The sequence below is a fragment of the Pseudomonas sp. KH_027 genome, from assembly GCF_057838565.1.
Genome location: NZ_CM174470.1, coordinates 3,070,075 through 3,181,787, shown reverse-complemented (window position 1 = coordinate 3,181,787; position 111,713 = coordinate 3,070,075). Strand labels below are relative to the sequence as shown.

The window sequence follows — 111,713 nt, the reverse complement described above, 5'->3', positions numbered from 1 at the left end:
TTGCGAATCCAGGTGTCGATCGCTTGGTTGAGGCCATCCACCGCCTTGTCGTCGAGCTTGCACTCCGGGCGGTAGGCGCCTTCCACCAGCACCATCCAGCGGGTCAGGCCGGCGGCCGGGCAGCGGTTGTCGAGAAAGGCCAGCCAGGTGCGGCCGCTCAGGGTGTGGCTGTGGCTGGCCGGGTAGTGGCTGCGGCACAGGCGTTTGAGCAGGGCGTTCAATTGTTGCAGCCAGACGTTGGCCGGGGCGCCGTCGTAAGGTTTGCGCAGTTGCGCCAGTTCGAGCAGCGCGGCTTGCCGCAGCGGGTCGAGCGGCGCCTGCTCGCGGGCTTTGTTGCGCTGCCAGGACAGCCGCCGGCGTACTCGCCAGAGGCCCCAAAGCAGCAGCGGCAAGAGCAACGCCAGCAGCCACCAGCCGGGGGCGGGCGGCCACCAGGCAATCGCGGGCGGGGCGATCAGGGGCTGCAATTGATCGAGGGGGTTCATTGCTGCTTCCTGGGGCGCTGGGCGTTGAGGTGGTCGCGCAACTGCTCGACCATCTCGCCTTGGGTGCTCAGCGGTAGCAACGGCACACCGAGCTTCTGTGCCAGCATCTGCCAGCGGGCGCTGCGGGCTTCACTCTGGGCGTGGTAGGCCTGGCGCAACTCGATGGCGTGGGTGTCCAGCTCCAGTTGGGCGCCGCGCTGGGTGAACTGCAACAGGCCGGCGGCGGGCAGGGCATGGTCGAGCGGGTCGGACAGCGGCAACAGCAACAGGTCGGTGTGGCGCGCCAGCAGGGTCAGTTGCTGTTCGGTGCTCTCGGTCAGCGCGCGTTCGTCGCAAAGTACGATTACCAGGCTGCCAGGGCGCAGCACTTCGCGGGCTCGGCGCAACGCCAGGCCGAATGCATCGCGGTTCGGCTGGGCTTCGGTATGCAGGGCCTGATTGACCCGTACCAGGCGGTTGAGCAATTGCAGCAAGCTGTGTTTGCTGCGCCGTGGCTTGATCTCGTGGTGTTCGCTGTCGCCGAATACCAGGCCGCCGACCCGGTCGTTATGGCCCAGCGCGGCCCAGCCGATCAAGGCCGCGGCCTGTGCGGCGAGCACCGATTTGAACACCAGGCCGGAGCCGAAGAACAGCCGCTGGCTTTGCTCCACCAGAATGAAAATCGGCCGTTCACGCTCTTCATGGAACAGCTTGGTGTGCGGCTCCTGGGTGCGGGCGGTGACACGCCAGTCGATGGTGCGCACGTCGTCGCCGGCCTGATAGACCCGCACTTGGTCGAAATCCACACCGCGCCCGCGCAGTTTCGAGTGGTGCAGGCCAATCAGCGGGCTGCGTCGTGCGGGAGTCGAGAACAGTTGCACTTCGCGCACGCGATGGCGCATCTCGATCAGCTCGGCGAGGCTGACGCGAATTCCGGGTTCGGCAACGATGGGTGGCTGCATGGGCGTCAGGCGACTGCGACCACGTCGAGGATGCGTTGCAGCACCCGATCCTGATCGATACCCGCTGCCTCGGCTTCGAACGACAGAATGATGCGGTGGCGCAACACATCGAACAGTACCGCCTGGATGTCTTCCGGGCTGACGAAGTCGCGCCCGGCCAGCCAGGCATGCGCCCGCGCGCAGCGATCCAGGGCGATCGAGCCGCGCGGGCTGGCGCCGTAGGAAATCCAGTCGGCCATTTCCGGGTCGAACTTGCCCGGGTTGCGGGTGGCCATCACCAGTTGCACCAGGTATTCCTCCACCGCGTCGGCCATGTACAGGCCGAGCACTTCCTTGCGGGCGGCGAAGATCGCCTGCTGGCTGACCTTGTGCTCGGGCTTGGTTTCGCCGTGGAGCGCTTCGCCACGGGCCTGCTGGAGGATCTTGCGTTCCACCGAGGCGTCCGGGAAGCCGATTTTCACGTACATCAGGAAGCGGTCGAGCTGGGCTTCCGGCAGCGGGTAGGTGCCTTCCTGCTCGATCGGGTTCTGCGTCGCCATCACCAGGAACAGCGGCGACAGGTCGTAGGTGCTGCGCCCGACGCTGACCTGGCGCTCGGCCATGGCTTCCAGCAATGCCGACTGGACCTTGGCCGGCGCGCGGTTGATCTCGTCGGCCAGTACCAGGTTGTGAAAGATCGGCCCCTGTTGAAAGACGAAACTGCCGGTTTCCGGACGGTAGATTTCCGTGCCGGTGATATCCGCCGGAAGCAGGTCGGGGGTGAACTGGATGCGGTGGAATTGGGCTTCGATACCTTCGGCCAATTCCTTGATCGCCTTGGTCTTGGCCAGACCGGGAGCTCCCTCGACCAGCATGTGGCCGTCGGCGAGCAGGGCAATCAGCAGTCTTTCGATCAGTTTTTCCTGGCCAAGGATCTGTGTTGACAGAAAATGTCGCAGCGCGACAAGCGCTTCACGGTGTTCCATCGTTAAGCTCTTCCGGGAAATGTGACTGGCGAGTCGAGGGTGTCGCCTTAGTCTGGGGTTGCCACTTTAATGCAAGACGGGCTGCCTAGACTAACGTTGAACTACAGCATTCTTGAACCACAGCACTGTTGTTGAGCCACTGCAGTCGTGGCCAGTCATTTCCAGTCGAATAACAAGCCCAGCGGAGCACAACCATGGCGTTCTTTACGGCGGCCAGCAAAGCCGACTTCCAGCACCAACTGCAAGCGGCACTGGCGCAGCACGTTAGCGAACAGGCGTTGCCACAAGTGGCCCTGTTTGCCGAGCAATTCTTCGGCATCATCGCCCTCGACGAGTTGACCCAGCGTCGGCTCTCCGACCTGGTCGGTTGCACCTTGTCGGCCTGGCGGTTGCTGGAGCGCTTCGATCACGCCAAACCCGAGGCACGGGTGTTCAACCCTGACTACGAGAAACATGGCTGGCAGTCCACCCACACCGCGGTGGAAGTGCTGCACCCGGACATCCCGTTCCTGGTCGACTCGGTACGCATGGAGCTGAACCGGCGCGGCTACAGCATCCATACCCTGCAGAACAGCGTGCTCAGCGTGCGCCGCAACAAGAAAGGCGAATTGCAGGAAGTCCTGCCCAAGGGCACCCAGGGCAAGGACGTGCTGCAGGAGTCCCTGATCTTCCTGGAGATCGACCGCAGCGCCAATACCAGCGACCTGCGGGCGCTGGAACACGCCCTGCTGGAAGTGCTGCAGGAAGTACGCTTGACGGTTGCCGACTTCCAGCCGATGCGCGCCAGGGCGGGTGAACTGCTGGCCTGGCTGGGCAAGGCCAAGCTCAAGGTGGATGGCGCCGAGCTGGCTGAAATCAAGGTGTTCCTGGAGTGGCTGCTGGACAACCACTTCACCTTCCTCGGCTACGAGGAGTTCACCGTGGCCGATGAGGCCGATGGCGGTCACATCGTTTACGACGAGGCCTCCTTGCTTGGCTTGTCCAAGCGCCTGCGCGCCGGACTGAAGAAAGATGACCTGCACATCGAGTCCTACGCGGTGAAATACCTGCGCGAGCCGGTGCTGCTGTCCTTCGCCAAGGCCGCGCAGCCGAGCCGCGTGCATCGCCCGGCCTACCCGGATTTCGTCTCGATCCGCGAGCTGGACGCCAAGGGCAAGGTGATCAAGGAATGCCGTTTCCTCGGCATCTACACCTCCATCGCCTACAGCGAAAGCGTGCGCGAGATCCCGTTCATTCGCCGCAAGGTCGCCGAGGTCGAACAGCGTTCCGGCTTCACCGCCCAGGGCCACTTGGGCAAAGAACTGGTCAAGGTGCTGGAAGTGCTGCCGCGCGACGACCTGTTCCAGACCCCGGTGGATGAGTTGTACAGCACCTCCCTGGCGATCGTGCAGATCCAGGAACGCAACAAGATCCGCCTGTTCCTGCGCTCGGACCCCTACGGTCGTTTCGTTTACGCCCTGGCCTATGTGCCGCGCGATGTGTACTCCACCGAAAGCCGCATGCGCATCCAGCAGGTGCTGGTCGAGCGCTTGCAGGCGACCGATTGCGAGTTCTGGACCTACTTCTCCGAATCGGTACTGGCGCGGGTGCAGTTCATCCTGCGCATCGACCCGAAAACCAAGCTGCAGATCGACCCGCAACAGATCGAGCGCGAGGTGATTCAGGCCTGCCGCTCCTGGAAGGACGATTACGCCGGCCTGGTGGTCGAAAGCCTGGGCGAGGCGAAAGGCACCAAGGTGCTGGCCGACTTCCCGAAAAGCTTCCCGGCCGGCTATCGCGAGCGCTTTGCGCCGCATTCGGCGGTGGTCGACATGCAGCACCTGCTCAGCCTGTCGGACGAACGCCCGCTGGTGATGAGTTTCTACCAGCCGCTGACGGCCGGCGAGCAGCAACTGCACTGCAAGCTGTATCACGCCGACACGCCGCTGGCGCTGTCGGATGTGCTGCCGATTCTGGAAAACCTCGGCCTGCGTGTGCTTGGCGAGTTCCCCTATCGCCTGCTGCACCAGAATGGCCGCGAGTTCTGGATTCACGACTTCGCCTTCACCGCGCACGTTGAGCGCCAGGGCGAAGTGCTGGAAGTGGATATCCAGCAGCTCAACGACACCCTGCAGGACGCCTTCGTGCAGATCGTCGGTGGCGCCGCCGAGAACGATGCGTTCAACCGCCTGGTGTTGACCGCCGCCATGCCGTGGCGTGACGTGGCGCTGTTGCGTGCCTATGCCCGTTACCTGAAACAGATCCGCCTGGGTTTCGATCTCAGCTATATCGCCAACACCTTGCTCAACCATGTCGATATCGCCAAGGAGCTGGTGCGGCTGTTCAAAACCCGCTTCTACCTGGCGCGCAAGCTGACCGCGAACGATCTGGCGGACAAGCAGCAGCGTCTGGAACAAGCGATTCAGAGCGCGCTGGATGATGTCGCGGTGCTCAACGAAGACCGCATCCTGCGGCGCTACCTGGACCTGATCAAGGCCACGTTGCGGACCAACTTCTACCAGACCGATGCCCAAGGCCAGAACAAGGCCTACTTCAGCTTCAAGTTCAACCCGCGGGCGATTGCCGATCTGCCGAAACCGGTGCCGATGTTCGAGATTTTCGTCTATTCGCCACGGGTCGAGGGCGTGCACTTGCGCGGCGGCAAGGTCGCCCGCGGCGGGCTGCGTTGGTCCGATCGGGAAGAGGACTACCGCACCGAAGTGCTCGGCCTGGTCAAGGCCCAGCAGGTGAAGAACGCGGTGATCGTGCCGGTCGGCGCCAAGGGCGGTTTCATTCCACGGCGTCTGCCGATCGGCGGTTCGCGCGATGAAGTGCTGGCCGAAGGCATCGCCTGCTACCGCATCTTCATTTCCGGCCTGCTGGATATCACCGATAACCTGAAAGAAGGCGAAGTAGTGCCGCCGCTCAATGTGGTGCGTCATGACGCCGATGACCCGTATCTGGTCGTCGCGGCCGACAAGGGCACGGCGACCTTCTCCGATATCGCCAACGGCATTGCCGCGGAATATGGCTTCTGGCTCGGTGATGCGTTCGCCTCCGGCGGTTCCGCCGGCTACGACCACAAAGGCATGGGTATCACCGCCAAGGGCGGCTGGGTCTCGGTGCAACGGCACTTCCGCGAGCGTGGCATCGACGTGCAGAAGGACAACACCACGGTGATCGGCATCGGCGACATGGCCGGTGACGTATTCGGCAACGGCCTGCTGCTGTCGGATAAATTGCAGATGGTGGCCGCCTTCAACCACCAGCACATCTTCATCGACCCCAACCCGGATGCGGCCAAGAGCTTCGTCGAGCGTCAGCGTCTGTTCGACCTGCCGCGCTCGAGCTGGGCGGATTACGACGCTTCGCTGATCTCCGCCGGCGGCGGCATCTTCCTGCGCGCGGCGAAGAGCATCGCCATCAGCCCGGAGATGCAGGAACGTTTCGAAATCAGCGCCGACAAGCTGACGCCCACCGAGTTGCTCAATGCGCTGCTCAAGGCGCCGGTGGATCTGCTGTGGAACGGCGGTATCGGTACCTACGTCAAGTCCAGCGCTGAAAGCCACGTCGACGTCGGCGACAAGGCCAACGACGCCCTGCGGGTCGATGGCCGCGAGTTGCGCGCCAAGGTAGTGGGCGAGGGCGGCAACCTCGGCATGACCCAGCTCGGTCGCGTCGAGTACGGCCTCAACGGTGGCGCCAGTAACACCGACTTTATCGACAACGCCGGTGGCGTGGACTGTTCCGACCACGAAGTGAATATCAAGATCCTGCTCAACGAAATCGTGGCCGCCGGTGACATGACCGGCAAGCAGCGCAACAAGCTGCTGGCGGAGATGACCGATGCCGTCGGCAACCTGGTGCTGGGCAACAACTACAAACAGACCCAGGCGTTGTCTCTGGCGCAACGTCGGGCCCGCGAGCGGATCGGCGAATACAAGCGCCTGATCGTGGCGCTGGAAGGGGCTGGCAAGCTGGATCGGGCGATGGAGTTCCTGCCGTCCGACGAACTGCTGGCCGAGCGCATCGCCAACGGCCAGGGCCTGACCCGACCGGAGCTGTCGGTGCTGATCTCCTACAGCAAGATCGACCTTAAGGAATCGTTGCTGACGTCTTTGGTCCCGGACGATGATTATCTGGCCCGTGAGATGGAGACCGCCTTCCCGCCGTTGCTGACCAAGAAGTTCGGTGAAGCCATGCGCCGCCACCGGCTGAAGCGCGAGATCGTCAGCACCCAGATCGCCAACGACCTGGTCAATCATATGGGCATCACCTTCGTGCAGCGCCTGAAGGAATCCACCGGCATGAGTGCGGCCAATGTCGCCGGGGCCTATGTCATCGTCCGCGATGTGTTCCGTCTGCCGTACTGGTGGAAGCAGATCGAGGCGCTGGACTATCAGGTGCCGGCCGAGCTGCAACTGCAGTTGATGGACGAACTGATGCGCCTCGGTCGGCGTGCCACTCGCTGGTTCCTGCGCAGCCGCCGCAATGAATTGGATGCCGCGCGTGACGTCGCGCATTTCGCGCCGCGCCTCGAGGCGCTGGCCGGGCGCCTCGACGAGTTGCTCGAAGGCCCGGCGCGTGAGCAGTGGTCGGCGCGCTTCCAGGCTTATGTCGAAGCCGGTGTGCCGGAGCAACTGGCGCGGGTCGTGGCGGGTACCAGCCATCTGTACACGCTGTTGCCGATCATCGAGGCGGCGGATGTCACCGGGCAGGACCCTGCTCAAGTGGCGGCGGCGTACTTCGCGGTCGGCGGTGCCTTGGACCTGTCCTGGTACCTGCAACAGATCACCAGTTTGCCGGTGGAAAACAACTGGCAGGCGCTGGCGCGGGAAGCCTTCCGCGACGATCTGGACTGGCAGCAACGAGCGATCACCGTCTCGGTCCTGCAAATGGCCGATGGCCCGGCGGATATCGAAGTGCGTGCCGCGCTTTGGCTGGAGCAGCATCGTCCGCTGGTCGAGCGCTGGAAAGCCATGCTCGGCGAGTTGCGTGCGGCGACCGGTACTGACTATGCGATGTATGCAGTGGCTAACCGCGAGTTGATGGACCTGGCGCAAAGTGCCCAGCACGGCGTGTGCATTCCCTGATCCATTGCTGAGCTGAACCTGAGCCCCGCCCCGTGCGGGGCTTTTTTATGGCGATGTGCCAATGACGTGTTGCGCCGCACTGATCAGGGGCCAACTTCCTGCTTGCGTTGCTCGTTGTGTGCCGTGGCTCCCCGTGCTCGTGAGGATGATGGTGCACAAGCCTTCCCGCCAGGCTTGTCATTCCCGCGTAGATGGGAGTCCAGCCAGTGCATCGAGCCGTCAGTCTGAACGGCTGGCAACACTCAACTACAACAGCGTTCTTTCATGGGTCGTGTCATGGTGGCTGTCTGCTCGTTCGCGCTGTGGCAATTTGAAGAGGTGAAGGTTTTCCGGCAGCCAGCGGTAGAAGAAATAGAATTCGAAAAGCGCTGGATGGCGGCAGGTACAGAGTATCTGCGATGCCGAGTGTCGGCAGGGCCGGAAACTGACATAGCCGATCTTGGCGAAATGCTCGAATACCGCACGTTCATCTTCATTCAGATAGACCAGCTTGGCTCGTGCCAGATCGGCTGCATGCATGCACACCTGCGACGGGTGAACACTGTTCATCCTTGTGTCCTCTAGTCGTGCTCCATTCGCAGCCACAACGCCTGCATGTCGATCAGCCGATACCGGCCGATGCAGCGCGTAGGCAGCAATCCTTCGTCTATCCAGCGAGCCAGTAGCTGCTTGTGTTCCGTCAGGCCTGTCAATTGGCTGAAGCGCTCTTCAGTGAGGTAGCGCGGGCAGCCAACGAAGAGTTCCGGGGCCAGTTCTTCCACTTTCATTCGGCTTCCTGCACCATGACAGCCTCCATGGATGGCCTGTTCACGTTGAGTCGATCTCCATGAGTCTATTTTTAGTTACTAACTGTTAGTAAGTCAATGCTGTGCTGATTTCCCGTCAAAACTGGTGTAACGATGACGAAGAAGCGTTTTCTATTTACCGCGGGTGAACGGCTGCGGGGGTTGCGGGAGCTGATGGGGCTGAGTCGCCCGGCCTTCGCGGAAGTCGTCGGGATCAAGCCCAAGCGCCTGGAAAACATCGAGAACGGCTTGCAGAAGATGCACGATGAGGACTTCGAAAAAGTCTGCAGCGTGTTCGAGGAGTTCAGTCGCTGGATCGCTTACGAAGGGCCTGTCGACCGCCAAGCACTGGAACTCAAGGTCGCGGACTCGGCACAGAAGGCCGCTGTCTACCTGGTTAAATGCAACCCTGAGTTGCTCAAGAGCAGCGGTGTTTCAGTGGCCGATTGGGCGAGCCGCCACCAGGCGGTACTGGATGAGTTGAGCGACGACGAAGACGCCTCGGACTGAGTTTTTGCGGCGCTATGAAGTAAAAGCCTCGTCGGTTCGACGGGGCTTTTACGTTTGCGGCGGGTGGGTTTCGGTGTCGGTATGCATCGCCAGGCTGCGCAGATGCGCCACCACATCCGGTGCGCCGGCCAGCCGCAGGCCTTCGCCAAGGGCCGTGGCTTCGGCCGAGTGTTTCGGCAAGAGCAGGAATTCCGGCGCGCCAGGATTGCGCAGCATCGCGAGGCGCGCATAAGGCAGGCCGTTATCCAGCAGCAGGCCCATGAAGGCGGGGTCGCTCCAGGCTTGCACGGGCATGGCCAGCACGTGATAGCGCGCTTGCAGTTCGTCGAGCCCGCTGGGGCGCAAGCGGTAGCGGGTCAGCTCGGCCGGCAGGGTCGCCTCCAGGCCGCGGCGGCGGGCATAGGCGATGGCGCAGGCGAACGCTTCAATCTGCTGCTCACCGGCCCAATACACCCGTTTGCCATACCAGTTGGCCTGACGCAGGTAGATCGCTTCGCCCGCCAGGAAGCGCGGCAAAGCCAGGCTGATGGTTTTGACGAAGTCCTTGTAGCTGATGATGCGTATGCCGCGACAGGCGGGCGTGGCGCTGTAGTCTTCGAGGCTGGCATAGGGCCGGGCGGCCGGGTCGCTGCCGCAGAGGCCGTCGATCAGGCGCAGATCGAAGCTGTTCAGCTGTTGCTGTTCCTGTTCCACCACGCGGATCAGCATGGAGTGGGCTTGCGCCTTGTCTTCCTGCACCGGGCCGGAGAGGGCATTGCGCGGCAAATCGACCAGACGATGCAGCGGCGGGCCGGTGTGCCACCAGATCTGTTCCTGGTGTTGCGGCAAGGGCTGGAACGGCAACCGCAAGGCGCTGGCGCGTTCCAGCACCTGGCGTGGGGCGCGGCTGCTCAGGCCCAGGCGTTGGGCGAGGGCGGTCAGGCGGGCGGTCAGCGTTGTCGGTTGCTCGGTCAGACTCATGGTCAGATGCGAATTCCAGGGGCACCGTTGCCAGTGTGGCAGACGAAAACGCGGGCTGCACAGCCTTTGCTGGCTAAGTGAGGGGCGCGACCACCGGCCTTGGATGCCACGTGTGGCAATATTGCAGTAATCATTGACGAGGAAGCCTCCATGCCCAGCCTGGAGTTGGATATTGCCTTATCCGCGGAACGTTTGCGCGCTGTCTATCAGGGGCATGCCAATCGCGTCCTGTTACACAGTCGCGACGGTCGCCGCGTCAGTTTGCCGGCCCACCACCTGCGGCCTTTCCTGACCCATGAAGGCGTGTACGGCTCCTTCGCGCTGGACTTCAATGCTGCCGGCGAACTGCTGAGCCTGAGACGCTTGGGCTGATCGCTCGAGCTTGCCTCGCCTGTAGGGACCGTGGGCGGCTATAATCGTCGGCCAACTTCCCCCGCCCATTACCGAGCTAAGCCTGCCCATGTATACCCTGGCCCGCGAGCTGCTGTTCAAACTGTCCCCGGAAACTTCTCACGAGCTGTCGATCGATCTGATCGGCGCCGGTGGTCGTCTGGGCTTGAATGGCCTGTTGAGCAAGGCGCCGGCCAGCTTGCCGCAGCGCGTCATGGGGCTGGATTTCCCGAATCCGGTGGGCCTGGCCGCGGGCCTGGATAAGAACGGCGATGCCATCGACGGCTTTGCGCAACTGGGTTTCGGTTTCGTTGAGATCGGTACCGTCACCCCGCGTCCGCAGCCGGGCAACCCCAAACCCCGGCTATTCCGCCTGCCGCAAGCCGAGGCGATCATCAACCGCATGGGGTTCAACAACCATGGCGTCGATCATCTGCTGGCGCGGGCCAAGGCCGCCAAGTTCAACGGCGTGCTCGGCATCAACATCGGCAAGAACTTCGACACGCCGGTCGAGCGTGCGGTGGATGACTACCTGCTGTGCCTGGACAAGGTCTACGCCCATGCCAGCTATGTCACCGTCAACGTCAGCTCGCCGAATACCCCAGGCCTGCGCAGCCTGCAGTTCGGCGATTCGCTCAAGCAATTGCTCGAAGCCTTGCGCCTGCGCCAGGAAGACCTGGCCCAGCAGCACGGCAAGCGCGTACCGCTGGCGATCAAGATCGCGCCGGATATGAGCGACGCCGAGTTAGTCGAAGTCGCGGCGGCGCTGGTGGAGTCGGGCATGGATGCGGTGATCGCGACCAATACCACGCTGGGGCGCGAAGGGGTCGAAGGTTTGCCGTTTGGCACCGAGGCGGGTGGTTTGTCCGGTGCGCCAGTGCGCGACAAGAGCACCCATACGGTGCGAGTGCTGGCGGCGGAGTTGGCCGGGCGTCTGCCGATCATCGCCGTGGGCGGTATCACCGAAGGCAAGCACGCGGCTGAGAAGATCGCCGCCGGAGCCAGCCTGGTGCAGATCTATTCCGGCTTCATCTACAAGGGCCCGGCGTTGATTCGCGAGGCGGTGGATGCCATCGCGGCGTTGCCGCACAGCTGAGACAGGCGCTGGTGCTTACCTGGCATGGCCTGTTGCGGATGAATCAAGAAATCGCAGGCAATAAAAAGGGCTCCCTCAAGGAGCCCCTGGGCTCTCGCCCGCCGCCCGGATGGGGCGTGCATGGTAAAGCGGAGTCGGTATGTTCCTGATCAGCCGACAGCGTGGAGTTCGTTGAGTCGATGGATACCGGCGGTGCCGGTCATGCCGTCCCAGTTGTCGCCGCGACCCTCTCGCCAGCCGTTAATCCAGGCTTGGCGTACGGACGGTAGGGTGAATGGACACAGTTCGCGAGATTTGCCATGGATGCCGTATTGATAACCGCGCAAAAACGCTCTTTCTAAAGGATCACGCTTAAGTCTTCTCATAGGGTGTTGCCCTCACTTGTTGACTGTTATGTCCTATTAGCCCCGTGTCGAGGCCTGGTGGAAATCCTCCACCAGTGGAGCCCGCTGCCGGCGTTGCGGGTCTCCTGCCGTCACCATTGCGGCGTTGGCCTGAGTTGATTTCTATCGAATGACACCGGTCGAGGGAATGATCGTTTTGTCATAAGCACGTAACGTTTTTAGGAGTGAGGCCATAAGGCTCTACCCCCGGATGCCGCGCTTTTTGCTTAAACTCAGCGGGCATGGGGGCACGGGTGGTTATGGAGTCGTTCTGCCATCGCGAATGTTTCGCGGCTGCACCTTGTATTTATTCCGACGAAGGGTCGCGCTGTGGCCTTTTGTCGCGTTTTAAGCGTTGCCCTGCTGATCGAAAATCGTACAGGGCGGCGCGTATTGCTATCGAACACACTAAGTCTGGCAGCAGCAGGCGTGGCGTGGAGCTTGCTACTAGGCTCCTTGCACGCTGCAATGCGACCGGACGTGGTGGATGTCGACCCTGGGGCGTTTGCCCGGGATCGATGAGCGACCCACCCGGGTGTCGCGGAGCCGTTGGCTAGAACCACGGCTTTTAACCTTGGCGTCGCAGCACAGGCTGCCCGCCGCACATTGCTTAGGCACTGGATACCTACATGTCGGATCGTTACGAACTCTTTCTCACTTGCCCCAAGGGCTTGGAAGGGCTGTTGGCTGAAGAGGCCACAGGCCTGGGGTTGGAGGAAACCCGCGAGCACACCTCGGCGATCCGCGGCTTCGCCGAGCTGGAAACGGCGTACCGCCTGTGCCTCTGGTCACGCCTGGCCAACCGCGTGCTGCTGGTGCTCAAGCGCTTCCCGATGAGCAATGCGGACGATCTGTACGACGGCGTGCTGGAGATCGACTGGGCCGAGCACCTGGAGCCGACCGGCAGTCTGGCGGTGGAGTTCAGCGGTAATGGTTCCGGCATCGACAACACTCACTTCGGGGCACTGAAGGTCAAGGACGCGATCGTCGACAAACTGCGCACGGCCTCGGGCGAGCGGCCCTCGATCGACAAACTCAACCCGGATTTGCGCATCCATCTGCGTCTGGACCGCGGCGAGGCGATTCTCTCGCTCGACCTCTCCGGGCATAGCCTGCACCAACGTGGCTATCGCCTGCAGCAGGGCGCGGCGCCACTGAAGGAGAACCTCGCCGCGGCGATTCTGATCCGTGCGGGCTGGCCACGGATCGCGGCGGCGGGTGGCGCGCTGGCGGACCCGATGTGCGGTGTCGGCACCTTCCTGGTGGAAGGCGCAATGATCGCGGCGGATATCGCGCCGAACCTCAAGCGTGAGCGCTGGGGCTTTTCGGCCTGGCTCGGGCACGTCCCGGCGGTATGGAGAAAACTGCATGCCGAAGGCTTGGCCCGTGCCGAAGCGGGGCTGGCGAAGCCGCCGCTGTGGATTCGTGGCTATGAGGCCGACCCGCGGTTGATTCAGCCAGGGCGCAACAATATCGAGCGCGCCGGGCTGTCGAACTGGATCAAGGTCTACCAGGGCGAAGTGGCGACTTTCGAGCCGCGCCCGGATCAGAATCAGACCGGTCTGGTGGTCTGCAATCCACCCTATGGCGAGCGCCTGGGTGATGAAGCGAGCCTGCTGTACCTCTACCAGAACCTCGGCGAGCGCCTGCGCCAGGCCTGCATGAATTGGGAAGCGGCGGTGTTCACCGGTGCGCCTGACCTGGGCAAGCGCATGGGCATTCGCAGCCACAAGCAGTACGCTTTCTGGAACGGCGCATTGCCCTGCAAGCTGCTGCTGATCAAGGTGCAGCCGGAGCAGTTCGTCACTGGCGAGCGGCGTACCCCCGAGCAGCGTGAGCGCGAGCGTGAACAGGTTGCGCTAGGCCAAGTGGAGCCGCCAGTTCACACCAATAAACCTGAAACCAAGCAGGCGCCAGCCCCGATCGAGCAGGCACGCCTGAGCGAAGGCGGGCAGATGTTCGCCAATCGCCTGCAGAAGAACCTCAAGTTGCTGGGTAAGTGGGCGCGCCGCGAAGGGGTCGACTGCTACCGCGTGTATGACGCCGATATGCCGGAGTACGCCCTGGCGATCGACCTGTACCACGACTGGGTGCACGTGCAGGAGTATGCGCCGCCGCGCTCGATCGACCCGGAGAAGGCTCAGGCGCGTCTGTTCGATGCCCTGGCGGCGATTCCCCAGGCGCTGAATGTCGACAAGTCGAAAGTCATCATCAAGCGCCGCGAGCGCCAGAGCGGCACCAAGCAATACGAGCGCCAGGCGACCCAAGGGCGTTTCACCGAGGTCAACGAAGGCGGGGTGAAGCTGCTGGTCAACCTCACCGATTACCTGGACACCGGTTTGTTCCTCGACCATCGCCCGTTGCGGCTGCGCATCCAGCGTGAGGCCGCCGGTAAGCGCTTCCTCAACCTGTATTGCTATACCGCCACGGCCACCGCGCATGCGGCCAAGGGTGGGGCTCGCAGCACCACCAGCGTCGACCTGTCGAAGACCTATCTGGACTGGGCGCGGCGCAACCTGTCGCTGAACGGTTTCTCCGACAAGCACCGTCTCGAGCAGGGCGATGTGATGGCTTGGCTGGCGGCGGATCGGGAAGAGTACGACCTGATCTTTATCGACCCGCCGACCTTCTCCAACTCCAAGCGCATGGAAGGGGTGTTCGACGTGCAGCGCGACCATGTCGAGTTGCTCGACCTGGCCATGGCGCGCCTGGCGCCCGGCGGCGTGCTGTACTTCTCCAACAACTTCCGCAAGTTCCAGCTCGATGAGGGTTTGGCGGCGCGCTATGAAGTGGAAGAAATCAGCGCGACGACCCTGGACCCGGACTTTGCGCGCAATGCCAAGATCCACCGGGCCTGGCGCCTGACTGCCCGCTGACCTGCACGGGCTCCCCGCTTTCGCGGGGACGACGGTGTGGGAGGGCGGTCACAGTGGTTGTGCCGGTTGGGTTGAGCTGTGCGAGGCCCAACAAGCGTTCTTGACTCCGCGCACCTGCCCAGGCTGACCCGTTGAGTTCAGGTGTCGCGCCTTCCCGGCGCGGCACCTGTCCCGGGCGATCTAGCGCTGGGCGGTGCTGGCAGCGGCTTTCGGTTGACGGTACAGGTCGACCAGCACCTGATCGAGGATCGCCGAGGCGCCCCAGGGGCGTGGGTCGTTGAGAATGGCCACCACCGCCCAGCTGTTGCCGTTGCTATCGCGGCTGAAGCCGGCAATGGCGCGCACGCTGTTCAGGGTGCCGGTCTTGATATGCGCTTCGCCCGCCATGGGCGTGCGCTTCAGCCGTTTACGCATGGTTCCGTCCATCGCGACGATGGGCAGGGAACTGATGAACTCGGCGGCGTACGGGCTCTTCCAGGCGGCTTCCAGCAAGGTGCCCATTTCCCGTGCGCTGATCCGTTCGGCGCGCGACAGGCCCGAACCGTTCTCCATCACCAGATGCGGCGCCGTGATGCCCTTTTTCGCCAACCATTGGCGAATCACTCGCTGCGCGGCCTTGGCGTCGTCGCCATCCTCGGCGTTGCGGAACCGGGCGCCGAGGCTGAGGAACAGTTGCCGGGCCATGGTGTTGTTACTGTATTTATTGATGTCGCGGATGATCTCCACCAAGTCCGGGGAAAAGGCGCGCGCCAGCAGGGTGGCGCTTTTGGGTACGACATCGACGCGGTCCTTGCCGAGGATGCTGCCGCCCAGCTCTTGCCAGATGGCGCGCACGGCGCCGGCGGCATAGCCGGCGTGATCGAGGATCGACAGGTAGGACTGGGTGCTGCAGCCCTCGTTCAGCTGTCCGGCGACCACCAGCGTGGTGCCGTCGAACTGGCTGACCGGGTTGAAACGCACATTGCCGGCGCACTTGCCTTTGCCCAGGGCCTTCACGCGGTTGTCGATCCGCACGTTGGTCAGTGGTGGCTCCATCAGCACGCTGATCTTGCCGCCTTCGGCGCGGGTCACCAAGCGCACGGCCTTGAGGTTGATCAGCAGGGAGTCCGGACCGACCAGGAACGGTTTGTTTTCGTCGCCACCATCGTCATTGAAGGTGGGCAACTGCGGTTGCACGAAGTGGCTGCGGTCGAGCACCAGGTCGCCGGTTATCTGCTGCACGCCATTGGCGCGCAGGTCGCGCATCAGCAGCCAGAGTTTTTCCATGTTCAGCTTGGGATCGCCGCCGCCCTTGAGGTACAGGTTGCCGTGCAGCACGCCATCCTTGAGCGGGCCGTCGCTGAAGAACTCGGTTTTCCATTGATGGGTCGGGCCCAGCAGTTCGAGCGCGGCGTAGGTGGTGATCAGCTTCATGGTCGAGGCGGGGTTGACCGAAACGTCGGCATTGATCACGGTCGGGGTGCCGGGGCCATTGAGCGGCAATAGCACGACGGAGAGGGAGTTGTTACCGATTTTTCCGGCTTTCAGAGCTTTCTGCACCAGCGGCGGCAGGGTGGTATTGATCGGCGCCGCCGTGACGGGAAGGGCAATGGGCAGAAGCAAGCCGGCGAAGGCCAGGTGACGAAGCGTGGTGATCATTGGCAGAAACCCTTCAGGCAAGGGCCAAACAAGAAAGATGGCATGAAGAAAAAAGAGCACATGGTGATGGGTTCCCACAGCTGTTCGGGAAAGTGCTGCGCATTATGCCCCAAGCCTAAGCTGCGTGCGCCGCTGTGCGACTGGCGTAAGCGTCTATTTTTGCCGCTGGGTAACGTCGCGGCAGACAGAGAGTCGGGCAAGTCGGTGGCTAAACTGCTAAAGTGCCGCGCGATATCACTTTTGAGGATTGTTCCATGGCTACTAACCGTTCCCGCCGTCTGCGCAAAAAACTCTGCGTGGATGAATTCCAGGAGCTGGGTTTTGAGCTGAACCTGAACTTTAAAGAAGATCTGGCCGATGAGGCCGTTGATGCTTTCCTCGACGAGTTCCTGCGCGAAGCCATGACCGGCAATGGTCTGGGTTATGTTGGCGGCGATGACTACGGTCTGGTTTGCCTGGCCGAGCGTGGTTCGGTCAGCGAAGAGCAGCGCACTGCGGTCGAGGCTTGGTTGAAGGCGCGCAGCGAAGTGACTGACTTCACCGCTAGCCCGTTGATCGATGTCTGGTACCCGGACAACCAGATCAACAAGGCCTGATAGTCTGGCCTGATGCCGTCAGGAGGGCTCGCCAGCGGCGGGCCCTCCTGCGTTTCAGCCCGGCGGCAGATCCTGCGTCAGGCAAACGAATTCAGCTTTCCCCCGTTTTATCTCCCTCAGATCGTTCCGTGTTCAGGCGCCTTGCCTGATTGCAGCTTGCGCGTGGGCGTCAAGCACTCAAGCCTGCTTTGCTCAGCACTGCGTCGATATCGATCGAGTCGATTTGCTCGGGTCTGAGGAAGCGCTGGGCGTAGTGCTGATAGATTCCGGCGCGGACGAACAGACCAAACAGCTCCGGGTCGATATGCGCGCCGCGGCACATGCCGGCCATGATGCCCAGGGCGTCGGACAGGGTCTTGCCTTTCTTGTACGGCCGGTCGACGGCCGTCAGGGCTTCGAAGATATCGGCAATCGCCATCATCCGCGCCGGCAGGCTCATCTCTTCGCGCCGCAAGCGTTTTGGATAACCCGTGCCGTCCATTTTTTCGTGGTGGCCGCCCGCGATTTCCGCCACGTTCTGCAGGTGCGGTGGGAAGGGCAGGTGATTGAGCATCAGGATGGTCTGCACGATGTGATGGTTGATGATGTAGCGTTCTTCCTGGGTCAGCGTGCCGCGGGTGATCCCCAGGTTGTACAGCTCGCCACGGTTGAATTTGTAGGCGGGCACCTCGAGCTTGAAGCCCCAGGGGTTGTCTGCCGGGATGATGTCGGCGGCTGGGCGCTCGAAGAGATGCTCGGGCTTGTCGGCCAGCAGCGACTCGACCACCGGCAGGGTTGCTGCTGGAGCCCGGGATTGGCGCTGGTTTTCTTCCCAGGACACACCCAGGCGGTCATCCAGGGTGCGCACCCAGGTGCGTTGCGCAATCGCGCGCAGGCGTTCGAGATCGGCATCGGCCATGGCTTCACCGCCGAGGTTGCTGCGGGCGATGAAGGCAAAGTCGTCGTCCAGCGTGCTCAGGGTGGCATCGCGCAGCGCGCTCAAGGAAGCCGCTTCGCCGCCTTGCGCCAGTGCCTGCCAGTAACTGACCCAGGCATCGCGTTTGAGCACTTCGAAACGCATGCGGATTTCGTGGATGCGGTCGTAGAGGGTTTCCAGTTTGGTGGCCTTGTCCACCACGTACTCCGGGGTGGTGACCTTGCCGCAGTCGTGCAGCCAGGCGGCGATATGCAGCGCCTCCCATTCTTCATCGGTGGGCCGGTAGTCGCGGAACGCCGGTTCGTCGCTGTCGGCTGCCGCGCGGGCGAGCATCAGCGTGATTTCCGGGACGCGCTGGCAATGCCCGCCGGTGTAGGGGCTCTTGGCGTCGATGGCGCCGGCGATCAGCTGGATGAAGGCATTGAGCAGCTGTTTCTGTTTCTCCAGCAACCGCTGGCTCTCGATGCACAGCGCGGCAACGCCGGATACCGCCTCGACGAAGGCGATGCGTTCCGGGCGCAGCATGATCGGGTCGGACTCGGAGCCCGTATCGCGGTGCAGCAGCACCAGCACGCCGACCGTCTCGCCTTGGCGGTTGTGCAGCCCGGCGCTGACCAGGTGCACCCGTGGGCTGTCGAGGGTGTGCAGCAGGCTCTGGAGTGCGCCAGCCTGATCGAAGCCGATGGTGAGCGTCACGCTGTTGCCGCCGCTGGCGGGCTGCTGCAGCCAGGCGGGGGTGCCGTGGTCCTTGTCCGCATAAGCGACTATCTGGTGTTCGTCGAGGTCGTGCTGTTTGCCGTTGAGGATCAAGCCATGGGGTTCCAGGCGGCCACTGTCGGCATCGATCAGGTAGATCAGTCCGCCCTGGGCCTCGCTGATGCCCACGGTTTCCTGCAATACCCGTTCGAGCAGCGTCTCGAAGTGCGTTTCCGCCGACAGGCTGGCGGAAATGTTGAGGAAGCTGGAGAGGGTGTCCTTCATGCGGGCCATGGAGACGGCCAACTGGTCGATCTCCAGCACCGGCGAGTGGCCGCTGGCCGGGTAGTCGAAATCGAAGCGGCGGATCGCCTCGGCCTCCAGTACCAGGGCGCGCAGCGGTTTGACGATGACCCGCGAGCTCAGCCAGCCCAAGGGTACGCACAGCAACAGGATGGCCAGCGTGACCAGGGCACCTTGCCAGCGGATGCGGTAGGCGTCCGCCAGCAGTTCATCTTCCGGCACCACCAAGGCCAGGTTCAGGCCTTCTGGGCCGCCTTCCTGCAGGTGGTTGCGCGAGACGATCCAGCGCCGCTTGGCCAAGGTCATGGTGCCCTGTTGCTGGCCGTCAGGGTCTTGATCCAGGAGCGCCGCCAGCACCGGGCTGAGGTCGCGTGCCTTGGCCAGTTGCGCCCGCTCGCTTTTGACGATCAGGCGACTGCTGTCGGGGTAAGCCACAGCGTTGCCGGCTGAATCGAACAGCACCACTTCGCTGGAGGCCGTGACCTTGTGGTTGGCCAGGGTGGCGGAAAGATCGGCCAGGGTCAGATCCGCCGCGAGCACCGCATGCTCGCCGCTGGTGCGCGCCAGGGTGGTGCCGATATTGCCGGTGGAGAAGAACACGTAAGGCGCCGTGGTGATTTGCTCGCCACCCCCCCGCGCACTGCTGAACCAGCCCCGGTTGCGCGGGTCGTAACGCTCCTTGAAATTGGGGCGACGACTGATCAGATTCAACGCTTCGTCGAAATACAGCGACTCGGATTGCGCGGCGCTATCGCCGCTGCGGTCGATGGTCCAGACCTGATAGGCGGCAGTGGCCGGAGCATCGAAGCGCTGCTTCAGGAAGTCGCTGCGCAGCGGCCGCACCATGAAGAAATCGCCGTCGTCATAGCCCAGATACAGCGCAGCCAGTTTTGGGTTGTCGCGCAGCGCCTGAGCGAAGGGTGGCAGCAGGGCCATGCGCTGGTAATGGTCAGTCGCCTGGTTGCTTTCGTGCAGCGTCAGCAGGCTGAGCACGTGCCGGATCGGTTGGTAGGTGTGGTTCAGGTCCTGCTGGACGTCCTCTTGGATGCGGCTGAACAGCTTGGCGCTGCTGGAAAAGATGATTGCGGAGGTTTGCTGATAGTTGAACAGGCCGAGCACCACACCGCTGAGCAGCAGCAGCAAGGTGAAGAGCGCACTGATATGCACGTGCAAAGGAAAGCGGCGTTCGACGGCTCGGGCGGTTTTACTCATCGCGCTTCACTCCTTGGATTGCGCAGCGGGCCCCGAAAGCATAGTGAAGGGCGGCTTAAGTTGTAGCTTAAAACGGCTGGTGTGCTGGGTGATTCGCGGGTGAATTTACTGGGGCGATGGGCCCTGCGCTGGTGCGACGTGCTTGCTCAGGTACTGCCGCAGGCCATGGATCAGCAGGGCGACGGACAAGGCGATGGCAATGCCGATCAACGAGTTGAACAGCCGCACCTGCACCAAGTGCCAATCCTGCGACAGGCTTTCGGCCAGGAGCACGAAACACAGGCTGCTCTGCAGCACGAACAGGCCGTAATGGTGGGACTGGAACGCGCGGCTCAGGGTAATCAGCGGCAACATGGTGGCCACCATCAACGGCGGGCTTTGCAGACTGTGACCCAGGTAAATCAGCAGGGCTGCCGCGCACAGGCTGGCGAGGCTCGATTGCAGGGCGCGCACCAGGCTGCCTTGAAACTCCAGTTGCAGGGTGGTGATCACCGTCAGGGTCAACCAATAGCCGCGCGGTAGCTCAGCCAGCTCGACCGTCAGGCCGGCCAAAGCGAAGGCCAGGGTGCAACCCAGGGCATGCAATCGCCATTGTTGCTGCGGCAGGCGCCGCGCATGCCGGCGCAGCACTTTCAATAGGCCCAGCAGGCGTGGCATGCGCGGCCACATGCGTAGGCCGTGGACCCCGCGCAGGCCAAAGGCGAGCAGGGTGACCCAGAGCCCGCCGAGGATGAACAGCATGCCCACCGCATAAGGATTGTTCAGGTTGCCAATGCCCTGTTGCCCTTGCCCAAGGCAAAGGCACACCGCCAGGCCGATGCCGAGTTTGCCGGCTTCGGCGCCGAAGCGTTGCAGCCAAGCCAGCAGAAAGCCATAGCCGGCGAACAGCGCCAGGCTGACCAGGGGCTGATCCGCGCCCCAGAACCCCAGGCCGGCGCTCCAGGCGCCGAGCCCGGTCAGCAGCAACATGCGCAGCATGCCGAAGCGGTGCAGCGGATTGGCTTGCGCCGCTTGAAAAGCCCCCGCCGAGGCCCAGAGAAATCCCGGGTGGCCGCTGAGCAGACCGAGCAGCAAGGGCAGGGCGCAGCCCAGGCCGGCGACCACGGCCGGGCCCCAGGCCGGTGGCCCGGAGTTCCAGCTGAAGGCTTGCTGGAAAATCTTACGCATCGTCAGCGATCTCTAAACGTTGCAATCAGCCAATTGGCGGATTGATACCCAGCGCCACGGCGGATCAGACCGGGCTGGAGCGTCCGGTCATCTCGCGTGCCATCTCCGTGGCATAGCTGTCGGTCATCCCGGCGATGAAGTCGATCATGCGCAGGAAGGACTTGTGCAGCGGCCATGCGGGGTCCGGGGCGTTATTGCCGAGCAGGTCGAGAATCCGTCGATTCTTGAACGACGGCGTGCGCCCGCCCTGTTGTTCCAGGGCCGCACCGCAGAAGGCATTCAGCAGGATCTCCAGTGTGGTGTAGGCGCCGATCTCGTGCAGGGTCTTGCGCTTGTCCTGGAATATTTTCTCCCGCGCCATGTTCTTTGCGCCGAGTACACAGCGCTTCGCCGGACCGTGCATATGTTCGACCAGGTCGCCTGGCAAGGTGCCGGCCAGTAGCGCGTCCTGCTGCTCGACGAAGGCCCTGGCCGCGGCGTTGGTCAGGTGTTCGATGGCCTTGCCGCGGAGGATCGCCAGCTTGCGCCGGCGCGAATCCTGCGGGCCTAGTTGGCGATAGGTTTCCGGCAGGTCGTCACCGACCAGGCCGAGCAACAGGGATTCCACCTCAGCGTAGTCGAGCAGCTCCATCTCGAGGCCGTCTTCCAGGTCGATCAGGCCGTAGCAGATGTCATCCGCCGCCTCCATCAGGTACACCAGCGGATGACGCGCCCAGCGCTCGTCCTCGAGCTGCGGCAAGCCGAGCTTGTGGGCGATCTGTTCGAGCAGCGGCAGTTCGCTCTGGTAACAGCCGAACTTGTGCTTCTTGTAGCCCAGAGCCTCGGCGTGCCGGGCCGTCCAGGGGTATTTCAGGTAGGTGCCAAGGGTCGCGTAGGTCAGCCGCGTGCCGCCATCGAACTGGTGGTACTCCAGTTGGGTGAGCACGCGAAAGCCCTGGGCATTGCCTTCGAAGTTGAGGAAATCGCGCCGTTCGGCCTCGCTCATCGCATCCAGCCAGCCGCGCCCGGAGGCTTGCAGGAACCAGTGGCGAATGGCGTCTTCGCCGGAATGGCCGAAGGGTGGGTTGCCGATGTCATGTGCCAGGCAGGCGGACTGCACGACCATGCCCAAGTCGCTCGGCTCGCACCAATCGGGCAGTGCATCGCGAAGGATCTCACCGACCCGCATGCCCAGCGAGCGGCCTACGCAGCTGACCTCCAGGGAGTGGGTCAGGCGGGTGTGGATATGGTCGTTGCTGGAGACGGGATGCACCTGCGTCTTGCGACCCAGGCGGCGAAAAGCGCCGGAGAAAATGATCCGATCATGGTCTTTGTGAAACGGGCTGCGCCCCAGTTCATCAGCGCTGTGTGCCGGTTTGCCGAGACGTTCGCGGTTGAGCAGTGTTTGCCAGTCCAAGGCCTGTCCTCGCCGTTCAGTGGCTGATGACGCTAGCTTCGGGGTTCCGCTGCCTGGCTGCAAGTTTTCAGGCGTGTCGCGTTATTCGCCCTGGTAGCCGGGGCTGCCGAACCGGCGCCGGGTGGCGATGGGCGTGCAGCGTTGCTAAGGTCAAATCAAGGTGCGAATGGAGGCATCCCGCCAGTAGCGGGGTTTGCTTCACCAAGTTGCGTTCTCCCATAAGCACTCTCCTACAGGGCGGATCCACTGAAACAGGGCGGTAAGCTCGATGGTAGGCGCTGGATGAAGCGGTTTTCTCTCAACCGGAGGCTGTATGAATAATGCAATTGTCTTGGTCGCACGGCTGCTCCTTGCCCATATTTTCCTGCTGGCCGGGTTTAGCAAGCTCACGGGTTATGCCGGCACGCAGGGCTATATGGAGAGTATGGGCGTACCCGCTGCGTTGTTGCCGTTGGTGATCGCGCTGGAAATCGGTGCGAGCCTTGCCGTGATCATCGGTTTCTTCACGCGCTGGGCGGCGCTGGCGTTGGCTGGGTTCTGTCTGGCGGCGGCGCTGATCTTCCACCGCAACATGAGCGATCAGATGCAGATGATCATGTTTATGAAGAACTTCGCCATGGCCGGCGGTTTTCTTCTGCTCTACGTGCAGGGTGCCGGGGCTTTCAGTCTCGATGCCAGGCGCAACAACTAACGGGTTCGCCAGCGACGCCGGGCGCCATCCGCAGGCCGGCTTTCAGTCGCCTGCTTTTAGCCGCATCGGTTGCGTGGCCTGGGCTACAAACCTGCTGCATCGATATCCAGCAGTAGCAAGCGTCGACCATTGTCGATGAATTGCCCAGCCGTCAGGCAGTACTGGTTGCTGGTCGCGTCGCGGTAGGTGGTGGAGAGGATCAGGCGGCGTTCGTCCCAACCCTCGGCCAGCAATTGATAGAAGTACGGGCGCCAGGACCAGTTGTGGCCGAGGTAGCGGGGGTCTTCGTGCCAGGCGTTGCCGTTCCATTCCAGGTTCGGCGTGAGCTGGGTGCCGTTGCGGTCGCACTGGTACATGCGCAACAACCACGGGTAGGCGCTCGGTGCCGGCAGGCTGCTGAGTGGGGCACCGGCTTCGGTCCAGGTTTTCAAGCTGTTCATCAGCTCGGCCAATTGCACGCGCAGGGTCATCAGCCGTGCGCGTTCGGCGAGTTTGCGCTGCACATAGCGGTCGCGCAGTTGAGCAAAGCGCTCGACGAAGGCGTCGGCGGGGAAAAACTCCAGTTCGGCCTTGGCGAACAGGTAGCCCTGGACATAGCGCGAGCCGCATTCGAGGGCGAAGTCCAATTCGGCTTCGGTTTCTACGCCTTCGGCGATGATCCAGCAGCCGGTTTTCTCGGCCATCTGCGCCAGGGCTTTCACCACCTCACTGCTCGGGCCGCCGCGTGCGGCGGCCTGGAACAGGCGCATGTCCAGTTTCAGGATGTCCGGCTGCAGGGCCAGCACGCGGTCGAGTTGCGAGTAGCCGGCGCCGAAGTCGTCGATGGCGATGCGTGCGCCCGCATCGCGGTAACGCGCCACCACGTCCGGCAAACGCAGGCTGCCGCCACCGAGCTCGGTGATTTCAAACACCACCCGCTCGGGCGGTATGCCTTCCAGTTCGAGTTGCTTGAGGCTGGGCAGGGGCTGGTTGGGGCGCAGGCGGCCGATCCAACGTGGGGAGATGTTCAGGCTGAGGAACCAGTCAGCGGGGGCTTCGTGCAGACGTTTCAGGGCATCCGTGCGGATCTCTCGATCAAGGCGGCGCAAGGCGCCCATCGGGACTTTGGGATCGGCGAACAAGGGGCCCACCGAGAGCAGTCGCCCGTCAGGCTGGCGCAGGCGACCCAAGGCTTCGACTCCGGCGATACGGCCGGTGGCGGTATCGATGAACGGTTGAAAGCAGGCAAGCGGTTGCCCGTCGATCACAGTGACATCCTTAGTTGCAGTCCTAGTTCAACCTGCGTTGTCGCAGCAGGCGTGAGCAGCGATAAAAAAATCGGCTGCTCAGATGGTTAGCAAGAAGGTGGCCAGTTGTCGGACAGTCAGCTCGGCGTGTTGCCGGGCGGGCGGCGCAAGGCTACTGCCAGCAACGGGTAGAGGGTAATGCCCAGGCGCAGCCAGCGGCTCAGGTGGCCGCGTTTGGCGCCAAAGAAACCCAGTAGCGCGATACCGGCCATGCCCCATAGTGGGGCGTGCTTGATTCCCAGGGGCTGTTGCCAGCTTTGCGCCATGCCGCGCATTTTTTGCAGTGGCTGCATGATCAGCAATGACTCATGCCGCAGCTCCTGGCGGTGCATTTCCAGGCGCAGACGAATCAGGGCTTTGCGCAGTTCCTGCCGTGAGGCGTTGGGTGGAAGTGTGGGCATGTTCATGGCAGCAGGCGCTCACGGTCGCGCGCCAACTCTTCGAGGGTGGCGCTGAAGGGGGATGACTCGTCGCTGATGGCCGTCTTCAGGCGCAGGGCGCAAAACAGGCCGCCAGCCAAATACAAGAGGCACAGGCCAATGATGCCCTCCAGCCGGTAGCTGTCCCACATGAGGATCAGCACCAGGACGGAAAGCCCAAGCAGCAACAGTAAGCCGAACACCAGGGCGAAGCCGGCAAACAGCAGCATGCGCACGCTGCGGGCTTTCTGTTCCTGCAATTCGATGCCGAACAACTCGACATGGCTGTGCAGCAGGCCGAGAAACGCCGCACCCAGGCGTTTGGGCGAGGGGCTTTGGCCCGCCGGTGGCGGGCCGGATTCCATTCCGGCAGTCATGCTCAGCGGCGCGCTACAAGCAGGCCGAGGAGAAAGCCAATCCCGGCGCTGATGCCGATGGACTGCCAAGGGTTATCTTGCACATAGGCCTCGGTGGCCGCTACGGCGGCCTGGCCTCGTTCGCGCACGGATTCCTCAGTGAGCTGCAGGGTTTCGCGAGCGCGTTTTAGGCTGTCGTGGATATGCAGGCGTAGTTGATCGGCTTCGTCGCCCGCAAGGCTGGCCGTGTGCTGCAGCAGTTTTTCGGTATCGCTTACCAGTGCCTGGAATTCAGCCAGTAGATCGTCCTGCGCATTCGTTGCGGTCTTGCGAGCCATGTTGATTGCTCCGTGGGTGGCTTCCTAGGGTTCGAGTCTGCTGCGCTGCAGATGGTTCCTGCGAGTTGTGCTGGCGCGGCTGGTATAGCGTTTGCATTGCGTTGGTGCGTAAAAGAAGCAAAGCGCCCTTTATTTGGGCGCTCTGGTTGCATGGATCAACCTCTAAACCTTGCTTCAACTAACTGAAAAATATAGAAAAGAGCTAAAAGTACAAACCCTTGATCAGTATCGCAGGTGCCAAACCGGTTCGCTTTTCTGAGTGATCATGGTGCAAGTAGGCATCAGGATGGTGCGTTATCGACTGGGCTTGTTCTGCTTTGGTGCTTTTCCCTAACCGCCGGAGTCATCTGCGCCGATGGAAAATCTCAATAGTGCCGTGGAAACCCTGATTCACGGCTCCAACACCGTGTTCATTCTGCTTGGCGCCGTAATGGTGTTGGCCATGCATGCCGGCTTCGCTTTTCTTGAGGTTGGTACAGTACGCCAAAAAAACCAAGTCAATGCGTTGTCGAAGATAATCTCCGACTTTGCGGTGTCGACCTTGGCCTACTTTTTTATAGGTTACTGGGTGGCTTACGGGGTGACCTTTCTGGTGCCGGCCACGGCGCTGACCGCCGATCACGGTTATGCGTTGGTGAAGTTCTTCTTCCTGCTGACCTTTGCCGCGGCGATTCCGGCGATCATTTCCGGGGGCATTGCCGAGCGCGCCAAGTTCGGCCCGCAGTTGTGCGCCACGGTGCTGATCGTGGCCTTTATCTATCCTTTCTTCGAAGGCTTGGTGTGGAACGGTAATTTCGGCTTGCAGGCCTGGCTGGCGGCGCGCTTTGGCGCGAGCTTCCATGATTTTGCCGGTTCCGTGGTGGTGCATGCCATGGGGGGCTGGCTGGCGTTTGGCGCGGTGATCCTGCTGGGCAGCCGCAATGGTCGCTACCGTGAGGGGCGCCTGGTGGCTTTCGCGCCGTCGAGCATTCCCTTCCTGGCCCTGGGCTCGTGGATTCTGATTGTCGGTTGGTTCGGCTTCAACGTGATGAGCGCGCAAACCCTGACGGGTGTCAGTGGCCTGGTGGCGGTCAACTCGCTGATGGCGATGGTCGGTGGCACGGTGGCGGCTTTGTTCGTTGGCCGTAATGACCCGGGCTTTCTGCATAACGGGCCGCTGGCCGGCTTGGTGGCGATCTGCGCCGGTTCCGATCTGATGCATCCGGTGGGTGCGCTGATCACCGGTTTGATCGCCGGAGGTTTGTTCGTCTGGGCGTTCACGGCGACCCAGGTGAAGTGGCGGATCGACGATGTGCTCGGGGTCTGGCCGCTGCATGGCCTGTGCGGTGTGTGGGGCGGTATTGCCTGCGGCGTGTTTGGCCAGGAAGTTCTCGGCGGCCTGGGTGGCGTCAGCCTGTTCAGCCAGTTGATCGGTACCGGGCTCGGGGTGCTGGTAGCGCTTGCTGGCGGCTTTCTGGTGTATGGCGTGCTGAAGGCGCTGGCCGGTATCCGTCTGAGCCAGGAGGAGGAGTATTACGGCGCCGACTTGTCGATCCACAAGATCGGTTCGACCAGTCAGGATTGATTGCCGCGCATAAGCAAAAGCCCGCCGATTGGCGTAATGCTGTTCACTTAAGCGGAGCAGCATTGCGGTTAACTGGGTAACGGGTCTTGGAAATTTTCACCGTCCTTGGTCGTGATGGCCTTGGACGGTGATCCAGAAACAACCCTCCGATGCCCGCCCGCAAAGCCGACAAGCGTCTACCTGTTGCCGACAGTGGATTGGCAGCGGCCATCACGATCAGCTGCACGGCGATGTACTGGCAAGCCGGCTTGAAGCGTATATCGGACGGGGTGCGTCCAAACGCTACCGCCGCCTGACTCGCCTCCCGACGAATGATGTTGTAGGCCAGCAGCAATCCCCAAACTTCCTGGTAGATCAGGTCAATCTTCTTGCTGCGCAGGGTTGCGGCATTCTGCTGCATGGAGCTTTTGATATCCCTGAAGCCCAGTTCAATTTCCCAGCGCTCCTGGTACAGCTCTGCAACGGCTTCGGCGCTGTAGGCGTCGGCCGGTAGCGAGGTCAGGACGGTTTTCACTTTGCCCTGCACTGCATAGCTGACTTCACGCACGTCCCAGTAGGTTGGTAGGTCTGGGTTACGCTTTCTCGCCTGCGGTGAAACCTTCATACGCAGCAGGCGATCCTGCTTGCCGTAACGGATCACCTCCTCGCTGATCAGGCCCTGACGAGCGGGGATCAACCAGTGTCGGTTGTCACCGGCCGTGGCCACTTTCAGCAGCAAATCAGCACTCCAGAAGCCTTTATCGAACAACGTGACCGAATGGTTGGGGATCTGTTGCAAAAACTCATCGGCCAGGCGCATTTCACTGCGCCGATAGGGGCTCAGCTGGGCATTCAGAATCAAATGGGAGCGCACATTCATCAAGGCTACAAGACGCATCATGGGGAAGGGCGTCTGGCGCTCGGTGGAGGTATTGCCAGACCCGAAATGGTCCCGTAGTTCAGGCGTATCGGGCGTGCGCATGAGTGCCCCGTCCACGGCAAAAACCTGCAGCCCCCGCCAGGTGTCATCGCTATAGCGTTCGCCTCCCCATTGGCTGCCAGTTTTGCGGAACAGCCACTCGACCGGCTCGGCGCCAAGCCGCTTGCGAGCCTCAGTGACACCACTTTTGGCCAGCAAGCAATCCGAAGCCAGTCCCTGGGCACAAATGTTTAGACGCCTGGCCACCTCATGGACAGGCTCATCGCGGAAGAGCGCCATGCCTAGCACCAGCCAGAGCACCTGATCGGCAGGTAGCCGACGACGGCGGATGGTGGCCTGAGAGGAAAGATCAAGCGCGGACGCCACCCACTCGATTGGGATGTTCTGGGTGAAGGTGCTCAGGTCGGAGAAGTTGAATAGCTCGCCCAGATCGAGCAGATGCTGTTGGAAAGACATAAAAAATCCGATACCAGGAAGACTGGCATCGGATTCTCGGGGAAGCCCGGCTGGCGTTCAAATGCTTAAGTGAACAGCATTACGCCAATTGGCGGGCTTTTTATCTGCCGTCGATCAGTGGCTGAGCTTGAGGCCGAGCAGGCCGCAGACGATCAGTGCCACGCTGGCCAGGCGGATCAAGGCCATGGATTCACCGAACAGGATGATCCCTGCGATGACCGTGCCTATTGCGCCCACGCCAGTCCAGATTGCATAAGCGGTGCCCAGCGGCAGTTCTTTCATGGCCAGCCCGAGCAAGGCCAGGCTGACGATCATCGCGGCTATGGTCAGTGCCGTCGGCAGGGGACGGGTGAAGCCGTCGGTGTATTTCAGGCCGACAGCCCAGCCGACTTCAAACAGGCCGGCGAAAAACAGAATGATCCAGGACATGGTGACCTCCAAGGGTACGACTATGGATAGGGCCGTCCCCGTGTGGTCACTCAGCGAGTGGTAAGGTCGTCCTTACGCTGTGCGTTATTTTGCACATCCCGCCGAACAGAGCAAGTCCGGTGGGATGAGCGGGTCAGGTGATGTATTGCGGGGTTTTTCCTGCTGGCGCGCGCATGTGGCGAAGGCGGCCAGCCAGGTGCGTGTCGAAGTCAGATGCCTTGCGGGATCTCTTCGCCGCCAAGGGCTTCGAACAGCTCCGGCAGGAACTCGCCGAATGTCAGCATCATCAAGGTGAAGCTGGCGTCGAGCTGGCCCAGGGCCTCATCGCCACCGTCTTGCTCGGCCTGGTCCTGCAGCAGGTCTTCGAAGCGCAGGCGCTTGATGATCATCTTGTCGTCGAGCACGAAGGACAGCTTGTCCTGCCAGGCCAGCGACAGTTGAGTGACCAGCTTGCCGGAGGACAGGTGCAGCTGAATCTCTTCGCTGGTCAGGTCCTGACGTTTGCAACGCACGATGCCGCCATCTTCCTGGGTGTCGCGCAGCTCGCATTCGTCGAGCACGGTGAAGTTGTCGGCGGCTTTCTGGGTTTTGACCCAGTCGGTCAGGGTCGCGGTCGGGGCGATTTTTACCGAAAGCGGACGTACCGGCAGCGAGCCGGTGGCTTCGCGCAGGGTAGAAAGCAGGTCTTCAGCGCGTTTCGGACTGGAGGCGTTGACCAGAATCAGCCCCTGCTTCGGTGCGATGGCGGCGAAGGTGGACGAACGACGGATAAAGGCCCGCGGCAGGAAGGCCTGGATGATTTCATCCTTGAGCTGGTCGCGTTCCTTCTTGTAGACCTTGCGCATTTGCTCGGCTTCGATCTCGTCGACCTTCTCCTTCAGGGCATCGCGTACCACGCTGCCTGGCAGGATGCGGTCTTCCTTGCGTGCGGCGATCAGCATGAAGTCCTGGCTGACATGCACCAGGGGCGCATCCTCGCCTTTGCCGAAGGGGGCGATGAAGCCGTAAGTGGTCAGCTCCTGGCTTGCGCAGGGGCGGGCGGGCTTGGCGGCCAGTGCGGTTTCCAGCGCTTGCGCATCGAACGGCAGATCTTGGGTGAGGCGATAGACGAGCAGGTTGCGGAACCACATGAGGGGTGCATCTCCATTAACGCAAAGCGCGCATTATTCTCCCCTTGGCGTCATTGGCCAACCCTGCGCTAAGCCTTTGGAACGGCAGTAAAAATTATTTTAAAAAGCGCTTGCCAGGGGGCGGGTCGCTCCGTAGAATGCGCCCCACTTCGAGAGTGAAGGGTGATTAGCTCAGCTGGGAGAGCATCTGCCTTACAAGCAGAGGGTCGGCGGTTCGATCCCGTCATCACCCACCATAACTTTTGTAGTTACGCGCAGCGGTAGTTCAGTCGGTTAGAATACCGGCCTGTCACGCCGGGGGTCGCGGGTTCGAGTCCCGTCCGCTGCGCCATTTTTTCCTCGCTTTACCCGCGCTTCATCCCGTCTTCGCTCTGCCCCATCTTGTTCAAATTCGCTTAAAACTCTTTTAAACACCTGAACTTATCGGCATTTTCCCGTTCGTATCCCGGTAGCCAGTGATTACGGCAGCCTGCTAAGCTCGCGTCTTCACTCGATTGCCCTTTAGCGCACGAACAAGGAATTAGCATGAGACAACATCGTTTAGCGGCGGCGGTGGCCCTGGTTGGCCTGGTGCTCGCGGGTTGCGATTCGCAGACCAGCGTAGAGCTCAAAACCCCGGCGCAAAAAGCCTCCTACGGCATCGGCCTGAACATGGGCAAAAGCCTGGCTCAGGAAGGCATGGACGACCTGGACTCCAAGGCTGTTGCTCAGGGCATCGAAGACGCCGTCGGCAAGAAAGAGCAGAAGCTGAAAGACGAAGAGCTGATGGAAGCCTTCGCCTATCTGCAGAAGCGTGCTGAAGAGCGCATGGCCAAGGTCAGCGAAGAATCGGCCGCCGCCGGCAAGAAATTCCTCGAAGAGAACGGCAAGCGTGAAGGCGTCACCACCACCGCTTCCGGTCTGCAATTCGAAGTCGTGAAGAAAGCCGACGGCGCTCAGCCTAAAGCCACCGACGTAGTGACTGTGCACTACGAGGGTAAGCTGACCGACGGTAAGGTGTTCGACAGCTCCGTAGAACGCGGCAGCCCGATCGATCTGCCTGTAAACGGCGTGATTCCGGGTTGGGTTGAAGGCCTGCAACTGATGCACGTCGGCGAGAAGTACAAACTGTACATCCCGAGCGAACTCGCTTACGGCGCGCAAAGCCCGAGCCCGACCATTCCGGCCAACTCAGTGCTGGTATTCGATCTCGAGTTGCTGGGGATCAAAGATCCGGCCGCTGCTGCTCCTGCTCCACAGCAATAAGCACCTGGCTTTATCCCAACGCCCCGTCTCGACGGGGCGTTGTCGTTTCTGCCAGCCTGAGAGCGAACCTGAAGCTGACTGCGGGGTCTGAATGAGGGTGAGCACGCTGCGGGTGTTACGGTTATGCACATTACGCGAATTTCTCTCATCGCCTTCAGGTGACACATTAGTACCACCTTTTGTTTTTTATTAAGCTTATGATTTTATTATGTTTTTTGTTCTGATTAAAAAATGCCCGATCTGTAGCGAGGCCGCATGGGCTGGGCATTTGCTCGGCTGATTGAAAATTTGTTCACAAGGTTATCCACAGCTTCAGTGGATAACCCAGCGAGCCCAGTGACTACGCGGGTTGTCGAGGAGTGAAGATGAGCGCACCGAAGGGTTTTGCCCGTTACCTGCCGTTGGCCCGGCGTTTTCTGATCCGTGGTCGGTTACCGGCCTTACTGATTGCGGTGGCGCACAAGAGCTCCGCGCAGGGTGGGCGGTTGGGTGCATTGAAGGAGGATCTGCGTCTGCTGCTGGCGCTGTGCGTGGCCTGGTGGCGTGGCGAGTACCGGGCGATCAGCTCGCAGGCGTTGCTCTCGGTAGTGGCCGCGCTGGTGTATTTCCTCTCGCCGCTCGATGCGATTCCCGATGGTTTGCTGGGGCTGGGTTTTGTCGATGACATCGCGGTGCTGGGCTGGTTGATGCGGACCTGGAGTGGCGAGCTGGAAGCGTTCCGCAGGTGGCGGGCGACGCGCACGCCGGAGCAGCAGCTGGCTCTGGAACAGTTGCCGCCGGCAGCGCCGCAGGCACCCGAGGTGTCGCCTCGCTGAGCCTGCTGTGTCGCTCATGCCGTGTGCCGAGTTGTGTGTCCAATCGGCATTGCAGCGAGCCGCATAGATCACGCCCGAAGGTCTACTTGGCCTGATAAGATGGCAGCCAGCAAGGAAGGTGCTGAAGCTGTCGGCACTGCTTTCCATGGAGAGTTGTGATGGATGTGCAAGTGATCATGCGGGACGGCGAAGCTGAATACGCCATTTTACCCTGGCCTGAGTATCAGGCCTTGTTGCAGGCCGCGGGCCGCAGCGCGGTGGCCACGGTTATACCTGCAGCGGTGCCGCCCGTTGTTTCTGCGCTGGCGGAGCTTGGCGCTTTGCGTGAGGGCAAGGGTTTGTCGCTCGAGGAGCTGGCGCGCATTGTGGGCATCAGCCCGCACTACCTCACGATGATTGAAAGTGGCGAACGCGAACCGGATGCGGCCATTCGTCGTGCCCTGGCGCGGGCGCTGGGCATCAGTGGGTGGGAGTCGCAGACTTGAGCGTACGCATTAGTCGCCAGCATTGGCAGGCGCTTCTCAATGAGCTTGAAGATGCGCGCCGTCAGCGCCATCTGCTGACCTATCGGGCGCTGATCGAGCGCCTGGAGCTACCGACCCCGGCCATGCAGACCCTCACGGCGGCCCTGGAGCATCTCGCGGCCCTGGATGCCCGCGCCGAGCAACCGTTGCGCAGCGCGCTGGTGATCAGCCAGGGTGCGAGTCGGCTGCCGCGCACAGGCTTCTTCGAGTGTGCCGAGCGCCTTGGGCGTTTCACTGGCCCGTCTGACGGGATCGCCGCGGCGTCCTGGCACGCTGCCGAAGTCGTGCGGGTGTTCGAGCACAGTTACGCCGAGGAGGCGTGAGTGCTGCTCTGGCGCTTGCGTGCGCGGGTGGGTTACCTGCTCGCGCGGCGCCTGTTCCATTGGCCGTGGCTGGTTCGTCAGCCCCGGGGCTGGGCGTGGATGGAAGGGCAGTTCGCCCGCATGGCGGCGCTGGGCGATGCGCCCGCACAAAGTTTCTACGGTCATCTGCTGCTGTTTCGCGGGCGTGGTTTCGGCGCGCGCGAGGAAGGCATTCGCCTGTTGGCTCTGGCCGCTGAAGCTGGCGAGGCCAAGGCCGCTTATCAGTTGGGCGCACTCAGCCTGGCGGGTGACACCCGCGCTGCTCCGGATGGGCCTGCAGCTGCGCGTTGGTGGGTGTTGGCTGCTGGTGCAGGGCATCCCCTGGCGGCCCAGCGCTTGGCTGAGCTCTATCGGCAAGGCGGCCACGGGCTGGCCGCCGATGCCGAACAGGCCGCACGCTATGCACAGCGCGCGCTCGAGCTGGGGCTCTGAACCTCAGATCGAAAGCTTTTGCGTGTTGATGATATGCAGGCTGTAACCCGGTACCTCTTTGGCATGTCGCTTGGCTTCCGAGGCCAAGCCGGCCAGCTGCGCGGCGTCCAGTTGTGCGCAGTTCTCCGGATGCAGATGCACCACCCCTAACGAAAGTGATAGCAGCGGGAATTCTTGCCGCTGGCCCTGACGGTTGTGGGCGATAAAGCAGCCGGCTTCCAGGTGTTCGGCGTTGTAGAAGCGCCGGCACTGGCCCTGAAAATCTTCGAGCAGGTAGTTCAGGCGCGCACGCCAGTCTTCCGACCCCAGTACCAGCAGGAAGTCGTCGCCGCCGATGTGGCCGACGAAATCGCGCGCCGGATCGACGCGCTCGCTCAGGCACTGCGCCAGGCAGAGCAGCACTTCGTCGCCTTTGGCGTAGCCGTAGAGATCGTTGAAGGGCTTGAAACTGTCGATGTCGACGTAACAGATCACTGCCTCGCGGGCTTGCTGCAACAACCGGGTCAGGCATTGCTGAATCGGTACGTTGCCGGGCAGCAGCGTCAGTGGGTTGGCATAGCGCGCCTGTTGAATCTTCAGCTCGGTGATCAGTTTGAGCACATCGATCACGCGGCCCAGGCCCTGGTAACGGCCGTGCAGGGTGATGATGAAGTCTTCCTCGATGCGTTGCCGTGCGCGGCTGGTCAGCAACCGGCTGACTTTCTGCAGGGATTGGCCCAGCTCCACGGCGAGAAAATCCGTGCTCATCAAACGACTGATCGGCTTGCGCGCGAACAGGTCGGTGGCGAAGGGCTTGAGCAGGGCATCGGACAGCGAGTGGCGATGGACAATGCCAACGGGCTGCTGCTCTTCGTTGAGCACGGCCAGCGAATTGAGGTTGGCCTGTGCGCGGAAGGCTTCCAGCACTTCCGCGATCGGCAGGTGTTGGGCAACGGCCGGTTGTTCGTTGAGCAGGGCGCCGAGGTCGCTGCCTTCCTCACTCAGGGCTGGCGCGTTGGACTCGAGCTTGGGCAGCAGGCTGCGGGCATCGCGCGGCGGGAGCTCCTGGGGACGGCTGAGCAGGTAACCCTGAACCAGATCGACACCCATCTCCGCCAGCACCGCCAGCTCCTCGATCAGCTCGATGCCTTCGGCAATGACCTGGGCGCGTGAAGCTTTGGCCATCTGCAGGATCGAGCCGACGAACTCGCGTTTAACGGCGTCCTGGTGGATGCCGTCGATAAAGTGCCGGTCGATTTTCACGTAATCCGGGCGCAACTCGGACCACAGGCGCAGGCTGGAGTAACCGGCACCGAGGTCGTCGAGGGCAATGGAGAAGCCCATGGCGCGGTAATGATGCAGGGCGGTGTAGAGCAGGCCGAAGTCTTCGGTTGGCGTTTGCTCGGTCAGCTCGATCACCACCTGACTTGGTGGAATCCCGTAGGCCTGCAGCAGTTGCAGCGTGCGCCCGGGTTGGTGGGTGGGCTCCAGCAGGGACTCTGGCGAGACATTGAGAAACAGTTTGCCGTCCAGTTTGAGCTCGCTGAACCTCTGGCAGGCGCTCTTGCGGCAGGCCAGCTCCAGCTCACCCAGGCGCCCGGCGTGGCGGGCCACGCCGAACAGGTTGACCGGTGAGTGCAAGGGGCTGTTGGACGGACCGCGGGTCAGGGCTTCGTAACCGAGTATGCGGCGTTCGGAGAGTGAAACTATCGGTTGGAACAGGCTGTGCAGGTCGCCGTGAGCGAGGATTAGGCCTAGCGCGCTCAACTGCTCGGTGACGGTCATGGTGGCTCTCGATGTCCTGAAAAAGCGAAGGGGCTGATATCGCTATCAGCCCCTTATTTCACGACAGATTGATGACTCTTTGATGACGTCCGATCAGTGTTTGGCTAGCGTCGAGTTCAATCCCAGGTAGTCGAGCAGGATCTGCCCGGTTTCCGAGAGGTAGGCATCGTCTTCGGGCTTGAGCTTTTCGTCTTCCACTGGCAGGGCGTCCTCGTCTTCCTTCTTCAGCTCTTTCAGTGGTTCTTCGCCCTTGGCTTGGCGTCGGGTGTTTTCCATGGTCAATTGCTGGCCTTCGATGTCGGCATGTTGTGCCCGACGCTTGACCTCGTTGAGGCTGACGGTGGTCTCGTGGCTCAGCTGCTGCGCCAGTTCGAGGCGGCCGCGGGTAAAGGTGAAGTCCGGGTCTTTGGCTACGCGTGCATCATGGCGGGCCTTGAGTTCGACCAGGAAAGGCTTGAACGGGTCGGTCTCCGGCTTGATCGCCGGGCTGATGCTGTCCCACGGCATGGCTTCGGGCAGTGCGCTTTCACCGATTTCCTTGGTGTCGACAACCGCCGGATACGCGATGTCTGGCAGTACGCCCTGGTGCTGGGTGCTTTGCCCGGACACGCGATAGAACTTCGCCAGGGTCAGCTTCAGCTCGCCATGGTTGAGCGGCTGGATGGTCTGCACCGTGCCTTTGCCGAAGGTCTGGCCGCCAAGGATCAGGGCGCGGTGGTAGTCCTGCATGGCGCCGGCGAAGATTTCCGAAGCCGAGGCGGACAGGCGGTTGACCAGCAGCGCCATCGGGCCGGTGTAGTAGGTGCCTGGGTTTTCGTCGGCGAGCACGTCGACGCGACCGTCACTGTTGCGCACCAATACGGTGGGGCCCTGGTTGATGAACAGGCCGGTCAGTTCGGTGGCCTCCTGCAGGGAGCCGCCGCCATTGTTGCGCAGGTCGATGACGATGCCGTCGACCTTGTCTTTCTGCAGTTCGGCGAGCAGACGCTTGACGTCGCGGGTGGTGCTCTTGTAGTTCGGGTCGCCTGCGCGGAAGGCTTTGAAGTCCAGGTAAAAGGCCGGGATCTCGATCACGCCGAGTTTGTAGTCACGGCCATCGTGGGACAGTTTGAGGACGGATTTTTTCGCCGCCTGCTCTTCCAGTTTGACCGCCTCGCGGGTGATCGCGACGATCTTGCTGGTCTGGTCGTTCGGGCCATTGCTGGCCGGCACCACTTCCAGGCGCACCACCGAGCCTTTCGGGCCGCGGATCAGCTTGACCACTTCATCCAGGCGCCAGCCGATCACGTCGACCATTTCGCCGTTGCCCTGGGCAACTCCGACGATTTTGTCCGCCGGGGCGATTTGCTTGCTTTTTTCTGCCGGGCCGGCCGGCACCAGGCGCACGACTTTGACGGTGTCGTTGTCGCTCTGCAGCACCGCACCGATGCCTTCGAGCGACAGGCTCATATTGATGTCGAAGTTTTCCGCGCTATCCGGCGACAGGTAATTGGTATGCGGGTCATAGGACTGCGCAAAAGCATTGATATAGGCCTGGAAGATATCTTCGCTGCGGGTTTGCACAAGGCGCGAGAGCTGGTTCTTGTAGCGTTTGGTGAGCAGCTCCTGAATCGCAGCAGGCTCTTTGCCGGCGATTTTCAAGCGCAGGACTTCGTCCTTCACCCGTTTGCGCCAAAGTTCGTCCAGCTCGGCTGCGTTTTTCGCCCAGGGGGCTTTTTCCCGGTCCACTTCCAGGCTTTCATCGACACTGAAGTCGAAGCTGCCGATGCCTTTGTCGAGCAGGGCCAGGGCGAAGTCCAGGCGCTGCTTCAAACGGTCCAGATGACGTTTGTAAATGGTGAAGCCAGGGTCGAGGTCACCGCTTTTCAGCAGATCGTCGAATTGGTTGCGCCATTGGTCGAACTCTTTGATATCGGCTGCGGTGAAGTAGCTGCGTGCCGGGTCGAGCAGCTTCAGGTAGCTCTCGTAAATGATCACCGAGCGCTCATTATTCAGCGGTGGCTTGCTGTAATGATGACGCTTGAGCAGTTCCACCACATTGAGGCTGGCGATCACCTGCTCACGGTCGGGTTGCAGGCCGTCCCAGCTGTTGGCGGCGGTGGTACTCGCGGCCAGCGGCAAAGCACTGAGGCCGAGGAGCAGGACGAGAGCGGTGCTGGGGAGTAAGCGCTGCATGCTGAGTCGACGCGGGGGCAGTTGATAACGCATATTAGGCCGTCTTTGAGTGCGCCGGTTCAATTCGACCCCGGCGGCAAAATGCAAATAACCCGATGTGTACACCGGGCTCAGTCCAAACTCACTATGGAGGCAGCGTGAAGGCATTGCAAGGCGTTGAAGGACGTGTGGAATGGGCGCAACGGCCAAGCCCGGCGTGCGATGTAGGGCAAATTCGCATTCGGGTGGCGGCTGCGGGCCTCAATCGAGCCGATTTGTTGCAGCGCGCGGGTCTTTACCCGGCACCGCCAGGGGCTAGCGACATCCTCGGGCTGGAATGTTCCGGGGTGGTCAGCGAGGTTGGCGCCGGCAGTGCCTGGCAGGTTGGCGACCGGGTGTGCGCGCTGCTCGCTGGCGGCGGCATGGCCGAAGAAGTGGTGATCGATGCGCGGCATGCGCTGCCAGTGCCGGAAGGCCTGTCTCTGGCAGAGGCCGCGGCGTTGCCGGAGGTCTATGCCACCGCCTGGCTCAATCTGTTTCAACTGGCCGGGCTCAAACCGGGCGAAAAGGTGCTGTTGCATGCTGGCGCCAGTGGCGTCGGCTCGGCGGCTATCCAGTTGTGCAAAGCCTTCGGTAATCCCTGCTGGGTCAGCGTGGGCTCGGCCGCGCGGCTGGCCTATTGCGAGTCGCTGGGCGCCCAGGGCGGGGCCATTCGCGACGAAAGCCTGGAAAGCCTGCGTGATTTCGGCCCGTTCGATGTGATTCTCGATCCGGTCGGCGGCAACTATGCGGCGTTGAACCAGCAACTGTTGGCTCAGGAAGGGCGCTGGGTGTTGATCGGGCTGATGGGCGGCCGCGAGGCGTCGTTGGATCTGGCGGTGGTGTTGGCGAAGCGCCTGCAGCTCTGTGGCTCGACGTTGCGTAGCCGTGACGAGCAGTTCAAGGCCGATCTGCTCAGTGATCTCGGTCAGCATGTCTGGCCGCTGTTCGCCGAAGGGCGGCTCAAACCGCAGTTGGAGCGCAGCTTCGCTGCCGGCGATGCCGAAGCAGCCTTCGCGGCGCTGGCCAGCAATCAGGTGGCAGGCAAGGTGGTGCTGCTGTTGGATGAGTCGCTGACCTAGGTTCGGGCGGGCCGCGCAGGTTGAGGCGCTCAGCCACAACCTGCAGCCTTCGCCAGACATTGCATGAGCATGGAGCGATTTAGTAAACCAATCGTTACCATGCTTTCAATCAATAAGCTGTTTTGGACAGTTCGACCTAAGATCCCTCCTGTGAATTTTCCCACCCAGAAGGATTTAGCGAATGTCCCTGATCAACTCCGAAGTCAAACCGTTCAACGCCACTGCTTTCCACAACGGCAAGTTCGTTGCGGTTTCCGAAGCCGATCTTAAAGGCAAATGGTCCGTGGTGTTCTTCTACCCGGCCGACTTCACTTTCGTTTGCCCGACCGAACTGGGCGACCTGGCCGACAACTACGCCGAATTCCAGAAAATGGGCGTGGAAATCTACGGTGTGTCCACCGACACCCACTTTACCCACAAAGCCTGGCACGACACTTCTGAAACCATCGGCAAGATCCAGTACCCACTGATCGGCGACCCGACCCAGATCATTTCGCGCAACTTCGGCGTGTTGATCGAGGAAGCAGGCCTGGCTGACCGTGGCACCTTCGTGATCGACCCGGAAGGCAAGATCCAGATCGTTGAAATCAACGCCGGCGGTATCGGCCGCGACGCTTCCGAGCTGCTGCGCAAGGTCAAAGCCGCCCAGTACGTGGCTTCCCACCCGGGCGAAGTGTGCCCTGCCAAGTGGAAGGAAGGCGAAGCGACTCTGGCCCCGTCCCTCGATCTCGTCGGCAAAATCTAAACCACGACCTAAAAGTCGTATGCGCTGCGGGGTCACCACCTGGCCCCGCACTGCCCGAATGCCCGGGCGTGATCCGCTCGGGCATTTTTTTCTCTGAATTTCATGAAATAGGGATACCGCTATCATGTTGGACGCCAATCTTAAGACCCAGTTGAAGGCCTATCTGGAAAAGGTCACCCAGCCGTTCGAGATCGTCGCTTCCCTCGATGACAGCGACAAATCCCGTGAACTGAGCGGCCTGCTGCACGACATCGTCAGCCTGACCGACAAGATCACCCTGCGCGAGGACGGCAGCGACACCCGCAAGCCGTCCTTCTCGCTCAATCGCCCGGGGGCGGACATCAGCCTGCGTTTCGCCGGCATCCCCATGGGCCATGAATTCACCTCCCTGGTGCTGGCACTGCTGCAGGTCGGCGGCCACCCGTCCAAAACCGCTGCCGATGTGATCGAGCAGATCGAGGGCATCGAGGGCGAATTCAACTTCGAGACCTACTTCTCGCTGTCCTGCCAGAACTGCCCGGACGTGGTGCAGGCGCTGAACCTGATGGCCGTGCTCAACCCCAACATCCGCCACGTCGCCATCGACGGTGCGTTGTTTCAGGGTGAAGTCGAGCAGCGCCAGATCATGTCAGTACCGAGCATTTACCTGAACGGCGAACTGTTCGGCCAGGGCCGCATGGACGTGGAAGAAATCCTCGCCAAGATCGACACCGGCGCGTCCGCCCGCGATGCCGAGAAACTCAACGCCAAGCACGCCTTCGACGTACTGGTGGTCGGCGGCGGCCCGGCTGGTGCGGCGGCGGCGATTTATGCGGCCCGTAAAGGCATCCGCACCGGTGTTGCCGCCGAGCGTTTCGGCGGTCAGGTGCTGGACACTATGGCCATCGAGAACTTCATCTCGGTACAGGAAACCGAAGGGCCGAAACTGGCCCGCGCGCTGGAAGAGCACGTCAAGCAGTACGAGGTCGACATCATGAACCTGCAGCGTGCCAGCGCGCTGATCCCGGCCAAGGCCGCGGGCGAGTTGCACGAAGTGAAGTTCGAGAGCGGCGCCTCGCTGAAAGCCAAGACCGTGATCCTCGCCACCGGTGCGCGCTGGCGTGAAATGAACGTGCCCGGCGAGCAGCAATACCGCAACCGTGGCGTGGCCTATTGCCCGCATTGCGATGGCCCGCTGTTCAAGGGCAAGCGCGTGGCGGTGATCGGCGGTGGCAACTCCGGTGTCGAGGCGGCCATCGACCTGGCCGGTATCGTTGCCCATGTGACCCTGATCGAGTTCGACAGCCAGTTGCGTGCCGATGCGGTGTTGCAGCGCAAGCTGCACAGCCTGGCGAACGTCAAGGTGATCACCAGTGCGCTGACCAGCGAGGTCACAGGTGACGGGCAGAAGGTCAACGGCCTGGTCTACAAGGACCGCACCAGCGGCGAGTTGCATACCCTGGAGCTGGAAGGCATCTTCGTGCAGATCGGCCTGTTGCCCAACTCCGACTGGCTGAAAGGCACCGTGGAGCTGTCACCGCGCGGCGAGATCATTGTCGATGCGCGTGGCGAGACGTCGCTGCCGGGCATCTTCGCCGCCGGTGACGTGACCACTGTGCCGTACAAGCAGATCGTGATTGCCGTGGGTGAGGGCGCCAAGGCTTCGCTAAGCGCTTTCGACCACCTGATCCGCTCGGTCTGACCGGGCAGCATCACAGCCAAAAGCGGATAGCCTCAGGGTTATCCGCTTTTTATTTATGGGGCTGATTTTTGCCGGGAACAATCCTTTCTCACCGTCGATGTCAGGCTGCCAAACGCAGGAGCGGGCCATGCTCGCGATGCCCGTATTGCTGTTTCTGCGGGCATGGCTGAAGTCCGTCAGTGCCAGCTCAGAATCGGCCAGCCGGCCTGCTCGGCATGTTCACGCAACACCGGGTCGGGGTTGACCGCGTGGGGCTTGCTGACTTGTAACAGTAGCGGCAGGTCGTTGCGCGAGTCGGAGTAGAAGCTGGAGCCTTCCAGGGATTCCCCTTCGGCTTGCAGCCAGGCCTGCAAGCGCGTGACCTTACCTTCGCGGTAGGTCAGCACGCCCCGGGTTTTGCCGCTGTAGCCGCCGTGCTGCTCTTCCAGGTCGATGGCCAGCACTTCTTCGATGCCGAGCCGCTCGGCAATCGCGCTGACCAGAAAGTGCGCGGAGGCGGAGATCACCAGTAGCCGATCGCCGGCCTTGCGATGCTTGGCCAGGCAGGTGCAGGCGTCGCTGTAGATCAGTGGCTCGATCACATCCTCGACGAAGGGGGCGACCACAAAGGCCACTTCTTCGGCGGTGCGCCCGACCAGCGGGCTCAGGCTGAAGGCCATGTAGTCCTCCATCGCCAGTTTGCCTTCGGCATAAGCGGCCATCAGCTCGGCATCGCGGCGTAGAAAGGATTCGCCGTCGACCCAGCCGAGTTCGGCCATGTGCCGGCTCCACAAACTGGCGCAGTCGCCGTCGATCAGGGTTTCGTCCAGGTCGAAGATTGCCAGGGCCATCACGCCACCTCGCGTATAGCGGCAGGGTCGATTGACAGGCCAAGGCGTTGGCCAGCGTTGTGCATGTCGTCGGCCGAGCGATTCAGCACGTCGACCATCAGTTCAACCCCTCGGGCCTCGACACGGTAGCGAATCACGTTGCCGAGCAGGCTGTGACTGCGGATTTCGGCTTCGATGTCGCCGCTGCCGCCCAATCGGATAGCTTCCGGGCGGATGGCGATGCGGCTGGTCACCGGACGTAGCAGCAAACGGCTGGCCGCCGCGGCGTCGAGCAGGTTGTAGTTGCCGATAAAACCCGCGGCGAACAGATCGGCCGGCGCGGTGTAGAGGGTTTCGGCGTCGCCGCTCTGGACGATGCGGCCCTGGTTCATCAGGAAAATCCGGTCGGACATGACCAGGGCTTCTTCCTGGTCGTGGGTGACGAAGATGGTGGTTAGGCCAAGCTCGCGCTGGATCTGCCGAATCTCTTCGCGCAGGTGTTTGCGAATCCGCGCATCCAGCGCCGACAGCGGCTCATCGAGCAGCAGCAGGCGTGGCCGGGTGACCAGCGAGCGGGCCAGGGCCACGCGCTGGCACTGGCCGCCGGACAGTTGATGCGGGTAGCGGTTGGCGAAGTCACCGAGCTCGACCAGCCCGAGCACTTCGTCGACGCGCTTTTGCGCAGCGCTGCCGGCGACTTTCTGCATGCGCAGGCCGAAGGCGATGTTCTGCTGCACGGTCATATTGGGGAACAGCGCGTAGCTCTGGAACACCATGCCGATGCCGCGTTTCTGCGGCGAGAGCGGTACCAGGTCCTGGTCGTCGAGCAGGATCTTGCCGCCGTTGACTTCGGTCAGGCCGGCGATGCAGCGCAGCAGGGTGGATTTGCCGCAACCGGACGGACCGAGCAGGGTGACGAACTCGCCCTTGCCGATTTCGCAGTTGATGTCGCTGAAAATCGAGGTGGCGGCGTAGTGCTTGTGCAGCCCTTGGATGGAAAGAAAACTCATGAATTATCCTTGTTCAGCCGATTCGCCGCCCAGGTGAAGACCAGTACGAAGAAGAAGTAGGAAATCACCAGCGCACTGTTGAAATGGCCGCTGCTGTTTTTCATGTTGTTCAGGTAGACCTGCAGGGTTTCGTAGCGGGTGCCGACCAGCAGGTTGGCGAAGACGAACTCGCCGAACAGGAACGAGAACGACAGGAACAGCGAGACCATCAGGCCCTTGCGCAGGTTCGGCAGCACCACCAGCAGGGCGGCTTTCCAGGTGCTGGCGCCGAGCAGGTGGGCGGCGTCCATCAGATCCGGCAGGTTGATCGCCTGCAGGTTGTTGGTGATCGCCCGGTACATGAACGGCAAGGCCACGGTGAAGTAGCAGCCGATCAGAATCCAGGGTGTGCCGACCATGGCCAGCGGGCCGGAGCCATAGATTTGCAGCAGGCCCACGGACGACACCACCGGCGGCACCGCGAAGGGCAGCAGGATGAGGATGTTCATCAGCGCGTCGAGCTTGGGGAAGTGGTAATGCACCACGAACAGCAGCGGCAGGATCAGCAGCACCGAGAACAGCAGGGCAGCGACGCAGACCAGCAGCGACTGGCCGAAGGCGGCGAGAAAACGCGCATCGCTCCACAGCGCCAGGTACCACTTGAAGGTCAGGCCGGCCGGCAGGATGGTGGCCGACCAACTGGTGGACAGCGAGTAGAGCAGGGTGCCGGCCAGCGGCAGGAGCAGAATCAGGAATAGCAGCCAGACCACCGTGCGGTGGTAGAGGCCGACGGCTTCAATGCGCGACATGGTAGCTCCTCTTCAGCAGCCACTGGTGGGCGGCGGTGATCACCACCATCAACCCCACCAGCACCATCGCCAGGGCACTGGCCAGGTTCGGGTCGAGGGAAATGTCGCCGGCGACCATCGCCGCGATGCGGATCGGCAGCACGTTGAAGTTGCCGGTGGTCAGGGCATAGACGGTGGCGTAGGCGCCCAGCGCGTTGGCCAGCAGGATGATGAAGGTGCCGAGCAGCGCCGGGGTCAGCACCGGCAGGCCGATATGCCGCCAGAACTGCCAGGTGCCGGCGCCGAGCAGCTCGGCCGACTCGCGCCAGTCTTCGCGCAGGGCGTCGAAGGCCGGGTAGAGCAGCAGCACGCCGAGGGGAATCTGGAAGTAGGTGTAGAGCACGATCAGCCCGGTCTTGGAATACAGGTTGAAGTCGTCGATCACGCCGCTCTGCTTGAGCAGGATGGTCAACGCGCCGTTGAAGCCGAGGATGATGATGAAGGCGAAGGCCAGCGGCACCCCGGCGAAGTTGCTGGTCATGTTGGAGAAGGCCATGACGAAGTCGCGCAGCTTGCTGTCCACCTTGCGCAGCGAATAGCTGCCGAGGATGGCGATGAGGATGCCGATCAGGCTCGACCAGAAGGAGATCTGCAGGCTGTGCTTGATCGCCTGCAGGTAGAACTTCGAGCTGAAGACCTTGGCGTAGTTGCCCAGGCCCCAGCCGTCGGCGCTGTTCAGGCTGTTGATCGCCACCCAGGCTAGCGGTGCGATCTGGAAAGCGATGAAAAAAATGGCAAAGGGCAGCAGGCAGAGCAGGGCCAACCATTTGCCACGGGTGACTGAATTCACTTCAACAGCTCCCGGCATACAGGTTTGTCGTGGGGCACGCCGAGCAGCTCGCAAATGGTGCCGCACAGTTCGGTCTGCTTCGGCTGGGCCAGGCTGTCGAGGCTGAAGGCGTCGCCAATCACGAACAGCGGCACCTCACGCTCCTCGGCGAGCAGGCCGTTGTGCGAGCGATCGTTGTTCATGCCGTGGTCGGCGGTCACCAGCACCTGGTAGCCAGCGTCGAGCCAGCGTTGCAGGTATTCGGCCAGGATGATGTCGGCGATCCGCGCGCTGTTGCGGTATTGCGGCGTATCGAGGCCGTGCTTGTGGCCGGCATCGTCGATGTTCATCGGGTGCACCAGGAGAAAATCCGGGGCATGACGCAGGCGCAGGCTTTCCGCGTCGGCGAACAGGTGCGAATCCGGGTAGTGGTCAGCGTAGTAGAAGTGTCCATGCTGGATCGGCAGTTCCGGCGCGTCGGTATGGCGGTCGCGGGCGGCATTGAACGGCGAGCGGTTGTACAGCTCGCTGACCCAGTGATAGGCCGCCGCCGCAGTCGTGCGCCCGGCAGCGCTGGCGTAATGGAAGATGCTGCGCTGGTTGGACAGGCGCGAGACATCGTTATGCACGATGCCGCTCTCGATCGGCGCAATGCCGGTGAGGATGCATTCGTAGAGCGGACGGGAGAGTGCCGGCAGCTCGCATTCGAGCTTGTACAGCGCGGCCCGGCCCGCACCGCAGTAGGCCTGAAGGTGGCCCAGCGCATGCTGGGCCACCCCATGGTTCAGGCCATCCAGCAGAACCAGGATGACGTTGTGTTTCATAACACGTGTACCTTGCTTTTCGTGGGGCGCCGGCCATGCGGCCGGCGCTTGGAACCTGCCCCGCCGTGGGGCAGATGCCTGGGCACGCTGTTATTCCATATTGATGATGACGTGTTCCTGCCACAGACCCGGCAGGGCCTTGGAGGTCGCTTCCCAGGCCTTGGCGTCCTTGATCGGCTGGACCTTGGCGTATTGCGCGTTCGGCAGCAACTTGGCCTGTACGTCGGCCGGCAGGGTCAGGTGCTCGGCACGGATCGGACGGGCATTACCCTTGGCCAGGTTGATCTGGCCGGCATCGCTGAGGATGTACTCGCGGGCCAGCTTGGCCGCGTTGGGGTTCTTGGCGTATTTGTTGATGATGGTGGTGTAGCCGGAGATCACCGAACCATCGGAGGGGATCAGCACGTCGAAGCGACTCGGGTCGATCTGATCACGGTAACTCAGGCCGTTGAAGTCCCAGACGATGCCGACTTCGACTTCACCCTTCTCCAGGGTCTGGATGGTCGGGTTGGACAGCGACAAACGGCCCTGTTCGGCGATCTTGGCGAACAGATCGAGGCCCGGCTGGATGTTCTTCTCGTCACCACCTTTGGCGATGGCCGCGGCCAGCACGCCGTTCACCGCTTGAGCCGCGGCGCTGACATCGCCGATGGCGACCTTGTACGTGCCTTTCTCCAGGTCAGCCCAGGATTTCGGCGACTCTTTCACCAGTTGCTTGTTGATGATGAAGGCGATGGAGCCGGTGTAAGCCAGCATCCAATGGCCGTCGACATCCTTGGCCCAGGCCGGGATCTGTTCCCAGGTGCTCGGCTTGTAGGGCAGCGTTACGCCCTGTTGCACGGCGATAGGGCCGAACGCTGCACCCACGTCGCCGATGTCGGCGGTGGCGTTGTCTTTCTCGGCGGCGAACTTGGCGATTTCCTGCGCCGAGCTCATGTCGGTGTCCAGGTGCTTGAGGCCGTAGAGCTTGTTCAGGTCGACCCAGGTGTCTTTCCAGTTGGCCCAGCTATCGGGCATGCCCACGCTGTTGACCGCGCCTTCGGCGCGGGCCGCTTTTTCCAGGCCTTTGAGGTCTGAGTCCGCCGCCATGGCCGCGTTGGCCAGGGCAATGGTCGATCCTAAGAGTGAAGCTAGCAACAGGCGTTTCATTCGACGCTCCTTCGTTGTGAAAGTGTTGGTCTAGATCAGCAATAGCCAAGCCAAGTTAGCCTGATTGAATGACAGTTTTGTGTCGACAACGCTATGGTCGCGCCGCGCATGGCCAAGCCAAGGTGCGCGCTAAACAAGCGTAGACCATGGTTAAGTAGCTGATTTATCAGCCGTAGATTAATTTTCTGCGTGACTTGCCGCCCGCAAATACAGCTGAATGTCATCCAATAGTCATCTAGGCTGCCTAGGATCATCGTTCTATCACTGGCTCTCACCGAGCCGATCCAGGCCCTGAAGCGGGGCTGGACTAGTCCAGAAGGGGCAAGAACTGATGCGAGATGAAGCACCCCGCGCGGTGACGGCCATCTGTCGCGCGCTGGAAGAGCAGATTGAGCACGGCTTGTTGTCGTCAGGCAGCAAGTTGCCGGCTGAGCGCAAACTCAGCGAGCTGTTCGCTACCACGCGGATCACCCTGCGTGAGGCGTTGGGGCAACTGGAGGCCCAGGGCCTGATCTATCGGGAAGAGCGTCGCGGCTGGTTTGTCTCGCCCGCGCGGTTGGCGTACAACCCACTGGTGCGCAGCCACTTCCATGCGATGGTCGGTGAACAGGGGCGAGAGCCTGCTACCGAGGTCTTGTCGGCGCGCCTGCAACCAGCCTCGGCGGCCATCTGCGACCTGCTGGAATTGCCGGCGCTGTCCAGCGTGATACAAATCCGCCGGGCGCGGCGGATCGATGGGCGGCTGGTGCTGTATGTCGAGCACTACCTCAATCCGGCGTATTTTCCCGAGATTCTGAGCTTCGACCTGACCCGCTCGCTGACCGAACTGTACGCGCAGCAGTACGATATCTTCTATGGGCGGGTGCGTTTCGACATGGTGCCGACCGCATTGCACGTGGATGGCGCGGCAGCCCTCAAAGTTTCGCTCGGCAGTCCGGCGCTGCGCATCACCCGGATCAACCGGGACCAGCACGGCCGGCTGATCGACTGCGACATCGAGTACTGGCGGCACGACGCCATCCATGTGAGCGTCGAAGTGCCGGAATAGACCTGCGCTTGTTTAGGCGCCAGCGCTGCTGGCGATCCCGGGAATAGAGCAGGACGCAAGCAGTTCTTTGCTGGGTGCGATTTACCGCACCCAGATCGTTCAGCGAAGACACCATGGTGCGGTAAACCGCGCCCTACGCGGCTACCCCTGCTTGGCTCGCTGCCCGGAACTCCAGCGTCTCCCCATCCAGTGGCACTCTCAATCTCTCCCCCAGTTGCCGCTGGGCGGCTTCGCGCAGCAGCTCGCTGCGGGTCACCGGGCAATGGTCGAGGGCCTCCAGATGGTTGGCCACGACTATGCCCTTGCTTAGTCGGAGTGCGCTGAGAATGTCCGCTTTGCCCATGATGATGGGGCTGCCGATATCGAGCGCCGCGCCGCCGGCCGGCAGCACGCTGACCTCCGGCGCCAGTACGCTCAGGCAATGGCGTACCTCGTCGGTGAGTAGGGTATCGCCGGCTATGTAGAGGCTGGGCTCGCCCGGAATCTGGATGAAGTAGCCATGCCCATGGGCCATCAAGCTGCCGATAAAACCTTCGCCGTGCAGGCAGGGAATCGGCTGGATGCTGCCGCCAAAGAAGGGGCTGAGCGACTGCTCGGGCAGCGCCTGGTGGACATTGAGCCGAAGCTTGCGCAAATAGTCCGCGTCCTCCGCCATGCAGATTACCGGCAGCTTGTGCTCGCGCAGCCAACGGACAGCGGCGCGGTCGAGGTGGTCGAAGTGGCCTTTCTGGCAGTGGGTAATCAGGCAGTGGGTCACCTGGTCCAGCAGCTCGGAGGCGTTGTCCGGTAGCTCGACCAGCGGGTTGCGCCGGCGGTTGACGGTCAGCCATTTGAGCGAGGGTATTTGGCCCTGGTCCGCCAGCATGGGGTCGACCAGCAGGTGGACATCGCCGAATTCGACGATAAGGGTGGCATTGCGCAGCTGGGTGATTTGCATGGTGAGCTCCGGGATAAGTGTCGCCATTGTAAAAATCCCCCGGTCACGCGAGGATGGCAGGAATTGCCATAAAACGGACATTTCATGACAATCCAGAAAATAGGCTTGCTGCTTTATCCCGGGTGCATGCCGGCCGGCTTATTTGCCTTTGCCGACCTCCTGCTCTCGGCCAATCGCCGGGTCGGCGAGCGGTGCTTTGAAGTGTGCTGGGTAGGGCTGGATAGCGAACCGGTCGAGTGTGTTCATGGCATGCGCCTGCAGCCGGACACCGCACTGGCCGAGGCGGGCTGCACGGCCTTGCTGATCCCCGGGCTCTGGGCGGATTCGGAGGCCAAGATGGCGCGTGTGCTGGAAAGCAACCGTGGGCTGGTTCGCATCCTGGCCCAACTGGACCGCAAGACCCAGCTGTGGAGCTATTGCACGGGAGTGTGCCTGCTGGCCCAGAGCGGGCGTTTGAGCGGCGAGGCGGCGACCGCCACCTGGTGGCTGGCGGACAGCCTGCAGGCGCGATTTCCTCAGGTGAATTGGCAATTTCAACAGACCCAGGTGTTCAATCGTCTGACCGCCACGGCCTCCGGCGCCAGCGGCTACTTGCTGATCGCCAAGGCGCTGATCGAGGGCCAGCTGGGCGCGGGGGTCTATCGCGATATTGCCAAGCTGATGGTGCTGCCGCGGCCCGAGCCGGCCGCTCCGGTTTTTAGCGCCATCAGTCTGATGGAGCAGGCTGACCCGCTGTTGCGCAAGCTGCATCTGCTGGTGGAAAAGCGGCCGGCGCAACAGCTCAACGTGCAGCAGTTGGCGGATGAGCTGGCCGTGACGGCGCGTACCCTGGCGCGCAGGATCAAGGCGCTGACGGGCAATGCCGTGGCTGACCAGATACGCCTGATAAAACTCAACCAGGCCGGCGAGCGGCTGATCCTGACCTCCGATTCGATCAGTCTGATCAGCGATAGTCTGGGCTTCAGCGACGAGTCGAGCTTTCGCCGCACCTTCAAGCGCGTCACCGGGCAAACGCCGGTGGCCTATCGTCAGCAGTTCAAGCTGTAGTTCATTGTAAGGGGCCGTTTATCGCGCCAACGCCGCTCGGCAGGAGCGCAATGCAGCGGTAAACCGCACCCACAGGCACCGGTCACAGGGCTGTGACAGTGAGGGCGTCAGTCGCTCAGAACAGTTCGGCGCCGTAGAACGCCGTCAGCACCTTGACCAGGTGCGCCAGGTCATGGCTGCCGGCCAGTTCGCGGATCGAGTGCATGGCAAAGGTCGGCAGGCCGATATCCACCGTGCGTACACCGAGCTGGCCGGCGGTGAGCGGGCCGGTGGTCGAGCCGCAGCCCATGTCGCTACGCACCACAAAGCTCTGCACCGGTACTTCTTCGGCCAGGCACAGGTGGCGGAAGAAGCCGGCGGTTTCGCTGCTGGTGGCGTAACGCTGGTTGCTGTTGACCTTGATCACCGGCCCAGCGTTGAGTTTCGGGCCGTGGTTGGCGTCGTGCTTGTCGGCGTAGTTCGGGTGCACGCCGTGGGCGTTGTCGGCGGAAACCAGCAGGGACTTCTGGATGATCCGCACAAAGGCATCGCCTGCGGGCAGCAGGCGCCGTAGCACTTGCTCGAGCATCGGGCCATCGGCGCCACAGGCCGAGCAGGAGCCTACTTCCTCATGGTCGGTGCAGATCAGTACGCAGGTTTCGTCGCCCGTGTGGCCGAGCAGTGCCTGCAGACCGGCGTAGCAGGACAGCAGGTTGTCCAGGCGCGCACCGGCGATGAAGTCGCCGTTCAGGCCGATCACTGCCGCCCCTTGGGTGTCGTAGAAGCTCAGTTCGTAGTCCAGCACCGCATCGGCGTTGAGGCCATGCTCGCGGCTCAACTGATCGGCCAGCAGGGCGCGGAAGTCATAACGCTCGTCACCGGCGACCTGGGCCAGAATCGGCGGCAGCTCGTTCTGCGCATTGATCGCCCAGCCCTGGTTGGCTTCGCGATTGAGGTGGATTGCCAGGTTGGGGATGACCGCGATGGGCAGTTGGAAGTCGATCAGCTGGCTTTCGACCTTGCCGTCGCGGCGGAAGGTGACCCGCCCGGCGAGCGACAGGTCGCGGTCGAACCAGGGCGCGAGCAGGGCGCCGCCGTAGACTTCGACCCCCAGTTGCAGGAAGCCTTGGCGCTGCAGTTCTGGTTGCGGTTTCACCCGCAGGCAGGGGCTGTCGGTGTGGGCGCCAACCAGACGAAGGCCGCCTTCCAAGGGCGGGCGCTTGCCGAGTTGGATGGCGATGATCGAGGAGTCGTTGCGCGTCACGTAGTAACGGCCGCCGGCTTCGGTGGCCCAGGGCTCGCGTTCGTCCAACGCTACAAAACCCGCGGCTTCCAGGCGCTGAACCAGGCTGGCGGTGGCGTGGAAAGGGGTGGGCGAGGTCCTGAGAAAGTCGATCAGGCCTTGATTCAATTCTTCGCGCATAGGGCACTCCAGGCGGCAATGCCGGCAGTTTACCGTATTGACCGGGGCGATTGGACGGCGGCGCGCTGGCGGGGGCCAAATGCGCCGCCGTCGAACGGCGATCTTCGAGCAGGGTGGATCTGGATGGTTTTCAGAACGGCGCCGGGCATTCGAAGCGCAGGCGTTCGCCGCTTTGCGGATGGCTGAAAGCGAGCATGCTGGCGTGCAGGCACAGGCGCCCATAGGCGGCGAGGGCTTGCTCATGGGCGTACAGCCCGTCGCCGAGCAGCGGATGGCCGATCGAGAGCATGTGCACCCGCAATTGGTGCGAGCGGCCGGTGATCGGCGTCAATTCGACACGGCTGTAGTGGCCGCAGCGTTCCAGTACCCGCCAGAAGGTCAGGGCATGCCGGCCCTGTTCGTGGTCGACCACATGGCGCGGTTTGGTCGGCGGGTCGTAGCGCAGCGGCAGTTCGATCCGGCCGCTGTCCAGCTCCGGTTCGCCCCAGCACAGCGCGGTGTAGGCTTTTTCCGTCTCGCGGTCGTGGAATTGCCGTGACAGTTCGCGGTGGCTGTCGGCATCGCGGGCCAGCAGGATCAGGCCGGAGGTTTCCCAATCCAGGCGATGGACGATGCGCGCTTCGGGAAAGCCGTTTTCCTGCAGGCGGGTGATCAGGCAGTCCTTGTTGTCATCGGCGCGGCCAGGCACCGAGAGCAGCAGGGTCGGCTTGTTGATCACCAGGACGGCGGCGTCCTGGTGGATGATTTCAATCTGGCTGAGCGGCATGGGCGTTTGCGCTGTGCTGAGGGCGGGAAGTGCTTGTATGGGAGCGGTTTCAGCCGCGAAGCCTGGCAAGAGCGAATCGCGGCTGAAGCCGCTCCCACGGGTATTTGGCTGTTGCTAATGAAATGGCGGCCATTAAGGCCGCCATGTTCAGCGCGCTATCGTGAAGGCTGAGGCTTTCAGCGATCCGGCAGGGTGATGTTGAGTTCCAGAATCGAGCAGCTGCCCTGGTTCTCCAGTGCGACATGTACTTGATCTGAATCGATGTTTACGTATTTGCGAATGACCTCGACCAATTCCTGCTGCAAGGCAGGCAGGTAGTCAGGCTTGCTGCGTTGACCGCGCTCGTGGGCGACGATGATCTGCAGGCGCTCTTTCGCAATGGACGCAGTGGATTCCTTCTTACGTTCACGAAAGAAGTCGAAAATATTCATTAGCGTGCTCCGAATAGGCGTTGCAGGAGGCCTTTCTTCTGCACATCCAAGAACCGATGCCCCACTTCCTTGCCGAGCAGGCGATCGACGGCATCGCTATAGGCTTGGCCAGCGTCACTTTGGTCGTCGAGGATCACCGGTACGCCTTGGTTGGACGCTTTCAGTACCGCTTGCGACTCCGGGATTACGCCAAGCAGGCGGATGGCGAGGATTTCCTCGACGTCTTCCACGCCGAGCATTTCACCCTTGGTCACGCGCTCCGGGTTGTAACGGGTCAGCAGCAGGTGCTCTTTGATGGGTTCGTCGCCTTTCTCGGCGCGGCGCGATTTGCTCGCCAGCAGGCCGAGCATGCGGTCGGAGTCGCGTACGGACGAGACTTCCGGGTTGGTCACGACAATCGCTTCATCGGCGAAGTACATGGCCAGATGCGCACCTTTTTCGATCCCGGCCGGCGAGTCGCAGACCACGAATTCGAAGGTTTCGCGCAGTTCATTGATGATTTTTTCTACGCCTTCCTGGGTCAGCGCGTCTTTATCGCGCGTCTGGCTGGCGGCCAGGACATAGAGGTTTTCCAGGCGTTTGTCCTTGATCAGGGCCTGGGTGAGGGTCGCTTCGCCGTTGACGACGTTGACGAAGTCATACACCACGCGGCGTTCGCAGCCCATGATCAGGTCGAGGTTACGCAGGCCGACGTCAAAGTCGACGATGACAGTTCTGTGCCCGCGAAGGGCAAGGCCGGTACCGATGGCGGCGCTGGTGGTGGTTTTACCCACGCCACCCTTGCCGGAAGTGACTACGATGATCTTGGCCAAGGTGATTCACCCCAAATGTAAATAAAATCAGGAACTTATAAGCCGTACTGCGGCTGTGCGAATTCCCGTAAGGCCCCTGTGGGCTTAACTTAAAAATCTGCGGCAGTATCCGTTAAAGACGGGTGATGTTCAACATGTCGCCCGACAGGCTGACATGTACGGCATCGCCCCACAACGGATCGCGCCGGAGGTCTTCCGAGACCTTGTATTGGCCGGCAATCGAGAGCATTTCGGCGCCCATCTGCTGGCAAAAAATTCGTGCTTTGGTATCGCCTTTGACGCCGGCCAGTGCCCGGCCGCGCATGGGGGCGTAAACATGGATGTTGCCGTCGGCGAGAAGTTCCGCGCCGGCGCTGACCGGTGCCAGCACGATCAGGTCGCCGCCTTGGGCATAGACCTGCTGGCCACCGCGTACCGGGGTGGTGATGACTTTGGTCGGTCTGGCGATCGGTTCGGCGGGTTTTTCCGCTTTTTTCCGCGCGGCAATACTTTCGACCGGCTCGACCAGCCGTTCGCGCGCACCGGAGGGCGGCAGGACGGGCAGGTCGAGGGCGGTGGCGGCGGCGATGTCTTCCTCGCGGCTGGCGCGGATGGCCAGGGTGCGCAGGCCGTGGCGACGGCAGACGGCCATCAGTGCGCCGAGGTCGAGCAGCCCTTCGGCATCCGGCAGTTTGTCCACAGCCAGCACCAGCGGGGTGTTGCTGAAGAAGTTTGGCGCCTGGGCAACCTTTTCCGCCAGTTGCAGTTCGAGGCGGTCGAGGTCGTTGTGCGCCAGTTCCAGCACCGTGATGGCGAGCATGCTGCCCTTGAGCTGGAACACGGGGTCTTGGTTGAGAAGATCGGCTTGGCTCATGGTGTGCCTGGTGGCCTTAGGTAGTCTGCTGAGGGCGGAATTAGTCGGGACTTATAGCGAGAACGCGGTTGGGCCGCAAGCCGAGCGGACTCCTGTAGAATGCGCGGCCTTGTTGATTGTCCGGAATTCGAGATGGATCGTCCGCGTTTTCGTGCCCATTTTCTCCACCCGCGTTACTGGTTGCTGTGGCTGGGCCTTGGTTTGCTCTGGCTGATTACCCAATTGCCCTATGCGCTGTTGCTCAAGTGTGGGCGCGGCCTGGGCGCATTGATGTACCGGGTGGCGAGTTCGCGTCGGCAGATTGCCGCACGCAATTTGCAGCTGTGCTTTCCAGAGCTGTCAGCGGTTGAGCGTAAGCGTTTGTTGAAAGAAAACTTCACCTCTACCGGCATCGCTTTCTTCGAGACAGCGATGAGTTGGTGGTGGTCCAAGAAGCGTCTGGCGCCATTGGGGCATATCGAAGGGTTGGAGCACTTGAAGCAGGCTCAGGCGGATGGACAGGGCGTGATTATGGTCGCTGTGCATTTCACCACGCTGGAAATGGGCGCCGCGATCCTTGGTCAACAACACACCATCGATGGCATGTATCGCGAGCACAAAAACCCACTGTTCGATTTCGTCCAACGGCGTGGCCGTGAGCGCCACAACCTGGATGCCACGGCCATTGAACGGGATGATGTGCGCGCCATGATCAAGGTGCTGCGTGCGGGGCGGGCCATCTGGTATGCGCCTGATCAGGACTACGGCCCCAAACAGAGCGTGTTCGTGCCGTTGTTCGGGATCGTCGCTGCGACCGTCACCGCGACGACCAAGTTCGCTCGGCTCGGCAAGGCGCGCGTGGTGCCCTTTACTCAGAAGCGTCTTGAGGGCGGTGCAGGTTATAGCCTGGTGATCCATCCGCCGTTCGAGGATTTTCCCGGGGAGAGCGAGGAGGCCGATTGCCTGCGCATCAACCAATGGGTCGAGGGCGTCATTCGCGAATGCCCCGAGCAATACCTGTGGGCGCACCGCCGCTTCAAGACGCGACCGCCGGGTGAGCCCAAGTTATACAAAAAGCACGCTTAACAGGCCGCTCCTATAATCGGCCAAATAATTTGAGAGAGCGCCGATGAATCAAGCCGAACGCCCTGCCAAACCGGTCACCGGGCTGATTCTCTCTGGCGGCGGTGCCAGGGCGGCCTATCAGGTCGGGGTGTTGGCGGCGATTGCCGACCTGCTGCCGGATGCCACGCAGAATCCTTTTCCAGTGATAGTCGGCACCTCCGCCGGTGCGATCAATGCCGTGGGGCTTGCCTGTGGCGCGTTGCATTTCACCGAGGCGATCCGCCGGCTGACCCAGGTGTGGCAAGGCTTCCATACCCATCAGGTGTATCGCAGCGACCTCCCTGGCGTACTGCGCCAGGCCTATCGTTTTCTCGCCCATAGCTTGCTCGGTCTGGGCAAGGATTTGCCCGTCGCGCTGCTCGACAGTGCGCCGCTGCGTGAGTTGCTGGAGCGGGAGATGGACTTTTCCGGGATTGCGGCGGCGGTGCGGGCGCGTCAGCTGCGCGCGGTAGCGGTGACGGCATTCGGTTATGAGTCCGGCCAGGCGGTGACCTTCTATCAGGGGCGCGCGACCATCGATCCCTGGTTTCGCCATCGCCGGGTAGGCGTACCCACCCGGCTGAAGCTCGAGCACCTGCTCGCCAGCGCGTCGATCCCGTTGATTTTTCCGCCGGTGAAGATCAATCGCGAATACTTTGGCGACGGTGCGGTGCGCCAGTCAGCGCCGATCAGCCCGGCGCTGCACCTGGGCGCCACCCGCGTGCTGGTGGTCGGGGTCAGCGGTAATGCGCAGAATGGCGATGCCAATCAGGTCATCGTCAGGCCACAAAGCGGGCGCCCACCCAGCCTGGCGCAGATCAGCGGCCATATGCTCAACAGCACCTTTATCGACAGCCTGGAAGGCGACATCGAGCTGCTCGAGCGGCTCAACCAGATGACTCGTTTGCTGCCCGCTTCGCTGCCATCGCGCAGTTTGGCGCTCAAACCCGTGGAGGTGCTGGTGATCGCCCCGAGCCAGCCGCTGGATCAGATTGCCGCGCGCCATCGTCACGAGTTGCCGAGGGCGCTGCGGATGTTCCTGCGCGGGCCCGGGGCCACCAAGGCCAGCGGAGCCGGGGTGCTCAGCTATCTGCTGTTCGAACCGGGTTACTGCAATGAGCTGATCGAGTTGGGTTACCAGGACGCCATGGCGCAAAAGGCGGCGCTGGTGCGCTTCCTCGACCTGGAACAACTGGCAATGCTCAGCCCGTAAGCCGCCCTGCGGATATCAGCCCAGCAAGCGTTTGAGCAAGGGCCTATTCGGCGATTTGCAGCTTGCGTGCTTCGGTGTAGACGTAGCGGATTTTGTCGTACTCGAACGGTGAGTTGGTCTGGCCGTAGCGGAAATTGGTGGTGTGGCGCTTGTCGACCGCGCGCAGCACGATGATTTCCGGGTGGTTGCTGCTGACTTCGGCAACGTTGAGGAAGTTGATCTGACTCTCCACGCTGAAATCCGCCACCAATCCGCCGGTATCGCGCAGGTTGGACGGGCCGAGGACCGGCAGCATCAGGTAGGGGCCCGCAGGCACGCCATAGAAACCCAAGGTCTGGCCGAAGTCTTCAGTCTGTTTGGGCAGGCCCATCAGGGTGGCGGGGTCCCACAGGCCGGCGACCCCCAGTGTGGTGTTGAGCAGCAACCGTCCGGTGGTTTCCATCGAGCGCTGGCCCTTGAACTGCAACAGGCTGTTGAGCAGGTTGGGGATATCGCCGAGGTTGCTGAAGAAATTGCTTACCCCGCTGCGCAGGAAGCCGGGCGTGATGTAGCGGTAACCGTTGACCACGGGCAGAAATACCCATTCATCGAACCGGTAGTTGAAGTGGTAGACCCGTCGGTTCCAAGACTCCAATGGGTCGTAGACGTTCAGGGCCCCGAAGCTCGAACGCTCGAATTCACGCTGGTCGAGGCCGGGGTTGAATTTCAGCGTTTGCAGGGGCTGGGTGAATCCATCCTGATCAGGTGTCTGTTCAGCGTGGGCCAAGTGGCTGGCGAGCAGCAAGGCAAGCAGGAAGAGGGGCTTAGCCACGGAAGAACTCCAGCATAGCGGCGCTGTTGACGCGGTAGTTGATGTTGCCGCAGTGCCCGCCATGGGGGTAGACAGTCAGGCGGTCGCCTAGGGTGCGACGCAGGAAGCCGAGGTCGCCAGGGCCGAGGATCACATCATCGGCGTTGTGCATCACGGCGATCTTGCTGCTGGTTTTCAGGTAGTCCTCCAGGGCGTAGAGGCTGACCTGGTCGATCAGCTGCAGCAGGCTGCCGCCATCGGTGCGCGCACGCCAGGTGGGTATCAACTGCTCGCGGATGTAGCAGTCGAAGTCGCACAGCAATGCCCGCTTGAGGAATGGCGTGAGGCTGGTGCCTTCGCTGATCGGATACTGCGGCGGGATGATCAGGCCGCGGCGGTTGATCAGGTCGGAGGTGAAGGCGATGTCCGCCGAGGAGAAACGGAACGAGGTGCCAATGAGCATGGCCATTTGCTCGTTGGACAAATGCTGCTTGGACTGCTGGAAGTCGAAAAGCAGGGCATCGTTGAGGTCGATATAGCCTTTCTGCTGGAAGTAACGGGTCAGCTTGCCGAGCACCAGGTCATAGAAGGTGGTGCTGTTATTGATGCCCTTGACCTCGGTTTGCACCAGTCGGTCGAGGTTAGTGATCGAGGTGTAGAGGTTCACTGGCGGGTTGAGCAGCAGCACTTTCTTGAAGTTGAAGCTGCGCCGGGTTTCATCGAGCTTGCTGACGAAGGCCGCGTCAAGGGCGCCGAGGCTGTAACCGGTGAGGTTGAAGTCGGTGATCTCGAGCTTCGGATGCTGGGCGCGAACGGCCTGCATGACCCGGTACAGATCGTCGGCGTCTTCCGCCGAGACGCCCGGGGTGGCATGGCGCGAAGCCGCCACCATGAAGTCATAGCTGGTCGGTGAGGACAGTTGCACCACGTGGTAGCCGGCGCCGTAGAAGAGTTTCTTCAAGTATTCGGTCAGGCTGCTGGAGTAGTGCGCGCCAGTGCCGGCGATGATGAAGATCAGCGGCGCCGGGCCTTTCTGTTCCGCCAGGCGATAGCGCAGCGTGGTCACCGGCCAGAAGTTCTCCGGTAACTCGAACTCGCGTTCAGGGTGCAGTTTAAGGTCGTAGTCGGCTTGGTCGATATCGGCATCGGCCGGCAGGTCCGGGCGCAGCTCCGGCGGGGTGGTGGCGATGGTCGCTTCGAACGGGTTGCTCAGCGGGTAGCCATAGCTGACGGCGTCGATATCGGCTGCCAGCAGCGGCAGGCTGAACATGAGACCGCTCAAGAGCGCAGCAAGACCTGGAAGGCGAGGCATTGCAAAATCCCTTTAGAAGATAAGGTGCTGAGTGAATACGCTGGCTATTACAACTGCAAGCATTCTGTGTGTCGAGGTGTGGATTCAGTTCGCATGCCGAGCCAGCTCGGTAAGGGCCGCACCGCTCAGGCGATAGGCGGTCCAGTCATCCTGCGGGCGGGCGCCAAGGCGGTGATAGAAGCCGAGGGCTGGTTCGTTCCAGTCCAATACCGACCACTCCAGGCGCCCGCAACCGCGGCTCACGGTCAAGTGCGCCAATTCTGCCAGCAGCGCCTTGCCCAGCCCGGCCCCCCGAGCGCTGCTGCGCACGTAAAGGTCTTCCAGGTAGATGCCGGGTTTGCCGAGGAAGGTCGAGTAGTTGTGGAAGAACAATGCAAAACCGGCGGGTTCGCCGTCCAGTTCACCGATCAGCACCTCGGCAAACGGCCGTGGGCCGAACAGGTGTTCGCTCATCAGCGCCGGGTCGGCGACGACCTGCGCGCTGAGTTTTTCGTATTCGGCCAGTTCGCGGATCAAGCTGAGGATGAGCGGGATGTCGTCGCGCTGGGCGGGGCGAAGCTGAATGCGGGACATGGGGATTCCTTTTATAGGCCGTGCCAGAGCTTGCCGTGTTCCAGCACCATTCGGCAACTGGGGGAGGTCTGGGGCGGTGTGCCGGCCGTCAGTGCCGAGCGCTCGAGTTTGCATCCGGCGGGCGGAAGATTATGCTGGGCGCCGTTTTCATCCATTGGAGAGCCCCATGTCCCGCCGTTTGCCCTTGATCGCGCTGCTAATCGTTCTGTCGCTGTGGTTGGCCGCCAGCTATGGGCTGCGTTTTGCGCTGATGGAGGATAGCCAGTGGGTGGGCCTGTGTGTGGATGGGGTGCAGCGTTGGGAATGCCAGGTGCGTTCCGGGCTGGGACTGCTGATCCATTTCCGAGTGATCGCCTGGGCGGCATTGGGTTGCTCGATTCTGGCTTTCTTTGTGCCGGGGCGCTCGGGTTGGGGGCTGGCGGTGTTGGCGCTGCTGTTCGCCTTGCCGGCGCTGGTGCTCTACAGCGCCAGCCTGGCGGTGTTTGCCGTGGTGATCGCCGCGCTGCGGCTGGTGCGGGCGCCACGCCTGGCGGTCTGAACCTGCGGGCAAGAAAAAAGGGATGACTGAGTCATCCCTTTTTTGTTTCGCCGATCAGCTGAAGGTTACGCCGTTCTGACGCGCAAGCTGCGCCATAGCGCCGCGACCAGCAGGATGCTGACCAGCGCCCAGCCGATGGCTTGCAGGTTGCCGAGGGTCTCCTGGTAGAGCTGCGGGATGATGCCGGCGCCGATGATCAGGGTCAGCACGGCGATTTCACGGCGTGGGCCGGCCACCGGACGGCACAGGTACACCAGTGCCGGCAGCAGCAGCGCCGCGCTCGGGAAGCTGCGGTAACGCGGGTCGAATACCAGGCTGAGCATCAGTACCGCACCGGCGAAGCCGGCGGCTGCCAGCCACCAGCCGCCACGGGCTTGCAGCCAGGCGAACAGCCGGGCGCGCCAGCCCGCTTTGGCCGACAACGCCAGCGCCGCATGGGCCAGCACCAGCAGATTCAAACCGACCAGGAAGGCTGCCCACAGCCATTCACCGGCAAAGCGGCTGGTGACCCGCGCCAACTCGCCCCAGAGGCCGATGCAGGCGGCGCCGAGGGCCGCCAGCAATGGCAGGATCAGCGCGGCGCGGGTGGAGGGCGGGCGCCCGGCCAGTAGCAGGGTGGCGAGGAAGATCAGGCCGCTGACGCTGAGCCAGAAGGTCCAGTTCGGCAGGTTGGAGACCGGGCCGGCGAGTACCGACTTGTCCTGGCGGTCGGCATCGAACAGGCCCCAGTAACCGCCCACGGCGCCTTCGCTGACCCGCTTCCAGGGCTGGTCGAAGGCTTCGATCAGGTTGTAGTGCCAACCATTCTGCTCGGCCATGGCGACGAAGCCGCGGACGAACTTGGCTTCGTTGACCCGGCTCGGCAGTGCGGTTTCACGTTGACGACCTTCGCTGGGCCAGCCGGTTTCGCCGATCAGGATGTCCTTGGGGGCGAATTTATTGCCAAACACCTGGCGGATTTCGGCAACGTGGGCCAGGGCTTCGTCGATCCCCGCCGGGTCGTCTTCCCAGTAAGGCAGTAGGTGGATGGTCAGGAAGTCCACGGCGGGCGCGACCTCCGGGTACTGCAGCCAGAACTCCCAGACATCGGCATAGGTCACCGGCTGCTTGACCTGGGCCTTGACCTGGCTGATCAGCGTTGCCAGTTGGGCGCCGGTGACTTCCTTGCGCAGCAGGGTTTCGTTGCCGACGATCACCGACTGCACGACATCCGGGTTTTCGTTGGCGGACTTGATCAGCGCTGCGACTTCTTTCTGCGTGTCCACGGGGTTGCCGTTGACCCAGGCGCCCAGCATCAATTGCAGACCATGCTTGCGGGCCAGCGCCGGGATGGCTTCCAGGCCGGTCATGGAATAGGTGCGGATGCACTGGAAGCGCGTGGCCAACAGCGCCAGGTCGGCGTCCATGCGCTCCGGGCGCAGGGCGAAAGGCTGGTCGAAGGGCGATTGGTCCTTGTCGAACGGCGTGTAGGAGGCGCACTGCAACTTGTGCGTCGGCGTCGCCGCGTCCGGCAGCACGAGCGGCTGGCCGAGGCCATACCAGAGCCCGGCGAGGGCGAATACGGCGAGCAGACAGGCGAACACATAAGGTAGGGCTGGGAAGCGGGCGGTAGCTGGCATGATCGGACGCATCTGGGAGCAAAGCCGCGCATCTTACCTGCATTCCCGGCATTTCGGGCATAACGGGCAGCTCACCGCAGCGCAGAGAATGGCAGCGGTGCACAGGCCATGGCGGTAGCGAATGGTCATGGGGCTTTATGAATGCCCGATTTGCCGGGCGAATGTCGCTTCTCGTTGGCTTGAGGTCGCTATCAGAGCATGTGTGGTTTCGCCCTGAGTCGATTATCGAACTGTCAGCACTCCACTGATGAGGGGCAGGGCTTGTTCAGGGCGTGATGGGGGCGTATCCCAAACCAAAACACCATTCCAGCTGCTCGACATCGATCGGGCGCGCTACTTTCGGGGATCAACAATGAAAATGCGACGGTTATTGGGATTGGGTGCCGGCCTGGCACTTGCACTGAGTACGGGTTTGGCTGCGGCGGCGGAGAAACCAGCGCTCAAAATCGGTTATGTGGACGGTTGGTCGGACAGCGTGGCCACCACCCATGTGGCGGCTGAGGTGATCAAGCAGAAGCTCGGCTATGACGTGCAGTTGATGCCGGTGGCCACCGGCATCATGTGGCAGGGCGTGGCGAAAGGGCAGTTGGACGCCATGCTCTCGGCCTGGCTACCGGTTACCCACGGTGCCTACTACGAGAAGTTGAAGGACCAGGTGGTCGACCTCGGCCCGAACTTCAATGACGCGAAGATCGGCCTGATCGTGCCGGAGTACGTCACGGCCAAGACCATCGGCGACCTGCAAGGGCAGAAAGAAGGTTTTGCCGGGCGTATCGTCGGCATCGACGCCGGTTCGGGCGTGATGCTGAAAACCGATCAGGCGATCAAGGACTACGGTCTGGACTACAAACTGCTGGCCAGTTCCGGCAGTGCGATGACCGCCGAGTTGGCGCGTTCGATCCGCTCGGAAAAACCGATTGCCGTCACCGGCTGGATTCCGCACTGGATGTTCGCCAAGTGGAAGCTGCGTTTCCTGGAAGACCCGAAAGGCGTCTACGGCGCTGCCGAGCACGTCGACAGCATCGCCAACCCGGGCCTGGAGGCCAAAGCGCCGACCGTGGTGGCTTTCCTGAAGAAATTCAACTGGACGCCGAGCGAGATCGGCGAAGTGATGCTGGCCATCGAAGAGGGCGCCAAGCCCGCGGAGGCTGCGCAGAAGTGGGTCAGCGAGCACCCGGATCGGGTCAAAGAGTGGCTGTAACAGCGGCCGCTGAACGCCTGCCGGGAGTCGGGCGGCTAGAGGCCCACTGACTTTCGAAACGTGTCAACCAAGCCGCTCAGTGCCTGCACTGAGCGGCTTTTTTGTTGGCCGCTGCGGCGTTTGCCACTGCACTGGCGGCGCTGCCTTCGACTAAGACTATGGTCTCAACTAAGACTAAGGTCGTCTGTCGCGTGGGGCCAGCCGCTCTAGAGTTACCTCACCAGCAACCCGTGCTGCGGAGGACAACAACAAAATGAACAACGACAGCATTTACCGGCGGATTGAGCAAAGTCCGCGTTTCAAAGAACTGGTGTCCAAGCGCGAGCGCTTCGCCTGGATACTCTCTGCCATCATGCTCGGCCTGTATGTAGCCTTCATCCTGGTCATCGCCTTCGATCCGCAACTGTTCGGCACGCCGATCAGCCCGGGCTCGGCGACTACCTGGGGCATTCCGGTGGGCGTGGGGCTGATCGTCTCGGCTTTTGTGCTGACCGGCATTTACGTATTCCGTGCCAACGGTGAATTCGACGATCTGAACCAGGCCATTCTGGATGAGGTGCAGAAATGATCGCGCGTCTGCTTGCCACCCTGGGCCTGTTCGCCTTCGCTCCGGCTCTCTGGGCCGCCGAAGCGCTGACGGGTGAGGTTCAACGCCAGCCGATGAACGTCTCGGCCATCGTCATGTTCGTCGCCTTCGTCGGCGCCACCCTGTTCATCACCTACTGGGCCTCGAAACGCAATAATTCGACGGCTGACCACTATGCTGCCGGCGGCAAGATCACCGGCTTCCAGAACGGCCTGGCAATCGCCGGCGACTACATGTCAGCGGCGTCTTTCCTGGGTATTTCCGCCCTGGTGTTCACCTCCGGCTACGATGGCCTGATCTACTCGATCGGCTTTCTGGTCGGCTGGCCGATCATTCTGTTCCTGATCGCGGAGCGCCTGCGCAACCTCGGCAAGTACACCTTCGCCGATGTGGCCTCGTACCGCCTCAAGCAGAAGGAAATCCGCACCCTGTCCGCCAGCGGTTCGTTGGTGGTGGTGGCGTTCTACCTGATCGCGCAAATGGTCGGTGCCGGCAAGTTGATCGAGCTGCTGTTCGGCCTCGACTACCACGTCGCGGTGATCCTGGTCGGTATCCTGATGGTGCTCTACGTGCTGTTCGGCGGCATGCTGGCGACCACCTGGGTGCAGATCATCAAAGCCGTGCTGCTGCTTTCCGGCGCTTCGTTCATGGCCTTGATGGTGATGAAGCACGTCAACTTCGACTTCGGCACGCTGTTCGCCGAAGCGGTGAAAGTGCACGTCAAAGGTCAGGCGATCATGAGCCCTGGCGCACTGGTGAAAGATCCGGTGTCGGCGATTTCCCTCGGTCTGGCATTGATGTTCGGTACGGCAGGCCTGCCGCACATCCTCATGCGCTTCTTCACCGTGAGCGACGCCAAGGAAGCCCGCAAGAGCGTGTTCTACGCGACCGGCTTTATCGGCTACTTCTACATCCTGACCTTCATCATCGGTTTCGGCGCGATCCTGTTGGTCAGCACCAACCCGGTGTTCAAGGATGCAGCCGGTGCCCTGCTGGGCGGCAACAACATGGCCGCGGTACACCTGGCCAACGCCGTCGGTGGCAGCCTGTTCCTCGGTTTCATCTCGGCAGTGGCGTTCGCCACCATTCTTGCGGTGGTTGCCGGTTTGACCTTGGCCGGTGCTTCGGCGGTGTCCCATGACATCTATGCCAGCGTGATCAAGAAGGGCAAGGCCAACGAGAAGGATGAACTGCGCGTTTCGAAGATCACCACCATCGCCCTCGGCGTACTCGCCATCGGCCTGGGTATCCTGTTCGAGAAGCAGAACATCGCCTTCATGGTCGGCCTGGCGTTCTCGATTGCCGCCAGCTGCAACTTCCCGGTGCTGTTTCTCAGCATGTACTGGAAGAACCTGACCACCCGTGGCGCCATGATCGGCGGCTGGCTGGGCCTGGTCACCGCAGTGGGCCTGATGATCCTTGGCCCAACCGTATGGGTGCAGGTGCTGGGTAATGCCCAGGCCATCTTCCCGTACGAGTACCCGGCGCTGTTCTCGATGATCGTGGCTTTTGCCGGTATCTGGTTCTTCTCCATCACGGACAAGTCCACTGCCGCTGCCGATGAGCGTGCGCGCTTCCTGCCGCAATTCGTCCGCTCGCAAACCGGCCTCGGTGCCAGCGGTGCCGCAGCTCACTAAACCACGCTCCTTTGAGTGATTTGGGCAGCCCTCGGGCTGCCCTTTTTTGTTTGCGCAGCACAGAGTGCCGGCTCAGCCCGGTCGGCGCCGCCCCACGGGCCTCAACCTGACGCTACATCAGGTCGCAGGCGCCACTATCCACTGTTTACGGATAATGCCGAAGCGCATCGCTCATCTCGCGTGCTTGGCGCCAAGTGATTCGTGCTCGATTGTGTGGTGCAGGCGCGCAGAAGCGTCATGCATCGGTGGTTGTTGAACGATGCCGAACAGCAGTCCGGGAATAGTTTTCAGCGCAATAAAAAGGTTATGTCCCACTTACCTGTTGCGCCACACTGCTCTTGGCCGGGGCACTCGCCTGCGCTGCTCAGCGTGCACGGTGGATCCCCGCGTTCGCGAGGATGACGGCGCAAGGCAAGCCTTTGCGCCAACCTCGTCATTCCCGCGAAGGCGGGAATCCAGTGGGCGCATCGAGCGCTTAACCTGGGCAGCCAGCAACATTTGACTACGACATAGCTAATAAAAAGCCCCGCTCGTGCGGGGCCGCTGAGTGCAGTGCCCGGCTACATTTTGCCGAGCAATACCCGTATCAAAATAACTATCAATACAGTGCCGAGAAGCCCGGAAGGACCATAACCCCAACTTCTGGAGTGAGGGAACACGGGCAGACCGCCTACCAGGAGAAGAATCAGTACCACGATCAGGATCGTGCTCAGGCCCATGGTCGAACTCCTTTTGCAGAACCTTTCGATAAAACTTCCAGAACCGGCTATCGAGCTGCATGTTCCGCGATGGCTTCGTCTGGAATATTAGACTGTAGCGATGGGTAATGAAGCGGCTGAACATCCCGACCTCTGATCGATAGGCGGTTAATCCACTCGCCGAGACATGGCCGGTTTGGTTTTACCTGCTGCTCTTGCGGTTTAATAAAGTGTTATTCATTGGGTTTTCATAGCGTCTGCCGAGGCTTATGCATGTTCTATCGTTTGGCGGCTGATGCAGTGGTGCTCAGCCACTTGCTGTTCATCGTTTTTGTCCTCTTCGGTGGGTTGCTGGTGCTCAGGTGGCACTGGCTGGCTTGGCTGCATGTGCCGGCGGTGGTCTGGGGCGCGGTGGTGGAGTTCTTTCATCTGTTCTGCCCGCTGACGCCGCTGGAGAACCACCTGCGCCTGGCGGCCGGCGAGTCGGGCTACAGCGGTGGCTTTATCGAGCATTACCTGCTCCCGATCATTTACCCGAGCGGGCTGACGGCACAGTTGCAACTGTGGCTGGGGGCGGTGGTGGTGCTGCTGAATATCCTGGTCTACCTGTGGCTGGGCCTGGTGCTGCGCAAGCGCAGGGGTTGAACGCGGCATCGGTTTGCCTGGGTCATTCAGCAGCCTAATGGTGCGTGGGCTGCACGGGTGCCTTCGCTACACTGCGGCCCAACTACCACCGTACATACAAGGCTGCCTGACTATGCAAAATCGCATGATGATTACCGGCGCGGGTTCCGGCTTGGGTCGCGAAATCGCTCTGCGTTGGGCGCGCGAAGGTTGGCAACTGGCGTTGTCCGACGTCAACGAACCTGGCCTGACAGAAACCCTGCAACTGGTGCGCGCCGCCGGCGGCGATGGTTTCACTTACCGTTGCGATGTGCGCGACTACAGCCAGCTCACCGCCTTGGCCCAGGCCTGCGAAGAGAAGCTGGGCGGCATCGACATCATCGTCAATAACGCCGGTGTGGCTTCCGGCGGCTTCTTCAGCGAATTGTCGCTGGAGGACTGGGATTGGCAGATCGCGATCAACCTGATGGGCGTGGTCAAGGGCTGCAAGGCCTTCCTGCCACTGCTCGAACGCAGCCAGGGCACGATCATCAACGTCGCCTCTATGGCGGCATTGATGCAGGGCCCGGCCATGAGCAACTACAACGTGGCCAAGGCCGGTGTGGTGGCGCTTTCCGAGAGCCTGCTGATCGAGCTCAAACAGCAGCAGGTTGGCGTGCACGTGGTGTGCCCGTCGTTCTTCCAGACCAACCTGATGGACTCCTTCCGTGGCCCGACCCCGGCAATGAAGGCTCAGGTCGGCAAATTGCTGGAAAGCAGCCCGATCAGCGCGACCGATATTGCCGACTACATCTATGAGGCCGTCGCCAAGGGCGAGTTCATGATCCTGCCCCACGAGCAGGGCCGGATGGCCTGGGCGCTGAAGCAAAAGAACCCACAACTGCTCTACGACGAAATGGCCAATATGGCTGACAGGATGCGGGCCAAGAACAAGCAGGCTTAAGGAGATAGTTGTCCATTGGGTCAGCTTAGGTCGGTGTCGGGCTTGCCCCGACGCAGGCCGGGAGAGTAGGGTTGCTGGCCCGGCCGGATTGGCCGCTTGCAGGTTGAAGGCTCTGTGAAACCCGTACCTCGGGCCATGCTCTTGCTGGCTCTGGTGCTGGCGGCGATTAATCTGCGCCCTGGCATCACGTCCCTTGCCCCTCTGATCGAACGCATCGCCAGCGAACTCGCGCTCAGCCGTGGTTTGATCAGCCTGACCACCGCCCTGCCTGTGTTGTGCATGGGCCTGCTGGCTCCGTTGGCACCGCGCCTGGCACTGCGCTTCGGCCTGGAACGTACCATCGCCGCCTGCCTGGGCTTGATCAGTGTGGCCTTGCTGTCGCGCCTTGCCGGGCAGTCGAGCCTGCTGCTGATTGGCAGTGCGATTGTGATCGGTGCCGGCATCGCGATTGCCGGGCCGCTGCTCTCGGGCTTCATAAAGCGCCATTTTGTCGGGCATATCGGGCGGGTAGTGGGTTGGTACTCCTTCGGCATGGCGATTGGCGGCGCATCGGGTGCGGTACTCACTACACCAGCCACCCAGTTGCTGGGCGATCACTGGACCTCGGGCCTGGCGATCTGGGCGCTGCCGGCCCTGCTGGCATTCCTGCTCTGGCTGCGCCTGCCGAATAAAGCCGAAACCGCCGGCGCCGCCAGCACCGGTGGCGGCCTACCGTGGGGCGAACCGCGGGCCTGGCTGATCACCGGGTTTTTCGCCATCCAGGCCGGCCTGTTCTATGCCTTGGCCACCTGGCTGGTGGCGCGTTATCACGAGGCCGGCTTCACCCTGTTGCACAGCAATGCACTGTTCAGCACCTCCATGCTGGTCGGCGTGCCCAGTGCCTTTCTGTTGCCCTGGTTGGCGCAGCGGTTCGACAACCGCTATCAGTTGCTCCTGCTGTGCGGGCTGTGCTCGACCCTGTGCCTGGGCATGATCACTTTCATTCCGGACTGGATGCCCGAGCTTTGCGCGATGTTGCTGGGTTTTGCGCTGAGTGGCTCCTTCGCCCTGTCGCTGGTATTGCCACTGTACGAAGCGCATACGCCGTTGGCTGTCAGCCGCTGGACCGCGATGATGCTCTGTGCCGGTTACAGCCTGGGCAGCCTGACCCCGATCCTGGCCGGCTTGGGGCGCGATCTGTCCGGCGATTATCGGTTGCCTTTTATCGTGCTGACGGGCCTGGCATTGCTGATGAGCGGCCTTGCCTGGGGCTTGCGCCCACGGCCAGGCAAGGTGTGAGGCCAGACTGGCCGCTGCTGCGTTTTTAGCGCTTTAGCGTCCCCGGACGCCGAGCCTTCGAAGCGTTTGCGCTGCGGCCTATCGGTGCGGCAAAAACTTGTGTTTTAGAGCGCTTGCCTTTGTAAAGCCGCTGGTTAGTGGGCCGGCCAGGGCGACCTGTCAGCAGTTTGTGGATTTGTTCGCTGGCTTTATCTGGCATAATCGCGCCCCCTTCAGTTCCGGTCATAAAACCGTCATGTTCGAATTCTTCAGCGGGCTTGATGCCTGGGTCGTCGTGAGCTTGCTGCTTGCCCTGGCCTTTGTTCTCACTTTCGAGTTCATCAATGGCTTTCATGACACCGCCAACGCGGTAGCTACGGTCATCTATACCAAAGCCATGCCGCCGCACCTGGCCGTGATGCTTTCCGGTCTGTTCAACTTCCTTGGCGTGCTGCTCGGCGGCGTAGGCGTGGCGTATGCCATCGTCCACCTGTTGCCGGTGGAGTTGTTGATCAACGTCAACACCGGGCACGGGTTGGCAATGGTCTTCTCGCTGCTCGCCGCCGCGATTGCCTGGAACCTGGGCACCTGGTATTTCGGCATTCCGGCGTCCAGTTCGCACACCCTGATCGGCTCGATCCTCGGGGTCGGCCTGGCCAATGCGCTGATTACCGATATCCCGCTGGCGGATGGGGTCAACTGGCAGAAGGCGATCGATATCGCGATGTCCCTGATCGCGTCGCCGCTCGCCGGTTTCCTGGTCGCGGCGCTGTTGCTGCTGGCCCTGAAGTGGTGGCGACCGCTGTCGAAGATGCACAAGACGCCCGAGCAACGTCGCGAGTTGGATGACAAGAAGCATCCGCCGTTCTGGAATCGCCTGGTACTGGTGCTTTCGGCCATGGGCGTGAGCTTCGTGCATGGCTCCAACGACGGGCAGAAGGGTATTGGTCTGATCATGCTGGTGCTGATCGGCATTGTGCCGAGCCACTTCGTGCTGGACCTCAACAGCACCACCTACCAGATCGAACGCACCCGCGATGCGACCCTGCACCTCAGCCAGTTCTATCAGCGCAACAGTGGCACCCTCAGCGAGTTCCTGGCCCTGGGTAAGATCAACGGTTCGGATATGCCCGACCTGTTCCGCTGCAACCCGCAGCAGACCGAGTCGACCATCGCCGCACTGCTCAAGGACCTGAATGGCGTCGACGACTACCATAGCCTGGCGGCCGACACGCGGATCCAGGTGCGCCGTTACCTGCTCTGCCTGGATGACACCGCGAAGAAAGTCGGCAAGCTCGCCGGCTTGGCTTCGCGTGAGAAGGCTGACCTGGAAAAACTGCGCAAAGACCTGACCGCCACCACCGAATACTCGCCGTTCTGGGTCATCCTGGCGGTTGCCCTGGCCTTGGGTATCGGCACCATGGTCGGTTGGAAGCGGGTGGTGCTGACCATCGGCGAGAAGATCGGCAAACAGGGCATGACTTACGCCCAGGGTATGTCGGCACAGATCACCGCGGCCTGCGCGATTGGCCTGGCCAACGTCTTCAGCCTGCCGGTGTCGACCACCCATGTGTTGTCCTCGGGTGTCGCCGGCACCATGATCGCCAACAAGAGCGGCCTGCAAGGCGGCACCGTGCGCAACATCCTGCTGGCCTGGGTGTTGACCTTGCCGACGACCATGGCATTGTCGGCTGGCCTGTTCTGGCTGGCGACCCGCTTTGTTGGCTGAGTCGATGCAGTGAAAAAAGCCTCGCCTTGTGCGGGGCTTTTTTATCGGTGTGGCGGCCTGTTTTGCAGCGTTTTCAGTGATCCAACCCGCTGATTGAGCGGCTACTGCGCCGGGCATCGGCAAATCGCGCTATAAGGCTGAGGTTTCGTCAGCCCTCTGGCCTGTGTTAGAAGGCTGCCTTCATTTTCTGGAGTGCCCGCGTGGAGTCCGAATCCATCGTCTATGGCTGTATCCGCGACTGGCCGTCTGCCGACGCGGAGCAACTACGCCTGCGCCGGGCAACCAACCACCGCGAGCTGAATGCGTTACCGGCTGGCGAGGCCTGGCCGTTTCTCGGACGGGAGATGTTTTCCTTTTGTGCGCAGCCGGAGCAAGGCTTGTACCAGACCCAGGTGATCCACTTCGGCGCCAGCTACCGTGCGGTCGAGTACGAGTGGAGCCTGTGGGTCGAGCAGTTCGAGGTGTTGCTCAAGCGTTTGTACTGGGGCAGTGCGGTGGTGCATCTGGAAACCGAGCTGAACGGCACCCATACCTTTCGCTGGGAGTCCGAGCAGGGTTTTCACAGCCCCCGGGAAGATGGCCTGCGCGTGCGTTGTGCCTGGGAGCGTGAGGGCGGTTTGCGCGGCTAGGACGAAACAGTCGGGAGCCTGTGCCAGGCCTTTGTGTTGCAATCAATCGAGACGGCTGTCGATGCTCAACTACCTGTGGTTTTTCCTCGCGGCCCTGTTCGAGATTGCCGGCTGCTATGCCTTCTGGCTGTGGCTGCGGATGGATAAGAGCGCCTGGTGGCTGGTGCCTGGCTTGTGCAGCCTGGTGCTCTTCGCCGTGCTGTTGACCCGCGTCGAAGCGGCCTATGCCGGGCGGGCTTACGCGGCCTATGGCGGCATCTATATCGTGGCCTCGTTGTTCTGGCTGGGCGTGATCGAGCGGGCGCGGCCGTTGGCCACTGACTGGCTGGGGGCGGCGGTCTGCGTACTGGGTGCGCTGATCATTCTGCTCGGGCCGCGTTTTTCGCCAGCTTGAGCGGCCAGCCTATCCAGGCGGCCAGTGGCTGCTCAGGGCTCCAGCCATTCGCGCGGTACGTCGCGCTTCATCGCCAGTTGGCATTGTTCGCTTTCCGGGTCGAACACGATCACCGCTTCGCCTTTGTCCAGTGCGCGGCGAACCCGTAAAACCCGGGTTTCCAATGGGGTCTCATCGCCATTGTCGGTACCGTCACGGGTGACGAAGTCCTCGATCAGGCGGGTGAGGGTGTCGGCTTCTAACAACTGCTGGGGGATTAACACGGGGCACTTCTCCTGAACGCCTGGCGATAGTAACGCGCTGGAGCGTCGAGGTCGTGTCGAACTGGCGACGATCATGTGCAGGCCCCTAGCGCCTGTTCAGGCGCTTTGCGCGATAGGGGCGAGCTTCGCTGCTAGCCGGAGGTGTCCAGCGGCTGGCTCAGCAGGTAGCGATCCAGTGTGCTGAAGAGCAGCTTGCTGTCCAGCGGCTTGCCGAGGAAGTCATCCATGCCGGCGTCGGTGCCATGCTGACGGTGTTCATCGAGGATGTGCGCGGTCAGCGCGACTATCGGCACCGCTGGCAGTTGCTTGTGGCGTTCCAGGCGGCGGATCTGCCGGGTGGCCTCGAAGCCATCCATCTCGGGCATCTCGCAGTCCATCAGGATCAGTTGGATGGCGGCGGGGTCGCGGTTGTATTCGTTGACGGCCTCCAGGCCGTTGGTCACCAGGCGCACGCTGTAGCCGCGCCTCTTCAAAAACCCCTGCACCACCAATTGGTTGGTCGGGTTGTCCTCGGCAACCAGGATGCATGGCGTCGCACCCTCCACCTTGCGCGTTTCGCCAGTTGCCGGGCGCACTGCTGGCCGCTGTTCCTGGTAAAGCTCCAACAGCGCTTCGCGCAAGGGCGTCACGGCCACCGGCTGGGCCAGGTTGAGCAGGCGCAGGCCGTCGCTGGCCGGCAGTTGCTGGCACTGTTCGGGCGGGCACAGCAGCAGCACCCGCTGGCCGGGTTGCAGGTGTGGGCGCAGCGAGTCGAGCCAGTGCACGACGCTGCCAGGCCAGGGCGCCATCAGCACCAGCAGCGGGGAGACGGCGAAATCGTCGAGGTAATCGTGCAGGCGCTGCGGGTCCTGGCAGCGCTCGGTGCGCATCCCCCAGCGCCCGAGCAGCCGGCTGAGGGCGTCGAGGCCCAGGCCGTCCAGCGAGGTGATCAGGGCGGTGTGGCCTTTGAGCAACCGGCCCAACTCATCCGTCACTTCGCCGTCATCGGGCAAGGCGATATCGAACGCGAAGCGGGTGCCCTGGCCAGGCGTGCTGTGCACCTGGATATGGCCGCCCATCATCTCCACCAGCTCTTTACTGATGGCCAGGCCTAGGCCGCTGCCGCCATAGCGGCGGGTGGTGCTGGAATCGCCCTGGGCGAAGGACTCGAACAGTTGCGCCTGGGCCGCAGCGGGAATGCCGATGCCACTGTCGCTGACGGCGAAGATCAGGTGCATGGCGCCATTGCTGTCGCTGCGGCGACAGACGTTGACGGCCACATGCCCTTCGGCGGTGAACTTCAGGGCATTGCTCAAGAGGTTCATCAGTACCTGTTTCAGCCGCGTCGGATCACCGTGGATACGGTGCGGCACGCCGCCTTCGAGGCTGATGTAGAGGCGCAGGCGCTTCTCCAGGGCCTGGGCGGTGAACAGGCTGAGGGTGTCGGAGAGCAGCGCTTCGAGGTCGAATTCGATGTGTTCCAGGTTCAGTTTGCCGGACTCGATCCGCGCGTAGTCGAGTATGTCGTTGATTACCGCCATCAACGAACTGCCCGAGCTGGCGATGGTGTCGACATAGAACCGCTGGCTGCGGTCCAGCGGCGTGCTCTTGAGCAGTTGCAGCATGCCCAGCACACCGTTCAGCGGTGTGCGGATCTCATGGCTCATCTTGGCCAGGAAGCGGCTCTTGGCCTTGTTCTCGATCTCCGCTTGCTCGGCGGCCTGACGTGAGCGGAAGCCCTCTTCCTTGAGCAGGTTGATCCGGTCGGCCAGGCCGATGGAGAGGGTGATCAGCTCGATCGTGACGCCGATCTTCACCGCGGTGGCGCCGAAGATGCCGAAGATCTCGATGCCCAGCGAACCGGTGGTTGCCTGGATGAAGGCGAACAGCAGGATGCCCCACGCCAGGGTGTAGTAGGAGCCATAGCGCACGCCCCGGCGCCAGACGTACAGGCCGGTCAGCAGCAACATCAGCGATACGGCGGAGACGGTGATACTGGCGAGGATGTTCCAGATCTGCAGGCCGATTATGGGTACCGAGAGCAGGCAGGCGATGGTCAGCAGCATCACCCCGCGCAGTGCCAGGTCGAGTTTCGGGAAGAACTGCTTGGCATGGAGGAAATGCCGGCTGAACTGCACGGCCGTCAGGCAATGCAGGTACATGAGGATGTAGATGCTCACCGACTGGAAGGCCACGTGCTCGGGCAGCAGCTTGAACAGCATGCCGTCGAAGCAGGCGGCCAGCAGGCCGACATTGAGGTTGTAGGCCAGGTACCAGAGGTAGGCCGACTCGCGTAGCGAGATATAGAGAAACAGGTTGTAGCAGAACATGGCGAACAGCACGCCGTAGAAGGCGCCGTTGAACCCCATGAGGTTTTCTTGGGCAGCGGCGCTGGCGCCGTAGGTGCTGAAGTACAGCGGCATGAAAATGGTGCTGGTGCTTTCGACGCGAATCAGCAGGGTGTTGCTGCCCGGCGGGATAGCCACTGGGAACCAGAAATTGCGCACCTGTACCTGCCGTTGTGCGAAGGCGAAATGGTCGCCGCTCTCCTGCGACTGCAGGCGGCCGTCGGCTGTGAGCAAGTAGAGCCGCACGTTGTCGAGCAGTGGGTAGTTGACCTCGATATAGCCGCCCAGATCATGGTCGCGGCTGTTCAGCAGCGGCACCTTGAACCACCAGGTCGAGCTGTTCTTGCCGAGGTTGGCCTTGTCGCCTTTGAGCGCCTGGAAGGCCGTATCGGGCAAAGCCTGGACGTGCTCGAGGGCGAAGCTGCCGTGGGGGTCTTCGAGGTACCCCATGTAGGGGCCGAGCGACAGGCGCAGATCATCCTGATCCAGAGGTGCAGGCAGCCAGGCCCAGGCCTGCCCGGTGAGCACGAGCAGCAGCAATGCCAGACAGATTCGAGGCATCCGCAAACCTCATTTTTATTATATGGAGGGGAAAACGCTACGGCCCCCTCATCATTGGTCTGGCACTGTGCCCGGATGCCGTGCGGCCTTCAAGTGTCGTTTTCGCGCTGGCCGATCAGGCTGTCGACGGCCGGCACGCGGGTTTCGCTTTCCATCTGCGCATCGTGCTCGATCTGGTGGCTGAAACGCTCCAGCGAGCCCTGGGCCGGTTGTGCGTCGCTGGCAAATACCGGTGGGCTGAGCATGTAGGCGCCGAGCAGGCGGCTGAGGCTGGCCAGGCTGTCGAGGTGGGTGCGTTCATAGCCGTGGGTCGCGTCGCAGCCAAAGGCCAGCAGGGCGGTGCGGATGTCGTGGCCGGCGGTGACGGCCGACTGCGCATCGCTGTGGTAATAACGGAACAGGTCGCGGCGCACCGGGATCTCGTGCTGCGCCGCCAGGCGCAGCAAGTGGCGGGACAGGTGATAGTCGTAAGGCCCGCTGGAGTCCTGCATGGCGACGCTGACCGAGTGTTCGCTGGATTGCTGACCGGGCGCCACGGGGGCAATGTCGATGCCGACGAACTCGCTGACATCCCAGGGCAGCGCCGCGGCGGCACCGGAGCCGACTTCCTCGGTGATGGTGAACAGCGGATGGCAGTCGATCGGCGGTTCGATGCCACTCTCGACCAGCGCCTTGAGTGCGGTCAGCAGGGCCGCCACGCCAGCCTTGTCGTCCAGGTGGCGGGCGCTGATATGACCGCTGTCGGTGAACTCCGGCAGGGGGTCGAAGGCGATGAAGTCGCCGACGGCGATACCCAGGGCTTCGCACTCGTTGCGGCTGCTGCTGTGGGCGTCCAGGCGCAGCTCGACGTGATCCCAGCTGATCGGCATCTGGTCCACCTCGGTGTTGAAGGCGTGCCCGGAAGCCAGCAGCGGTAGAACGCTGCCACGGATGACGCCGGTTTCGGTGAAGACGCTGACCCGGCTACCTTCGGCGAAACGGCTGGACCAGTGACCGACTGCGGCGAGGCTCAGGCGCCCGTTGTCCTGCACCGCGCGGACGATCGCGCCGATGGTGTCGAGGTGCGCGGAAACCGCGCGGTCCGGGCTGCTCTGTCGGCCTTTGAGGGTGGCGCGGATGGTGCCGCGGCGGGTCAGCTCGAAGGGGATGCCGAGCTCCTCCAGGCGTTCGGCGACGTAACGCACGATGGTGTCGGTAAAGCCGGTCGGGCTGGGGATGGCGAGCATCTCCAGCAGCACCCGGCGCAGGTACAGCAGATCGGGTTCCGGGAGTTTGGACATGAGGTCTCCTTGGCGCCTGTGTGGGCGATTGAGTGGTTGCCGGAGCGAGCAGCAGCGCATGCAAGCGCGGCTACCGGCGTGGCCCGCCCCGTGTGGCGAAAGGCCTCAGCCGGGCATCTGGCTGAGCGGGAAGAGCAAATCGATAAAACGTTCGGCGGTCGGCTGCGGTTCGTGGTTGGCCAGGCCGGCGCGCTCGTTGGCTTCGATGAACACATGTTCGGGTTGGTCGGCGGCCGGCACCAGCAGGTCGAGGCCGACTACCGGGATATCCAGCGCCCGGGCCGCGCGCACGGCCGCCTCGCTCAGCGCCGGATGCAGGCACTCGGTGACATCCTCCAGGGTGCCGCCGGTGTGCAGGTTGGCCGTATGGCGTACCGCCAGGTGCTGGCCGGCGGGCAGCACGCTGTCGTAGTCGAAGCCGGCGCTGCGTAAGGTGCGATGGGTTTCGGCATCCAGCGGAATGCGGCTTTCGCCAGCGGTGGCGGCTTGACGGCGACGGCTTTGTGCTTCGATCAGCGCGCCGATGCTGTGGCAACCATCGCCGACCACTTCGGCGGGGTGACGGATGGCGGCGGCCACCACCTCGAAGCCGATCACCAGGATGCGCAGATCCTGGCCAGGGTGAAAGCTTTCCAGCAGTACCCGGCTGTCGAAGGTGCGCGCGTGCTCAATGGCCTCGGCCAGTTCTTTGGCGTTGCGCAGGTCGACCGCCACGCCATTGCCCTGTTCTCCGTCCACCGGTTTGACTACGAGGCTGCCGTGTTCGGCGAGAAACGCCGCATTGGCCTCGGCGCTGCCGGCCAGTTGCTGGGCCGGCAATTGCAGGCCGGCGTGGGCCAGGGCGCGATGGGTCAGGCGCTTGTCCTGGCAGAGGGTCATGCTCACGGCACTGGTCAGGTCGCTCAACGATTCGCGGCAACGCAGCCGGCGGCCGCCGTGGCAGAGGGTGAAGAGCCCGGCCTCGGCATCGTCGACCTGCACCTCGATACCACGGCGGCGCGCCTCGTCGACGATGATTCGCGCGTAGGGGTTGAGCCCGGCTTCGGGGCCGGGGCCAAGGAACAGTATTTCGTTGATGCCATTCTTGCGCTTGAGGGTGAAGGTGGCCAGATCGCGAAACCCGAGCTTGGCATACAGGTGCTTGGCCTGCTGGTTGTCGTGCAGCACCGACAGGTCCAGGTAGCCGAGCCCGCGGCTCATGAAGTGCTCGATCAGATGGCGCACCAGCACCTCACCGACGCCCGGCCGTGTGCAGGTGGGCGCCACGGCCAGGCACCAGAGGCTGCTGCCGTTGTCCGGGTCGCTAAAGGCTTTGCGATGGTTGAGGCCCATCATGGCGCCAATCACCGTGCCGCTGTCTTCGTCCTCCGCCAGCCAGTACTCGGGGCCGCCCGCCTCGCGAGGGGTGAGGCGCGCCGGGTCGACCGGCAACATGCCGCGCAATTGGTACAGCTGGTTGATTGCCTGCCAGTCTTCGGCATTCTGCGCCCGCCGCACCCGATAGCCACGAAAGCCACGGTGCGCCGGCCGGTAGTCGCTGAACCACAGGCGCAGGGTGTCGGAGGGGTCGAGAAACAGCCGTTGCGGGGCCTGGGCCAGCACCTGATGGGGCGCCGCCACATACAGGGCGATGTCGCGCTCGCCAGGTTGCTCGTTGAGCAACTCGCAGGCCAGGGCCTCGGGCGTCGGGTAGGTGTGCCCGATCAGCAAGCGTCCCCAGCCGCAGTGCAGGGCCAATGGCGGGTTGGCGCAGTGGTTGCCGTCTTCGGCGAAGCGCGCCTGCAGGCGCTCGTAGGACGGCGGTTGGCCGCGCAGCAGGCGTTGGTTGTAGGGATGGGCTTTCATGGACGTGTTCTCGGTTGAAATGCGCTTTGCTGGGGCGAGCGGAACCGCCCCGGTTCAAAGGCCCTGTTCACTGAGCCAGAGGTTCAGGGCGGCCAACTGCCAGAGCTTGGAGCCGCGCAACGGCGTGAGCTGGCCCTGGGGATCGCTCAGCAGGCGGTCGAGCATGGCCGGGTTGAACAGGCCACGGTCCTGGCTGGGGTCGAGCAGCAGCTCGCGAACCCAGCCAAGGGTGTTGCCCTGCAGGTGCTTGAGCCCCGGCACCGGGAAATAACCCTTGGGCCGGTCGATCACCGCCGCGGGTATCACCTGCCGGGCGGCTTCCTTGAGAACCTGCTTGCCGCCGTCGGGCAGTTTGAAGCGCCCGGGAATCCTGGCCGAAAGCTCCACCAGGCGGTAGTCGAGGAACGGCGTGCGCGCTTCCAGGCCCCAGGCCATGGTCATGTTGTCGACCCGCTTGACCGGGTCGTCGACCAGCATCACCGTACTGTCCAGGCGCAGGGCCTTGTCCACGGCGGCCTCCGCGCCGGGGCGGGCGAAATGCTCGCGCACATAGTCGCCGGCGCAATCGCCGGTCAGCCAGTGGGGCTGCACGGTGGCGGTATATTCCTCATAGCTGCGGTCGAGAAAGGCGGCACGGTAGGCGGCATACGGATCGCTCGCGCCATCCACCAGCGGATACCAGTGGTAACCGGCGAACAGCTCGTCGGCACCCTGGCCGCTTTGCACCACCTTGCAGTGCTTGGCCACTTCGCGCGACAGCAGATAAAAGGCGATGCAGTCGTGGCTGACCATCGGCTCGCTCATGGCGCGAAAGGCCGCCGGCAGCTGTTCGATGATTTCACGCTCGTTGATCCGCAACTGGTGGTGGCGGGTTCCGTAATGCTGGGCGATCAGGTCGGAATACTGGAACTCGTCGCCACGTTCGCCGCCGGCATCTTCGAAGCCGATGGAAAAGGTCGACAGATCCTCTACCCCGGCTTCGCGCAGCAGGCCGACCAGCAGGCTCGAATCGACGCCGCCGGAGAGCAACACGCCGACATCCACCGCCGCGCGCTGGCGGATCGACACGGCTTCGCGCATGCCGTCGAGTACCCGCTCGCGCCAATCGAGCAGGTCGAACGCTTGTTCCTCGGGGTGCGGGCCGAAGGCCAGGCTCCACCAGGTGTGCTGTTCGCTATGGCCATCGGCGTCGATGCGCAACCAGGTGGCCGGCGGCAGTTTTTCCACTCTGGCGAGCAGCGTGCGCGGCGCCGGCACCACGGCATGGAAATTCAGGTAATGGTTGAGCGCGACCGGGTCCAGCGTGGTGCCGATATCGCCACCCTTGAGCAGCGCCGGCAGGGTCGAGGCAAAACGCAGGCGCTCAGCGGTGCGCGACAGGTACAGCGGCTTGATGCCCAGGCGGTCACGGGCGATGAACAGTTGCTGACGGTCGCGCTCCCAGATGGCGAAGGCGAACATGCCGTTGAGTTTCGGCAGCAAGTCGGCGCCCCAGGCGTGATAGCCCTTGAGCAGCACCTCGGTGTCGCCGCCGGAAAAAAACCGGTAGCCGAGGTTTTCCAGCTCGGTGCGCAGTTCCGGGTAGTTGTAGATCGCGCCGTTGAACGCCAGGCTCAGGCCCAGTTCGCTGTCGATCATCGGTTGGCCCGAGGCGTCGGCCAGGTCCATGATCTTCAGCCGGCGGTGGCCGAGGGCGACCGGTCCCTGGCTGTGAAAGCCGTGGGCGTCGGGGCCGCGCGGGGCCAAATGGTGGGTGATGCGCTCGACCGCAGCGAGGTCGGCGGGGCGCTTATCGAAACGTAGTTCTCCAGCTAGTCCGCACATAGTCCTTACCGGTTATCCGTTGGGGAAAGGGGGGCGCTTTTTATCGGCGCTACTGGAGCAGACAGGCTTATTTTTCTAGAGTTTTAGACGATTAAGGTATAAGTCGGCCGGAGGCTAAGGCTCCAAACCGGTGTTCGCACCCTTCAATTGCGCGGTAATGCCTTTAGAGCGGGGCATTCGGAGGCTGTCGGCCAGGCATTTTCGAGGCATTGGCGGCTGTGTGGTTATGGGTAAATAAAATCGGCTCGCAGGTTTTTGCTGCGGCGAATCGGCTGACTCAGGTTGGGCACTGCGCCGAGGCCGGCGCTTCGAACGCCCGCCGGTCCATCATGTGTTCCAGGGCTTGCGCCAGCAGCAGGGCCCAGGGCTCGGACCGGCCCGCCAGTTGGGCGGGCTGTCGCAGGCGACAGGCGCTCAGGTGTTGCGGATCAGTTTGCGCAGGGCAAAACGATTGGGGTGGCAGGCTTCGGCGACGTCGCGCGGCACGGGCAGCGGTTCGTTATCGATCCAGGCGGCCAGCAGTTCGCCGGACAGCGGCGCAGTGATCAGGCCGCGTGAGCCGTGGCCGCTGTTGACGTACAAACCATCGAACCAGGGGCAGGGCGTGTCCGGTGTTTGCCGGGCATCCTTGGCCAGTACCGCATAGGCCGCGGCAAAGGCTTCGGCATCGGCCAGCGGGCCGACGATGGGCAGGTAGTCCGGGCTGGTGCAGCGGAAGGCGGCGCGCCCGGTCAATTCGGCAGGGGTCAGGTGATCGGCGTGCAGGCGTTGCGCCAGATCTGGCGATATTTCCCGCAGCAATTCGAGGTTGCCGGCATTTTCGGCGGCGTTCGGTGTCAGGTCGTTGCTGTTGAAGTCGAAGCTGGCGCCAAGGGTGTGCTCGCCCAGGCGCGCCGGCGCGATATAACCTTCGGCGCACACTACGCTGTGCAGCGCGGCGCTTTCGCTGGTTGCCGCAAGGCGGGTGATTTGCCCGCGGATGCGTTTCAGCGGCAGCCCGGCGCTCTGCGGGAAGCGCCGGATTTCGGCAGCGCCGGCCAACACCACGATCGCCGCGCTGGCGAGCAACCGTTCGCCGGCCCAGGCTTGCCATTGCTCGCCGGCGCGGCGCAGTTGCAGGGCTTCCTGATGCAGTTGCAAGTGGATGTTCGCGTGCGTGGCCAGCAGGCTACAGAGCGCCGGCGGGTGCACCCAGCCGGCTTCGGGGTAGAACAGGCCACCGGCGGGCAGGCCGATACCGGCACGGGCTTGCGCCTCGGCCTGGCTGAGGGGGTGCAGCAGGTCAGGGGCGAAGGCCTTGGCCAGTTGCGCCTGGCGCGCGCCTTCCTTGGCGTCGAAGGCCAGTTGCAGTACGCCGCAGGCATCCCAGTCGATGCCGCGCTGCAGGCGCTCCAGCAGCCGGCGGGTATGGCCAAAGCCGTTGACGATCAGCCGCGACAGCGTCGTGCCATGGGCTGACAGCTTGAGGTAGAGCACGCCTTGCGGATTGCCGGAGGCTTCTTGCGCCAACTCGGCATGCCGCTCCAGCAGCTGCACCTGCCAGCCACGCGCCGCCAGGCTGGCCGCGCTCGCGCAACCGGCGAGGCCGGCGCCGATCACCAGTGCCGTACGCTCGCCGGGTGCGAAAGCGGGGCGGGCGAACCAGGGTTTGCCGCTGCTGCTCGGTTCACCGCTGAAGCTGCCTTTCAATACTTCCCACTTGTGCCCCAGGCCGGGCACCCGGCGCATGCGGAAACCTACATCGTTCAGCGCCCGGCGCACCTGGCCCATGCTGGTGAAGGTGCCCAGGGTGGTGCCGACGGTGGACAGCCGGGCAAGCTGGGCGAACAGTTCGGGCGTCCACATGTCGGGGTTTTTCGACGGCGCGAAGCCGTCGAGAAACCAGGCGTCGACCTTGGCGTCGAGCTGCGGCAGCAGTTCCAGTACATCGCCGATCAGCAGCGTCAGCACCACCCGCCCTTCGGCGAACAGCAGGCGCTGGAAGCCGGCATGTATCGCGACGTACTGCTTGAGCAGTTCTTCGGCGAATGCCGTCAGCTCGGGCCAGAGCAGCAGCGCGCGCTGCAAATCGGCGCGGCTGAGGGGGTGTTTCTCGACGCTGACGAAATGCAGCTGGGCGCCAGCGGGCGCGGTCTGCTCGAACAACTGCCAGGCGCAGAGAAAATTCAGCCCGGTGCCGAACCCCGTTTCGCCAATCACCAGCCGTCCGTTGTCGGGCAGGGCGGCAAAGCGCGCCGGCAGCTCGTTATTGGCGAGGAACACGTAGCGCGGCTCCGCCAGGCCCGAGCTGTTGGAGAAGTACACGTCGCCATAGGCGCGCGAGCGCGGCTGGCCCTGTTCGTCCCAATCGATCTGGGCGTGGCTGGCTGGCGTGAGGGGGGTGTCGGACATATCGGCTTCTACCGCGGCGAGGCCGGCATTCTAGCCGATCCGCGAGCCGCTCGACCGTCGCGCGCGAATCCATATTCGAGGGTTGCACAAGCGCGGCGGCAATCCGCTAGGCTGAGCGGATCATGTCAGGGAATGGAGCTGCAACTATGTTCGAGTCCGCCGAGATCGGTCATGCCATCGACAAAGACACCTACGACGCCCAGGTGCCCGCCCTGCGCGAGGCGCTGCTGGAGGCGCAGTTCGAGTTGCAGCAGCAGGCGCGCTTCCCGGTGATCGTGCTGATCAATGGCATCGAGGGCGCTGGCAAGGGCGAAACGGTCAAGCTGCTCAATGAATGGATGGACCCACGGCTGATCCAGGTCAGTACCTTCGACCAGCAGACCGACGAGGAGCTGGCTCGGCCAGCGGCGTGGCGCTACTGGCGACAGCTGCCGCCGAAGGGGCGAATGGGGATTTTCTTCGGCAACTGGTACAGCCAGATGCTGCAAGGCCGGGTCCACGGGCACTTCAAGAATGCGGTCCTCGATCAGGCCATCATGGGCGCGGAGAGCCTGGAGCGCATGCTGGTCGATGAGGGCGCGCTGATCTTCAAATTCTGGTTTCACCTCTCGAAGAAGCAGATGAAGGCGCGTCTCAAGACCTTGAAGGACGATCCGATGTACAGCTGGCGCCTCAGCCCGCTGGACTGGCAACAGACCAAAACCTACGACAAGTTCGTCCACTACGGCGAGCGGGTTCTGCGCAGCACCAGCCGCGACTATGCACCCTGGTACGTGGTCGAGGGCTCCAATGAGTATTACCGCAGCCTGACCGTCGGTCGCATTCTGCTCGAAGGGCTGCAGACCGCGTTGCAGGTCAAACGGCGCAAAGAGCTCAATCCGCATGCCGCGCCGCTGAGCGCGAGCCTGGATAACCGCACGCTGCTGGACAGCCTGGACCTCAGCCAGACACTGGAAAAGGATGACTACAACGAGCAGCTGACCTCCGAACAGGCACGCCTGGCCAGGCTGCTGCGTGACAAGCGCATGGCTCGGCATGCCCTGATGGCGGTGTTCGAGGGCAACGATGCCGCCGGCAAGGGTGGCGCCATCCGCCGCGTGGCGGCGGCGCTCGACCCGCGGCAATACCGCATCGTGCCTATCGCCGCACCCACTGAGGAGGAGCGGGCGCAGCCCTACCTGTGGCGCTTCTGGCGGCATGTCCCGGCGCGCGGCAAGTTCACCGTGTTCGATCGTTCCTGGTATGGGCGGGTGCTGGTGGAGCGGGTCGAGGGTTTTTGCAGCACGGCGGATTGGCTGCGGGCTTACGGTGAGATCAATGACTTCGAGGAGCAACTGACCCGTGCGGGTGTGGTGCTGGTCAAGTTCTGGCTGGCGATCGACCAGGAGACGCAGTTGCAGCGCTTCCAGGAGCGCGAGCAGATCCCCTTCAAGCGCTTCAAGATCACTGAAGACGACTGGCGCAACCGGGAAAAGTGGGGGCTCTACCGCGATGCGGTGGAAGACATGGTCGACCGCAGCAGCAGCGAGATCGCGCCCTGGACGCTGGTGGAGGCCAACGACAAGCGCTTCGCCCGGGTCAAGGTACTGCGCACGATCAACGATGCCCTGGAAGCGGCGTTCGCCCGTGATTGATGGCGGCGGGGATGGCTGCGCATACGCAAGGTGAATGATTGTCGCGCGCAGGTTGCGGCGGTTTTATTCTGGACTTAACCCCCAATGAACAACAACGAGGTGCGTCATGCGTGAAGTGGTGATAGTCGACAGCGTCCGGACCGGACTGGCCAAGTCTTACCGTGGCAAGTTCAACCTGACCCGGCCAGACGATATGGCGGCTCATTGCGTCAATGCACTGCTGGCGCGCAATAACATCGACCCGGCTTCGGTCGAGGACTGCATCGTCGGCGCCGGCTCCAACGAAGGCGCGCAGGGCTTCAACATCGGCCGTAACGTTGCGGTGTTGTCGGGCCTGGGCACCCAGGTTGCCGGGATGACGCTGAACCGCTTCTGCTCGTCGGGCCTGCAGGCGATTGCGATTGCCGCCAACCAGATCGCTTCCGGTTGCAGCGACATCATCGTCGCCGGTGGCGTCGAGTCGATCACCATGACGATGAAAAGCGTCAACACCGACAACCTGATCAACCCGCTGCTGAAACAGAACGTGCCGGGCATCTATTTTCCGATGGGGCAGACCGCTGAAATCGTCGCGCGCCGTTACAACGTGACCCGTGAGCAGCAGGACGCCTACGCCCTGCAGAGCCAGCAGCGCACCGCGCGGGCGCAGGCCGAAGGTCTGTTCGACGATGAAATCGTCCCGATGGCGGTGAAGTACCAGGTGGAAGACAAAACCACCGGCGAGAAGAGCATCCTCGATGGCGTGGTCGATCGCGACGATTGCAACCGTGCCGATACCACATTGGCCAGCCTGACGGCGTTGAAGCCGGTGTTCGCCGAAGACGGTTCGGTAACGGCTGGCAACGCTTCGCAGCTGTCCGACGGTGCCTCCATGACCCTGGTGATGAGCCTGGAAAAAGCCCTCGAGTTGGGCCTCAAGCCATTGGCTTATTTCCGTGGTTTCACCGTTGCCGGTTGCGAGCCGGACGAGATGGGCATCGGCCCGGTGTACTCGGTGCCGAAGCTGCTCAAGGCCCGCGGCCTGAGCGTTGCCGATATCGACCTGTGGGAACTGAACGAAGCCTTCGCGTCCCAGTGCCTCTATGCGCGCGACTTCCTGGAAATCGACAACGATAAATACAACGTCAACGGCGGCTCCATTTCCATCGGTCACCCGTTCGGCATGACCGGCTCGCGCCAGGTCGGCCATCTGGTGCGCGAGTTGCAGCGGCGCAAGTTGCGCTATGGCATCGTCACCATGTGCGTGGGTGGCGGCATGGGCGCTACCGGTCTGTTCGAGGCCGTGCGTTAAGCCCGCGTCAGCGTTTCAACCATAAAAAACCGCGCCTTGGCGCGGTTTTTTATGGGCGATCCAGCGCGCTAGAAAGCTCGGCTTTCGATGATTCCATCGCCCTGTATTTGCCGCCGGACATACATGGCGATCTCACGCTCGGCATCGACCCGGGTGAAGTAAGGGCCTTCCAGCGTGCCTTCACGAGTCGAAAAGAAATACTGGCCGTTGACCGCGCTGACTCGCTCGCTGCGGTAGTGGGTGGCTGCTGCCGGATCTAGGGTGCGTTGACCGAACATAAGGATAACTCCCGAAACGAGCTGACTCTCATTCAGTTTAATCGGCGCTGGGGCAGTTGTTGGTGTTCGCGACAAATGGTCGGGTTCTGGCGCTGATATCGATGCATTTCGCTGGTTTTTCTATATTTTGGCGTCAAGCTTGTGACGTCTGTGCGCGCTGCCGACGGTACAGTTGCCGAGTGCAACCCGGTTTAACTGTTCCTGTGCGGGTTCGCGCTCGCCGCCTAGAATGGTTCTTTGCGACGGCTACCCGGTTTTCCCCCGGTTTGGCGGTCGTTACGCATTCGAGGCTGCCATGCACATCTCTTCCGGCCGCTGGCTTTACGCCCTGCTGCTCGCCCTGACCACCGCGGTGCTCTGGGGCATCCTGCCGATCAAACTGAAAGAAGTGCTGCAGGTGATGGACCCCATCACCGTCACCTGGTATCGCCTGTTGGTCGCCGGTTCAATTCTGCTGGCTTATCTCGCCGCGGCGAAACGTCTGCCGAGTTTCCGCCTGCTGGGCAAAAGCGGCCTGTGGTTGCTGGCGCTGGCCATTGTCGGCCTGACCGGCAACTACGTGCTCTACCTGATCGGGCTGAAGCTGCTGAGCCCTGGCACCACGCAGCTGGTGATCCAGATGGCGCCGATCCTGTTCCTGATCAGTAGCCTGTTCATTTTTCGCGAGCGTTTCAGTATTGGCCAGGGCATCGGTCTGGCGGTGCTGTTGCTGGGTTTCGGCTTGTTCTTCAACCAGCGTTTGCATGAGTTGCTGTCTTCGCTCACGGCCTACACCACTGGTGTATTGATCGTACTGCTGGCGGCTTTTGTCTGGACCTTCTACGGCTTGGCGCAGAAGCAATTGCTGACGGTGTGGAATTCGGTGCAGGTGATGATGGTGATCTACCTGGCGTGCGCGGTATTGCTCACGCCCTGGGTGCAGCCGTTGCAACTGCTGGCATTGAGCCCTCTGCAAGGCTGGTTGCTGCTGGCCTGTTGCCTGAACACGCTGGTGGCCTATGGCGCTTTCGCCGAGGCCCTGGCGCATTGGGAGGCCTCACGGGTCAGCGCGACACTGGCGATCACGCCGTTGGTGACCTTTGCCTCGGTGGCACTGGCCGCCAGCGTGTGGCCCGATCATGTGCATCCCGAGCAGATCAACTGGATCGCCTATGTCGGCGCCTTGCTGGTGGTGCTGGGTTCGGCATTGACCGCCCTCGGGCCTTCGGTGCTTGCCAGCTGGCGGGCCCGGCGGGCGCGGGCGGCGATGCTGTAATTCGGTGGCTGGCAGGTTGGGTCGAGGCGCGTAGCGGCGAAGCCCAGCAGGCGGTATCCGCCTGTATGCCGACACCGGATCGTACGGCGTGGAATGCCCAGGGGCGCGGCATTTCGCGAATCGTTGGGCTGCGTTCTTCAGCCCAACCGTCGGCCAGCCGCTGAATTACGCCCCGATCCCCAACTGTTCCGCGCGCCGCAGCCAGCCCTGCCGTTGTTCTTCGGACGACAGGCGGATCGAAGCGAACTCGGTCAGGCGGCGGGTTTTCACCCCGCAGGTGCCGAGGAGGGTGCGAACCATCTGCCGGTGCGCCGGGGCGCCGTAAATCCAGCGGAAATACCAGGGCGGCGTGTCGAGGGTCACCAGCAGGTCGGCGCTGCGGCCGCTGAGCAGCTTTTCATGGATGTGCGAACGCTCGCGATATTTGAAGGCGAAGCCGGGCAGGAACACCCGGTCGAAGAAGCCTTGCAGCAGTGCCGGCAGGCCGCCCCACCAGACCGGATAAACGAATACCAGGTGTTCGGCCCAGTGGATTTGCCGTTGGGCTTCCAGCAGGTCGGGTTCCAGGTTCTGGTTCTGGTCATAGCCGCCGCGCAACACCGGGTCGAACTCCAGTTCGCCGAGCTTCAACTGACGCACCACATGGCCTTCGCTGCGCGCGCCTTGGGCGTATGCCTCGCCGAGGGCATGGCAAAGGCTGCTGCTTTTCGGGGTGCCGAGAATCATTAGAATCCGCTTGCCGTCGCCCTCCAGCGGGGTGGCGCCACTTTTTGTCGTTTCAACCATGGTGGCCGGTCTCCAGCATCGCTTCGGGACGCACCCAGGCGTCGAATTCTTCGGCACTGACGTAACCCAGGGCCAGTGCGGCTTCACGCAGGGTCATGCCCTCGCTGTAGGCTTTCTTGGCAATCTGCGCGGCCTTGTCGTAGCCGATATGTGGGTTCAGCGCGGTCACCAGCATCAAGCCGCGTTCCAGGTGCGCGGCCATTTGGCTGGCGTCCGGCTCCATGCCGGCGATGCAGTGCCGCTGGAAGTTGCGACAGCCATCGGCCAGCAGGCGGATCGATTGCAGCAGGTTGTGGATGATCACCGGTTTGAACACATTCAACTGCAGGTGGCCCTGGCTGGCGGCCATGCCGATGGTGACGTCGTTGCCGAGCACCTGGCAGGCGAGCATCGACAGGGCTTCGCATTGGGTTGGATTGACCTTGCCGGGCATGATCGAACTGCCCGGTTCGTTGGCCGGCAATTTGACCTCGGCGAACCCGGCGCGCGGGCCCGAGCCGAGCAGGCGCAGGTCGTTGGCCATCTTCATCAAGGCCACGGCCAGGGTCTTCAGCGCGCCGGACAGGGTCACCAGCGGTTCGTGGCCGGCCAGGGCGGCGAATTTATTCGGTGCGGACACCAGTGGCAGACCGGACAGGGCGGTCAACTCGGCAGCGATCGCTTCGGCAAAGCCCTTCGGGGCATTCAAGCCGGTGCCCACCGCCGTGCCGCCCTGGGCCAGTTCGCAGACCGCTGGCAACGCGGCGCGCAGGGCTCGGTCGGCGTAATCGAGCTGGGCGACAAAGGCCGACAGCTCCTGGCCGAAGGTGATTGGCGTGGCGTCCATCAGGTGTGTGCGCCCGGTCTTGACCAGCGCCGCATGCCGCGCCGACTGTTCGGCCAGGCCGCCAGAGAGTTCGGCGAGCGCCGGCAGCAGGTCGTGTTGCACGGCGTGCACGGTGGCGATGTGCATGGCGGTGGGGAAGCTGTCGTTGGAGCTTTGCGCGCGGTTGACGTGATCGTTCGGGTGCACCGGCGATTTGCCGCCACGGCCCTGGCCCGCCAGTTCATTGGCGCGGCCGGCGATCACTTCGTTGACGTTCATGTTGCTTTGCGTGCCGCTGCCGGTCTGCCAGACCACCAGGGGGAACTGCTGGTCGTGCTGGCCGGCCAGCACTTCGTCGGCGGCTTGTTCGATCAGGCGGGCGATATCCGGCGGCAGCTCGCCAATGCGGTCGTTCACCCGTGCGGCGGCTTTCTTGATCAGGGCCAGGGCGTGCAGCACGGCCAGCGGCATGCGCTCCTGGCCGATGGCGAAGTTGATCAATGAGCGCTGGGTTTGCGCACCCCAGTAAGCGTCTTCGGGGACGTCGATAGGACCGATGCTGTCGGTTTCGATGCGGCTCATGGATCTTCTCCAGGTACTGTTCCGCAAGTTTAGGCGCTTAAGCCAACCTCTGGTTCCATGGCCGCCGGATTTAAATCTGCGCCGCGCCCGTGCTTACCAGCGCGCGCGGGTGGTGCCAAGCCAGCCCAGGGCACCATCGACCGGCACGCGCTCGCCGCCGGGGCCACGCAGTACGCCGTCGAAACGGCCGAACCACTGGCGGGTGTCGGCGTAGAACGGACCGAGTTTCGGGCAGGCTTGATGATGCTGGCGCGGGGTGAAGGTCAGGGCCACGCGGTCATCGCTGCTGCTCAAACGCCAGGGTGCCATGGGGTTTTGCGGCGCCTGTTCGATAACGATCGGAGCGTCCAGGTGCAGCAGTTCGCCGCCGAACCACAGGGCGTTTTCGGACAGGCCGCTGTCATCGGTCCAGCCGGCGCCGAAGTTCCCGGCGATGCCGCCGGGGGCGGCGAAGGCGGCGCGGGTCCAATGGCTGTGCATGGGCCACACCCCACGGCCAAAATCCAATGCGGCGAAGCTGTGCCCGGGTTCGCAGTTGTATTGCTTGCTGCCCAGCTGCACGCTGCCACTGGTTGGCAGGCCCAATTGCCGGCAGGTGGCGTGGAATCCCTGGCCGGCGAAGGGCACCACCAGGTTGACCGATTCGAGGTGCGCCGGGCGCTGAATATCCAGCGCGACATTCAAGGGCTGGCCGCCGATATCCGGCACGGCGACTGTCAGACGCAGGCGCCCGGGGTGTTCATCGGCCTTCAGTTGCAAGTGTGGGTGATTGAAGCTGTGGCTTTCCAGTGGCATATCCGGCAACCGGCAGCCGCGGGCGAAGGCCCGTAGCTGGGTATGCGCGACGGCGTGGCCGGTTTCCAGGTCGAGGAAATAGGCGGCGCCGTAGCCCAGGTAGTCGAGGTCGGCCAGGGTCAGCGAGAGCATCCAGCGCGGCGTGGTGATGCACCAGTGGTTCCAGCGCTTACGTCGCCCATGGTTGCCGGGCAGGGCGCAGTTCACCTGCGGTCGGGGCGACCAGCCAATGGCTGCTGGGGCGAGCTGGCCCTGGGCATCGCAGAGCGGTTGCCAGGGTGCTGAGGCGAATTCGGAAGTGAGGCTGTTCATCGGGCACGTCCATGTGTGCGGAGTTCAGGTGCGCAAGCGCTGGAGGGCTCTGGGTGCCTCAGCGAACAGCGTAGCTGCCGTTTGTATGGCGTGCAGCATGCCCACCACCCTAAAGGATGGGCAAGTACTGGCACTTTGGCAATGGATCAACGGTGCTGTTGTGCCATAGAGTCTGTGTGATCCTGTACACAAACGCCCTCGCTTGAGCCGAGAGTGAGCTTGAGCGCAGAATGCCCAGCCCCGGGGTTCGCCCTGATCGTTAGCGCTTCCCGAATAGACAAGGAATTTCAATGACCCCGATTCGTACCCTTTGCACTGCCGTGCTGTTTGCCTGCGCCAGCGGCCAGGTGTTTGCCGATGCCGCCAGCCATGCAGCCGATGCCGAGCGCTTCCTCAAACTGGCCCACGCCGACAAACTGGCCGTGCCGGTGTTTGCCCAGGTGCAGCAGATGTTTGCCCAGCGTTTCGCCCAGGCGCAGGCTCCGGACACTAAGAAAGCACTGCTCGAAAGCTACCAGGCCAAGGCCAATGCCTCGCTGAACAAGGCGGTCGGCTGGGATAAACTCAAGCCGGACATGGTCAAGCTCTACACCAGCAGCTTCAGCGAACAGGAGCTGAAGGACCTGATCGCCTTCTACCAATCGCCGCTGGGCAAGAAAGTGCTGGAAACCATGCCGGGCCTGACCGCAAAGTCGGCTCAATTGACCCAGGCCAAGCTGGAAACTGCCGTACCGGAAGTGAACAAGCTGCTGGCCGACATGACCGCCGAACTGCAACCGGCGCCAGCCAAGCCTGACGCGAAGAAGCCTTAAGCGGAGTGTGGCATGAACATGCGTGAACGAATTCAGTCAGCGCTCGCCGCGCTGGAGCCGCAGCACCTCGAAGTGTTGGATGAAAGCCATATGCACAGTCGTGGGCTGGAAACGCACTTCAAGGCCGTGGTGGTCAGCCCGTTGTTCGCCGAGCTGAATGCGGTCAAGCGACACCAGAAGGTCTATGCCAGCCTGGGTGACCTGATGGGGCAGATGCATGCCCTGGCGCTGCATACCTACACCCCGCAAGAGTGGGCGCAGTTGGGCCATGCGCTTGATTCGCCGACCTGCCTGGGCGGCAGTAAGCACGATCACTAGGGGCTCCGCAGGCGTCTGATTCTGCGCCGCTTGGTCGCAGGCTCGGCGGCCTGGCTTTCTGGTAAACTTCGCCTCGCGCCGGCCCTGCCGGCGTAGTCGTTTAAAGCGTTAACGTTTCCACGAGCCTGTTGACGCTCTCGCGAGCAGGCTATCAAAACCCGGTCCGTCCTTTACGTGGACGACCACCAGGAGTAACCCCCGCATGACTCAGACTATCGTCGTGGCGGCGCTGTACAAGTTCGTCACTCTGAAGGACTACGTTGCACTGCGCGAGCCCCTGCTGCAAAGCCTGCTGGATAACGGCATCAAAGGCACCTTGCTGATCGCCGAAGAAGGTATCAACGGCACCGTGTCCGGCACCCGTGAGGGTATCGACGGCCTGCTGGCCTGGCTGAAACAAGACCCGCGGTTCGTCGATATCGACCACAAGGAGTCGTACTGCGACGAGCAGCCGTTCTACCGCACCAAGGTCAAGCTGAAGAAGGAAATCGTTACCCTCGGTGTACCGGGCGTCGACCCGAACCAGCAGGTCGGCACCTATGTCGAGCCGCAGGATTGGAACGCCTTGATCGCCGACCCTGAGGTGCTGCTGATCGATACCCGCAACGATTACGAAGTGGCGATTGGCACCTTCGAGCGTGCCATCGACCCGCAGACCAAGAGCTTTCGTGACTTTCCCGACTACATAAAAGCCAACTTCGATCCGAGCAAACACAAAAAGGTCGCGATGTTCTGCACCGGCGGTATCCGTTGCGAGAAGGCTTCCAGCTATATGCTCGGCGAGGGCTTCGATGAGGTCTATCACCTCAAGGGCGGGATCCTCAAGTACCTGGAAGAAGTGCCGCAGGACGAGACGCTGTGGCGCGGCGACTGCTTCGTCTTCGATAATCGCGTGACCGTGCGCCACGACCTCAGCGAAGGCGAGTACGACCAGTGCCACGCCTGCCGCATCCCGATTTCGGTGGCCGACCGCGAGTCGCCCCATTTCGTTCTGGGCATCAGTTGCCCGCACTGCTGGGACTCGCTGAGCGAGAGAACCCGCAACAGTGCCCGTGAGCGGCAGAAGCAGATCGAACTGGCCAAAGCGCGCAATCAACCGCACCCTTTGGGCTACAACCCTCGACTTTCAGCAGAGTCCTGATCCCATGCCTGCGCGCCTGCTCTATGTGATGGACCCCATGTGCTCCTGGTGCTGGGGCTTTGCGCCGGTGTTCGAGGCGCTTGCCGCCCAGGCGCAGGCCGCGGGTGTGCCCTTGCACCTGGTGGCCGGCGGTTTGCGTACCGGCAGTGGCGCGGCGCTGGAGCCGACCACCCAGCGCTATATCCTCGAGCATTGGCAGGCGGTCGCGCAGGCCACCGGGCAGCCGTTCAAGTTCGATGGCGCCTTGCCGGAAGGTTTCGTCTACGACACCGAGCCGGCCTGCCGGGCTCTGGTTGCCGCGCGTGCCCTCGAACCGGCCAGCGTCTGGCCGCTGGTCAAGCGCATTCAGCAGGCGTTCTACGCTGAAGGTCGCGACGTGACGCAGGCCAGTGTGCTGGTCGAGTTGGCGGAAGCGGCCGGCTTGCCGCGCATCGAGTTCGCGGCGGCCTTCGACAGCGCCGAGCAGCACGCGGCCACCGCCGCCGATTTCACCTGGGTGCAGGACCTGGGCATCGCCGGGTTCCCCACCGTACTGGCCGAGCGCAATGGCCAACTGGCCTTGTTGACCAATGGCTACCAGCCGCTCAGCGAGCTGGCTCCGCTCCTGGCGCGTTGGCTTGCGCGGGGCGCGCATGCTTGATCGCCTGAGCTGGGCGGAGATACGCCGGCTGGCCCTGCGCCACAAGAAAGCCTTGCTGATCGCCAATGGCGTGGCGGTGCTGGCGACTATCTGCAGTGTGCCGATTCCGCTGTTGCTGCCGTTGCTGGTCGACGAAGTGCTGCTCAAGCAGGGCGACGCGGCGCTCAAGATCATGGATCGCTTCCTGCCTGGCAGTTGGCAGACCGCCGTTGGCTACATCGGCCTGATGGTGCTGCTGACCTTGCTGTTGCGCAGCTCGGCGCTGGTCTTCAACGTGGTGCAGGCGCGCCTGTTCGCCCGGCTGTCGAAGGACATCGTCTACCGTATCCGCATCCGCCTGATCGAGCGGCTCAAGCGCATTTCCCTCGGCGAATACGAAAGCCTCGGCGGTGGTACGGTGACCACCCACCTGGTCACCGATCTCGACACCCTGGACAAGTTCGTCGGCGAAACCCTCAGCCGTTTCCTGGTCGCCATGCTGACCCTGATCGGCACCGCCGGCATCCTGATGTGGATGCACTGGCAACTGGCGCTGCTGATCCTGCTGTTCAATCCTCTGGTGATCTACGCTACGGTGCAGTTGGGCAAACGCGTCAAACACCTGAAAAAGCTCGAGAACGACAGCACCTCGCGTTTCACCCAGGCGCTGACCGAAACCTTGGAGGCGATTCAGGAAATCCGTGCCGGCAACCGCCAGGGTTTCTTCCTCGGGCGCCTTGGTGTGCGTGCGCAAGAGGTACGCAACTATGCGGTGGCCTCGCAGTGGAAGACCGATGCTTCCAGTCGCGCCAGCGGTCTGTTGTTCCAGTTCGGCATCGACCTTTTCCGTGCGGCGGCGATGCTCACCGTGCTGTTCTCCGACCTGTCGATCGGCCAGATGCTCGCGGTGTTCAGCTACCTGTGGTTCATGATCGGCCCGGTCGAACAACTGCTGAACCTGCAATATGCCTTCTACGCCGCCGGTGGTGCGCTGACGCGGATCAACGAGCTGCTCGCGCGGGCCGATGAGCCGCAATACCCGGGTGGCGTCGATCCCTTCAGTGGGCGCGACACGCTTGGCATCGAGGTGCGCGGCCTGAGCTTCGGCTATAACGAGGAGCAGGTGCTGGACGGCTTGAACCTGACCATCGCCGCCGGCGAGAAGGTCGCCATCGTGGGCGCCAGCGGCGGCGGCAAGAGTACCCTGGTACAACTGCTGTTGGGGCTGTACACGGCCCAGGCCGGCAGCATCCGCTATGGCGGTGCGAGCCTGGAGGAGATCGGCCTGGCGACGGTGCGCGAGCATGTCGCGGTGGTGCTGCAGCATCCCGCGCTGTTCAACGACAGCGTGCGCGCCAACCTGACCATGGGCCGCGAACGCAGTGATGAAGCTTGCTGGCGGGCCCTGGAAATCGCGCAGTTGGCGCCTACCATTCGCGCCTTGCCGCAAGGTCTGGAAAGCATCGTCGGGCGTTCCGGCGTGCGCCTTTCCGGCGGTCAGCGGCAACGCCTGGCCATTGCCCGGATGGTGCTGGCCGAACCGAAAGTGGTGATCCTCGACGAAGCCACGTCGGCCCTCGATGCCGCCACCGAGTACGCTTTACACCAGGCCTTGGGGCAGTTCCTCAAGGGCCGCACCACCTTGATCATCGCCCACCGCCTGTCAGCGGTTAAGCAGGCGGATCGGGTGCTGGTGTTCGATGGGGGGCGCATCGCCGAGGATGGCGACCATCAGCAGTTGATCGCCGAGGGTGGGTTGTACGCGAAGTTGTATGGGCATTTGCAACAGAGCTAGCGCAGTCCAGCCTTAATGCCATTCACTTAAGGTCTGTGCATGTGGCTCCCCTCGCCTTTTTTACGGGAGAGGGGCTGGGGGAGAGGGTAAATCGCGGCCCAAAGTGAGCTCATTTGGCCATGCTCCCCTCTCCCTAACCCTCTCACCAGAGGGGCGAGGGGGATAAAAAGCGCAGACGCATGCCGCGCAGCCTGCCCACATTCCTTGTGGCCTCCTTCGCCGGAGGTTTTGGACGAAAAGCTTTTAAGTTCATTCAAATGAAAGATGGCTGGGTACTCGCCGCGCACTAGACTCATACCGTCAAGTTGCCGCCAACGCTGAAGGAGCGTGCTCATGGCCGCCGTAAGTGGTATTGAAGGCACCAATATCCTGACGGGTTCAGCCAGCAGCGACATCCTCAATGGCCTGGGCGGCGATGACAGCTACCGCTTCGACAGCCACAGCGATTTTGAAAACACCCATTTAGCGGCCGTGAAGATCTCCAGCCTGCCAGCCATCGGCAGCCTGCACTACCACAACGGCAGCGCCTGGGTCGTGGTGACCCTGGATCAGGTCATCAGCAAGGCCGACCTCGCCGTCGGCACGCTTCATCAGGCTTGCGTTGGGCTTCGTCGATATCAAGGTCTGCGCGGTCAACGATCTGTGCTCCGGCCTGAAACTGGTCATTTGCCAGGAGCTTCGGTGAAAGCGTCGCAGCCGCGGGGCTCAGCTCATGGGCTCTGACAGTTCTGTACGGTGGAGCCTGGCGCAACCTGCAGCACGGCTGATCGTCATAGTAGTGCTTGCGGTGGGCCTGCTGGGCTGCAACGAGTCACCGCGCCCCGACCTGAAGCGGCTCTACCAGCTCAGCACCACCAGCGCCGAAACCGCGCCGGTCATCTTGATCCCAGGGGCCTTTGGCACCCGCTTGCGCGACCGGGTCAGCGGCGAAGAGATTTGGCCGGGGCCGTGGTGGCGCATTCTGTTCTCGTCTTACCCGGAGCTGGCCCTTGAAATCGATCCGCAAACGAATACGCCACGGCCTTCGAGGCTGGAAGCTTCGGGAATTGCCGAGCAGGCGCTGCGGCGCGACTTTTACCGCCCAATTTTACGAACCTTGACGCAATTTGGTGGCTATGTGCGCGCCCAGCCCGGGACACCGGCGCGCAAGGGCGAGCGACGTTACTACGTCCTTTCTTACGACTGGCGGCAAGATACCTTGCGCAGCGTGCGGGAACTGGATCGACTGATTGCGGCCGTGCGCCGTGATTACGCCGATCCGACCTTACGCGTCGATGTGGTGGCGCACAGCATGGGTGGCTTGATCGCACGCTACTACCTGCGTTTTGGCACCCGCGATGTGCTGGACGGTGAGCCCCACCTGGTGACCATGGATGGGGCGGACCGGGTGCGCAAATTGGTGTTGCTGGGCACGCCCAACCTGGGTTCGGTCGGCTCATTGCATGCGTTCATCAGTGGTGAAAAGGTTGGTTGGGGCCGTATTTCGCCGCGCACGCTGGCCACCTTTCCCAGCGGCTACCAGCTTTTTCCCCATCCGCTCAACAACTGGCTGGTGGATATTGAGGGCAAGCCCCGCCACGATGACTTGTTTGACCCTAAAACCTGGCAGCGCATGGCCTGGTCGGTCTATGAGCCCACCCTGGCCGCCGCTGCCGACGCGCCGACGCTTCAGCGCTATTTCGCATATAACCTGGAGCGTGCACGGCGCTTGGCCTGGATGCTGTCTGTGGCCGAGCCGGTGTCGCCGATCCGCTATGTACTCTTTGGCGGTGGCTGCCATATGACGCCTGCACGGCTGCTGGTGGAGCAGCTCAATGGACGCGACACGGTGCGGCTCACGCCATCAGATATTGCCGCACCCCGGCCCGGTGTGCCCTACGACGAGCTGATGATCGAACCCGGCGATGGCCGCGTCACCAAGCCGTCTCTGCTGGCGCGCGAGACACTGGACCCCGGCGCGCCACAGAGCGAGGACAGCTTTCTGCCAGTGGCTTATGCGTTCTTCTTGTGCGAGGACCACGCGTTCCTGACGAGCAACATCAACTTTCAGGACAACCTGCTCAACGCGCTCTTGTCACGCCAACCACCTCCTGAGAGCAAATAGTGGGCGTGTGTCCTGCTCAGTTGCGCAGGTGATTCTGGCTCATGGCCCTTGTCAAATGGGCGGGAGCCGATCTTAAAGTCATAGCGATGGGCCACCCGTTTGCTCACTCGATTGAGCCAGCCGGCCATGCCAATCTAACGTGCTTATCTTGTTCTTATCTACTCGAGGCACAGCAAACCTCCGTCCTGATTCGCGGACTTCGGTGGTGATGGTGTTTAGCCTGCGTCTGGCACCGCAGGGTAGCCCATCGTCCAACAGGCTTACACGCGGCTCGTCGTGAAGTGGCAGCCTGGCGCACCGCGCTGTCAATAAATCGTTACGAAAGCAAAGCCCCTGCGGTGAGGCTTTGTCGGCTTTTCAGGGTTGTAAGGAAAACGTGCCGCTAGTGCGGGCCAAGTACCTGCTGGCAGCTCTGCCATGCGCTTGTACGGCTCCCGTCCCTCGGTTGTTATGAGGTTATCCGCAGCGTCTGGCTCTGACCGAGCAGGCGTTGAACCGACAACAACAACGAGGAGGCGCAATGAACGCCGTGACTAAAATCGAACAGCACAACCCGATTGGTACCGACGGTTTTGAATTCGTCGAATACACCGCGCCGACGCCCGAGGGCATTCAGCAGTTGCGTGAACTGTTCACCGCCATGGGCTTCACCGAAACCGCCAAGCACCGCTCCAAGGAAGTCTTTCTGTTCCAGCAGAATGACATCAATTTCGTCCTCAACGGCAGCCCGACCGGGCACGTGCGCGAGTTCGGCCTCAAGCACGGCCCAAGTGCCTGCGCCATGGCCTTCCGGGTGAAGAACGCCGCCCAGGCGGCCGCCTATGTCGAGTCCCAGGGCGCCACCCTGGTCGGCAGCCACGCCAACTTCGGCGAGTTGAACATCCCCTGTGTCGAAGGCATCGGCGGCTCCTTGCTGTACCTCGTCGACCGCTACGGCGACAAGACCATCTACGACGTCGACTTCGAGTACATCGAAGGCCGTACGCCGCAGGACAACGCAGTCGGCCTGGTGGAGTTGGATCACCTGACCCACAACGTCAAGCGCGGGCAGATGGACGTCTGGTCCGGCTTCTACGAGCGCATCGCCAACTTCCGCGAGATCCGCTACTTCGATATCGAAGGCAAACTCACCGGCCTGCTGTCGCGCGCCATGACCGCGCCGTGCGGCAAGATCCGCATCCCGATCAACGAGTCGGCAGACGATAAGTCGCAGATCGAAGAGTTCATCCGCGAGTACCACGGCGAGGGTATCCAACACATCGCCCTGGCCAGCGAGGACATCTACGAAACCGTGCGCAAGCTGCGCGCCAATGGCGTGGACTTCATGAAAACGCCGGACACCTATTATGACAAGGTCGATCAACGCGTCGCCGGCCACGCCGAGCCGAGTGCGCTGCTACGTGAGCTGAACATCCTGATCGACGGTGCGCCGGGTGACGACGGCATTCTGCTGCAGATTTTCACCAATACCGTGATCGGTCCGATCTTCTTCGAAATCATCCAGCGCAAGGGCAACCAGGGTTTTGGCGAGGGCAATTTCAAGGCCTTGTTCGAGTCCATCGAGGAAGACCAGATCAAGCGCGGCGTTCTCAAGGACGAGTGAACGGAAAACCGTAGGGTGGGTTAGCGGCGCGTCCCGCTGGAGGTTCGAACAGCGCAAGGCATGGGCGCCGCGTAACCCACCGATCCGTGTCCAGCAGGCGCAGCAACGGTGGGTTACGGCGCTTCGGCTATCACGCTCGATCCCGGCCAGCGTGCTTGCGCCTAACCCACCCTACGAAAAAACGTCGAATCGAGGAGATACCGGCTATGAGCCGTAAATGGATCAGTTTTCCCCTGCGTGAAGGCGAATGTTCCCGCCAGGCGCATTGCGATTTTCCGGCCGATACCTATGAGCGGGAAATGGGCCGCGAAGGTTTCTTCGGCCCGGCTTCGCACCTGCACCACAAACATCCGCCCACTGGCTGGATCGATTGGGAAGGGCCGTTGCGGCCGCATGCCTTCGACTTCAACCGGTTGAGCAGTGAGCGCGATTGCCCGCTGGAAGCGCCGCTTACCCTGCATAACGGCGACATGAAGCTGCGGGTCTGGAAAACCAATGGCGCCATGCGCCACCTGGTGCGCAATGGCGACGGCGATGACCTGCTGTTCGTCCACGAGGGCGCCGGACACTTCTACTGCGACTTCGGCCATCTCGAATACCGCGATGGCGATTACCTGATGGTGCCGCGCGGTACGGCCTGGCGCATCGAGGCCAGCGAGCCGACCTTCATGCTGCTGATCGAAAGCACCGATGGAGCCTATCAACTGCCGGATAAAGGCCTGGTCGGCCCCCATGCGATCTTCGACCCGGCGGTGCTCGAGCATCCGCACATCGATGACGCGTTCAAGGCCCAGCAGGACGAGAACACTTGGCAGATCCGCATCAAACGCCGCAACCAGATCAGTACTGTGACCTACCCGTATAACCCGCTGGACGTGGTCGGCTGGCATGGCGACAACACTGTGGTGCGTCTCAACTGGCGGGATATCCGCCCGCTGATGAGCCACCGCTACCACCTGCCGCCGTCGGCGCACACCACCTTCGTGGCCAATGGCTTCGTGGTCTGCACCTTCTGCCCGCGCCCGGTGGAAAGCGACCCGGGTGCGCTGAAGGTGCCGTTCTATCACAACAACGACGACTACGACGAAGTGCTGTTCTACCACCGCGGCAACTTCTTCAGCCGCGACAACATCGAGGCCGGGATGGTCACACTGCACCCCTGCGGCTTCCCCCATGGCCCGCACCCGAAGGCGCTGAAGAAGAGCCAGGAAAGCCCGGCCAGCTTCGCCGATGAAGTGGCGGTGATGATCGACAGCCGTCGCGCCCTGGAGATAGACCCGGCCGCCGCGCAGGTGGATGTCCCGGAATACGTGAACTCCTGGCGTGCACCGGGGAAAGAAGGCTGAACAGCCGTAGGAGCGGGCCATGCCCGCGAACGCTCTCATTTTAAACATGTCGCGGGCATGGCCCGCTCCTACATAAGAATCGAAGGAAAGCTACATGAAACTCGCATCTCTGAATCAAGGCCGTGACGGCGTGCTGTTGGTGGTTTCCCGCGACCTGCGTCGGGCGGTGAAGGTCCCGGCGATTGCCACAACCCTGCAGGCGGCGCTGGATGATTGGGCGAGCAAGCGCCCGCAGCTGGACGCGGTTTATCAACGGCTGAACGATGGCCTGGAAGCCGACGCCTTCGCCTTCGAGCAGAGCGCCTGCGCCAGCCCACTGCCGCGCGCCTATCACTGGGCCGATGGCAGTGCCTACGTCAACCACGTGGAGTTGGTGCGCAAGGCCCGTGGCGCCGAGATGCCGGAATCCTTCTGGCACGACCCGCTGATGTATCAGGGTGGCGCGGATACCTTTATCCCGCCGCACAGCCCGATCCGCATGGCCGACGAAGCCTGGGGCATTGATCTGGAAGCCGAGCTGGCGGTGATCACCGATGACGTGCCGATGGGCGCCTCGGTGGCGGAAGCGGCCTCGCACATTCAGTTGCTGATGCTGGTCAACGATGTGTCGCTGCGCAATCTGATTCCCGGCGAGCTGGCCAAGGGCTTCGGTTTCTACCAGAGCAAGCCGTCCTCGAGCTTCTCGCCGGTGGCGGTGACACCGGACGAGCTGGGCGATACCTGGCGCGAGGGCAAAGTGCATCGGCCGTTGGTCTCGCACATCAACGGTCAACTGTTCGGCCAGCCGGATGCCGGCACCGACATGACCTTCAACTTCCCGACCCTGGTCGCTCACGCCGTCAAGACCCGGCCGCTGGGCACCGGCACCATCATCGGTTCCGGCACCGTGTCGAACTATGACCGCAGCGCCGGCTCCAGCTGCCTGGCCGAGAAACGCATGCTGGAAATCGTCGAGCTCGGCGAGGCGAAAACCCCATTCCTCCAGTTCGGCGATCGGGTGCGCATCGAGATGTTCGACGCCCGTGGGCAAAGCATCTTCGGTGCTATCGAACAGGCGGTGGAGAAATATACAGGCTGACTTTGTAGGAGCGGGCCATGCCCGCGACGTTGCAAAAACATCGCGGGCATGGCCCGCTCCTACGGTATAGGCAGGGGATATAACCATGCTGACGCTCTATTCCTACTGGCGTTCCAGCGCCGCCTATCGGGTGCGCATCGCGCTTAACCTGAAGGGGTTGGCCTACCGGCAAGTGCCGGTGCATCTGGTCAAGGACGGTGGCCAGCAGCATTCGGCCGACTACCTGGCGCTCAATCCCCAGGGGCTGCTGCCGTTGTTGGTCGATGGCAAGACGAAGATCGCTCAGTCCCTGGCGATTCTCGAATACCTGGAAGAAACCCACCCGCAACCGGCGCTGCTGCCCAGCGATCCGGCCCTGCGCGCGCAGGTGCGCGCCTTGGCGCTGCATATCGCTTGCGATATCCATCCGCTGAACAACCTGCGGGTGTTGCAGTACCTGTCCGGCACCCTTGGGGTCGAGGGCGAGGCGAAAGACGCCTGGTACCGGCACTGGGTGGATGTCGGTCTGGCGGCGGTGGAGCAGGGCTTGATGCGCATGCCCGGTCGTCTGTCGCTGGGTGAACGGCCTGGCTACCTGGAAGCCTGTTTGATTCCGCAGGTGTACAATGCGCGCCGTTTTAACTGTGACCTCAATGCGTACCCACGCATCCTCGATGTGGTCGACCGCTGTGAATCTCTCGACGCGTTTAAAAACGCCGCTCCGGAGGTGCAGCCCGACGCTGACTGTTAAGGCTTACCGGCCTTGCTGAACTCCGCCGCACCACGAGCGCGGCGGGTCCGATCCCGTCACAGATAAAAACAAAAGGTGACGTATTAATGCAGCATGACACTCTCCACTCAGGCGAACTCAAACGCGGCCTGAAGAATCGCCACATCCAGTTGATCGCCCTCGGTGGCGCCATCGGCACCGGTTTGTTCCTCGGCTCGGCCGGGGTACTGAAATCCGCCGGGCCGTCGATGATCCTCGGCTATGCCATTTGCGGTTTCATTGCCTTCCTGATCATGCGCCAGCTCGGCGAGATGATCGTCGAAGAGCCAGTGGCGGGTTCCTTCAGCCATTTCGCCCACAAGTATTGGGGCGGTTTCGCCGGGTTTCTCTCGGGCTGGAACTGCTGGGTGCTGTACATCCTGGTGGGCATGTCGGAGCTGACCGCGGTCGGCAAGTACATCCACTACTGGTGGCCGGATGTCCCGACTTGGGCCACCGCAGCGGTGTTCTTCGTTATGGTCAACGCGATCAACCTGGCCAACGTCAAGTTGTTCGGCGAGGCGGAGTTCTGGTTCGCGATGATCAAGGTGGTGGCGATCATCGGCATGATCGTGCTCGGTTGCTACCTGCTGTTCAGCGGTGCCGGCGGCGAACAGGCGGCGGTGAGCAACCTGTGGGAGCACGGTGGCTTCTTCCCCAACGGCATTTCCGGCTTGGTGATGGCGATGGCTTTCATCATGTTCTCCTTCGGTGGCCTGGAGATGCTCGGCTTCACCGCGGCCGAGGCCGACCAGCCGAAAACCGTGATCCCGAAAGCGATCAACCAGGTGATCTACCGCATCCTGATCTTTTACGTCGGTGCGCTGGTCGTGCTGCTCTCCCTGACGCCCTGGAATGCCCTGCTCGAACACATCAACAATGCCGGCGACCCCTACAGCGGCAGCCCGTTCGTGCAGGTGTTCTCGATGCTGGGTAGCGATACCGCCGCGCACATCCTCAACTTCGTGGTGCTCACTGCCGCACTGTCGGTCTACAACAGCGGCACCTACTGCAACGGTCGGATGCTCCTGGGCCTGGCCGAGCAGGGCGATGCACCGAAAGCGCTGGCCAAGGTCGACAAACGTGGGGTGCCGGTGCGGGCGTTGGTGCTGTCGGCACTGGTGACCTTCCTCGCGGTAGTGGTCAACTATGTGGTGCCGCAGAATGCGCTGGAGCTGTTGATGTCGCTGGTGGTGGCCGCGTTGGTGATCAACTGGGCGATGATCAGCTATTCGCACCTGAAGTTCCGCCAGCGCATGGACCGTGACGGTGTACGCACCGGTTTCCGTGCCTTGTTGTTCCCGTACGGCAATTACCTGTGCCTGGCATTCGTGCTGTTCATCCTCGGCGTCATGCTGCTGATTCCGGGGATTCAGGTGTCGGTGTATGCGATTCCGTTCTGGCTGGTGTTCATGTGGGGTTGCTACCGCATCAAGCTGACCAAAGGTAAGGCTGCGTCTGTTCAGGTCGGCGCGCGCCAGCTAGCTGAATAGCGACGGAGCCACTGAGTGGTATGAAAGCCCCGGTTTATGCCGGGGCTTTTCTATTTCATTGGCAAAAATGCCAGTTGTAGACGCTCGCGAATGGCTGTTTTAGGCCAGAAGCAGCAGTCGCAAATTCCGTTATAAACGGTCGTGCGCTCATGCCCTGTACGCCATAACGAAAAATGCCCGTATCTTTCGATGCGGGCATTTTCTTCGGCCACCAATCAGATTGCTAGGTTTTCAACCCGCCCGACTAGTGGTCTGTACGGCTAGTTGGTTAACTCAAGTTCGGATGCCTGGAGCCTTGAGACAAGGCGCCGCGACGAGTCATAGCTGGGCTATGGGGAGGAGCGGCAACACCGTATCGGGGGTTCAGGCGTCGAAATTGACTAATTGAACGAGCCACACAGGCCACTAGGCCAAGGTCTTGTTTCGCGCGCTTGCCCTTACTGGGCGAGGGAGACCTGACTGGCTTTGACGTCCAGTTGGCTCAGACGCTTGAGCAGCGCGGCGATGTTCTCCTTCGCGGCCCCTTCGTTGGCCAGACGCAGGCGGGTGACGCCGACAAAAGCATCACCGACAGTCGCGGTGTAGGGGGTGCGCAGCACCTCGCGGAAGACTTCGCGGCCGCTAGCAGTATCGATTAGGCGGTACTCAACTTCGGTGGTCACCTTGAAGTCGAGGCCGAAAATCGGCTGTTCGACGCGCAGCAGGTTGGCGTGCAGGGCATAGGGCGCCTGGTTGGCACTGCTCAGCAGGCCGGCCTTGCCCAGGGAGGTGCGCAGGGCGGTTTGGAAGTCTTGGCCTTCGATTTCCGAGGTCCATAGCGGGTTGGTTTTCCCGCCCCCCTGAACTTCGCTGAGTTGCAGGTTCTGTTGCAGCGACTGATCGAATTTCAGGGCTTGGGCCTGGTCGTCTGCAACGGTCATGCCCTCGATCTTGGCGGAGGAGGCGCAACCAGTGAGCACCAGGGCGAAAGCGGCAGCGAAGAGTAAACGTAGATTAATCAAGAGCTTTCCTTAGCGGTCGGGACGACCGAATGACAAATCAAAGGGGCGGCGCAAGGCCGGGCGCGTCGCGGACGTGCAGCGGGAAAGACGGAGATGGTGCGACTAGCTTCCTGCAGTGGGGGCACGTCCATGTTTACGCGGCGAGCAGAATACTCAGTGGTGGCACCTTGCTCAAGCGCGGTGGCGCAACCGCCGCTTGGCCATTTCTGCCCGCACGGGTCAAGCGGCAGTGGTCTAGCATTCTCCTCACTACAACCGAGGAGCCGTGCCGTGTCTATCTTCGATTTCCAGGTGAGCTGGGCCGATCTGGATTCCAACGCTCATCTGAAGAACACCCGCTATCTGGACTACGCCGCGCAGGCGCGTTTTCTCTTCCTGGCTGCCGCCGGTTTTACCCCGCAGGCCTTCGCCGAGGCGAAGCTGGGCCCGGTGGTGTTCGAGGATCGGGTCGAATACCGCAAGGAGTTGCGGCTGTTGCAGCCGTTCCAGGTAAGCCTGGAGGTCGGCGGGCTGAGCGAGGATGGGGCCAAATTCATATTCGTCAACCAGGTGCTGAATGCCCGGGGCGAACTCTGCGCGCGGGTACAGACGCAGGCGGCCTGGTTCAGCCTGGAAAGCCGGCGCGTCACCCCGCCGCCAACTGGCCTGAAAGCGGCTATGGAGCAGGCGCCGCGCACCGAGGACTTTTGCTGGTTGTAGAGTGCTGGCTGTAGGGTGGGCTTGCTGCAGCCATGTCCATATGAAAGCGCGTTCATCTGGGCGCTCGGGTTATCCTGAACGCTCATTTCCGTCGATAGACCCGCCATGCTGGTGATTTCCAACAACGTCCACCTGCCCGACACCGAGGTTGAGTTGAACGCCATCCGCGCCCAGGGCGCTGGCGGGCAGAACGTCAACAAGGTCTCCAGCGCGGTGCATCTGCGTTTCGATATCCACGCCTCGTCGCTGCCGCCGTTCTACAAGGAGCGCCTGCTGGCGCTACGCGACAACCGTATTACCGGCGATGGCGTGGTGGTGATCAAGGCGCAGCAGTACCGCACGCAGGAACAGAACCGCGCCGATGCGCTGGAGCGGCTGAAGGAGCTGATTCTGAGTGCCGCCAAGGTGGAAAAAGCCCGCCGTCCGACCAAACCAACTCTGGGCTCGAAGAAGCGTCGGTTGGAAGGCAAGAGCCAGCGCGGCTCGATCAAGGCCGGGCGCGGCAAGGTGGATTACTGAGTTTCAGCTGCAGGGTTCGAGAGGGGAAACACAAAACCTGTAGGAGCGGGCCATGCCCGCGAAGCTCTTGTTGAAGGGCTTTCGCGAGCATGGCTCGCTCCTACGAAGAGCTAGCTACAGCCGGGGTAGGGTGCTTAGCCATTGGGCTGCCAGTCAGGCGCAGACCTGCGCGATGGCGCGGGCCAGGGCGTCGAGGCGGCTGGCATCGATTCCCGCCACGTTGGCGCGGCCGGACCCAACCATGTACACGCTGTATTCATCCCGTAGCCGCTGCACCTGCTGGGGCGTGAGGCCGGTGTAGGAGAACATCCCGCGCTGTACGCCGATATGGGCAAAGCGTTCGGCCAGGCCATAAGGTTGCAAGGCTTCGACCAGGCCCAGGCGCAGTTCGGCGATGCGCCGGCGCATGCCTTGCACTTCGTCGACCCAGAGGGTTTTCAAGGCCTGGTCGTCGAGGATCTGTGCGACCACTGCGGCGCCATGGGCTGGCGGGGTGGACCACAGGTTGCGGGCGATAGTGGCCAACTGGCTGCGCACATCCAGCAATTTTTCCGAGTTTTCACAGCAAGCGATCAGGGCGCCGGTGCGTTCGCGGTAGAGGCCGAAGTTCTTCGAGCAGGAACTGGTGATCAGCAACTCCGGCAGTTCGGCGGCGAACAGCCGTACCGCCCAGGCGTCGTCGTCCAGGCCATCGCCAAAGCCTTGATAGGCGAAGTCGATCAACGGCAACAGCTCGCGGTCGCGCACCACGTCCAACACCCGACGCCAGTCCTCGTGGGACAGGTCGAAGCCGGTCGGGTTGTGGCAGCAGGCGTGCAACAGCACCACGTCGCCGAGCGGCACCTGGCCGAGGGCGGCGAGCATGGCCTCGACGTGCAGGCGGTTGTCGCTGCCGACATAGGGGTAGTGGCTGACCTTGAGCCCGGCTGTGGCAAAGATCGTTTCATGGATCGGCCAGGTTGGGTCGCTCAGCCAGATACCGCGACCCGGCAGGCAATGGGCGATGAAATCCGCAGCCAGGCGCAGGGCGCCGGTGCCACCGGGGGTTTGCGTGGCGCCGGCCCGTTGTTCATGCAGCAGGGTGCAATCGTCACCCAGCACCAGTTCGGCCAGGCGCGTGGTGAACAGCGGATCGCCATGCCCGCCGATATAGCTTTTGGTCGTTTCGCTATCGACCAACCGCTGCTCGGCCAGTTTTACCGCGCGCAGGATTGGCGTCTGACCGTGCGGGTCTTTGTACACGCCAACGCCGAGATCCAGCTTGGCCGGATTGCTGTCGGCGCGGAAGGCCTCGATCAGGCCGAGAATCGGATCGCCCGGCACTCGGGCAATGGTTTGGAAGTGCTTCACTTGCGGCCCTCCGCGGTTTGCGCGACCTCGTCGGTACGGGCGGCCATGATGAAGTCGTTGCGGTGCAGGCCTTTGATTTCGTGGCTCCACCAGGTCACGGTGACCTTGCCCCACTCGGTGAGCAGGCCAGGGTGGTGGCCTTCGGCCTCGGCGATCTCGCCAACGGCGTTGGTGAAGGCCAGGGCGTGTTTGAAGTTCTTGAACAGGTAGCGTTTTTCCAGCTGCATCACGCTGTCACGCACTTCGATATTCCAGTCCGGGATCTGCCGCAGCAGCTCGGGCAGCTCGGCATCGCTGACCTGTGGGGCGCCGGCTCGGCAGGCTTCGCACTGGGCTTGGGACAAAGCGGTCATGGTGTTCTCCGAATGAATGGGTTTAAGCGCAGGTGGGTGCTGAGTTCAGCGAAGCCCAACGTGCATGGCTTTGATTATTACGCGGCTTTCGGCGGGAATTTCGCCGCGTGCAGGCCCAGCTGCATGGCTTTGGGCACCATGGCCATGATGTCTTCATGAGCCAGGTCAAACAGCCGCTTGAGCTCCGGCAGCACAAAATACAGCGGCTGCAGGATGTCGATGCGATATGGCGTGCGCATCGCCTCGACCGGGTCGAAGGCATGGTGCTCGGGCTGGTCGGACAGGCAATAGACCGTCTCCTTCGGTGAGGAGAGGATGCCGCCGCCATAAATCTTGCGGCCCTGCGGCGTGTCGACCAGGCCGAATTCGATGGTCATCCAGTACAGGCGGGCGAGGTACACACGCTGTTCTTTGTTGGCCTTGAGGCCGAGCTTGCCATAGATGTGGGTGAATTCGGCGAACCAGGGGTTGGTCAGCAGCGGGCAGTGGCCGAAGACCTCGTGGAAAATGTCCGGTTCTTGCAGGTAGTCCAACTCTTCTCGCGTACGGATAAAAGTCGCCACGGGAAATTGCTTGCTGGCCAGCAGTTCGAAGAAGGTCTGAAATGGAATCAGCGCTGGCACTCGCGTCACGCGCCAACCGGTTCTGGCGTCGAGCACCTGATTGATCTCGTTCAGTTGCGGGATGCGCTCGTGAGGCAGGCCAAGTTGCTCGATGCCGTCCAGGTACTCCTGGCAGGCGCGGCCTTCGATCACCTTCAACTGGCGGGTGATCAAGGTGTTCCACACCTGATGCTCGGCTTCCGGGTAGTGGATAAAGCCATGCTCATCGGGTTGGCGGGCCACGTACTGCGTGGTTTTCATACGGTCTCCTGCGCGGTCGCAATGCCGCAGCGCATTGTTGTTGTCTTGACCTAGCAATACCGCAACGCGTTCCACGGCGCAGCCGGCTGGCGGCTGAGATGGGCAGGGAATTGTCGGAAATATGTAAAGTTATAGTTACGTTATCGCCAAGCTTGCGGATTTCAACCTTGCTGACCGGGTTGTCTGTCACATATTCTTGACGAAAATCTGCGCTGCTTTTTCGAAAAAGCACCGCCAGCCCGCCACAAATACCGACAACAGGGCGTTTGCGATGAGAATCAAGGTGCACTGCCAGAACCGTGTCGGCATCCTGCGCGATATCCTCAATCTGCTGGTTGAGTACGGCATCAACGTGGCCCGTGGCGAGGTTGGCGGTGAGCAGGGCAACGCCATCTATCTGCACTGCCCGAACCTGATCAACCTGCAGTTTCAGTCGTTGCGACCCAAGTTCGAGGCGATTCCCGGGGTGTTCGGGGTCAAGCGCGTCGGCTTGATGCCCAGCGAACGTCGGCACCTGGAATTGAATGCCTTGCTCGGCGCGCTGGAGTTTCCGGTGCTGTCGATCGACATGGGCGGCTCAATCGTCGCCGCCAACCGCGCGGCGGCACAGTTGCTGGGTGTGCGAGTGGATGAGGTGCCCGGTATTCCGTTGTCGCGCTACGCCGAGGATTTCGACCTGCCCGAACTGGTGCGGGCCAACAAGTCGCGGATCAATGGCTTGCGGGTCAAGGTCAAGGGCGATGTGTTTCTCGCCGACATCGCCCCGCTGCAGACCGAGCACGACGAAAGCGATGCGCTGGCCGGCGCGGTTCTGACCCTGCATCGCGCCGACCGCGTTGGCGAGCGTATCTACCATGTGCGCAAGCAGGAGTTGCGGGGCTTCGACAGCATCTTCCAGAGCTCGAAAGTGATGGCCGCGGTGGTGCGCGAAGCCCGACGCATGGCGCCGCTGGATGCGCCGTTGCTGATCGAGGGCGAGACCGGCACCGGCAAGGAGTTGCTGGCGCGTGCCTGCCACCTGGCCAGCCCGCGCGGGCAGTCGCCGTTCATGGCGCTGAACTGCGCGGGCCTGCCGGAATCCATGGCCGAGACCGAGTTGTTCGGTTACGGCCCGGGCGCTTTCGAGGGCGCGCGGCCGGAAGGCAAGCTTGGCTTGTTGGAACTGACGGCTGGCGGCACGCTGTTCCTCGATGGCGTCGGCGAGATGAGCCCGCGCTTGCAGGCCAAGCTACTGCGCTTCCTGCAGGACGGTTGCTTCCGCCGCGTGGGCAGCGATGAGGAGGTCTATCTGGATGTGCGGGTGATCTGCGCGACCCAGGTCGATCTTTCCGAACTCTGTGCCAAGGGCGAGTTCCGCCAGGACCTCTATCACCGCCTCAACGTGCTCAGCCTGCACATCCCGCCGCTGCGCGAATGCCTCGACGGCCTGGTGCCGCTGGCCGAGCACTTCCTCGACTCGGCCAGCCGGCAGATCGGCTGCCCGCTGCCCAAGCTGGCGCCGCAGGCGTTCGACCGGCTCAGCCACTACCACTGGCCAGGCAACGTGCGGCAGCTGGAGAACGTGCTGTTCCAGGCGGTTTCACTCTGCGATGGCGGCACGGTCAAGCCGGAACATATTCGTCTGCCGGACTACGGCGCACCGCAGCCGCTGGGGGATTTCTCCCTCGAGGGCGGGTTGGAGGCGATTCTCGGGCGCTTCGAAAAAGCCGTGCTGGAGCGTCTGTACGCCGAGTACCCGAGCAGCCGACTGCTGGGTAAGCGCCTTGGTGTGTCGCACACCACCATTGCCAACAAGCTGCGCCAGCATGGCATGGGCAAACCGGAGTAGGGCGTCTACGACCTTGGTGCAATGGCCGTGCTTGGGGTGCCCGCGTACAAAGGCCGGGTCTGAATCCTGCGTGATGCCAGATGTGTTACTGACATTCCTCTCCCGGGATGATTGGTTGGGCGGCCCTGCGGTCGCCCTTTTTTTGCCTGCTCACCCAGTGTCCAGAGCCGGCCCGCAGTGCAGCCCGGCCGTGTTCGAGGGGGGGGCGCTGTGCTAATTCGCGGGCTCTGCGGGTTTGCTGTGGTTGTGCGCTGGGCTGTCGCGCGACCATAGTCTTAACGTGGTAATACGATGGTCGAATGGTTATCCGGGCTGGTTGGGGCTAAAAAAGGCAGCATAAAACTACAACTACCCATTGAGGTATTTTCTGATGAGTGCTGCTTCCCTGTATCCCGTGCGGCCCGAGGTGGCGGCCCAGACGCTGACCGACGAGGCGAGCTACAAAGCCCTGTACCAGCAGTCGGTGATCAACCCTGACGGCTTCTGGCGCGAGCAGGCCAAGCGCCTCGATTGGATCAAGCCGTTCACCAAGGTCAAGCAGACCTCCTTCGACGATCATCATGTCGATATCAAATGGTTTGCCGACGGCACCCTCAACGTCTCGGCCAACTGCCTGGACCGTCACTTGGCCGAGCGTGGCGATCAGGTGGCGATCATCTGGGAAGGCGACGACCCCGCCGAACACCGCAATATCACTTACCGTGAACTGCACGAGCAGGTGTGCAAGTTCGCCAATGCCTTGCGTGGTCAGGATGTGCATCGCGGCGACGTGGTGACCATCTACATGCCGATGATTCCGGAGGCGGTGGTGGCCATGCTCGCCTGCGCCCGCATCGGTGCCATCCATTCGGTGGTGTTCGGCGGCTTCTCGCCGGAAGCGCTGGCCGGGCGGATCATCGACTGCCGTTCGAAGGTCGTCATCACTGCTGACGAAGGCCTGCGCGGCGGCAAGAAAACGCCGCTCAAGGCCAACGTCGACGACGCGTTGACCAACCCGGAAACCAGCAGCATCCAGAAGGTCATCGTCTGCAAGCGCACGGGTTCGCCAATCAAATGGAACCAGCACCGCGACATCTGGTACGAAGACCTGATGGCGGTCGCTTCCAGTCACTGCGCGCCGAAGGAAATGGGTGCCGAAGAGGCGCTGTTCATCCTCTATACCTCGGGCTCGACCGGCAAGCCGAAAGGCGTACAGCACACCACGGCGGGTTACCTGCTGTACGCCGCGCTGACCCATGAGCGGGTGTTCGACTACAAGCCGGGCGAGGTTTACTGGTGCACTGCGGATGTGGGCTGGGTCACCGGCCACAGTTATATCGTCTACGGCCCGTTGGCCAATGGCGCGACCACCTTGTTGTTCGAGGGCGTGCCGAATTACCCGGACGTCACCCGCATTTCCAAGATCATCGACAAGCACAAGGTCAATATCCTCTACACCGCGCCGACCGCGATCCGCGCCATGATGGCTCAGGGCAAGGCCGCCGTGGAGGGCGCCGATGGCTCCAGCCTGCGCCTGCTCGGTTCGGTCGGCGAACCGATCAACCCGGAAGCCTGGAACTGGTACTACGAAACCGTCGGCCAGTCGCGCTGCCCGATCGTCGATACCTGGTGGCAGACCGAAACCGGCGGCGTGCTGATCAGTCCGCTGCCGGGCGCCACTGCGCTCAAACCGGGTTCAGCGACGCGGCCGTTCTTCGGTGTGGTGCCGGCCCTGGTGGATAACCTGGGCAACCTGATCGACGGCGCCGCCGAAGGCAACCTGGTGATCCTCGATTCCTGGCCTGGTCAGGCGCGCACGCTGTTCGGCGACCATGATCGTTTCGTCGACACCTACTTCAAGACCTTCCGTGGCATGTACTTCACCGGTGACGGTGCGCGCCGCGACGAGGATGGCTACTACTGGATCACCGGTCGGGTGGATGACGTGCTCAACGTTTCCGGTCACCGCATGGGCACGGCCGAAATCGAGAGCGCCATGGTCGCCCACCCGAAGGTCGCGGAAGCCGCGGTGGTCGGCATGCCGCACGACATCAAGGGGCAGGGTATCTACGTCTACGTCACCCTCAACAGTGGCGAAGAGCCGAGTGAAACCCTGCGTCAGGAACTCAAGCAGTGGGTGCGCAAGGAAATCGGTCCGATCGCCGCACCGGACGTGATTCAGTGGGCGCCAGGCCTGCCGAAGACGCGCTCGGGCAAGATCATGCGCCGCATCCTGCGCAAGATCGCCACCGCCGAATATGACGCGCTCGGCGACATTTCCACCCTGGCCGATCCCAGTGTGGTGCAGCACCTGATCGATACGCACCGTGGCATGCAGGCCGCCTAATCGGTAGCCGCTAACTGCGCCCCGCCTCGGCACCAGCTGGGGCGGGGCGTTTTTTTGCGCGTGATTGCGCGGGTGCACACCATCGACGTGGGCTCTTAAGGGGATTGATATCGGCTTTACCGGCTGGTTGAGCCTGCTTGGCGCAAGATTTTCTGGGTGTAACAGTCTTGGTAACGGCGCGCACCTTTGCGGGGCGTACGGGAACAGTTCGGGTTGTTTTGGCTGCTTTTTCAACGTGTCCGAGAATCGTATATTTGCTGAAAGCCCCTGTTTGTACGGGCTTTGCAAAGTAAGGCGCGATTATTGCTTATATCATGGGTTAATAATTCTTTCTGGCGCTTCAGGTTTTGGGGTGTCTGTCAATACGCCTGGCAAAAACGCCTGGGCCTTTTGTAATTAGTTGTCGCATTGAAGAAATATCGGCTTTGGGGCTGTCGTTAGAATGCCGCTCACCCAGCCGCAGCCTCTTGCATGCCACTTAACGCACAGCAAAGACGGTGACTCTTTCTATAATCACGGACGGCTTGGGCGATCTCAAACTCTGCCAATAGAAGCCATACCCACTCGAAGGAGTCATAAGATGAAGAAGATCGCACTTCTCGGCGCCCTGGCGTTGTCCGTACTGTCGTCGCTGACCCTGGCTGACGATGCCAAGCCTCTGCGTATCGGCATTGAGGCGGCTTTCCCGCCTTTTGCCAGCAAGACCCCGGACGGCGCTATCACCGGCTTCGATTACGATATCGGCAACGCCCTGTGCGAAGAGATGAAGGTCAAGTGCCAGTGGATCGAACAAGAGTTCGATGGCCTGATCCCTGCCTTGAAAGTACGCAAGTTCGACGCCGTGCTGTCGTCCCTGACCATCACCGAAGAACGGGCCAAATCCGTCGACTTCACCAACAAGTACTACCACACCCCGGCGAAGCTGGCGATGAAGGCCGGTAGCACGGTCAACGACCCGCTGGTGGATCTCAAGGGCAAGAAAGTCGGCGTGCAGCGCGCGTCCACCTTCGATCGCTACGCCACTGAAGTTTACGCGCCGGCTGGCATCGAGATCGTTCGTTACAGCTCGCAGAACGAAGTGTTCCTGGATCTGGTTGCCGGCCGTGTGGATGCCACTCTGGCGGACTCGGTCAACATCGACGACGGCTTCCTGAAAACCG

General features: G+C 62.4%; 101 protein-coding genes and 2 tRNA genes (2 of these 103 only partly in view). 52 read left to right on the top strand and 51 right to left on the bottom strand.

Features of this window, described 5'->3' with window-relative positions; all coding sequences use genetic code 11:
- The 3 genes in view from AC3IYG_RS14940 to AC3IYG_RS14930 are tightly spaced (at most 5 nt apart) and all read right to left on the bottom strand, a layout consistent with a single transcriptional unit that may run on beyond the window.
- On the bottom strand, positions 1 to 485 hold the 5' portion of the coding sequence (locus tag AC3IYG_RS14940; protein ID WP_489309658.1) for a DUF4381 domain-containing protein. Its footprint begins 10 nt before the window's first position; the window shows 485 of its 495 coding nt (coding positions 1-485); it begins with the start codon at positions 483 to 485; its stop codon lies off the left edge, out of view.
- Entirely contained in the window at positions 482 to 1,426 is a 945-nt protein-coding gene (locus tag AC3IYG_RS14935; protein ID WP_489309656.1) for a DUF58 domain-containing protein, read from the bottom strand. The genes AC3IYG_RS14940 and AC3IYG_RS14935 overlap by 4 nt, the downstream gene beginning before the upstream one ends.
- A gap of 5 nt (positions 1,427 to 1,431) precedes the next feature.
- On the bottom strand, positions 1,432 to 2,391 hold the full coding sequence (locus AC3IYG_RS14930; protein WP_489309654.1) for an AAA family ATPase: 960 nt from the start codon (positions 2,389 to 2,391) through the stop codon (positions 1,432 to 1,434).
- 194 nt (positions 2,392 to 2,585) lie between these two features.
- Between AC3IYG_RS14930 and AC3IYG_RS14925 the strand changes: the two genes are divergently transcribed.
- Positions 2,586 to 7,463 (top strand): NAD-glutamate dehydrogenase, encoded by a 4,878-nt coding sequence (locus tag AC3IYG_RS14925; protein ID WP_489309652.1) that lies wholly within the window; start codon positions 2,586 to 2,588, stop codon positions 7,461 to 7,463.
- 246 nt (positions 7,464 to 7,709) lie between these two features.
- On the opposite strand, the gene AC3IYG_RS14920 is transcribed toward AC3IYG_RS14925, so the two are convergent.
- Positions 7,710 to 8,012 carry a hypothetical protein gene (locus tag AC3IYG_RS14920; RefSeq protein ID WP_489309650.1) on the bottom strand — a complete coding sequence of 101 codons (303 nt, stop codon included), beginning with the start codon at positions 8,010 to 8,012 and terminating at the stop codon, positions 7,710 to 7,712.
- Positions 8,013 to 8,023: 11 nt separating this feature from the next.
- A complete protein-coding gene (locus tag AC3IYG_RS14915) occupies positions 8,024 to 8,230 on the bottom strand; it encodes a DNA-binding protein (RefSeq protein ID WP_489309648.1) in 207 nt (68 codons plus the stop codon).
- A gap of 132 nt (positions 8,231 to 8,362) precedes the next feature.
- On the opposite strand from AC3IYG_RS14915, the gene AC3IYG_RS14910 reads away from it, so the two are divergent.
- Entirely contained in the window at positions 8,363 to 8,758 is a 396-nt protein-coding gene (locus tag AC3IYG_RS14910) for a helix-turn-helix domain-containing protein (RefSeq protein WP_489309646.1), read from the top strand.
- Positions 8,759 to 8,806: 48 nt separating this feature from the next.
- On the opposite strand, the gene AC3IYG_RS14905 is transcribed toward AC3IYG_RS14910, so the two are convergent.
- Positions 8,807 to 9,718 (bottom strand): DUF6685 family protein, encoded by a 912-nt coding sequence (locus AC3IYG_RS14905; protein ID WP_489309644.1) that lies wholly within the window; start codon positions 9,716 to 9,718, stop codon positions 8,807 to 8,809.
- 150 nt (positions 9,719 to 9,868) lie between these two features.
- On the opposite strand from AC3IYG_RS14905, the gene AC3IYG_RS14900 reads away from it, so the two are divergent.
- Together AC3IYG_RS14900 and AC3IYG_RS14895 are read left to right on the top strand one after the other, a co-directional pair.
- Complete coding sequence (locus tag AC3IYG_RS14900) at positions 9,869 to 10,090, top strand: DUF2835 domain-containing protein (protein ID WP_489309642.1); 222 nt, start codon at positions 9,869 to 9,871, stop codon at positions 10,088 to 10,090.
- 88 nt (positions 10,091 to 10,178) lie between these two features.
- A complete protein-coding gene (locus tag AC3IYG_RS14895) occupies positions 10,179 to 11,204 on the top strand; it encodes a quinone-dependent dihydroorotate dehydrogenase (protein WP_489309640.1) in 1,026 nt (341 codons plus the stop codon).
- A gap of 149 nt (positions 11,205 to 11,353) precedes the next feature.
- Here AC3IYG_RS14895 and rmf read toward each other — a convergent pair whose 3' ends face one another.
- Complete coding sequence (gene rmf, locus AC3IYG_RS14890; protein ID WP_008368461.1) at positions 11,354 to 11,569, bottom strand: ribosome modulation factor; 216 nt, start codon at positions 11,567 to 11,569, stop codon at positions 11,354 to 11,356.
- Between the two features lie 647 nt (positions 11,570 to 12,216).
- Here rmf and rlmKL point away from each other — a divergent pair.
- Positions 12,217 to 14,463: a bifunctional 23S rRNA (guanine(2069)-N(7))-methyltransferase RlmK/23S rRNA (guanine(2445)-N(2))-methyltransferase RlmL gene (gene rlmKL / locus AC3IYG_RS14885; protein ID WP_489309639.1), complete on the top strand. Its 2,247-nt coding sequence runs from the start codon at positions 12,217 to 12,219 to the stop codon at positions 14,461 to 14,463.
- 180 nt (positions 14,464 to 14,643) lie between these two features.
- On the opposite strand, the gene dacB is transcribed toward rlmKL, so the two are convergent.
- The gene (dacB, locus tag AC3IYG_RS14880; protein WP_489309637.1) at positions 14,644 to 16,101 is read right to left on the bottom strand and encodes a D-alanyl-D-alanine carboxypeptidase/D-alanyl-D-alanine endopeptidase; all 1,458 of its coding nucleotides are present in this window, start codon (positions 16,099 to 16,101) and stop codon (positions 14,644 to 14,646) included.
- A gap of 254 nt (positions 16,102 to 16,355) precedes the next feature.
- Here dacB and AC3IYG_RS14875 point away from each other — a divergent pair, with 254 nt between their 5' ends.
- On the top strand, positions 16,356 to 16,697 hold the full coding sequence (locus AC3IYG_RS14875) for a YggL family protein (protein WP_489309635.1): 342 nt from the start codon (positions 16,356 to 16,358) through the stop codon (positions 16,695 to 16,697).
- A gap of 169 nt (positions 16,698 to 16,866) precedes the next feature.
- On the opposite strand, the gene AC3IYG_RS14870 is transcribed toward AC3IYG_RS14875, so the two are convergent.
- The 3 genes from AC3IYG_RS14870 to AC3IYG_RS14860 all read right to left on the bottom strand — a co-directional run bounded on the left by AC3IYG_RS14870 (position 16,867) and on the right by AC3IYG_RS14860 (position 22,387).
- The gene (locus AC3IYG_RS14870) at positions 16,867 to 19,824 is read right to left on the bottom strand and encodes an HD domain-containing phosphohydrolase (protein ID WP_489309633.1); all 2,958 of its coding nucleotides are present in this window, start codon (positions 19,822 to 19,824) and stop codon (positions 16,867 to 16,869) included.
- Between the two features lie 105 nt (positions 19,825 to 19,929).
- Positions 19,930 to 20,991 carry an FUSC family protein gene (locus tag AC3IYG_RS14865; protein ID WP_489309631.1) on the bottom strand — a complete coding sequence of 354 codons (1,062 nt, stop codon included), beginning with the start codon at positions 20,989 to 20,991 and terminating at the stop codon, positions 19,930 to 19,932.
- A 64-nt stretch (positions 20,992 to 21,055) separates the two neighbouring features.
- Positions 21,056 to 22,387 carry a deoxyguanosinetriphosphate triphosphohydrolase gene (locus tag AC3IYG_RS14860; protein WP_489309629.1) on the bottom strand — a complete coding sequence of 444 codons (1,332 nt, stop codon included), beginning with the start codon at positions 22,385 to 22,387 and terminating at the stop codon, positions 21,056 to 21,058.
- Between the two features lie 313 nt (positions 22,388 to 22,700).
- On the opposite strand from AC3IYG_RS14860, the gene AC3IYG_RS14855 reads away from it, so the two are divergent.
- On the top strand, positions 22,701 to 23,078 hold the full coding sequence (locus AC3IYG_RS14855) for a DoxX family protein (protein WP_489309627.1): 378 nt from the start codon (positions 22,701 to 22,703) through the stop codon (positions 23,076 to 23,078).
- 83 nt (positions 23,079 to 23,161) lie between these two features.
- On the opposite strand, the gene AC3IYG_RS14850 is transcribed toward AC3IYG_RS14855, so the two are convergent.
- The 4 genes from AC3IYG_RS14850 to AC3IYG_RS14835 form a co-directional block, all read right to left on the bottom strand.
- Positions 23,162 to 24,325, bottom strand: a complete 1,164-nt coding sequence (locus AC3IYG_RS14850; protein WP_489309626.1) for an EAL domain-containing protein — start codon at positions 24,323 to 24,325, stop codon at positions 23,162 to 23,164.
- Between the two features lie 116 nt (positions 24,326 to 24,441).
- Entirely contained in the window at positions 24,442 to 24,771 is a 330-nt protein-coding gene (locus AC3IYG_RS14845; protein WP_489309624.1) for a hypothetical protein, read from the bottom strand.
- The gene (locus AC3IYG_RS14840; protein WP_489309623.1) at positions 24,768 to 25,160 is read right to left on the bottom strand and encodes a phage holin family protein; all 393 of its coding nucleotides are present in this window, start codon (positions 25,158 to 25,160) and stop codon (positions 24,768 to 24,770) included. Before AC3IYG_RS14840 ends, AC3IYG_RS14845 begins: the two co-directional genes overlap by 4 nt.
- A gap of 2 nt (positions 25,161 to 25,162) precedes the next feature.
- Positions 25,163 to 25,477 (bottom strand): ElaB/YgaM/YqjD family protein, encoded by a 315-nt coding sequence (locus AC3IYG_RS14835; RefSeq protein ID WP_489309621.1) that lies wholly within the window; start codon positions 25,475 to 25,477, stop codon positions 25,163 to 25,165.
- 355 nt (positions 25,478 to 25,832) lie between these two features.
- Here AC3IYG_RS14835 and AC3IYG_RS14830 point away from each other — a divergent pair, with 355 nt between their 5' ends.
- A complete protein-coding gene (locus AC3IYG_RS14830) occupies positions 25,833 to 27,041 on the top strand; it encodes an ammonium transporter (RefSeq protein WP_489309619.1) in 1,209 nt (402 codons plus the stop codon).
- Between the two features lie 43 nt (positions 27,042 to 27,084).
- Here AC3IYG_RS14830 and AC3IYG_RS14825 read toward each other — a convergent pair whose 3' ends face one another.
- The 3 genes from AC3IYG_RS14825 to rdgC form a co-directional block, all read right to left on the bottom strand.
- A complete protein-coding gene (locus AC3IYG_RS14825) occupies positions 27,085 to 28,416 on the bottom strand; it encodes an IS4 family transposase (protein WP_489309617.1) in 1,332 nt (443 codons plus the stop codon).
- Between the two features lie 114 nt (positions 28,417 to 28,530).
- Positions 28,531 to 28,845, bottom strand: a complete 315-nt coding sequence (sugE, locus tag AC3IYG_RS14820) for a quaternary ammonium compound efflux SMR transporter SugE (RefSeq protein WP_489309615.1) — start codon at positions 28,843 to 28,845, stop codon at positions 28,531 to 28,533.
- A 209-nt stretch (positions 28,846 to 29,054) separates the two neighbouring features.
- On the bottom strand, positions 29,055 to 29,975 hold the full coding sequence (rdgC, locus tag AC3IYG_RS14815) for a recombination-associated protein RdgC (protein ID WP_489309613.1): 921 nt from the start codon (positions 29,973 to 29,975) through the stop codon (positions 29,055 to 29,057).
- A 160-nt stretch (positions 29,976 to 30,135) separates the two neighbouring features.
- Between rdgC and AC3IYG_RS14810 the strand changes: the two genes are divergently transcribed.
- From AC3IYG_RS14810 to AC3IYG_RS14780, 7 genes are all read left to right on the top strand, one after another.
- Positions 30,136 to 30,211: transfer RNA gene (locus AC3IYG_RS14810), tRNA-Val, on the top strand.
- Between the two features lie 18 nt (positions 30,212 to 30,229).
- A tRNA-Asp gene (locus tag AC3IYG_RS14805) sits at positions 30,230 to 30,306 on the top strand.
- A 194-nt stretch (positions 30,307 to 30,500) separates the two neighbouring features.
- The gene (gene bamJ / locus AC3IYG_RS14800; RefSeq protein WP_489309611.1) at positions 30,501 to 31,220 is read left to right on the top strand and encodes a BamJ family beta-barrel-assembly machinery protein; all 720 of its coding nucleotides are present in this window, start codon (positions 30,501 to 30,503) and stop codon (positions 31,218 to 31,220) included.
- Positions 31,221 to 31,585: 365 nt separating this feature from the next.
- On the top strand, positions 31,586 to 32,035 hold the full coding sequence (locus AC3IYG_RS14795; protein WP_489309609.1) for a YkvA family protein: 450 nt from the start codon (positions 31,586 to 31,588) through the stop codon (positions 32,033 to 32,035).
- Between the two features lie 158 nt (positions 32,036 to 32,193).
- Positions 32,194 to 32,520: a helix-turn-helix domain-containing protein gene (locus AC3IYG_RS14790; protein ID WP_489309607.1), complete on the top strand. Its 327-nt coding sequence runs from the start codon at positions 32,194 to 32,196 to the stop codon at positions 32,518 to 32,520.
- A complete protein-coding gene (locus AC3IYG_RS14785) occupies positions 32,517 to 32,882 on the top strand; it encodes a hypothetical protein (protein WP_489309605.1) in 366 nt (121 codons plus the stop codon). The genes AC3IYG_RS14790 and AC3IYG_RS14785 overlap by 4 nt, the downstream gene beginning before the upstream one ends.
- Before the next feature lie 3 nt (positions 32,883 to 32,885).
- Positions 32,886 to 33,353: an SEL1-like repeat protein gene (locus tag AC3IYG_RS14780; protein WP_489313920.1), complete on the top strand. Its 468-nt coding sequence runs from the start codon at positions 32,886 to 32,888 to the stop codon at positions 33,351 to 33,353.
- 3 nt (positions 33,354 to 33,356) lie between these two features.
- Here the strand turns inward: AC3IYG_RS14780 and AC3IYG_RS14775 are convergent, their stop codons facing one another.
- Positions 33,357 to 35,117 carry a bifunctional diguanylate cyclase/phosphodiesterase gene (locus AC3IYG_RS14775; protein ID WP_489309603.1) on the bottom strand — a complete coding sequence of 587 codons (1,761 nt, stop codon included), beginning with the start codon at positions 35,115 to 35,117 and terminating at the stop codon, positions 33,357 to 33,359.
- 93 nt (positions 35,118 to 35,210) lie between these two features.
- Positions 35,211 to 37,292 (bottom strand): carboxy terminal-processing peptidase, encoded by a 2,082-nt coding sequence (locus AC3IYG_RS14770; protein WP_489309601.1) that lies wholly within the window; start codon positions 37,290 to 37,292, stop codon positions 35,211 to 35,213.
- Between the two features lie 137 nt (positions 37,293 to 37,429).
- Here AC3IYG_RS14770 and AC3IYG_RS14765 point away from each other — a divergent pair, with 137 nt between their 5' ends.
- From AC3IYG_RS14765 to ahpF, 3 genes are all read left to right on the top strand, one after another.
- Positions 37,430 to 38,392 (top strand): NAD(P)H-quinone oxidoreductase, encoded by a 963-nt coding sequence (locus AC3IYG_RS14765; RefSeq protein WP_489309600.1) that lies wholly within the window; start codon positions 37,430 to 37,432, stop codon positions 38,390 to 38,392.
- Between the two features lie 181 nt (positions 38,393 to 38,573).
- On the top strand, positions 38,574 to 39,137 hold the full coding sequence (ahpC, locus tag AC3IYG_RS14760) for an alkyl hydroperoxide reductase subunit C (protein ID WP_489309598.1): 564 nt from the start codon (positions 38,574 to 38,576) through the stop codon (positions 39,135 to 39,137).
- A gap of 124 nt (positions 39,138 to 39,261) precedes the next feature.
- Entirely contained in the window at positions 39,262 to 40,818 is a 1,557-nt protein-coding gene (gene ahpF, locus AC3IYG_RS14755) for an alkyl hydroperoxide reductase subunit F (protein WP_489309596.1), read from the top strand.
- Positions 40,819 to 40,994: 176 nt separating this feature from the next.
- Here the strand turns inward: ahpF and AC3IYG_RS14750 are convergent, their stop codons facing one another.
- The 6 genes from AC3IYG_RS14750 to AC3IYG_RS14725 all read right to left on the bottom strand — a co-directional run bounded on the left by AC3IYG_RS14750 (position 40,995) and on the right by AC3IYG_RS14725 (position 46,206).
- Positions 40,995 to 41,648 carry an HAD family hydrolase gene (locus AC3IYG_RS14750; RefSeq protein ID WP_489309594.1) on the bottom strand — a complete coding sequence of 218 codons (654 nt, stop codon included), beginning with the start codon at positions 41,646 to 41,648 and terminating at the stop codon, positions 40,995 to 40,997.
- Positions 41,648 to 42,637 carry an ABC transporter ATP-binding protein gene (locus AC3IYG_RS14745; protein WP_489309592.1) on the bottom strand — a complete coding sequence of 330 codons (990 nt, stop codon included), beginning with the start codon at positions 42,635 to 42,637 and terminating at the stop codon, positions 41,648 to 41,650. The genes AC3IYG_RS14750 and AC3IYG_RS14745 overlap by 1 nt, the downstream gene beginning before the upstream one ends.
- On the bottom strand, positions 42,634 to 43,425 hold the full coding sequence (locus tag AC3IYG_RS14740; protein ID WP_489309590.1) for an ABC transporter permease: 792 nt from the start codon (positions 43,423 to 43,425) through the stop codon (positions 42,634 to 42,636). The genes AC3IYG_RS14745 and AC3IYG_RS14740 overlap by 4 nt, the downstream gene beginning before the upstream one ends.
- A complete protein-coding gene (locus AC3IYG_RS14735; RefSeq protein WP_489309588.1) occupies positions 43,412 to 44,254 on the bottom strand; it encodes an ABC transporter permease in 843 nt (280 codons plus the stop codon). Before AC3IYG_RS14735 ends, AC3IYG_RS14740 begins: the two co-directional genes overlap by 14 nt.
- Entirely contained in the window at positions 44,251 to 45,057 is an 807-nt protein-coding gene (locus tag AC3IYG_RS14730) for an alkaline phosphatase family protein (RefSeq protein WP_489309586.1), read from the bottom strand. The genes AC3IYG_RS14735 and AC3IYG_RS14730 overlap by 4 nt, the downstream gene beginning before the upstream one ends.
- A 90-nt stretch (positions 45,058 to 45,147) precedes the next feature.
- Entirely contained in the window at positions 45,148 to 46,206 is a 1,059-nt protein-coding gene (locus AC3IYG_RS14725) for an ABC transporter substrate-binding protein (RefSeq protein ID WP_489309584.1), read from the bottom strand.
- Between the two features lie 331 nt (positions 46,207 to 46,537).
- On the opposite strand from AC3IYG_RS14725, the gene AC3IYG_RS14720 reads away from it, so the two are divergent.
- A complete protein-coding gene (locus AC3IYG_RS14720; RefSeq protein ID WP_489309582.1) occupies positions 46,538 to 47,254 on the top strand; it encodes a UTRA domain-containing protein in 717 nt (238 codons plus the stop codon).
- Between the two features lie 133 nt (positions 47,255 to 47,387).
- Here AC3IYG_RS14720 and AC3IYG_RS14715 read toward each other — a convergent pair whose 3' ends face one another.
- On the bottom strand, positions 47,388 to 48,191 hold the full coding sequence (locus AC3IYG_RS14715; RefSeq protein WP_489309580.1) for an MBL fold metallo-hydrolase: 804 nt from the start codon (positions 48,189 to 48,191) through the stop codon (positions 47,388 to 47,390).
- Positions 48,192 to 48,275: 84 nt separating this feature from the next.
- On the opposite strand from AC3IYG_RS14715, the gene AC3IYG_RS14710 reads away from it, so the two are divergent.
- On the top strand, positions 48,276 to 49,238 hold the full coding sequence (locus AC3IYG_RS14710) for a GlxA family transcriptional regulator (RefSeq protein WP_489309578.1): 963 nt from the start codon (positions 48,276 to 48,278) through the stop codon (positions 49,236 to 49,238).
- A gap of 115 nt (positions 49,239 to 49,353) precedes the next feature.
- On the opposite strand, the gene AC3IYG_RS14705 is transcribed toward AC3IYG_RS14710, so the two are convergent.
- The 5 genes from AC3IYG_RS14705 to minC all read right to left on the bottom strand — a co-directional run bounded on the left by AC3IYG_RS14705 (position 49,354) and on the right by minC (position 53,502).
- Positions 49,354 to 50,640: a M18 family aminopeptidase gene (locus AC3IYG_RS14705; protein ID WP_489309576.1), complete on the bottom strand. Its 1,287-nt coding sequence runs from the start codon at positions 50,638 to 50,640 to the stop codon at positions 49,354 to 49,356.
- Positions 50,641 to 50,770: 130 nt separating this feature from the next.
- Complete coding sequence (locus AC3IYG_RS14700; protein ID WP_489309575.1) at positions 50,771 to 51,406, bottom strand: RluA family pseudouridine synthase; 636 nt, start codon at positions 51,404 to 51,406, stop codon at positions 50,771 to 50,773.
- Positions 51,407 to 51,582: 176 nt separating this feature from the next.
- Positions 51,583 to 51,837, bottom strand: coding sequence for a cell division topological specificity factor MinE (minE, locus tag AC3IYG_RS14695; RefSeq protein WP_489309573.1), 255 nt, complete (start codon positions 51,835 to 51,837; stop codon positions 51,583 to 51,585).
- Complete coding sequence (gene minD, locus AC3IYG_RS14690) at positions 51,837 to 52,649, bottom strand: septum site-determining protein MinD (RefSeq protein WP_489309571.1); 813 nt, start codon at positions 52,647 to 52,649, stop codon at positions 51,837 to 51,839. Before minD ends, minE begins: the two co-directional genes overlap by 1 nt.
- A 112-nt stretch (positions 52,650 to 52,761) precedes the next feature.
- Complete coding sequence (minC, locus tag AC3IYG_RS14685) at positions 52,762 to 53,502, bottom strand: septum site-determining protein MinC (protein ID WP_489309569.1); 741 nt, start codon at positions 53,500 to 53,502, stop codon at positions 52,762 to 52,764.
- A gap of 132 nt (positions 53,503 to 53,634) precedes the next feature.
- Between minC and AC3IYG_RS14680 the strand changes: the two genes are divergently transcribed.
- The gene (locus AC3IYG_RS14680) at positions 53,635 to 54,567 is read left to right on the top strand and encodes a lipid A biosynthesis lauroyl acyltransferase (protein ID WP_489309567.1); all 933 of its coding nucleotides are present in this window, start codon (positions 53,635 to 53,637) and stop codon (positions 54,565 to 54,567) included.
- 43 nt (positions 54,568 to 54,610) lie between these two features.
- Positions 54,611 to 55,798, top strand: coding sequence for a patatin-like phospholipase family protein (locus tag AC3IYG_RS14675; RefSeq protein WP_489309565.1), 1,188 nt, complete (start codon positions 54,611 to 54,613; stop codon positions 55,796 to 55,798).
- A gap of 43 nt (positions 55,799 to 55,841) precedes the next feature.
- On the opposite strand, the gene AC3IYG_RS14670 is transcribed toward AC3IYG_RS14675, so the two are convergent.
- The 3 genes from AC3IYG_RS14670 to AC3IYG_RS14660 form a co-directional block, all read right to left on the bottom strand.
- Positions 55,842 to 56,609: an MlaA family lipoprotein gene (locus AC3IYG_RS14670; RefSeq protein WP_489309564.1), complete on the bottom strand. Its 768-nt coding sequence runs from the start codon at positions 56,607 to 56,609 to the stop codon at positions 55,842 to 55,844.
- Positions 56,602 to 57,900 carry a serine/threonine protein kinase gene (locus AC3IYG_RS14665; RefSeq protein ID WP_489309562.1) on the bottom strand — a complete coding sequence of 433 codons (1,299 nt, stop codon included), beginning with the start codon at positions 57,898 to 57,900 and terminating at the stop codon, positions 56,602 to 56,604. The genes AC3IYG_RS14670 and AC3IYG_RS14665 overlap by 8 nt, the downstream gene beginning before the upstream one ends.
- An 84-nt stretch (positions 57,901 to 57,984) precedes the next feature.
- Positions 57,985 to 58,473: a GNAT family N-acetyltransferase gene (locus AC3IYG_RS14660; RefSeq protein WP_489309561.1), complete on the bottom strand. Its 489-nt coding sequence runs from the start codon at positions 58,471 to 58,473 to the stop codon at positions 57,985 to 57,987.
- A 166-nt stretch (positions 58,474 to 58,639) separates the two neighbouring features.
- Between AC3IYG_RS14660 and AC3IYG_RS14655 the strand changes: the two genes are divergently transcribed.
- Positions 58,640 to 59,011, top strand: coding sequence for a hypothetical protein (locus tag AC3IYG_RS14655; RefSeq protein WP_489309559.1), 372 nt, complete (start codon positions 58,640 to 58,642; stop codon positions 59,009 to 59,011).
- 65 nt (positions 59,012 to 59,076) lie between these two features.
- Here AC3IYG_RS14655 and AC3IYG_RS14650 read toward each other — a convergent pair whose 3' ends face one another.
- Positions 59,077 to 60,630: a glycoside hydrolase family 17 protein gene (locus AC3IYG_RS14650; RefSeq protein ID WP_489309557.1), complete on the bottom strand. Its 1,554-nt coding sequence runs from the start codon at positions 60,628 to 60,630 to the stop codon at positions 59,077 to 59,079.
- 352 nt (positions 60,631 to 60,982) lie between these two features.
- Between AC3IYG_RS14650 and AC3IYG_RS14645 the strand changes: the two genes are divergently transcribed.
- The 3 genes from AC3IYG_RS14645 (at position 60,983) to AC3IYG_RS14635 (ending at position 64,054) form a co-directional block, all read left to right on the top strand.
- Positions 60,983 to 61,831 carry a glycine betaine ABC transporter substrate-binding protein gene (locus AC3IYG_RS14645; RefSeq protein WP_489309556.1) on the top strand — a complete coding sequence of 283 codons (849 nt, stop codon included), beginning with the start codon at positions 60,983 to 60,985 and terminating at the stop codon, positions 61,829 to 61,831.
- Positions 61,832 to 62,084: 253 nt separating this feature from the next.
- The gene (locus AC3IYG_RS14640) at positions 62,085 to 62,399 is read left to right on the top strand and encodes a DUF485 domain-containing protein (RefSeq protein WP_489309554.1); all 315 of its coding nucleotides are present in this window, start codon (positions 62,085 to 62,087) and stop codon (positions 62,397 to 62,399) included.
- Positions 62,396 to 64,054, top strand: coding sequence for a cation acetate symporter (locus tag AC3IYG_RS14635; protein ID WP_489309552.1), 1,659 nt, complete (start codon positions 62,396 to 62,398; stop codon positions 64,052 to 64,054). The genes AC3IYG_RS14640 and AC3IYG_RS14635 overlap by 4 nt, the downstream gene beginning before the upstream one ends.
- A 560-nt stretch (positions 64,055 to 64,614) precedes the next feature.
- Here the strand turns inward: AC3IYG_RS14635 and AC3IYG_RS14630 are convergent.
- Positions 64,615 to 64,773, bottom strand: a complete 159-nt coding sequence (locus tag AC3IYG_RS14630) for a DUF3309 family protein (RefSeq protein ID WP_489309550.1) — start codon at positions 64,771 to 64,773, stop codon at positions 64,615 to 64,617.
- A gap of 252 nt (positions 64,774 to 65,025) precedes the next feature.
- Between AC3IYG_RS14630 and AC3IYG_RS14625 the strand changes: the two genes are divergently transcribed.
- From AC3IYG_RS14625 to AC3IYG_RS14600, 6 genes are all read left to right on the top strand, one after another.
- Entirely contained in the window at positions 65,026 to 65,397 is a 372-nt protein-coding gene (locus tag AC3IYG_RS14625) for a DUF2784 domain-containing protein (protein ID WP_489309549.1), read from the top strand.
- 112 nt (positions 65,398 to 65,509) lie between these two features.
- Positions 65,510 to 66,319, top strand: a complete 810-nt coding sequence (locus AC3IYG_RS14620) for an SDR family oxidoreductase (RefSeq protein ID WP_489309547.1) — start codon at positions 65,510 to 65,512, stop codon at positions 66,317 to 66,319.
- 114 nt (positions 66,320 to 66,433) lie between these two features.
- Complete coding sequence (locus AC3IYG_RS14615) at positions 66,434 to 67,597, top strand: MFS transporter (protein ID WP_489309546.1); 1,164 nt, start codon at positions 66,434 to 66,436, stop codon at positions 67,595 to 67,597.
- A gap of 235 nt (positions 67,598 to 67,832) precedes the next feature.
- Positions 67,833 to 69,305, top strand: a complete 1,473-nt coding sequence (locus tag AC3IYG_RS14610) for an inorganic phosphate transporter (protein ID WP_489309544.1) — start codon at positions 67,833 to 67,835, stop codon at positions 69,303 to 69,305.
- A 200-nt stretch (positions 69,306 to 69,505) separates the two neighbouring features.
- On the top strand, positions 69,506 to 69,934 hold the full coding sequence (locus tag AC3IYG_RS14605) for a hypothetical protein (RefSeq protein WP_489309542.1): 429 nt from the start codon (positions 69,506 to 69,508) through the stop codon (positions 69,932 to 69,934).
- Between the two features lie 61 nt (positions 69,935 to 69,995).
- Positions 69,996 to 70,328, top strand: a complete 333-nt coding sequence (locus AC3IYG_RS14600; protein ID WP_489309540.1) for a YnfA family protein — start codon at positions 69,996 to 69,998, stop codon at positions 70,326 to 70,328.
- A gap of 32 nt (positions 70,329 to 70,360) precedes the next feature.
- On the opposite strand, the gene AC3IYG_RS14595 is transcribed toward AC3IYG_RS14600, so the two are convergent.
- The 6 genes from AC3IYG_RS14595 to mnmC form a co-directional block, all read right to left on the bottom strand.
- Positions 70,361 to 70,591 (bottom strand): YheU family protein, encoded by a 231-nt coding sequence (locus tag AC3IYG_RS14595; RefSeq protein WP_489309538.1) that lies wholly within the window; start codon positions 70,589 to 70,591, stop codon positions 70,361 to 70,363.
- Positions 70,592 to 70,722: 131 nt separating this feature from the next.
- Positions 70,723 to 73,479, bottom strand: a complete 2,757-nt coding sequence (locus AC3IYG_RS14590) for a hybrid sensor histidine kinase/response regulator (protein ID WP_489309536.1) — start codon at positions 73,477 to 73,479, stop codon at positions 70,723 to 70,725.
- A gap of 89 nt (positions 73,480 to 73,568) precedes the next feature.
- Complete coding sequence (locus AC3IYG_RS14585) at positions 73,569 to 74,759, bottom strand: osmoprotectant NAGGN system M42 family peptidase (RefSeq protein WP_489309534.1); 1,191 nt, start codon at positions 74,757 to 74,759, stop codon at positions 73,569 to 73,571.
- Positions 74,760 to 74,864: 105 nt separating this feature from the next.
- Positions 74,865 to 76,604 carry an N-acetylglutaminylglutamine synthetase gene (gene ngg, locus AC3IYG_RS14580; protein ID WP_489309532.1) on the bottom strand — a complete coding sequence of 580 codons (1,740 nt, stop codon included), beginning with the start codon at positions 76,602 to 76,604 and terminating at the stop codon, positions 74,865 to 74,867.
- A gap of 54 nt (positions 76,605 to 76,658) precedes the next feature.
- Complete coding sequence (locus tag AC3IYG_RS14575; RefSeq protein ID WP_489309530.1) at positions 76,659 to 78,428, bottom strand: N-acetylglutaminylglutamine amidotransferase; 1,770 nt, start codon at positions 78,426 to 78,428, stop codon at positions 76,659 to 76,661.
- Between the two features lie 414 nt (positions 78,429 to 78,842).
- Positions 78,843 to 80,819 (bottom strand): bifunctional tRNA (5-methylaminomethyl-2-thiouridine)(34)-methyltransferase MnmC2/FAD-dependent 5-carboxymethylaminomethyl-2-thiouridine(34) oxidoreductase MnmC1, encoded by a 1,977-nt coding sequence (mnmC, locus tag AC3IYG_RS14570; protein WP_489309528.1) that lies wholly within the window; start codon positions 80,817 to 80,819, stop codon positions 78,843 to 78,845.
- A gap of 146 nt (positions 80,820 to 80,965) precedes the next feature.
- Between mnmC and pap the strand changes: the two genes are divergently transcribed.
- On the top strand, positions 80,966 to 82,453 hold the full coding sequence (gene pap / locus AC3IYG_RS14565) for a polyphosphate:AMP phosphotransferase (RefSeq protein ID WP_489309526.1): 1,488 nt from the start codon (positions 80,966 to 80,968) through the stop codon (positions 82,451 to 82,453).
- Positions 82,454 to 82,559: 106 nt separating this feature from the next.
- Positions 82,560 to 83,744, top strand: a complete 1,185-nt coding sequence (locus tag AC3IYG_RS14560; RefSeq protein ID WP_489309524.1) for a thiolase family protein — start codon at positions 82,560 to 82,562, stop codon at positions 83,742 to 83,744.
- Positions 83,745 to 83,812: 68 nt separating this feature from the next.
- Here the strand turns inward: AC3IYG_RS14560 and AC3IYG_RS14555 are convergent, their stop codons facing one another.
- Positions 83,813 to 84,022, bottom strand: a complete 210-nt coding sequence (locus AC3IYG_RS14555; protein ID WP_489309522.1) for a DUF6316 family protein — start codon at positions 84,020 to 84,022, stop codon at positions 83,813 to 83,815.
- Between the two features lie 295 nt (positions 84,023 to 84,317).
- On the opposite strand from AC3IYG_RS14555, the gene AC3IYG_RS14550 reads away from it, so the two are divergent.
- Positions 84,318 to 85,277 carry a DMT family transporter gene (locus tag AC3IYG_RS14550; RefSeq protein WP_489309520.1) on the top strand — a complete coding sequence of 320 codons (960 nt, stop codon included), beginning with the start codon at positions 84,318 to 84,320 and terminating at the stop codon, positions 85,275 to 85,277.
- Positions 85,278 to 85,442: 165 nt separating this feature from the next.
- Here AC3IYG_RS14550 and AC3IYG_RS14545 read toward each other — a convergent pair whose 3' ends face one another.
- The 3 genes from AC3IYG_RS14545 to AC3IYG_RS14535 all read right to left on the bottom strand — a co-directional run bounded on the left by AC3IYG_RS14545 (position 85,443) and on the right by AC3IYG_RS14535 (position 88,557).
- Positions 85,443 to 86,063: an NAD(P)H-dependent oxidoreductase gene (locus tag AC3IYG_RS14545; protein WP_489309518.1), complete on the bottom strand. Its 621-nt coding sequence runs from the start codon at positions 86,061 to 86,063 to the stop codon at positions 85,443 to 85,445.
- A complete protein-coding gene (locus AC3IYG_RS14540) occupies positions 86,056 to 87,450 on the bottom strand; it encodes a class II fumarate hydratase (RefSeq protein WP_489309516.1) in 1,395 nt (464 codons plus the stop codon). The genes AC3IYG_RS14545 and AC3IYG_RS14540 overlap by 8 nt, the downstream gene beginning before the upstream one ends.
- Before the next feature lie 93 nt (positions 87,451 to 87,543).
- Positions 87,544 to 88,557, bottom strand: a complete 1,014-nt coding sequence (locus AC3IYG_RS14535; RefSeq protein WP_489309514.1) for a DUF2804 domain-containing protein — start codon at positions 88,555 to 88,557, stop codon at positions 87,544 to 87,546.
- A 290-nt stretch (positions 88,558 to 88,847) separates the two neighbouring features.
- Here AC3IYG_RS14535 and AC3IYG_RS14530 point away from each other — a divergent pair, with 290 nt between their 5' ends.
- The 12 genes from AC3IYG_RS14530 (at position 88,848) to AC3IYG_RS14475 (ending at position 101,614) form a co-directional block, all read left to right on the top strand.
- Positions 88,848 to 89,369 carry a DUF2059 domain-containing protein gene (locus AC3IYG_RS14530; protein ID WP_489309513.1) on the top strand — a complete coding sequence of 174 codons (522 nt, stop codon included), beginning with the start codon at positions 88,848 to 88,850 and terminating at the stop codon, positions 89,367 to 89,369.
- Between the two features lie 12 nt (positions 89,370 to 89,381).
- Positions 89,382 to 89,687, top strand: coding sequence for a BolA family protein (locus tag AC3IYG_RS14525; protein WP_489309511.1), 306 nt, complete (start codon positions 89,382 to 89,384; stop codon positions 89,685 to 89,687).
- Between the two features lie 202 nt (positions 89,688 to 89,889).
- Complete coding sequence (gene trhO, locus AC3IYG_RS14520; RefSeq protein ID WP_489309509.1) at positions 89,890 to 90,828, top strand: oxygen-dependent tRNA uridine(34) hydroxylase TrhO; 939 nt, start codon at positions 89,890 to 89,892, stop codon at positions 90,826 to 90,828.
- 37 nt (positions 90,829 to 90,865) lie between these two features.
- Positions 90,866 to 91,468 (top strand): DsbA family protein, encoded by a 603-nt coding sequence (locus tag AC3IYG_RS14515; RefSeq protein WP_489313919.1) that lies wholly within the window; start codon positions 90,866 to 90,868, stop codon positions 91,466 to 91,468.
- Positions 91,461 to 93,242, top strand: a complete 1,782-nt coding sequence (locus AC3IYG_RS14510; RefSeq protein WP_489309507.1) for an ABC transporter ATP-binding protein — start codon at positions 91,461 to 91,463, stop codon at positions 93,240 to 93,242. Before AC3IYG_RS14515 ends, AC3IYG_RS14510 begins: the two co-directional genes overlap by 8 nt.
- Positions 93,243 to 93,575: 333 nt before the next feature.
- Positions 93,576 to 93,965, top strand: coding sequence for a hypothetical protein (locus AC3IYG_RS14505; RefSeq protein ID WP_489309505.1), 390 nt, complete (start codon positions 93,576 to 93,578; stop codon positions 93,963 to 93,965).
- Positions 93,955 to 95,346 carry a lipase family alpha/beta hydrolase gene (locus AC3IYG_RS14500; RefSeq protein WP_489309503.1) on the top strand — a complete coding sequence of 464 codons (1,392 nt, stop codon included), beginning with the start codon at positions 93,955 to 93,957 and terminating at the stop codon, positions 95,344 to 95,346. The genes AC3IYG_RS14505 and AC3IYG_RS14500 overlap by 11 nt, the downstream gene beginning before the upstream one ends.
- A 520-nt stretch (positions 95,347 to 95,866) precedes the next feature.
- Positions 95,867 to 96,949, top strand: coding sequence for a 4-hydroxyphenylpyruvate dioxygenase (gene hppD, locus AC3IYG_RS14495; protein ID WP_489309501.1), 1,083 nt, complete (start codon positions 95,867 to 95,869; stop codon positions 96,947 to 96,949).
- Between the two features lie 206 nt (positions 96,950 to 97,155).
- The gene (locus AC3IYG_RS14490) at positions 97,156 to 98,295 is read left to right on the top strand and encodes a homogentisate 1,2-dioxygenase (RefSeq protein WP_489309499.1); all 1,140 of its coding nucleotides are present in this window, start codon (positions 97,156 to 97,158) and stop codon (positions 98,293 to 98,295) included.
- A gap of 94 nt (positions 98,296 to 98,389) precedes the next feature.
- Positions 98,390 to 99,373, top strand: a complete 984-nt coding sequence (locus tag AC3IYG_RS14485; RefSeq protein WP_489309497.1) for a fumarylacetoacetate hydrolase family protein — start codon at positions 98,390 to 98,392, stop codon at positions 99,371 to 99,373.
- Positions 99,374 to 99,458: 85 nt separating this feature from the next.
- Complete coding sequence (gene maiA / locus AC3IYG_RS14480; protein WP_489309495.1) at positions 99,459 to 100,103, top strand: maleylacetoacetate isomerase; 645 nt, start codon at positions 99,459 to 99,461, stop codon at positions 100,101 to 100,103.
- Positions 100,104 to 100,189: 86 nt separating this feature from the next.
- A complete protein-coding gene (locus tag AC3IYG_RS14475; protein WP_489309493.1) occupies positions 100,190 to 101,614 on the top strand; it encodes an amino acid permease in 1,425 nt (474 codons plus the stop codon).
- A gap of 437 nt (positions 101,615 to 102,051) precedes the next feature.
- On the opposite strand, the gene AC3IYG_RS14470 is transcribed toward AC3IYG_RS14475, so the two are convergent.
- Complete coding sequence (locus AC3IYG_RS14470) at positions 102,052 to 102,615, bottom strand: hypothetical protein (RefSeq protein WP_489309491.1); 564 nt, start codon at positions 102,613 to 102,615, stop codon at positions 102,052 to 102,054.
- A 270-nt stretch (positions 102,616 to 102,885) separates the two neighbouring features.
- Between AC3IYG_RS14470 and AC3IYG_RS14465 the strand changes: the two genes are divergently transcribed.
- Both AC3IYG_RS14465 and arfB read left to right on the top strand, forming a co-directional pair.
- A complete protein-coding gene (locus AC3IYG_RS14465; RefSeq protein WP_489309489.1) occupies positions 102,886 to 103,314 on the top strand; it encodes an acyl-CoA thioesterase in 429 nt (142 codons plus the stop codon).
- A 105-nt stretch (positions 103,315 to 103,419) separates the two neighbouring features.
- A complete protein-coding gene (gene arfB, locus AC3IYG_RS14460; RefSeq protein WP_489309487.1) occupies positions 103,420 to 103,833 on the top strand; it encodes an alternative ribosome rescue aminoacyl-tRNA hydrolase ArfB in 414 nt (137 codons plus the stop codon).
- A 153-nt stretch (positions 103,834 to 103,986) separates the two neighbouring features.
- Here the strand turns inward: arfB and AC3IYG_RS14455 are convergent, their stop codons facing one another.
- The 3 genes from AC3IYG_RS14455 to phhA form a co-directional block, all read right to left on the bottom strand.
- Positions 103,987 to 105,183 carry an amino acid aminotransferase gene (locus AC3IYG_RS14455; RefSeq protein WP_489309485.1) on the bottom strand — a complete coding sequence of 399 codons (1,197 nt, stop codon included), beginning with the start codon at positions 105,181 to 105,183 and terminating at the stop codon, positions 103,987 to 103,989.
- Positions 105,180 to 105,536: a 4a-hydroxytetrahydrobiopterin dehydratase gene (locus tag AC3IYG_RS14450; RefSeq protein WP_489309483.1), complete on the bottom strand. Its 357-nt coding sequence runs from the start codon at positions 105,534 to 105,536 to the stop codon at positions 105,180 to 105,182. Before AC3IYG_RS14450 ends, AC3IYG_RS14455 begins: the two co-directional genes overlap by 4 nt.
- Before the next feature lie 77 nt (positions 105,537 to 105,613).
- The gene (phhA, locus tag AC3IYG_RS14445; RefSeq protein WP_489309481.1) at positions 105,614 to 106,399 is read right to left on the bottom strand and encodes a phenylalanine 4-monooxygenase; all 786 of its coding nucleotides are present in this window, start codon (positions 106,397 to 106,399) and stop codon (positions 105,614 to 105,616) included.
- Positions 106,400 to 106,670: 271 nt separating this feature from the next.
- On the opposite strand from phhA, the gene AC3IYG_RS14440 reads away from it, so the two are divergent.
- The 3 genes from AC3IYG_RS14440 to AC3IYG_RS14430 form a co-directional block, all read left to right on the top strand.
- Positions 106,671 to 108,227, top strand: coding sequence for a sigma-54-dependent transcriptional regulator (locus tag AC3IYG_RS14440; protein WP_489309479.1), 1,557 nt, complete (start codon positions 106,671 to 106,673; stop codon positions 108,225 to 108,227).
- Positions 108,228 to 108,597: 370 nt separating this feature from the next.
- Positions 108,598 to 110,553, top strand: coding sequence for an acetate--CoA ligase (gene acs, locus AC3IYG_RS14435; RefSeq protein WP_489309477.1), 1,956 nt, complete (start codon positions 108,598 to 108,600; stop codon positions 110,551 to 110,553).
- A 580-nt stretch (positions 110,554 to 111,133) separates the two neighbouring features.
- Positions 111,134 to 111,713: the 5' portion of an ABC transporter substrate-binding protein gene (locus AC3IYG_RS14430; protein ID WP_489309476.1), read on the top strand. It continues 200 nt past the right edge of the window; the window shows 580 of its 780 coding nt (coding positions 1-580); it begins with the start codon at positions 111,134 to 111,136; its stop codon lies off the right edge, out of view.

Excerpts from the sequence above, each read along its gene's own strand:
- AC3IYG_RS14935 (WP_489309656.1), bottom strand. The coding sequence starts at position 1,426 with ATGCAGCCACCCATCGTTGCCGAACCCGGAATTCGCGTCAGCCTCGCC.
- AC3IYG_RS14930 (WP_489309654.1), bottom strand. The coding sequence starts at position 2,391 with ATGGAACACCGTGAAGCGCTTGTCGCGCTGCGACATTTTCTGTCAACA.
- AC3IYG_RS14925 (WP_489309652.1), top strand. The coding sequence starts at position 2,586 with ATGGCGTTCTTTACGGCGGCCAGCAAAGCCGACTTCCAGCACCAACTG.
- AC3IYG_RS14920 (WP_489309650.1), bottom strand. The coding sequence starts at position 8,012 with ATGAACAGTGTTCACCCGTCGCAGGTGTGCATGCATGCAGCCGATCTG.
- AC3IYG_RS14915 (WP_489309648.1), bottom strand. The coding sequence starts at position 8,230 with ATGAAAGTGGAAGAACTGGCCCCGGAACTCTTCGTTGGCTGCCCGCGC.
- AC3IYG_RS14910 (WP_489309646.1), top strand. The coding sequence starts at position 8,363 with ATGACGAAGAAGCGTTTTCTATTTACCGCGGGTGAACGGCTGCGGGGG.
- AC3IYG_RS14905 (WP_489309644.1), bottom strand. The coding sequence starts at position 9,718 with ATGAGTCTGACCGAGCAACCGACAACGCTGACCGCCCGCCTGACCGCC.
- AC3IYG_RS14900 (WP_489309642.1), top strand. The coding sequence starts at position 9,869 with ATGCCCAGCCTGGAGTTGGATATTGCCTTATCCGCGGAACGTTTGCGC.
- AC3IYG_RS14895 (WP_489309640.1), top strand. The coding sequence starts at position 10,179 with ATGTATACCCTGGCCCGCGAGCTGCTGTTCAAACTGTCCCCGGAAACT.
- rmf (WP_008368461.1), bottom strand. The coding sequence starts at position 11,569 with ATGAGAAGACTTAAGCGTGATCCTTTAGAAAGAGCGTTTTTGCGCGGT.
- rlmKL (WP_489309639.1), top strand. The coding sequence starts at position 12,217 with ATGTCGGATCGTTACGAACTCTTTCTCACTTGCCCCAAGGGCTTGGAA.
- dacB (WP_489309637.1), bottom strand. The coding sequence starts at position 16,101 with ATGATCACCACGCTTCGTCACCTGGCCTTCGCCGGCTTGCTTCTGCCC.
- AC3IYG_RS14875 (WP_489309635.1), top strand. The coding sequence starts at position 16,356 with ATGGCTACTAACCGTTCCCGCCGTCTGCGCAAAAAACTCTGCGTGGAT.
- AC3IYG_RS14870 (WP_489309633.1), bottom strand. The coding sequence starts at position 19,824 with ATGAGTAAAACCGCCCGAGCCGTCGAACGCCGCTTTCCTTTGCACGTG.
- AC3IYG_RS14865 (WP_489309631.1), bottom strand. The coding sequence starts at position 20,991 with ATGCGTAAGATTTTCCAGCAAGCCTTCAGCTGGAACTCCGGGCCACCG.
- AC3IYG_RS14855 (WP_489309627.1), top strand. The coding sequence starts at position 22,701 with ATGAATAATGCAATTGTCTTGGTCGCACGGCTGCTCCTTGCCCATATT.
- AC3IYG_RS14845 (WP_489309624.1), bottom strand. The coding sequence starts at position 24,771 with ATGAACATGCCCACACTTCCACCCAACGCCTCACGGCAGGAACTGCGC.
- AC3IYG_RS14840 (WP_489309623.1), bottom strand. The coding sequence starts at position 25,160 with ATGACTGCCGGAATGGAATCCGGCCCGCCACCGGCGGGCCAAAGCCCC.
- AC3IYG_RS14835 (WP_489309621.1), bottom strand. The coding sequence starts at position 25,477 with ATGGCTCGCAAGACCGCAACGAATGCGCAGGACGATCTACTGGCTGAA.
- AC3IYG_RS14830 (WP_489309619.1), top strand. The coding sequence starts at position 25,833 with ATGGAAAATCTCAATAGTGCCGTGGAAACCCTGATTCACGGCTCCAAC.
- AC3IYG_RS14825 (WP_489309617.1), bottom strand. The coding sequence starts at position 28,416 with ATGTCTTTCCAACAGCATCTGCTCGATCTGGGCGAGCTATTCAACTTC.
- sugE (WP_489309615.1), bottom strand. The coding sequence starts at position 28,845 with ATGTCCTGGATCATTCTGTTTTTCGCCGGCCTGTTTGAAGTCGGCTGG.
- rdgC (WP_489309613.1), bottom strand. The coding sequence starts at position 29,975 with ATGTGGTTCCGCAACCTGCTCGTCTATCGCCTCACCCAAGATCTGCCG.
- bamJ (WP_489309611.1), top strand. The coding sequence starts at position 30,501 with ATGAGACAACATCGTTTAGCGGCGGCGGTGGCCCTGGTTGGCCTGGTG.
- AC3IYG_RS14795 (WP_489309609.1), top strand. The coding sequence starts at position 31,586 with ATGAGCGCACCGAAGGGTTTTGCCCGTTACCTGCCGTTGGCCCGGCGT.
- AC3IYG_RS14790 (WP_489309607.1), top strand. The coding sequence starts at position 32,194 with ATGGATGTGCAAGTGATCATGCGGGACGGCGAAGCTGAATACGCCATT.
- AC3IYG_RS14775 (WP_489309603.1), bottom strand. The coding sequence starts at position 35,117 with ATGACCGTCACCGAGCAGTTGAGCGCGCTAGGCCTAATCCTCGCTCAC.
- AC3IYG_RS14770 (WP_489309601.1), bottom strand. The coding sequence starts at position 37,292 with ATGCAGCGCTTACTCCCCAGCACCGCTCTCGTCCTGCTCCTCGGCCTC.
- ahpC (WP_489309598.1), top strand. The coding sequence starts at position 38,574 with ATGTCCCTGATCAACTCCGAAGTCAAACCGTTCAACGCCACTGCTTTC.
- ahpF (WP_489309596.1), top strand. The coding sequence starts at position 39,262 with ATGTTGGACGCCAATCTTAAGACCCAGTTGAAGGCCTATCTGGAAAAG.
- AC3IYG_RS14750 (WP_489309594.1), bottom strand. The coding sequence starts at position 41,648 with ATGGCCCTGGCAATCTTCGACCTGGACGAAACCCTGATCGACGGCGAC.
- AC3IYG_RS14745 (WP_489309592.1), bottom strand. The coding sequence starts at position 42,637 with ATGAGTTTTCTTTCCATCCAAGGGCTGCACAAGCACTACGCCGCCACC.
- AC3IYG_RS14740 (WP_489309590.1), bottom strand. The coding sequence starts at position 43,425 with ATGTCGCGCATTGAAGCCGTCGGCCTCTACCACCGCACGGTGGTCTGG.
- AC3IYG_RS14730 (WP_489309586.1), bottom strand. The coding sequence starts at position 45,057 with ATGAAACACAACGTCATCCTGGTTCTGCTGGATGGCCTGAACCATGGG.
- AC3IYG_RS14725 (WP_489309584.1), bottom strand. The coding sequence starts at position 46,206 with ATGAAACGCCTGTTGCTAGCTTCACTCTTAGGATCGACCATTGCCCTG.
- AC3IYG_RS14720 (WP_489309582.1), top strand. The coding sequence starts at position 46,538 with ATGCGAGATGAAGCACCCCGCGCGGTGACGGCCATCTGTCGCGCGCTG.
- AC3IYG_RS14715 (WP_489309580.1), bottom strand. The coding sequence starts at position 48,191 with ATGCAAATCACCCAGCTGCGCAATGCCACCCTTATCGTCGAATTCGGC.
- AC3IYG_RS14710 (WP_489309578.1), top strand. The coding sequence starts at position 48,276 with ATGACAATCCAGAAAATAGGCTTGCTGCTTTATCCCGGGTGCATGCCG.
- AC3IYG_RS14705 (WP_489309576.1), bottom strand. The coding sequence starts at position 50,640 with ATGCGCGAAGAATTGAATCAAGGCCTGATCGACTTTCTCAGGACCTCG.
- AC3IYG_RS14700 (WP_489309575.1), bottom strand. The coding sequence starts at position 51,406 with ATGCCGCTCAGCCAGATTGAAATCATCCACCAGGACGCCGCCGTCCTG.
- minE (WP_489309573.1), bottom strand. The coding sequence starts at position 51,837 with ATGAATATTTTCGACTTCTTTCGTGAACGTAAGAAGGAATCCACTGCG.
- minC (WP_489309569.1), bottom strand. The coding sequence starts at position 53,502 with ATGAGCCAAGCCGATCTTCTCAACCAAGACCCCGTGTTCCAGCTCAAG.
- AC3IYG_RS14680 (WP_489309567.1), top strand. The coding sequence starts at position 53,635 with ATGGATCGTCCGCGTTTTCGTGCCCATTTTCTCCACCCGCGTTACTGG.
- AC3IYG_RS14675 (WP_489309565.1), top strand. The coding sequence starts at position 54,611 with ATGAATCAAGCCGAACGCCCTGCCAAACCGGTCACCGGGCTGATTCTC.
- AC3IYG_RS14665 (WP_489309562.1), bottom strand. The coding sequence starts at position 57,900 with ATGCCTCGCCTTCCAGGTCTTGCTGCGCTCTTGAGCGGTCTCATGTTC.
- AC3IYG_RS14660 (WP_489309561.1), bottom strand. The coding sequence starts at position 58,473 with ATGTCCCGCATTCAGCTTCGCCCCGCCCAGCGCGACGACATCCCGCTC.
- AC3IYG_RS14655 (WP_489309559.1), top strand. The coding sequence starts at position 58,640 with ATGTCCCGCCGTTTGCCCTTGATCGCGCTGCTAATCGTTCTGTCGCTG.
- AC3IYG_RS14650 (WP_489309557.1), bottom strand. The coding sequence starts at position 60,630 with ATGCCAGCTACCGCCCGCTTCCCAGCCCTACCTTATGTGTTCGCCTGT.
- AC3IYG_RS14645 (WP_489309556.1), top strand. The coding sequence starts at position 60,983 with ATGAAAATGCGACGGTTATTGGGATTGGGTGCCGGCCTGGCACTTGCA.
- AC3IYG_RS14640 (WP_489309554.1), top strand. The coding sequence starts at position 62,085 with ATGAACAACGACAGCATTTACCGGCGGATTGAGCAAAGTCCGCGTTTC.
- AC3IYG_RS14635 (WP_489309552.1), top strand. The coding sequence starts at position 62,396 with ATGATCGCGCGTCTGCTTGCCACCCTGGGCCTGTTCGCCTTCGCTCCG.
- AC3IYG_RS14630 (WP_489309550.1), bottom strand. The coding sequence starts at position 64,773 with ATGGGCCTGAGCACGATCCTGATCGTGGTACTGATTCTTCTCCTGGTA.
- AC3IYG_RS14625 (WP_489309549.1), top strand. The coding sequence starts at position 65,026 with ATGTTCTATCGTTTGGCGGCTGATGCAGTGGTGCTCAGCCACTTGCTG.
- AC3IYG_RS14620 (WP_489309547.1), top strand. The coding sequence starts at position 65,510 with ATGCAAAATCGCATGATGATTACCGGCGCGGGTTCCGGCTTGGGTCGC.
- AC3IYG_RS14610 (WP_489309544.1), top strand. The coding sequence starts at position 67,833 with ATGTTCGAATTCTTCAGCGGGCTTGATGCCTGGGTCGTCGTGAGCTTG.
- AC3IYG_RS14600 (WP_489309540.1), top strand. The coding sequence starts at position 69,996 with ATGCTCAACTACCTGTGGTTTTTCCTCGCGGCCCTGTTCGAGATTGCC.
- AC3IYG_RS14590 (WP_489309536.1), bottom strand. The coding sequence starts at position 73,479 with ATGCCTCGAATCTGTCTGGCATTGCTGCTGCTCGTGCTCACCGGGCAG.
- AC3IYG_RS14585 (WP_489309534.1), bottom strand. The coding sequence starts at position 74,759 with ATGTCCAAACTCCCGGAACCCGATCTGCTGTACCTGCGCCGGGTGCTG.
- ngg (WP_489309532.1), bottom strand. The coding sequence starts at position 76,604 with ATGAAAGCCCATCCCTACAACCAACGCCTGCTGCGCGGCCAACCGCCG.
- AC3IYG_RS14575 (WP_489309530.1), bottom strand. The coding sequence starts at position 78,428 with ATGTGCGGACTAGCTGGAGAACTACGTTTCGATAAGCGCCCCGCCGAC.
- mnmC (WP_489309528.1), bottom strand. The coding sequence starts at position 80,819 with ATGTCCGACACCCCCCTCACGCCAGCCAGCCACGCCCAGATCGATTGG.
- pap (WP_489309526.1), top strand. The coding sequence starts at position 80,966 with ATGTTCGAGTCCGCCGAGATCGGTCATGCCATCGACAAAGACACCTAC.
- AC3IYG_RS14560 (WP_489309524.1), top strand. The coding sequence starts at position 82,560 with ATGCGTGAAGTGGTGATAGTCGACAGCGTCCGGACCGGACTGGCCAAG.
- AC3IYG_RS14555 (WP_489309522.1), bottom strand. The coding sequence starts at position 84,022 with ATGTTCGGTCAACGCACCCTAGATCCGGCAGCAGCCACCCACTACCGC.
- AC3IYG_RS14550 (WP_489309520.1), top strand. The coding sequence starts at position 84,318 with ATGCACATCTCTTCCGGCCGCTGGCTTTACGCCCTGCTGCTCGCCCTG.
- AC3IYG_RS14545 (WP_489309518.1), bottom strand. The coding sequence starts at position 86,063 with ATGGTTGAAACGACAAAAAGTGGCGCCACCCCGCTGGAGGGCGACGGC.
- AC3IYG_RS14540 (WP_489309516.1), bottom strand. The coding sequence starts at position 87,450 with ATGAGCCGCATCGAAACCGACAGCATCGGTCCTATCGACGTCCCCGAA.
- AC3IYG_RS14535 (WP_489309514.1), bottom strand. The coding sequence starts at position 88,557 with ATGAACAGCCTCACTTCCGAATTCGCCTCAGCACCCTGGCAACCGCTC.
- AC3IYG_RS14530 (WP_489309513.1), top strand. The coding sequence starts at position 88,848 with ATGACCCCGATTCGTACCCTTTGCACTGCCGTGCTGTTTGCCTGCGCC.
- AC3IYG_RS14525 (WP_489309511.1), top strand. The coding sequence starts at position 89,382 with ATGAACATGCGTGAACGAATTCAGTCAGCGCTCGCCGCGCTGGAGCCG.
- trhO (WP_489309509.1), top strand. The coding sequence starts at position 89,890 with ATGACTCAGACTATCGTCGTGGCGGCGCTGTACAAGTTCGTCACTCTG.
- AC3IYG_RS14515 (WP_489313919.1), top strand. The coding sequence starts at position 90,866 with ATGTGCTCCTGGTGCTGGGGCTTTGCGCCGGTGTTCGAGGCGCTTGCC.
- AC3IYG_RS14510 (WP_489309507.1), top strand. The coding sequence starts at position 91,461 with ATGCTTGATCGCCTGAGCTGGGCGGAGATACGCCGGCTGGCCCTGCGC.
- AC3IYG_RS14505 (WP_489309505.1), top strand. The coding sequence starts at position 93,576 with ATGGCCGCCGTAAGTGGTATTGAAGGCACCAATATCCTGACGGGTTCA.
- AC3IYG_RS14500 (WP_489309503.1), top strand. The coding sequence starts at position 93,955 with ATGGGCTCTGACAGTTCTGTACGGTGGAGCCTGGCGCAACCTGCAGCA.
- hppD (WP_489309501.1), top strand. The coding sequence starts at position 95,867 with ATGAACGCCGTGACTAAAATCGAACAGCACAACCCGATTGGTACCGAC.
- AC3IYG_RS14490 (WP_489309499.1), top strand. The coding sequence starts at position 97,156 with ATGAGCCGTAAATGGATCAGTTTTCCCCTGCGTGAAGGCGAATGTTCC.
- AC3IYG_RS14485 (WP_489309497.1), top strand. The coding sequence starts at position 98,390 with ATGAAACTCGCATCTCTGAATCAAGGCCGTGACGGCGTGCTGTTGGTG.
- maiA (WP_489309495.1), top strand. The coding sequence starts at position 99,459 with ATGCTGACGCTCTATTCCTACTGGCGTTCCAGCGCCGCCTATCGGGTG.
- AC3IYG_RS14475 (WP_489309493.1), top strand. The coding sequence starts at position 100,190 with ATGCAGCATGACACTCTCCACTCAGGCGAACTCAAACGCGGCCTGAAG.
- arfB (WP_489309487.1), top strand. The coding sequence starts at position 103,420 with ATGCTGGTGATTTCCAACAACGTCCACCTGCCCGACACCGAGGTTGAG.
- AC3IYG_RS14450 (WP_489309483.1), bottom strand. The coding sequence starts at position 105,536 with ATGACCGCTTTGTCCCAAGCCCAGTGCGAAGCCTGCCGAGCCGGCGCC.
- phhA (WP_489309481.1), bottom strand. The coding sequence starts at position 106,399 with ATGAAAACCACGCAGTACGTGGCCCGCCAACCCGATGAGCATGGCTTT.
- AC3IYG_RS14440 (WP_489309479.1), top strand. The coding sequence starts at position 106,671 with ATGAGAATCAAGGTGCACTGCCAGAACCGTGTCGGCATCCTGCGCGAT.
- acs (WP_489309477.1), top strand. The coding sequence starts at position 108,598 with ATGAGTGCTGCTTCCCTGTATCCCGTGCGGCCCGAGGTGGCGGCCCAG.